Genomic DNA, 115343 nt, shown 5'->3' with positions numbered 1-115343 from the left:
GTGAGCAGATGAGCCTACTAAAACACACCATCGGTTTGATCCTGCTCCTCATCGGGGCAGGCCATGCCCAGGCGGCGCCGGTCGGTACCTGCACTGGCGCCTTTCCGAACCCGATTAAGGATATCTGCTGGTCATGCATCCTGCCGATCTCCCTGGGCAGCGTCACCCTAGGCAACCTGGGCGGCCAGGAAGACACCGCCAATCCGTCCAGTCCGATTTGTTCGTGCAAAGTCAATCCGGTGATCGGCCTGTCCATCGGCTTTTGGGAACCCGTGCGCCACGTGGAAGTGGTACGCAAACCGTTCTGCCTGGTGTCCCTCGGTGGCCTCGATCTCAATCCGGGCATTCCTGCGCCAGAAGCCGCCCGGGCCACGGATGCGGGCGGCGCCCAGGACGCCTTCTACCAGGCGCATTTTTATGTCAATCCGGTCATGTACTGGCTCAAGGCAGTCGCCGATTTCCCCTGCCTGGAGGCCGGCTCCTTCGATATCGCCTACATGACCGAGGTCGATCCGCTCTGGAGCGACGACGAACTCACGCTCATCATCAATCCGGAAACGGTCCTCTTCGCCAACCCGGGCGCCGTCGCCGCCTGCGCTGCCGACTGCGTTGCCGCCACGGCGGGATTTGGCCGCCGCGAATTGTTCTGGTGTGCCGGCTGCCAGGGCGGTCTTTTCCCGCTCGATGGCCACGCGGCCTACCACGTAGGCGGGGTGCGCACCGCCGAATTGATGATGCAGCGCATCACCGCCAAGATGCACCGCGAGCTGCTGACGTGGGGCATGCATGGCCAGAAAGGGTTGTGCGGTCCGTACTTCCTGCCGGAAATGGACAAGACGGCCTACAAATCCCAGCTGACATATCCCATCCCGGCCACCGACAAGGAACTGGGCAAATGCTGCCAGCCTTTTGGACGCACTACCATCGCCTGGGGAGCGGGCAAGGAATACCCGGTCAAGGGCGAAGATTTTGCATTTATGTTATTTCGAAAAAGGAACTGCTGTGTTGGCTACTAATCCGATCCAAGTGCCCCCTGCGGGCGCCAAGCCTGATGCGCTGCGTGCCATGGCAGGGCTGGGTGCATTGTTCTTTGCCCAGGCAGTGGCGGCACAAGCGATGCCGCACATTTCCGACGCAGATATTGAACGCGCCAAGAAGCTGCAGCCTGTCATCACCGAGCAGGATATCGCCCGCGCGGTACGAGCCAATCCCATGCCGCACGACCCGCCGCCAGGGCAAGCACCCACTACGCCACGGATGCGGATCGACGCCTTGCCCCAGCCTCGCCCAACGCCACCCGTCGATCTGGGCGCCATTGCCAAAGGCTACGAAGCGGCATCTAACCCAATCGCGCTTGCCGCGTTGAATGGCGACCGGCTACTGGTCTTTGTGACCTTCGCTATGCCGGAAGCCGCGCTGAATAAGCTGGCGATGCAAGCGGCGCAGCTGCAGGCGACACTGGTGCTACGGGGCCTGGACGACGGATCACTGGTCAAAACCGTGGCGCATGCCCAAAAGATCATGGGCGAGCGCAAGGTGGCATGGCAAATCGATCCGCAGGCATTTGAGCGCTTTGCCGTACGCCAGGCACCGACCTTCGTTTTGCTGCGTGCCGGTGCACCCGCCCAGGCCTGCGGGGCAGGGAGTTGTTTCGCACCGGATGCTTATGTTCGCATCGCCGGCGACGTCTCGCTTGAATACGCGCTCAAAACTATCCAGCAGCGCGCACCGCGCTTCGCCGGCAGCGCCGGCCGCTTTCTGGACAAGATGGGAAAATAGCCATGCGCCGCCTGATCGCCCTGACAACCGCCTGCTGCTTGAGCAGCGTGCAGCCTGCCATTGTCCTGGCGCAAGTCAACGAGGATCTGGCCGGCGCCACGGCTGCCAACCAGGCCGCCCGGGCCAGCGTCACCACCCAGAGCGCCACTGCCCACGTGCCCGGCTATACGCTGACGCCACCCGAAACCGTCTACCACGGCAAGAGTAACCTCAAAAGCGATGCCAGTACCCACCTGGCGGCCTGCGCCCTGACACCCGGCGACCTGGCTTGCGCGGCGCAAGTGGGTGCCCTGAACTCGGCCAACACGCCGCGCCCGCCCGTGCTGGCCACCGATCCGGCTATCGCCGCCGCGCAAGCCATCGCCCGCGATCCATTGAGTGCCGAGACGGCGCTGGTCGCGTATACCACCGGCTGCCCCGCTGGCGCTACTTGTGCGCCAAAAACGTTCTGTCTCGGTACGCAATGCTTCAGTACCAGCTATACCAATGACATCGATTTCGCGCAGGTCATGACATACATGGAGGCCGTGCGCGAGGCCGGCGTCTATCTCGATCCGAAGACCATGACCTTGTTCAACGGCGAGGGTAATACCTGCCGCAACCGCTTGCTGAAGAATTGCTGTTATACGGACGGCGCCGGGGCCCACTTTACTAACCAGTCCCTGTTTGGCATCGGCTCGCGCCTGGTATTCGACATCTTGATGAACAGTGGCAACCGCGAGTTCATCACGCAAGGCGCCAAGGCACTGCTGACCAGTGGCGGTTTCAGCGGCAGTTATACGACGTTTGGTGTGACGGTGGCCGTCAATGGCACAGCGCTGCCGGCGGGATCGGTCACGCTGGCGACTACCGAACACCTGGCGATCGCGTTCAATCCCTGGAGCCTGGCGATGACTGCGGTGATGTACATCGCGGTCTCGATGATGTCCTGCAACGCCGGCGAGGGCAAGCTGGCCATGAAGGAGGGCGCCCAGCTGTGCCACACCATCGGCACCTGGTGCAGCTCCTGCATCCGGGTATTTGGCAAATGCGTGTCGTGCATCGAGCACACGACATCCAAATGCTGTTTTAACTCGCGCCTGGCCAGGATGATCAACGAACAGGGGAGGGCGCAGCTCGGCATAGGCTGGGGAGCACCAAAAAATCCTTCCTGTTCCGGTTTTAGCGTGGCCCAGCTGCAAAGCATCGACTTTGCAAAGCTGGATCTGACCGAGTTCTATGCCTCGATCGTACCGACGCTGCCCAACGCGGCGGCGCTCAAGGACGCTGCCGCCCAGCGCGCGCCGACCTGTTATATGGGGAGAGGGAAATGCTGAATCGAACCACTACGCGCAGGGTATCGCTTGCCCTCTGCGCCGCTATGCTCTGCGCCGCTTCCAGTGTGGCCTCGGAAGCCACACCCCGCGTGGCGGTGAACGATCCGAAAGTACTCATGCTCGCGGCCATCGATGCACCCGACGGCCGCGCAGCCGGCATGCTGACGGGAGAACTGGCGGACGCGATCACTCAGCGCTTCTCTGCCACCTCCGCACTCTTCATGGATGTCACGACACTGGCCCGCTACGCTCAGGACGGCTGCCGCCGTCTCAACGTCCGTTTTTGGCAGGAAGGTATCAGGCTCACCCCGGGGCAGGCACCGAAACAGCAAACGATCGATATCGGCATCAATTACTGCCGCAATGGCCAGCCGCCCGCCAATCTGCGCCTGGAGAAAACGCCATGAGAAGGTACCACTACTGTTTGGCAGTGCTGCTCGCATGTGGAGCAGTACACGCCCAGGTTCCCGCCAGTGTCCCTGCAATTGGCCACGCTTTTGCCGCGCAGGCCGATGTGCGGCGCGGCTGGCATTTCTATGACGACCCGGCAATGCACGAACCGCAGAAGGAAGTGGTACCGCCTGCGCAAGTCGCGCCGCCAAAGCCCAAGCCCGCCGCGCCGCAGCCACCGCCTGAAGTGAAGGCGCTGCGTGAGCTGCAGGTGCAGCTGGAACAGCTCAAGGCCGTCGCCGTCATGAACCCGACTGTCGCCAATGTGCGCCGTTATATGGAGCTCGAATCGAAGGTCGTCAGAAATGCCTCGCTGTTCGCCGACCTGTCGCAGAAAGTGGCATGGGCCAATCCGGACCTGGACCCCACCACGCAGGGCCGGCCCGTAAATGCCCAGGCGCTGGAAGTATTTGAACAGGTGCAGATGCAGGAGCGGTCATCCGCCCTCGCCAACATCGGGACCGACCACATCCTGATGTTCTTCTTCCGTGGCGATTGCCCGTACTGCCATGCCTTCGGGCCGGTATTGCGGGCGTTTTCCACGAAATACCGCATCCAGGTGCTGCCGGTCAGCCTGGACGGCGGCAAGGTTCCAGGCTTCGCTGATGCGCGCACCGACAACGGCTCGGCCGCCACGCTCAACGTCAAGCAAGTGCCGGCGCTGTTCTTGGCTCAGCCCATCAGCGGCAAGATCATGCCGGTCGGCATCGGTGTGCTGTCGGAACGGCAGCTGGTTGAACGGATCGACGCCCTGCGGCCGCGCGCCGTTGAGACCGTCGAAACACCTTTCGGAAAAACACTTTCATCTCGTTAAGGAGGATTTATCATGCCAATACGCAAACTGATCATCGCGCTGTCCCTATCCACCAGCGCGCTATACGCTCATCCGATCTTCGCTGGCGATCTGAATAGCGAGGTCAACAAAATGTTCAACGACCTCGGCGCCATAGGCAACTACACGGCGCCGGGCGCCTTCCGCGGGCAGGTCTATAACACCTTCAGCGGCGGCGGCCTGATGCTGCGTGCGCCAAACAAGACCTACCAACTCATGGCCATCGATTATCCGACAGCCAAAGCCGGCTGTGGAGGCATCGATCTTTTCGGCGGCTCGTTCTCCTTCATTTCGGCGGCCGAATTCAAGAACATGCTGAAAAACATCACGGCCGCGCTGCCTGGCGTGGCGTTTCAGCTCGCGCTCGAAACGGTGTCCCCGCTGCTCGGCGGTATCACCAAGTGGACCAAAAACCTCGAATCGATGATGACAAATGCGCAAATGAATTCCTGCAACACCGCCAAATCCCTCGTGTCGACTGCCGCCGAAGCCACCGGATTTAGCTCCAGCAAGGCCTGCGAGGACATCGCCGTCTCGCTGGGCCTCGAATCGGACTATGCCGCTGCGGCCGTCCGCTGCAAATCCGACAAGGGTTCCATTCTCGATACGGCGCGTAAATCTTCCGATCCTCTGGTTAAAAACAAGGCGCCGTTCGTCGGCAACCTCACCTGGGAATCGCTCAAGCTCGCCGGTAACTACTTGGACGACAAGGAGCGGGAAATGATCATGAGCATGGTCGGGACCGTCATTTTCTATTCGGAAGGACGAGACCCGAATCCGATCGCACCGACCTTCACATCGATCTCCCAGCTGCTCTATGGCCAGTCGGATGCCGGGGGTGGAAACGTCAACCAAACAGTGTTGCGGTGCAATAACTTTACAACGTGCGACCAGGTCACCATCGACCCAACGTACGTCCATACCCCGTTTACGGTGAAGGTTGAAAAGCTGATGCGTTCGATCGCTGATAAAATCCAAAGTCGCACACCGATTCCAAACATGTCGCCGGAGGTCGGTTTTGTAAACCAGACCAGCGAGCCTGTCTACCGCATGCTGTCGATCGGCGCATCGTTCCCGTCTGCGGCCACCAACGAGCAGCTGATCGGCACCTATCGCGACGTGATTGCAGCCGACTACGCCTACATGTTTCTGGAAAAGAATCTCAGGCTTGGCATGAATGCCTTGGACAAAGATTTTACTTTAGACATGAAACAACAGGCGAGAGCCCAAGAAATCCGCCTGCGCGCCAAAGACATGCTGGCCCAGCTGTCCCGCGAAAAGGCCCTCGTCTACCAGAAAGTAGGCTCCATCTCGGTGGTGTCCAACCACCTGGAACAGCTGGAACGGCAACTGCGCGCCAATATGCCACAGCAGGTACTCGATCTGCTGGGACGCCAGGCCGCCTATCTGCGGTGATAAAAAGGTGGTGGAGGTAAATAGTCATGTGGGAAATTTTTGCCTACCAGAATTCGGACAGTTTGTACGGGCTGATGAATGCCGTGGCCGCCATGGTCGGGGCGAACACCTACCGAAATGCGCTTGGCATCGTCGCCGTGTGCGGCTTCGTGGCCGCCTTGGTGGGTTATGCCTTCGCCCCGGAAAAGATGGTGGGCTGGAAGTGGCTCGCCTCGGTGGTCCTGGTCTTGTCGGTACTCCTGGTGCCGAAGGTCACTGTCGGTATCGTCGACAAGACGGGCGGTTCGGCCGAAGTCTTCGTCGACAACGTTCCGTTCGGCCTGGCGGTGCTCGCCTCGCTGACCAGTACGGTCGGCAACAGCCTGACGGAACTCGAAGAAACGGCCATGCAGGTGATCCCGGGGGCGGCCGGCATGCCCGACAAGCTCACGTACCAGAAAAACGGACTGATGTTTGGGAGCCGCATGGTGCGTGAGGCTTCCAAAGTGGTATTCCAAAGCCCGTATTTCCGAACAGACCTCATCAATTTTATCCATAACTGTACAACGTTTGATCTGGCCTCTGGCTACCTGTCGCCGGACGCATTTGCGACCTCGGGCGACGTGTGGAGTCTCATGGGCGACCCGAATCCGGCCCGGTTTAGCAGCATCACGAATGCGGCCGGCACCGCGGAAGTGCTCACCTGTCCTCAGGCATATACAAAGCTATCGGCGAAAATGCCGGCCGAAGTTCAGCGCATCCAAGGCACACTGGCATTCCGCATGAATCCGACGCTTCCTGGGACGGTAGCCTCGGCCCTGATCGCGGACCAGATTCAGCAAGCCTACCTGAAAGCAAAAATAGCCGACGCCTCGGCCACCGCAGCCAATATTATTCGGCAAAACGCGCTCATCAATGCTGTCAACGATACCAGTCTCATGGCCGGACAGAAGATCAACGATCCGGCTACCATGCTGCTGGCCGTTGGCCGCGCGCAAGCGGTGGCCCAAACGAACGCCGCGTGGATTAACAACGGCAAGGTGGCGGAGCAAGCGCTGCCCGTGATCCGCAACGTGGTCGAAGCGGTGGCGTACGCGATATTCCCGCTGTTAATCCTCATCCTAATGTTGACCAACGGCAAAGATACCGTGGCCGGCTTCAAGAACTATGCGTCTGTGCTCATCTGGATCCAGCTGTGGCCACCGCTCTATGCCATCCTGAACTATATGGCGACCATGTATGCAATGCGTGACTTGGCCGCTGCGGCCAGCGTAGGCAACGGCGTCAACGCCCTGTCGCTGGCCACGTCCTCGACCATTTTTTCCAGCGCCATTTCGGGCGAAGCCGTCGTCGGCTATATGACCATCAGCATTCCTTTCATTGCCTGGGCTGCCCTCAAGCGCATGGAGAACTTTGGCACCGCGCTCGTCGATGGCATGCGCCTGTTGCAAAGTAATGTGACCAGTGCCACCAATTCGGCGGCAACGGGCAACGTATCCATGGGAAATGCCGCCATGGACCAGATGACCTTGGCACCTGTCCGCTCGTCACCGTTCTTCAGTGGTCGGCAAAATGATGTTTCAGGAAATAGCTACACCACCAATGCGTTGTCCGGCCTCACCGCTGCCAAGGCATTGGCCAATGAAGGACCGGTTTCCAGAACAGTGGAGGGCAAGGTGACGGAAAACCATGTTGCTGCTGCCAATCAACAAGTGTCGGCAGCGGAGTCAAATGCTGTCGCAGCAACAAGGGACAAAGCGGCCGCCTTCTCGAATGCCCTTCTCCATGTCGATGGAACTGGCGTGGCAAAGAATCGGTCTAAAGGTGCCACAAGAAACAGTATTGAAGGATTTGGCGCACGTACGCAAGAGCTTAAGCAACTTACCGAAACCATTGCGAAAGCCGTTGGGGCCAGCGAGCAACAGGTCGCAAACGTAGCTTTTGGTGCTGGAGTCGATCTGAGTTTCGGCATACCAGGTTTTGGCGTCGTTCCTGGTACAAAAATTGCGCTATCAGGACATGGCGGCAAACAGTACTCGGCCGCAATAGACAAAAAGGAATCGGAGATCAAAAGCCACTTGAGTAATGAAGATGTATCTAATTTCAAGGAATGGGCAGAGTCGCTTGCCAAGAATACCAGTTTATTGAACTCTGTTACTGCGGATCAAAGGACCGCCACCGAAAATGCAGCCAGAATCACCGAAACGGTAGCGAACTCGGAGCGTGCAGATGCAACGTTGCGCGAACAAGTAGACTACGCTACAAGTATATCGGCAGCGCATTCGCGCGGGGAATATTTTAATCTGGATATTGCAAAGGATCCACAAAATATTCAACTATTTGAATCACTTTTGTCACACAACCAGAACAGTGCAGCTGCCAAAACTATTATCGATTCTCATCTCGGAAGCATTGCAAACACACCCATATTGCCAACCACAAACAGCAATCTTCCAGACTCATTTGAATCAGTAAGAGCGGCATATCGAGACATGAAGGACAATCCCTCACTGTATCCAGACATCGATAAGCAGCATCAGGCTAACAAATCACGAACACATGCGACAACGCCAAATAATTCTGCAAACAGCACTAAAAACAAGGATGGACCGACTCTACCGGTAGAAGGGCAAGATTGGATGACAGCAGAGCAAGCTAGAATTAAAAAAACGCCTACTCAAGTTCAGTCAGACCTAGAAAAAATAAACGGAAAAGCCGACACTGAAAAGAATAAGGCACGACAAAAATTTAGAAAAGACAGTGGAATTGTCGAGACGCCGTCTGGCAACATCACGACGAAAAAATCACTATTCGGCAACGCAAATAGACAAGTAACCGAGGATCCAGATATTGTTGCGGAAGGGATTAAAGAATTAAATAAAAAAGCAGCTGAAAAAATAAAAGACCTCTTTAAAAAATAAATTCACTTTTCATCTCGGAGTAACCACAGAGGATCTAGATTTGGCTCCCCGTTCTCATCTATCCTGTAAGCCTGGTTTTTGAACGGATTCCTCCCATAAAAGAAGTCGTCATACATGACTAAGTACGTCCGAGGCGAAATTAATATGCATCCAGCCGAAATTCTTTTACTTATACAAACAATAATATAAGAAACTGCATATAGAACTAGCATGAATACAATTCCAAAAGCGGCATAAATTGCCGTACCCAATACTGAACCATCGAATCCAAAAGATCCACCAAAAATACCACCGATGAGTACGCACGAAGCAATTTGCATAAATGTTTTCATAACAATTCCAAAAAATATAGGTTCATACCCATATTAGCAAAAAACAAAAAATTATCAAGAAATAATTAATTATGCTGAATCTACACTGTTCAATTTACTATGGGAGCTTTCCATTATGAAATTACTGCATGTAGCATTTACTTTAATTTTGGCATTTACAATTTCATCGGTGCAAGCGGTTGCACTCGCAAAAAAGCCCACCGACGACACAGTCTGCGATTTGTCGACGATGACCACCTATCGATTGTCCCAACGGACCTTCGTCGAGGCGCGCACGCGCGACGAGAACGTCATCTACGCCCGGCTAGCGCTACGTTTTGTGGCGAAGGAATGCAAGAACGGCCAGCTCTTGCTGCTCCATTCCGAGGATGGCATCGCTTTCGATGAACAGTATTTTCGAGTAGTTACTGCTCAGTTATGTAGTGTTTCCAATGTCACACGCGAATCTGCGAGCACGCAAGAATATCCGCATGCCTTTGTAATGCGGTGCCCGATCTCAAAGCTTAAAGAAGCCACCGCGGCATTAGCCGAAATGGAAAAAGCAAAACCGACGGAAGCCATGATCGATGAAGGGGCGCCGATGCGAAGTGCACAGCCAAACCGGAGAGAAGAAGAAAAAAAAACGTGCGGTGACAGGATGACCTGGGAAACTGTCGTACTGGGTTGGGGGGGCAGTTGTCGCTAACTTATCGCGCCTAGCCCCCACAAGGAAACGCCATGGAAAATAATGACGATAAGAGTCAAGCTGAACTGCAGGCCACCAATCTCGCACTACTGATGTTGGCCGAGATACGCGAACAACGCGCGGGATTCAGGGAAGAACGCCTGGCGCTTGAACGGGATCGAAAATTTGCTCGCCGCCTCACGTTGACGCTGAAGTCGTTGCTCGTTCTCATGCCACTCTTGTTCGGTCTGTACTTTTTCATGCAAACGTTGCAGTTTAAAATAGGTCCCTTCGGCCCGGTCATAGGCATTGTGCACATCGAGGGCGAGATCGCTGCAACCTCACTCGCGTCCGCAGACAAGATCGTGCCGGCACTGAAGCGGGCGTTTGAGTCCAGCAACGTTACGCAGATAGTTCTCGCGATAGACAGTCCCGGTGGCGCGCCGGTCGAGGCCGAGCGTATCGGAAACGCGATTCACTCTTTCAGGAAAAAGCACCCGAAACCGGTAGTGGCGGCGATCAGCAACGTCGGCGCATCGGCTGCCTACATGATTGCGTTGCACGCCGACAAGATCATCGCAGGGAAATACAGTCTGGTGGGATCGATCGGCGCCATCATCGCGCCATGGCAACTGTCGCGTGCGCTGGATCGGATGGAAATCTCGCAGCAGGTATATGCATCCGGTCACCTGAAGGCATTCTTGAATCCGTTCACACCGCCTAGCCAGGACGCGCAAGCCAAGGCGCAGGATTTGGTGGACAGGGTAGGGCGAACCTTTTTGCGCGAACTAGAGGAACGGCGCGGCCGCGTCCTGCGGCACGACGTCAATTACGCCAGCGGGGAAATCTGGAGTGGGTTAGAAGCAAAGGAAATCGGCCTGATCGATGCCATCGGCACGATGGATGACTTCGTGGATGCTCAAAAGGATGTGACTGCATTCAACTTTGGACCACACCCTGGCGGATTTGGCCAAATGGGTACCCTGATCTCAACCTCGATCACTTCTGCGTTCGACGACATCATCGCGAGGCAGGAGTTTAAGCTTAGATAGGGGAGGGAGAGCGGAGCTGCAATTTCGTACGGTATGCGACCCATGTCAAGCCAAAATACGGCGCAAATTGGCTAGCTTTCTTGTGGCCGATACTGCCTTCACACGAGTAAGCTTGAAGAATCATGGAAAGAATTCAAGCCTACAGGTTCGAGCTGAGACCAACCGGCGACCAGGAGCGCGCCATGCGCCGCTTCGCCGGTTCTTGCCGGTTCATCTACAACAAAGCCTTGGCTCTGCAAAAAGAAAATCACGCAGCCGGCAACAAATTCATCAGCTATGTGGCCATGGCGAAATATCTAACAGCCTGGCGCAACAGTTCCGAAACCCCTTGGCTGTCGGACACGCCGTGCAGCAGCTCGCAGCAAGCTTTAATAGACCTCGATACGGCATTTAAAAACTTCTTTGAGAAGCGTGCTGGCTTTCCCAAGTTCAAACGCAAGGGTACGGGTGATGCTTTCCGCTACGCGAGCTCGAAGGAGTTCAAACTCGATGAAGGTAACGACCGTATCTTTTTACCCAAGCTGGGCTGGATGCGCTACCGGAATAGCCGCGAGGTCATCGGCGAGTTGCGCAACGTCACCATTAGCAAGTCATGCGGCAAGTGGTTCGCGTCGATTCTGACCCGTCGCGAGGTCGAATCCCCCGTACCTAAAGCAGCGACGGCGATCGGGATTGACGTTGGGATCGCCCGCTTTGCCACCCTGAGCGACGGCGGCTTCATCGCGCCGCTCAACAGCTTCAAGAAACACCAGCAGCGTCTGGCGCGCTACCAGCGGCGCATGGGCCGTAAGATCAAATTCAGCAGTAATTGGAAGAAGGCGAACGCGCGCGTCCAGAAAATTCACCGCGACATCGCCAATGCTCGGAAAGATTTCCTGCACAAAAATACAACGACGATCAGCCGAGTTCACGCGCTCGTCTGCATTGAGGATTTGCAGGTACGGAATATGTCCAGGTCCTCTAAAGGCACCATCGAACAGCCGGGCAAGAAAGTCAGCCAGAAGTCGGGGCTGAACCGCGCCATTCTCGATCAAGGATGGGGCGAGTTTAGGCGGCAGCTAGACTACAAGATGGCGTGGAACGGCGGTATGTTCCTGGCAGTGCCGCCGCACCACACTAGCCAGACGTGCCCGACTTGTAGGCACATATCAAAAGACAATCGGCAGACCCAGGCGAAATTCCTGTGCGTCGAGTGCGGCTACAAAAATCACGCAGACGTGGTGGGCGCGATTAACATTGTTGAGCGGGGGCACCGCTTGCTAGCCTGTGGAGAGATGGCGCAGTCAGGCCACTTGAAGAAGCAGGAACCCACCGAAGCGCGTGGCAACTCATCGCGCCGCGCTGTAGAGATCTCTATCCTTTAGGTAGGGAGGATGTCAAGTGCTTGAGCGGGGGCACCGCTTGCTAGCCTGTGGAGAGATGGCGCAGTCAGGCCGCTCGAAGAAGCAGGAACCCACCGAAGCGCATCGCAAGTCATCGCGTTGCGCCGTAGAAACCCCCGTCCGTTAGGCGGGGAGGATGTCAACTGCCAAACCCACGCGCTCGTCTGCATTGAGGATTTGCAGGTACAGAATATGTCCAGGTCCGCCAAAGGCACTGTCGAACAGCCGGGCAAGAGTGTGCGTCAGAAAGCCGCGCTGCACCGTGCCATTCTCGACCAGGGCTGGGACGAGTTCAGGCGGAAACTCGCCCACAAGATGGAATGGAATGGCGGCATGCTGCTTGCCGTGCCGCCGCACCACATCAACCAGACGTGCCCGGATTAGGGATCGCTGGCGATAGCGTATGCCACCGCTCCAACAACAAGCTGCTCCGAGGCTTACGAAAAGCCGCATTTCAAGCGACTTGTGAGTGTCTAGTGAATTCGTGGCAATTCAGTCTTGCTCGTTGTCACCATATGCTTTATTGGTTAGATCTGGGGTTTTGGGAAAACGATGAGCCTGTTGCTTGCGCTTATCGTCAAAGTCTGGGTCGCTCTGGATATGGCCACATAGAACAGCTTTGCATTGGCGCTTCGCTCGCCAAGAAAATGTGCAGCGTTGGGAATCACTACGTGATCAAATTCGAGGCCCTTTAGTAAAAGAGGCGTGGAAACGGTGCGTAGTGGCATCTTACGTCCGGAGTTGGTCACGCGTTGCCGAATACTCGCTGCCGCCTCTGTCATGCTTTTCACCCGCTCCGCCCCTAACTCCGCGATAGCCTTTTCTCCATCGCGCCATATTTCCCTGCGAAACAATCGCCAGTTTGGCCGCATTTTTGCTATCGCGAATAGTCGATGTGCAGCTAAGGCACCAGCTTTGCCTCCGAGATCGGCAGCGACCAATCCCATTTCTTCGGCCATTGCCGCATCGTCCTGATTAGGTGCTTCATTCTCCGCGAGCTGTTTGACGTGGAAACATTCTTGCATAAGGCTGTTGATTGCAGCTAGACGTTGATCTTGATTGGGTGAAGCGTCCCAAGCGGCGGCGAAGTTTTGGAGACGGCCAGCCGCCATCTCTTCGATGGCTTGGAATCCACCACGCGTGGCTTGTGCGAGACGGTAACAGATGGCCTTGTTGCAGTGGATGGCGGCTTGGGTTCCCTCGCGCGCATCGATGCCATCAAAAAATGTCGCCATGTCGAAGGCGTCGTCTGATTGTCGATAGGTGATCGGACCGTCCGCCAAATCGATAGGCTCGCCGGCCATGAGTTTTTGACGTGTCTGGGCGATCCATGCGCCTAGCTCTGGATTTTTGCCAGCCCAGCGATGCGGCGTTTCCAATGTGCCTGCGAACGGGAAGTGGTTGTGAATCTCTCTCTCCCAGCTCAGTGTCGCGCCAGCAAATTCGAAGATGCCCTGCATAGGGTCTCCAAATATGATGGTCGGCACGATCCCGGACAAAGCGATTGCCAATTGATGCTGGCCGTGGTTACAGTCTTGGTATTCGTCAATGAGGACGCGATCGTAGGAGCTGGCGATGACATCCCTTACAGCAGAGACGCTCAATGCGAGGACTGCACCGCGGTAGAGATGCTCCCATTCGGCGCTCGTCCTAGGCATTCCATCACAAGGCCTTGCTATGCCAGGAAAGGCATGTGTATAGCGCATGCACCATCCAGCGATGGTGTCCACGGCGACAGCGTGTTGCGGAATGCCGAGGCGCTTCACGCGAGAGCGGATCGCGTGGACGCCGGCATGCGTGTGAGTGAGCACAAGGGCGCGTCGGCCCAGCGCGGCAACGTTGGCGATCACCTCAGTCTTGCCATGGCCAGCGGGCGCTACCACTGCGGCGTTTCCCAGTGCGAAGATGTCCTGTGGGCTAGGCATAGGCCCACTGTTCTAAACGAAGCAGGATTTGAGTTAGAGGCGCGGGATTATTTTCCCCCATGATGCCCCAGACGATCTGGCCGATTTCTCTGCCGTAGCGAAGCTCTTTGAACCACTTCTTGTTTTTCGCCACATCTGCTATCGCGGCCCTAAGCTGCGCCGCGTTCAAATTGCTGTTGAGTTCCCAAGTTTGAAAGTCCTCCCTCACAGTCGCAAGACTCATCCCCATTCTCGGAAAGATGGCTCCGCTCACCGACTCCTCGCCATGGTTTGTTCGCGCGACCGCGAGGAGATTTTGAACCATTTGGTCGCTGGCCGCCGAGAATATCGCTTGCTCAGTGTTGAGCATGCTGCCGTATTCATAAATGGGCACGTTGGCCGCCGCCAGCGACGCGATGATGGGCGGCGGCAACGGCACATCCGAATCCATGAACAATGCAGTGGGGTAGCCTAGCGCGGCCAGAGCCAACGCCATGGCAGGTGCTTGTGCACCGTTACCGTCGGCCAAGGCCACGCCCATCTGCTCGATGGGTCTCCCTTGATGCCTGCTAGGCCATTGTTCTCGCACTCCAAGCAGCAAGCCGACTTCGGTCATGCCTTCGCAAACTAAGATGCGCTTCGCGAAGAATGCGCGCGGAGTGAAGCGCATCAGTGCGGCAATTGGGACTGGTGCCTCGGTCTTTATCGCGGTTGTCACGCGATCGGGGCGGGATGTCTTGATGACGTGGAGCGATTGAGCGCCGCATTCTGCTAGGGCTATATCGGAGTGGGTAGTCAGCAGCACTTGGCCCACAGGGGCGCGTGCGGCGGCGGCCGAGCTTTGGCCTGCTTTGAGTTGAGATATTGCGCCAATGATGCGGTGCGGTTCCAAGCCATGCTCGATTTCGTCAACCAGAATGATGGCGCCTTCCGAGATTGCTGATTTCTGTATGGCCAGCGTCGCAAGGCGGCGAGTGCCCAATCCGGCAAGCCTTAGCGGCACTCCGTCGTCATGCAGCGCGATCGATCCCGAGGATAGACCAGAGCGCCCAAGTTCTAGCCCCGGCTCATAATGTCCTTCTACATATGCCCCCAGGCCCTTGGCGAAGCCTTCGGCCGCCGTCGCGGTCGTCGCGAGAGATTCGATTTCGTCCAGCTTGGCGCTGTCGCGTGCGGCACGGTATGCCTCCGCTAGTCGCGACGCCGCTTCCTTGTTGTCTCCGGTCAACCGCGACAGGACGGAGCCCTGTCCCCATGCCAAGTGGCGTGCGTCATCGCCTGCAAGTCTAACTAGACCAAACAGCGCTCGATCTCGATTGGATATTGTTCGAGGGGTTTCTACCCGGTCGCATACCAGTTCCCAAACGGGTTCCAATGTGGCATCCACGGTGAGGCGCACAGTTAAAACAGGCTCGTCGTCGGTCTCAGGCTCATCCCGCAATTCTCCGCCGGATGTCCAACCTCGTATGTATAGTCCGAAACGCTCATCTGATTTCAAAGTCCTGGACAACTCTCCCACGGTTACTTCGATCTCGATGGTTTTGCTTGTGTCGCACGCTAAAAAGTCAGATTCAGAAAAAGAAAACCAGCGGGAATTCAGAGCAGCCTCAGCCGCGTCAAGAATAGTGGATTTCCCGGAGTCGCCGGCTCCAATTAAACAGCAGAATGCATCGCGGGGAGCCCAAGTCAAGGAAGCAATACCGCGAAAGTTTTGAATTTTTAACTGTCTGATCTGCATGCAGGCCTCAGGTGGATATCATCTGGTATGTATTTAGAAACAATAGTAGTTTATATTAGTGACGAGGAGCAAGAATTGTTGGCTGTTCTTTCAATATTTTTTAGCAGTGAAAATTTTCAGTTAATGATTCGAACTATAGGGAAAATATGAAGCTGATAGGCGCCAGAGTCCAAAACTATCGTTCTGTCGAAGATAGCGGCGAGTTCGAAATTGGCGACCTCACTTGCCTGGTTGGAAAACATGAGGCAGGAAAAACTGCAGTCATCAGCGCGCTGCTCGGGCTGCGCCTCACCCAGCCATTTGAATTCGACGAGACCATCGATTAGTTTTGAGGCCTCGTGGAAAACTGACTCAGTTATCTAACCTCAAGGAATTTGGCGCACCCAACGGAGCGACTCCGCGAAAATGTGAGGGGTGACCAATTTCTTCTCGCATCCATAGTCCCTGACATTTTCATCCTCACTAACTCGCGGCGTAAGATCTGGTTGTGGAGCAGTAGGGGGCATTATTCCGTAATAGGCCACGTTTACCTTACCACCTTGACCAACCCAACGACGCCAATAGTCTGGCCTCGATACGCTGGCTGGCGTCCAATGATCTACGAATATGGGAGGCCTTCCGAGTTTCTTCACGACATCCTCGCGCCAAAGCTTGCAACAATTTTGGAATGCGCGCTTTGTATTTGAACCGTCCCTAAGCCCTGACTCGAAGAATGTTTTGAGAGAACGGCGGCTAAAGCTCTCAGGCTTCACGTCATTGTTAATGGCTACGCATGCGATCATGAGTAGTCCATCGATCAACCTCACCGCATTTTCCTTCTCCGGCTGAAAACGTTCCAGCAGCAGCTGATAAGTCTTCCAAAACTTAAGGCTGATAGAGCCATCAGCTCCCGACAGGGGGAGCGACATCGCTGTATTCCTGGCCAAGAGAGCCAAGGAGGTTTCTACGTTGGGTGGTGGATTGGAGGCCAACAATGTTTTCTCATGCCAAACGGCGATCAGCGCGGCGATGGATATCGGGCTGTGGCTGGCGTCGAGTAACATTGCCGCCGTTAGACTTGAAGCATGTTGTAACATTTCTCCATACGTCTGGCCAAAACGCTCCCACATACCCTTGAAAATGGAAATGCAAAGCTCTGAGGAGTGAAGGATGTCCTCGCCTTCTTTCACATTTTTTGCAGTGGACAAGCTGGTGGGCAGGCTGGCAAGCTGACATCCTTGCTGGACTGCGATTCCAACGCCCCAGCTGCATAGCTGGCCAATCTTCTCCGCTACCTGTCTCGAAGTTAGCAGTCCGCTGCTTTCCAGCGTAGCCAAAATGTCCAGGACGCAGATGCTTTGAAAATCGCCATCATGCCCTTGGCAATAAATTCTAAAAATGGCATCGTCGGAGTACAAAAGATGCTGAGGTTGCTTTGATAAAGTTTGGATCTCTGCCGCAATTCGGAGGGAGGCGACACCGTCGTCTTCCGCATCTGCCTTGGCGCTTCTAGGTTGTAGCAGTTGTCCGAAGTGCTTCTGAAGACTGGCCTGTATTGATCGGCATTTTTCTCCAGCGAATGAGCCAAAAACAGGGTCGGCCAGCTTGCCGATTTCAAGCATGGTCCGCTGTGCAACGGCCACTTTGGGAAAAAGTTTGAAAATCAGGTCGATGAGGTCGAGGTCGTTAGCAACCAACAACGAGAGATGATCCATCAATGGAATTTGATCCCGCATCTTGTCCCACGGGAATGCGTTCCATTGCCCCGGGATCATTTGCAGCAGTAGGCATTGATCTGTGCCTTTCGCTTTCTTGGATGCTTCCCACAGTGAAGGAAGGTCTCGCCCCAAATTTGCGTCGAGTTGCGGACGCCAGGCGAATGGCGCTCCTTTCGACTTTTCACTTAACGACTCTGCTTGCTGGCGGCGGGCCTCAATGCTATCGGGAGTATCCCCAACCAACCTCATCAATGTCTCCAACATTTCCTCTGGCGACGCGTTTTCAGCAAAAGACGCAGAACGCAATACCTTCGAGTTCGGAAATTTCTCAGAGTAGCGCTTCAGCCTGGCTTGATATTCTATGATTTGCTCTGCGTCGGGCTCTGTGGGATGAGGCGATGTCATGACCATCATTAGGAATGCGCTCTCATCGATTTCGTCGTCGGGGTCGATCAACTCTCCGATGCGCCAAGCGATTGCGTGCGCGCGCGGATCGGACGAATTCTTCGCTCGAACCAAATGATGAAGCAACTTCAGATGTTCTACTTTTCTGTCGCTCCCACTGGACAGAGCCAGCATTTTCTCCGTCATTGCCATTGCCTCATCCATAAAGCCGCATCGAATGGAGATGTCGATGTGAACCGTGAGGACGAATAGTTCCGATACACCTTTCGCAATTATCGGGGACAGCAGCGCACGCGCTTCTGCTGTGCGGCCCAACCGGTCCAGGGCCAAAGCGGCGACTGCGGCCAATGTTGGGTTCTCTGCGAAACGCTCGCGGCCATCCTCCGCGAGCGCCAATAACTCCTCCCATCTCCCCAGCGTTGTGTAAGCCTGTCCTAATTGCAGAAGTGGTTCCACCGGTAATAATCTGTCTCCCATCAACACCTCTGCGACAGCGACGATCTTTTCAGCCTCGGCCAATTGATGAGGATTGAGTGCATGAAACAAATGAATTGCGAGCGTGAATGGCCGATTTTGGCTTTCAAACTCGGCGAAAAGCTCGTCCAGTGCTAGGGTTCGCTTGGCCTTATTTTTGGAGACGGTCGAGGAGTAGTTCCACACCGCGCGTTGATATGAAAGCTCTGGAGTTCCTTCAAAAAGCGGTAACCATGTCTCGACTAAGTCCCCCCTGACCAAGCGGTCAGCCGAGGTGATGGCCGAACTGAGCGCTTCCCCAAACATGGGATCGGTGCGGTTAAGTGTAGGAAGCTGCGTCTCGAAAAACGCGACACATTCGGCATCTCTTTTTGTGGCGTGCAGCATGGCGGTCTTGCGAAGCTTAGTGGTGGAGTTTTGCGGTTGCATCGCGTTCGAACTCAGTGCAAGATCAAAGTCTCCTGTCTGGGCTGCCAAAGACTCTACAGCGGATTGCAGTGTTGGAAGAGTTGGGCGCTTTTCCACCGCTTCCTTCAGGATCGCCAGCGCTTGTTCCTCTTTGCCGATGATTGAGCTGGCGGCGCAAAGAATATCAGCCAAAAATTCGACGTTGACTGGCCAGCCGCTTGCTCGCAGGCCATCCGCAGCCAGTTTCATGCCGCTCCAAGCATCGTGCACCAGATTCAAATTAACTTCGGGCCTGCCTGTCAGCGGGAGGGGGTGACTTCCGCTTTCCGAATCCAGGTTCAACGCAATGTTGAATTGGGCGCGGGCTTTGATGATCAAAAACAGAATGCGCGTCCCATCTTTCAAGTCTGGCAGCAGTAGGGCGGCCTCGCAGGCGGCGAGGGCATCTGTGGAACGTGAGCGCATTGTGCGGATGATGGCCAAGGCTGAGAGCTGCTCAGCACCGGAGAACGCTGACAACGTCTGCTCCGCTTCGTCGAATCTTTTTTCTGCGGCAAGAATGCGGGCCTTGATCGACAGGACTGCCGGTTCGGAGGACGTCAATTTGGCAAGTATGGCGCCCATATCACCAGGACTGTCTTCAGAAAAACCTATGCCAAACTTAGTCTCTGCCCAAGCAGCCAAATACTTTGGATGCCCTGGCGCGGCTTCCATGGCCTTCTCAAAGGAACCACAGGCCTCGTTTTGGCAAAGACGAGATAGGCTCTCGCGTCCGGTGAGATGCCAGTAGTCCGCGACTTCCAATGGAACAGCTTTGTGCATCAATGCGCTTGCCGAAACAAGTCGTCCTGCAGCTCGCTCGAACGCCCCGGTGTTCAAATCTTTTTCGACCTCGAACAAGAGCCAAGCCATTGATCCAGGCGGCCTGTCCGGCCACACAGTTGCCGGCTCCTCGGACAGGGACTCCATAAGGGCGGTGCTCCGCGCCGAGAATCCCCCGGGAAGCTTTCCGAGCAGGGCAGCTCGTTCTCTCTGGTCCATTGACGGGCTTCGCTTCTCAAGTGTCATGTCCAGCGAGGCTCCGATGTTCGCGAGCGCTCTAAATTGCGACAAGTCCTTGGACAGATCTGTGTCACCGTTCAGAGTGTTTTGTTTGGGAACGTGAAGGGTCACATAGAGCTGTTCGTCGGGAAGGTTGCGTGCGTTCAATCTGCGCAACTCGTCATGAATCCAGACGTAATAAAGCGGACATTTTATGGCGACGGCATTAGCGCTCAGATCGCAGAGGACAAGTAGTATGGGCTCTGTAAAGCGCGCATAGTAACGAATGGTCGGTGCTTTGAGTTGAATAGAAAAATGGATTCCCTCACCGTTTAGGTCGGGTATGGTCGTCCCTTTTAGCTGAACCCGGAACATGTCGGTAGCTTGGCCATTCTGCAAAGTTTGAACTTGGTAGTCGATGCCAAAATCGTCCGTGCCGTCTGTGCTCTTGGGAAGCCATGTTTCTGGACAGAGTGCTGTGAAGCATTTTTCGGCTCTGAAACCAATGTTCTGAGCGTTACTAGCAGTGGGGAGGCGGCCTGTATCGGACATTCGAGTGTTTTCCTTATATTGTCTCCATTGTAATCTGAGGCAGGTTGTTGTCGCCGTCATTCTTGTTGGGTAAGGCGCCCAAACGCCCAGTAAGCAGCCGCGTGCACAATGGCGTGGTGGCGGTGGACGAACCCAATCAGCGGTGGTGCTCGGACGGCTTCGAGATCGCCTGCGACAACGGCGAAGTGGTGACCGGTGTGTTCATGAAGGATTGCTGTGACCGCGAAATCATTGCTTGGCGCGCTTGGGCGGAACGTGGCATGCCTGGCGAACCCGTGCACGACATGCTGGTGGAAGCGGTCGAGGCAAGATTCGGCCAGGCCAGCGTCGGCTCGACCAGGCTGGAATTCTTGAGCGACAACGGCGGCGCCTATCGAGCCCATGAAACGCACGCGCTGGCGCGCGAGCTGGGCATCGAGCCGGTGCATACACCGGTATGCAGCCCGCAATCGAACGGCATGGCCGAGAGCTTCGTGAACACGTTCAAACGGGACTACGTCAGCCTGATGGACCGCAGCACGGCAGAAGTCGTGCTCGCCCAGTTGCAAGACGCTTTACGCATTTCAACGAGGTGCATCCTCATTCGTCGTTGAACTTGAAATCACCTCGCATGTACAGGAGGGAGCTGGCGCGCCGGGCTCAGGAAAGCGGCGCTAACTAAACGATTGGCTGTGTCTGGTTATATGGGGGCAAGATCATCGTAGAATTGGAAGGTTTCTAAGTATCTCATTCAGATTTCTGAAGATAACCAGCGTGCTTCACCGCTATTTCAACGAGGTGCTCAAAACGTTCAAATTTACCTTCATCCGCTTCGCGAAGTGCGAGGTAGTACTCTGCTCCATGATCCAGGACAGGGTCTTCAAGCAGGACCAGTAGTTCGCGAGCCTGGAGAGCAAGTATCGCCCTAGCGAGGCGGCCATTCCCGTCAATAAAGGGATGTATCCAAACCAATCGATGGAAGAAACGCGCGATAGAAGGAATCACCATGCCTGGATTTTCGAGCAGTCCTGAGTAATCGCGGTTCCAGTCATCGACGAGTACTTTTACTAGGCCCGCGACCTTATCCCAAGAAGGGCTTTCGATGCCGGGAGTCGGGGTACCGGTTGGGTCGACAAGCCAAACCTGAGTCTCGCGAAACTTGCCAGCTATTGCCGGATCAATCGCTTGGATCAACCGGTGCACATAACGAAGTAATGGAGCACTAAGATGGGTGCTAACAGCATCTTTTGGGTCTTCCAAGGCCCGCTTGAAGCTTGTGGCTGCAGCCGCCTCAAGCATTGCCCCTAGTGCGGTGTGCTCGCCCCGCACAGCACCAGCGACGACAGCGGCTGTGTCCCTTATAAGCGTTAGACCTTCCTGACCAAACCGGTCAATACGCCGAGCGAGAGAATCGATGGCCCGGGTTTGAACATTGAGAGCCTCTGTAAAGCTCTGGCCCGACGTCGCGAAGAAGGCAGCCTGCTCTTCATTGCTCATGGCCGCTCCCAAACGCCGAAGGCGGAGGCCGTATCCGGCCGGAGAGTCTAGCATTACGCGAAGACGCTCGAGGTGGTAAATCAGACAACGTTTGCGCTTGCCTGCTGCGATCTTTTCCAGCGTACTACGCTCGCTGACAGTCAACTGTTGGTTCGTTAAGAAAATAAAACCGTTTCTATGATGCTTGAGTGACTCTTCTAGGGAAGCGCTGATCAATTCGGTTTTCTGGCGAGGCTGGCGCGCCAAATACCCGACCGGCGCGCCGTTCAAGCCCGTTTTTCGTTCAATTTGAGGCGATGTTGCGCGTCTTTCTGCAATCAAGACGGACTACGGGATTCGGTGATCGTAAAGCGCCGTCCAGCCAACACCAGATTAGCAAAGGCGAACAAGGTAAAAAGCTGTGCAGTGTTCTTGGCCAAGCCGCGATAGCGCGTCTTACGATGACGGAATAGGTTCTTGATGACATGAAACGGATGCTCGACTTTTGCCCGCACGCTGGCCTTCAGATGCTCCAACTTTTCCATCAGGCGCCCCAGTTTGTTATTGGGCAGCGCCTTGCGTTTGGAGCGCTTCATGGCCACGTGCCATGTCACCGATTTGCCGATGTTTTCGGGCCGTTTTTCCACGCCCTGATAGCCGGCGTCGCCGAGTGCGGCGGTCTCGTCGCCGTGCAGCAACGCGTGCGCCTGGGTTACATCGGCCACATTGCCGGCCGTGCCAATAACCGTATGCACCAGGCCAGAAGCGGCATCGACGCCGACGTGGGCCTTCATGCCAAAGTGCCAGTCGTTGCCTTTCTTCGACTGGTGCATTTCCGGATCACGCTTGCCATCCTTGTTCTTGGTCGACGGTGGCGCGGCGATCAGCGTGGCGTCGACGATGGTGCCTTCGCGCATCATCAAGCCTTTCTCGGCCAAGTGCCCGTTGATCGTGTCGAAGATCTGGCGCGTCAGCCCGTTGGCCTCAAGCAGGTGGCGGAACTTCAGCAAGGTCGTCGCGTCCGGCGCCGATTCGCGGCCCAGGTCGATGCCGACGAAAGCACGAATGGACTGGCTGTCGGAGATCGCGTCTTCGATACCTTCGTCCGACAAACCAAAGCATTGCTGGGCTACGTACATGCGCAGCATGCGCGCCAGTCCAATCGGTGGCCGGCCGGCACCCTCGACCTTCGGATAGAACGGCTCGACGGCTTTATGCAGCTTGCCCCAGGGCGTTACGCTGTCGATCTCGGCCAGGAACAGGTCGCGCCGCGTCAGCTTCTTCTTGGCAGCATATTCAAGGTCAGAAAAGCTCTTTTGCATGGTCGATGGCGGACGGTGGCGATACCGTTATTGTCTCAGGTCGGACCTCAGCAGGGAACGGTGCCAGATGAATAAATCAGTGCTTCCCTAGGTCGGAAGTGAATTTCTTGGTGGTGGCTGAAAAAGTAATAGAATCGCGCGGGAAATGAACGGCAGCGACAAAGGAATTGCCTTCTTTGCTGCAGAGAATATCTTTCCCACCATCGGGGCCACCAAGTGGATGTTGAGGATCAACATCTTCAAACGCCTCTATCCGTAGTAAATCTGCACAAAGACGTTCAGCGTCTCCTAAGTCTTTTTCCCAATGTGACAACAAAATGGTGGTTGAAATATTCACTAATCCACGGCCCTTTCTGAATGATCGATAAACCTCTGCCGTAGCATACCACGGCCCGCAAACCAGCCAATAGGGCTAGACTGCCCTGTCGGCTTATCTTGTAGCCCATTACTAAGATTCTGTACAAACTCGAAAAGCGACTATTAATGCTTCGAAAATTTGGAACTTTGGAACTTTGGAGCTTAAAGGATTTAATATACATTAAATGTCCAGTCCCGTTTCATCATAAACGCGCTTCACGAATAGCTCCGGCTTCTTTTGCTGCCATTCTTTGAGCGCCTGGATGGGTGTTTTTTGCACCGATGACTCGTTGTGGAATGTGGTGGTTGTAAAGCTTTAAATAGTTGAACAAGGTCGTCTCCAGATCGGCCTGGCTATCGCCACCAGAGTTGATGGCTGCAGCGACTTGATTCTGACAGATGGCTTTCCCCCCAAGCGGACTTTCGCACAAGCATGTGACAATGTGTGAGTTTTTCGATTGGCAACTTGTTATGCTCTTGGGCGGTTAACGGCTGCGGACTCACTCGATCAACGCAACACTTTAACTTAAATGCATCATTGTAGAACGGAAATAATACGAAAGACGATTCGAATCGATTGCGCCGCGCCCCGCGAATCCTAAGATTAACGTCACAAGGCGTTTTGCTATGGGAAGGCACGGAACAGGGCCAGGCTAAGACGAGGAATATGATCGCACGAAACTAAATAACTGCACAACCAGCGGATCATTTAATTTTTTCACTCAGAATAACCCAAAAGAACGATATCAACTATCTGAATTTTTCAATATCGAAAATTAATAAATCTCAAAAAAACATAGTAGAATCGTATTTTTATCTTTGATTGACTTATTTCAATAAAATCTTGAGAGGAAATTTAATTGCTACCAGATACCTACACCATTAATACTGATCAGGTGACAAATCCCGGCGAAAGTCTGCATAATAGATGGTTGGAGCGTGGGATTGCTGTACTTAGTAGGGACGAAGACGACCTTGAAAAACTTGCTCAACCAGCTATTGGCGCAATAGTTTTGATGTGGGAAAACGGAATCGGAGGGGTTGCCGCAGGAAAATTTTCTGATAATGATGTACTGAGAGTCACTCGCACTGAGGACATAGTAAGCAAAAAGGAAGTCCGAGAGTTTCACCGAAAAGTAGATTGGTATGCCGATTTGAGGAAAAATCCGATCACAGCTACGGAATTTAGCAAGCTTCATGGAACAGATCCCAATGGGCGACTTCGGCGCTTCAATAAAGGAAAAGAAGAAATATTGGAATTAATAGAAACGCGTTCTCGTGATATTGAAAAAGAGCAATTAGAAACTAGGGCTGCCAAGTTCGCAGAAGTCCAAGTACGGCCTGATCAACAAGCATTTAGTAAGAGTGTTTTTATTGCGTGTGAAGGCCGTTGCATTGTAAGTGGCTGCAAAATTAGACAAGTTTTGGACGCAGCGCATAAAACTGGAAGAAATTGGCGTTCTGGACAAAATAGTGCAGGCGATGGTTTCATGATTAGGAAAGACTTACATGCGCTGTACGATAATAATTTGCTGTGGTTCGACGAAGACTGCAAGGTAAGACTAGCAACAAACGTTTATCCCGACTATGCACAGTATGAAGGCGTTCAGATATCTCCAGCGCATTGCCAGTAAACAAAGTGCCCGACACCACTTCTGAATGTATCGCTGGTAAATGAGTCTGCAGGTAAGCAAAAAGACAACGTGAAAAAATATCGCCCCTGCGTTCGTCGCGGATCGTTAACGTAAGATCACCCGGACCAGGGATAGGAGGGGCAGTGACGGCGCGTACGCCACCGCTTCAACAACAAGTTGCTCCCGGCCTTACGAAAAGCAGCATTTTGCGAGATTCGTGAGTGTCTAGTGAACTGGTGGCGATTCACCTCCTTACCGGAGGATCCGCGTAACTAAAATGGTGAGAATTTTTCTGTATCCTTCGATTAGGTATGCATGCCTAGGACGTTTACATATGATATTGCCGACACTCTATCAAAATGTTATTATTTCCTTAAAATTTATGACGTATTAACGTCAATGAATTAACGAAATTTGTGAACTTAACGTTTTACCTGCGACATTTCCGAGCGTCCTGGATTTGGTATCAACCAAGGAGTCTGAGTGCAGTTCATTAATCATGGCCCCGACATACCTGATGCGTTGCTGCAAGCCCACGAAGAGGGTCGCGTAGTTTTTTTTTGCGGAGCTGGCATTTCCTATCCCGCTGGCCTGCCGGGCTTCAATGGATTGGTAAAAGAGATATACCGTCTGAATGGCACGGAGTGTTCGGAGATTGAGTGCGCGGCGTTCGAGGCTGGGCATTTCGACGCTACCCTCGAACTACTTGAGCGTCGCTTGCCTGGACAGCGTCTGGCTGTCCGCACCGCATTGGCGCGGGCGCTAAAACCGAAGCTCCGCCGTAAGGGCGCCACTGACACGCATGTAGCACTGTTGCGCCTAGCGCGTGGCCGCAACGATGCGCTGCGGTTGGTTACTACTAATTTCGACCGCGTGTTTCATGTGGCGGCCAGACGCACGGGCCAAGCCTTCGAAGCGTACGCAGCACCAATGCTGCCGGTCCCAAAAAATAGTCGCTGGAATGGGGTGGTCTATTTGCACGGGCTGTTACCCGAAAAGATGAACGAAACGGTCCTGAATCGTCTGGTGGTTACTAGTGGTGATTTCGGCTCTGCTTATCTCACTGAGCGCTGGGCGGCACGCTTTGTGAGCGAATTGTTTCGGAACTACGTGGTTTGCTTTGTGGGCTATAGCATCAATGACCCAATTCTGCGCTACATGATGGACGCATTGGCAGCTGATCGGTTGCTAGGCGAAGTCACACCGCAGGCGTGGGCGTTGGGCGATTGTGAACCAGGACAGGAGCTTCGGACGACACTCGAGTGGGAAGCCAAAGGCGTAACACCTATTCTTTATAACGTCCCAGCAGGTAGTTACAACCACTCAATGCTGCACCAAACCTTGGTCGCTTGGTCAAACACTCACCGCGACGGAGTGCAGGGTAAAGAGGCGATCATCGTCAAACATGCTCAAGCTCGTCCACAAGACAGTACGCTGTCAGATAACTTCGTAGGCCGGATGCTCTGGGCCTTGTCAGATAAGTCAGGGTTGCCAGCTAAGCGATTTGCAGATCTTAACCCCGCCCCGTCACTGGATTGGCTACTAGAGTCCTTCGCGGACGAGCGCTTCGGGTATGCTGATCTGGCGCGATTTGGTGTCCCACCCCGCTTTGAGGCTGATGCGAAACTGCGCTTCAGCCTGGTTCGCCGACCTGCACCTTATGACTGCGCGCAGCCAATGTTGCTGGCTTCTGGAGGCGTCACAGGTAGCCATTGGGATGACGCGATGTTTCACCTAGCCCGCTGGCTAGTGCGGCATCTCAATGACGCGAGACTAATCATATGGATCGCGGAGCGGGGCGGGAAGTTACACGACAGGTGGCTTTTTCTGATCGAGCAGGGTTTAGATCGCATTGCTGCACTGGAGCAAGAAGGGAAAATATCAGAATTGGATGAAATGCGCCTCTATGCGCCTATGTCTGTTCCTGGGGCCTTGATGCGCACGTTATGGCGCCTTATGCTGAGTGGAAGGGTAAAGTCTCAGTGGCGCGATCCAGATCTGTATCGTTGGAAAAATCGACTTAAACGCGAGGGGCTAACCACTACGGTGCGGCTGGAGTTGCGCGAATTACTTGCTCCTAAGGTGACCTTGAAGAAACCATTTCGCTGGGCCGATGTTGACTCGAGTTCTGCCGAACCAACCCAGATTTGGCAGCTAGTGGACTGGGAACTTGTACTTTCTTCTGACAATGTGCATTCCGCTCTAGACGACCTTACCGACGAAACCTGGGTGGCTGCCTTGCCACTGCTGATCGAGGACTTACAGCAATTGCTGCGCGATGCGCTGGACCTTTCGCGGGAGCTAGGCGGGGCCGATGACCGCAGTGATCGTTCAGACTGGGATCTTCCCTCAATCACGCCGCACTGGCAAAACCAAGGGTTTCATGATTGGGTAAGTCTGATTGAAATGCTGAGGGATGCATGGAATGCCGTCCGTGTGAATGACAGTGTGCGCGCGAAGCGAATTGCTCTTGCTTGGTTCGAGTTGCCATACCCTTCCTTTAAACGCTTGGCCTTTTTTGCCGCCAGCCAGGATGAGTGTATCCCGCCCGAGCAGTGGGTGGATTGGCTGCTGGCCGATGGCACGTGGTGGCTATGGTCCTCGAACACCAGACGGGAGGTGTACAGATTGTTTGTTCTGCAGGGGCGAAAGTTGAAGGGCGCTGCTCAAGCGCGTCTTGAGGCTGCGATCCTTGTAGGTCCGCAGCGGGAAGGGGAGGAGGAGGACCATGAGCAGGATCGCTGGATTAGCACAGTGTCTCACTCCGTATGGCTCCATTTGGCCAAACTGAACATGTCCGGTGTCGCGTTGGGGGCGCTTGCAGCAGCTCGCCTGAGGGAACTGTCCGAAGCTTACCCAGAATGGCACCTAGCGGCGAATGAGCGCGACGAGTTCGCGCATTGGATGAGTGGTACCGGCGATCCAGATTATGAAGACAGCCGTGCCGTTGATATCGCGCCTCGGAAGCGGCGCGATATCGTTGAATGGTTGAAAAAGCCAGCTTCGGTACGGCTACCGTTTGACGAGGATAACTGGCATGACGTTTGCCGCACTCGCTTCTTTTCAAGTTTAGCCGCGCTCTGCGATTTGGCACGGGATGACATCTGGCCGAAAGGCAGGTGGCGCGATGCTCTGCAGACTTGGGCAGAGGACGCTACGGTTTCACGTTCCTGGCATTTCGCCGCACACCTAGTACAGACGATGCCAGATTCAGTTCTCCAAGAGATAGCGCATTCAGTTTCTTGGTGGATAAAGTCCGCCTCCAAGTCGAGCAATCTCCGCGAGGATATTATGCTTGAGCTGTGCCATCGTGTGCTGAAGCTACCACTAGAGGTTGGGACGGATTCTTATATCACGAGAAATGGCGTCAAAACTTACGATCCGGTGGGTTCCGCGTTCAACCACCCGATCGGCCATGTTACTCAGACTTTGATTAATCTTTGGTTCAAACGGAACCCCAACGACGACGATCTGCTTCCAGCCGACATTGGCCCCTTGTTCGGTACCTTATGCGACGTTGGTGTAGATCGTTTCCGTCACGGCCGCGTATTGCTGGCATCGCAGCTGATTGCTTTTTTTCGTGTAGATAGGGCTTGGACAGATCAATTTCTGTTGCCGCTGTTTAATTGGAATAATTTAGACGATGCAAGACCTATTTGGGAAGGTTTCCTCTTATCACCACGGTTATATCAACCCTTGATGACCGCTTTTAAAACTCAGTTCTTAGAAGCCGCGAAACACTACGCGGATCTTGGCGAACGTCGTCAGCAATATGCTGTATTCTTGACGTTTGCGGCGTTGGGGCCGACAGATGGATACTCAATCGAGGACTTCCGATCTGCGTTTGGTATTTTGCCACCATCTGGATTGGAGAAATGCGCACAGGCGCTGTACCAAGCACTTGATGGTGCGGCCGAGCAGCGTGAGGCCTATTGGAAGAACCGAGCGCAGCCATTCTGGCTCCAAATATGGCCTAAATCTCGGGACTTGGCTACGCCGCGAATTGCCGAATCGTTGAGCCGGCTAGTCATTGCTGCCAGAGGTGAATTCCCAGCAGCCTTGGCCACAGTTAAGGACTGGCTAATACCAATTGAGTCTCCTAACTTCATGGTATCTCTATTGCAAAGATCTGGACTTTGCAAACGGTTTCCAGAGGAGGCGATGCAGCTACTAAATGCTGTGATTTCGGACCAACAGTGGGTGTCCCAAGAGTTGGACCTATGTTTAACCGAGATAGCACAAGCCGCACCACAATTTGTTCAACGCGCGAACTACCGTCGGCTCAAAGACTATTTACATAGACGAGGGATCTAATTGGCATATTCAAATTCCATGGTGTGAATCGTCAAGAGCTCGCCAGACGCTCAAAATACTGCTTTTCGCAATTGGTCGGGCTCGGAGGCTCATGATGACCAGTCCACCACCGGAGCGTGGCCGAGCGAACGAAACAGATGACGGTCTAGTTTATCGTAACCAACTGTGCCGAAATAGCGCTCTGAAGTATGCGCTCTGCTGCTGCTGCTGCTGCTGCTGCGGTCAGCTATGCCATCCTTCGCCGGCAGTTATGGCTAGGGACGGCCGGCTTTTGCTAGCGCGCGGCGTGGGTGTCTGCAGGGCAGGGGAGATAGACAGGCCAGACCCGATCTCGTCGTTTGATCAGGCAGCTACGAGATCGCACACCAGGTGCCTGGCAGGGCACCTCGGCTCCTGCTGGCAGCAAAGGCTGAATCAGCGCCCACAGGTCGTCAGGAAGAAGTGCTTTGGCCATGGTGGGCTCTCGAAAACGATGTCAGGTGGGTTTGACCAGCATCGCGGCCGTTTGTTTCTCTGGATGTCAGGCGCGCTTACTCGCTGATCGGCACGGCCAAGCTGAACGGTGTCGACCCCGAAGCCTGGTTGCGTCACGTGCTGACGCATATCGCCGATCATCCCGTCAATCGGGTTGATGATTTCTTGCCCTGGAACTGCAACCTGCCAGCAGCCCTTTGAGATCACGCCGCTTCCCAGCGGTGTGACGCCATCATCGATCAAAACGCCCCTGCACTCAATAAGGTGCAGAGTGGACGCTTACGCTGATCTGGACATCAAAAGCATGAATTCTGGTTGAACCGCTTGCCAACCGATCGCACCAAGCCGGTAGAAGGTTCGATATTAAACACCACGTAGCGGCGCTGCGGGCAGACCAGTTCCAGCGACTTCTTGCTGCATTCGAGCATGTCGGTCTTGCGCGTGCCTTGCGGGGTAGATACCGAGACGTCCCGGTTGATGTACGGACTACACTCGAAGCCCTGTTCCGTGGCGACTTTTCTGGCCGCGTCCATGGTCAGGCCGACCGCGTGCAGCTGGCCCACTTCGGCCGCCAGCGTGGCGTCGGAAACGCGGGTGAGGGCGCAGCCGGCCAGTAACGCGCAGGCCAGCAGTGGCAACATCAAACGTAACATCGTCTTTTTTCCTGGCTTTGTAGTCGAGCTACGCAGTGTACTGGAAGAACCCTCGCACTGTACGCCGCCGTACCGTGCGCCATCGTCGCGTATTCGATAGTGATGGGATGGATATCAAGAAAACTCCGCGCACCGATGCCCGCCATGCGTCGATCGTGCGCCAGGGCCTGGAATGGGCCTGAATCGCCACGACTATCGTAGACACTCCTGAGCCATAATATCGGACACAAGGAGAGCGTACCAATATAGAATGGGGCTCTCTCAATAGTGGCGTACATGACTCTCAGCGTAGTCATGAGTTCGACCGCGCTGCGGTAAGGACCGTGGTCGAGGCTGTTGTGGCTCTGGATGCCGCACTTGATGTCATGCAAAACCGGGGCCGCTCGTAAATGTCACTAGATAAGTCCCAAATACCAAATTCCCGGGCATACATGGTCTCTGCCCCGACGCTTGCCCCAGCTCAGGAAATCCGCATCGAAGCGGTTCATCGCGGTTTCCTTTATCAGCATCTCTATGCGGCCGCTTGTCTTCTAAATTCGGAACAGACGGGCGCGATATCAGTTGCGGTTGAGCGTGATGAGGATATCGAGCAAGTCACCTCGGCAGGGCGAACCTACATCCAGGTCAAAACGCGCGGCCAAGCAATCATGCCAGCGGACATCAAATCTGCTTTGGAGCGTTTTGACGCGTTGCGGCAAGAGCACGCTCAGGGCCGTAGACCGGGCCGAGCTACGTTCGTGGTGGTGGTCAACCGTGCCTTGGGGCCGACGCTCGCTGATCAAGTCCGGACAGGGCAACTTGCAGGTGATGTCGAGGTCCTCTACCCAGGCCGCGTCTGTACGGGCCCCCTTGCTCAACTGCCACCTGCTTGGTCGGGCATCGATGAGGCAGTCTCATGGTGCGTCGATCGAGCCACGACGGTCCCCCTCGCCATGCTGGCGCCTGATTCCCTCGTGTGGAAACTGGCTGGACGTGTCCAGGCGGCGGCCGCCGGAGAAGCGCCCCATGCGGATCACACCTTCGAGATCACGGATTTGCCGTCGCTGTTCGACCAGATCATCATCCAACTGCAGGATTTTCCTGCGCCACCGGAGCAGTACCGCCCCCAGGAAAATGAGCCTCAGATCGATTCGAATTCCCGGGTCCGGATCCTTTCCGGCTTTTCTGGTGCCGGGAAGACCGCTTGGGCTTCGCAGGCGGCGACCTTTAGTAGCCACAACTGCGCTTACTTCGACTGCTCGGAGACACCGGGTGAGGCCCTCGCCCTTTCGCTGGTGCGTGAACTGGCCGCCAAGTTGGCCGGCGCCGGGTCAGATGCGGTGCGCAAGATCTTGCTGCCAGGAGCCACTGGCGTCGAGTCGCTCCGCCAATTGGACATCTACCTCAAGAGCTCGGGGCTGTCGCCGATCGTGGTACTGGACAACGTACATCGTATTTCGGCTGAGAGCATCAAGCGCATGGTCGATGTCACGTCGGCCCTGAGGTTCATGCTCTTGGCGCAACCGTTGGGGACGTTACCCGAGATCGAAGCTCTTCTAGGCCTTAGACGAGAACCACTGAACGGGTGGGGTGTTGACACTGTTGCGGCGGCGGCCGTTGAGTGGGAATGTCGAGGTGATGCAGCCACGATGGGGCGTTTGAAGACGCTGACGGGTGGCCTGCCCCTGTTCGTCAGGAGCGCCGCCACGATTGCCCGCGAAGACTATGACGGTCGCATTGACCAGATGTGCAACGCTGTCGATGCGTTGACCAACCTGACGCAGACCGCGCAAGAGGTCATCCTGGCGAAGGTCTTCGACGCGTTTCCCCTCGCTGCGCGACAGATGATCGCCGTGTTGAGCCTATCTGATATTGGCCTGCTTCCCGCCGAGGCCAACAAGCTGCTGGAAGCAGCCCTCGGAATGGATGTGCAAGCAGTTGCTGGTGTGATCCGGACATTGCGAGCTGCAGGAGTGGTGGAGGTCTATGGCAACAAGGAAATCCGGCTGCATGACGCCATTCGCGTTGTCGGAAGCCAGCACCTTTCCGGCATGCCTGCGGGGGTCGCTTCGCTGGCTCGGAATTCCCTCAAGGAACTGATGGTTGAGTCTTTCGAGCGTAGCCGGACCACAGCGCGCTTCTCGCAATACACACGGCTGCTGCTGGCTAGTGGGGACGTCAAGACGCTGGTAGAGCTTATCCGCGAAGAGATGTTTCACGAAATGGGCGTGGCCGCCGAAATCTGGCACGGGCTTGAGGGGCTGGTCGCCAAGGACGCATCGGATCCGGAGCAGCAGTACTGGGCTCTGGATGGGCTCGCCTTCTCTGACATGAAACTCGGGCACATGGATCGTGTGGCACGTAGGTTAGATGCGATGGGGCGATTGATCGACAGTGGAGCGCTCGGTGAGGAAGAAATTCTGTCCTTCCTGATGAAGCGCATGCTCCTTCTCTCGCATCTCGGTGACGAGAATGGTGTTCAGCGCACGATTAGCGATTTAGATAGCCGATTGCCAGACAAGCCTGTGTACCGGCGCGTCTTCCTCTACAACGCGGCTGCAGCGTTCTATGATCTTGGGGACTACAAAAAGGCGATGAGGGTGTTGGAACAGGTGATAGACGATACGTTCGCGGCCCTTGGTATTCGGCGTGATCAAGTCTTTCGCGCGAAGAATGCCGAGCTATGGGCGTTGATTAATAAGCCGGGACTTGATCAGGGGGACATCAAGCGACTCGCGGATGCGCTCGAATTCAAGGCCATTGTGGCCGGCAAATTGCACGTGCTCGCGCCATTTGAACGAATCCATGCGATGAAGTTTTACGCCATCGCCGGCGCCATCGATTCGCTCATACGCGTCGGGCAAGACCTCGCCGACGAGTTCATCGTACGGCAGGACTTCGTAACAGCACGTGAGGTTCTTGAGCAGCACGTCATGCCAGTGGTCGTGGGCAACCAGCTACTGAATAGGCATCTGGATGTCCGCGCACAGTATGCCGTCGTTCTGGCCTACTGTGGCTTGTACTCAGAGGCCGAGCGGGAGATGGAACGGCTTCAGGTTTATGCGGCCGGTCTGGCACCCCAGGCCCGCCTGGTCCTCATGCGCCAACGCGAGCTAGTTGCGGAAATCAAGGCCAACCCGATACCGCAGCGGCGCCAGGGAGGACGTAATCCGGCAATCCAAAAGAGTACGCCAATTTCCTCCGGGGTCAAAATCGGCCGCAATGATCCCTGTTCCTGTGGTTCAGGTAAGAAGTTTAAGAAATGCGGCTGCGGGCTCGTGGGATAGTTTTGGAGTGCGGACGAGTCAGATAATCCGCGCCACCGGACGTCGCATGTAGCTTACAATTACGATCTCATCAGCATCAGTTTATTCGACTAGCTAGATAGTTAGGGTTAAAAGCATGCATCAGTTCTTGCGAAGCTCGAAGACTTTCGGCAGCTTCGAATTTTTTTCCCATATCGTTATGCTATACCAGCAAAAAAGCAGGGATCTGAGCAATATATCTGCGTCCTTGACGGATAGCGACGTTCTGACGATTGATCAGTACGAGCGCCGAGCACGCATACGTTCGTTGATACGGCATGAGCTAACGCATTTCTTGGATATGACGACGACAAGGTGGGGCTTGGAGTACCAGTTTCGAAAACTTCAGTTGGTCGATGGGCTTTTGCACCAAAACGACGTACAGAGGCGGATGGACGTTTTTATGCTTAATACCACGGAGGTTGAGCTTCACCACAAGTTGTTAAAATATGAACCTGCTATTCTTCCATCTGAATGCGATGTACTCCACAATCGGGTCGACTACAGCGCGCGGTACGGTGCCGTCATGACGTTGATATTTAGCCGTGCTAACAGACTCGTTCACACGGTACCAATCAGCGTCTTGTCAGTGTTGGAAGCGCATGCGACGTCTAATGAATATCTGTCTCAGTTGTATGATGTTGCCAAAATTTTGGATGCGGAAGAGCAGTTGGTTGCGAGACGGAGTATTGAACGGGACTTCCGTGAGGCCATTGATGAGTCAAAGCATCTCGAATATTCGGCGCTCATCCATCTGTGCAAGCTGCATTTTGAAGAATTGTCTTTGGAAGAATTGCTTGAATTAGTCGCTGTGCTCGCTAGATTTTCCCTCGATGCTGGCGATATGCTGATGTCGGCTTATGCAAATATTATCGTGCGAAACATCCAGAGTCCGTATGGTGTCGTCATTGCCGCCGATCTGCGGCGCGGGATGTCTCGCCCCGTCCTATTCCTGAAAACCGTTCAACTAATGAAGGGATGGATGGAGTGTTTGGAAGAAAGCGATTGCACGGCATTTGTGATGCGGTTGCGGAACGAGCCGCGCGATGCACTCCGCCATTTCTTCGAAAAGATCCTAGGTATCGACGAATCTTTCTTCGATTTTGAATTTGAAATCCCTGAACGGATCAAATGTTTAGCGCAGTTTAACGCGTTGCCTGACGCGGAAGTCGCTCAGGCTAGCACAGTTCATAATCGCAAGATTCTTCAACGAAAATCCTTGGCATCCTTGAACTTTTCTGAATTGATCCTACCGGACCTCGTTTTAGCCGACGACAGTGTCGTCGAATTCCCCAATCGCATCCCTGTAAACGTCAAGGACAGATACTACGCAGACATGGAAACCTACCTTCAACTTGATGAAGCCTACCGATCGCAAGACGAAGCCAAGTTCCATATGGATCCTGACAATGCACTCGCTATGGAACTTACGCATCGCCGAACTGTATCTGATTGAAGCCGAGATTCGCGGCAAGCCACCGCACGAACGACAGCAGGTTCGCCAATCAAGGGCTCGCCCTTTGCTTGACGACTTCGACCGCTGGCTGCGCACCATGCTCGAAAAACTGTTGCTCAAGTTGGACACGGCGGCGGCAAACCAGTACGCGTGGAATCTGTAGCCTGCACGGCTGCACGGCTGCGCTACTGCGACGACGGCGTCATCGAGATCGACAACTCGGCCGCCGAGCGGGCACTGCGCGGTGTCGCCATCGGTCGGCGCAACTACATGTTCGCTGGTGCCGACAGCGGTGGCGAGCGCGCTGCCGCCGTCTACTCGCTGATCGGCACGGCCAAGCTCAACGGTGTCGACCCCGAGGCCTGGCTACGTCATGTGCTGTCCAATATCGCCGATCATCCGGTCAACCGGGTCGACGACTTCTTGCCCTGGAACTGCGCCGCGCAGCCCCCTTCTGCTTAAACAACACGCCGCTTCCCAGCGGTGTGATGCCATCATCTTCTAATTCATTGACGGGCTCAAGACGGCGCTGGCTTTACGCTTACTTTGCAAGGATGGTGCGGCGTGGCCCCGGGCGGGTTGTGCCCCTCGTCAGTAGTTGTTCGCTTCAGCTGCCGGCCGAAGGGGGCGTCATTCAGCCTGAAGGTATGGGAACGCACTGTCAGTGAGGCGCGCTGTTTCGTAACCATGTCGCTCGATGATGCCGAAGTCCTCGTCGGATATCTGGCTCAACGATGTTGGAAAATTGCTGACGTACTGCGCTTGATCGTCACTGAGCCAGCTGTAGCCAATCGGTTCACGCACGAGCGCTTTCTTCAAGTTCTTTGAACGTGAAATTCCTAAGTATCCGGCACGTTTGCTATTAATAACATAATCCACAAAGCCTCTTACCCGTAGCGCGCGGTTCTGGTCCATCATCACGTCCATCAGACGTTTTACACGTAACGGGTTCAGGGCCCATAAGCCGAAGCCGCGTTCTAAAGGTGCACCAGCGTCCGAAAGAATAATCCGATAGTCGCCCTCAGCCTTGCCTGTGCCAATGTCGTAAAATGACTCGAGTCCGAGATTATCGTATACGCCGCCATCGTATAGATGCAGCGTCTTAAAAAGCGGATGGATATTCTTTTGGCTATGCGCCAGACCTGACGGACGGGCCGTCCAGGAGAACCGCCGAGCATCCAGACTAAAAGGTCCAAAACCAACTGGGAAGGCAGCAGAAATTGCCATCGCAGAAGCGAGGGGGAACTTTGCGGCGTCTGCGTATCCAACGACGCGGTCACCAAGCTCGCGTTCTTTAAAGCGAAATCGCTTGCCAGTCTCTGCTGTAGTGCAGTTGATTGACCAGATTGGGAGATATGGTAGGTCGCCAAGGGTTCCCTTTACCTTCCAGTCCCGAAAGAAGGTTCTCGCCAAAATGTTGGGGCGTGCAAGCCAGAAGCGCCAATTCTTTGGCAAAAGCGCGCGAGCTATAGTGGCCACTTGGGCGTCATTACGCGTTAACGTGGTTTTGATCTTGGGGTGTGTGAGCGAGATATATTCGGCAGAAGTTGGCCAACGCATTCCCGATTTTGAAAAGATGAGGCCGACAAGCAAACTGCCACCAGACACCGTGGAGAGCTCCGCAACACGTTCAAGCATATTGCGCTCAGCGAGAAACCGAAGGACGCCCATGTGAAAGACCATCGCTCGTACCCCACCTCCGGACAATGCCAACGCTATCTTTTCAGCCATATTTTTTCCTGATGCCGCCAATGGTGCGCGTAGTGACGCAACTGCCCTGAATTTGTTCAGCGTTTAGGCCCGCGGTTCGTCGGATGCAGTGTGTTTCGAATCGTATCCGCGTTCATGCTCAAAAGGTGGGCCTTTCGTGCGACGTACTTGTACTTGGATGAGACTTTTGTGGAGTCCGAACATAAGTTCGTGACTTGGTAATCCTTCTCGTGGCCGTTAATGGACTCCACGATAACGTCACCGGTCTTTGTCGTTAAGAGTCGGATGTCGAGTTCATACAGGAGATCACGAATCTCCTGGTTAGGATGGTCGTGCTGGTTCTTGTAGTTACTCGTGCAAATGGCGATTGCAGGGTTGACCTCTTCAAGAAATTTCTTCGTCGTGAATCCGTTGTCGGCGCCATGATGCGCGAGAATGAGCACGTCGGTCTCGCGTTTTACCGTATTGGAACGCCGGATCATTGAAGAGATGTTTGGCGATTCCACGTCGCCCAAGCTAAGTACGCTGAACGAACCAGAACGGAAGAATTTGATTGTGGAGTTATCGTTGGAGCCTGGCTGCAGTTCTTTCGGGTGATAGAAAATATTCGTGTAGCCGGGACCTTCATTCTTATCCAGACTGGCTATAAAGGGTGGGTCAATCGCTTGCGTTTTCACGCGCGTTTGACGGCGACGGGTGCCGTACTCGCGGATGATTTCTCGACACTCTCTTGAACAGGCTGATGGATGTTCGTAGCCAGGATACTCAATTTTGGATGGTTGCAGATTTTCGAGAACCCACCGCAGACCTGATTGGCTGCAGTGATCTTGGTCCCAGCTGGTAATGTGCAGCGTATCAATTCGGGTACGCCCGCAGATACGCAGCTCATCCAGAAGTTGAACTTGGTTGAGCTCAGTGATGACGGCTTCAATCAACGTGAAGTGCCCGTCCGCATAATACGAATAGGATGCGCCAGCGCATCCTAGCTGATAGGCACGAAACCGTGTTCTGACCTTCTTTAACATTGAGTTCCCAGCAAGCAAAAGAACAGGGTTAAGTTCGCGCTAGAGGTCCGCGTTCGCACGCAGGTTCAGCATCTTGAAAAATAGTTTGTGAAGCCTTTGCGTTCACTGGGGACCTCAAAGCCGTTATTGCCCGCATGCCTAAGGAGTTCAGGCTACCCCGAGGCTAACAGTGCTAGCAGGGCGACGAGTATTCGACGCCCCTAGCCAAAAAAACCCATGCGGGTAAATGAATGGCGAAACATCTGAGGCGGTCGACAACGTCATGGGGCCCGCGCGCGTTTTACTTGTTTGCACTTGAGCAATTAAAAGAGAATAGCGGAAGCAGAGTAAGTGCGCAATACAAGAATAGGAGGTATTTAAAAAAGGGCTTGAGACAGGCGCGATGTCACCCGTTGAGCGGGAGTTAGAGAAGAGGTTTTCGTAGGTGACAATGCGACTTGATCGTGATCGCCGGGATACCGCAGACGTGCAGGTTAGACGCAGCAATCGAGTAAAATCATCGCTCGCTAATGTATGCCTGCGCTCAGACGAACAAGCTTCACCCTTTGGTTAAGATTAGCTGGGAAGTATGAGTCCAGCAGGCTGCAAAGGAAACGCAGAAATGTAGCATGCGGATTAGATTCTGCAAAGTCGATGGCTGTCTGATCGAAGTTGGCCGCGAATCTCCGGATTGTGACAATGCGTGATTGTCCAAGCACGCTAGTATGCTAAGTTGGTTGCAGTTTCGGATTCTTAGGTTCAGCGCGTTGTTGGGGCGTTGTAAGCGTAGATTATCCGCCACGCGCTATGCGCAGCAAGCTGACGCGAAAAAGTCAGGGGAGCAATATGCACCAATCGGTGAAAAGCGGCCGTGGTCCGCGAAATCCATTCTTTAAGCCACCGGGTGAAGACGCAGAAGAGAAGGGCGGTCCCGGGAGAGTCTATGGTGCGATTGAAGTAGCCCAGCGGCTCGAATCTAATGCAACAGACGTCCTGGACGAGGCGGAGCCCGTGTTCTTTGAGTGCATTGATACGGCTTGGTTCCACAACAACTATTCGCGCGGAGCTGAATGGGTTGGTGCAGTGCTATACGCGCCCTTGTTGGTATTGGCGCTCGAGGGGTATCCGATGCCGCCGCTGCCTGACAACGCGGCGCCAGGTGATATCGTTTGGTTCGAGTTTGGGTTCGAACCTGCGCGAGGGGTTGAGGCCGATGGTCGCGTTTACCGGAACATTCTTTCGGAAGGCGAGTCGGTGAAAATCACGTTCTACGAGCCGCGGCCATTGGATTTCGCTGCCAATAGCCCCTGGGGCGGCGATATGGCGCTGATTTCGGAAATGCACGCGGAGACAAAAGGCAGCGTCTACGGGCCCGGGCCCAAATTGCGAAAGCTTTTAGCAGAATCCCATTCCACGGCAGGCGTCGCCATTTACGATGTTGGTCAAGGCAGTTGCCAAGCAGTCGTCGATACAGCGCACTATGTTCCGCTTCTTTACGTGGACATCGGAGGTGGCGTGATTGCCAACGAGAAGACGTTCCCCGATCGCCTGCACGGACTTTGCTTCTCTTGCGACCCTCCGATTGTTCTTTCTCACTGGGACTTTGACCATTGGTCCTCGGCTCTTCGTTTTTTAGAGGCTTTGGACGCCGAATGGTTTGCACCGTCAGTTCCAACTAAGCCGATTCAACAAGCGATGGCTGCAGAACTTTTTTCGAGAGGCCTCCTACACATTTGGCCGGTAGGTGGTCCAGCTGAATATGTTGGAAAGAATGTCAGCTTAGAGCGATGCACCGGTAAGACCTACAACGATTCTGGAATTGCGGTCACTTTCCATCGCTCGAAACCAAGTGGAAACAATTGTTTGCTGCCCGGTGACGCGGATTTCCAGTTCATACCCTCAGTCGTCGCCAAAAGAAAATTCAGCGCGATTTGTATGACCCATCATGGTGGCCGGCTTCACTCCGCAACGTACCCTATTGCAAAGCGTGGCGCTGTCGCTGCGAACTCTTCTGGTCCGCGCAATTCGTATAAGCATCCACTGTTCGATACGATCGGCGCTCACTTGGAAGCTGGCTGGCCGTTACCCGTTCAAACGGGCCTCTCTGGGCAGCGCCCGTGCCATGTGTTGCTACCATGGGGGCAAAAGCCGCACTATTTTCAGGGCGGATGCCATGGCCCCGGGAGCTGTAATATCGCGCCCGCCAAGGCCGCTCCAGGTACGCTGAAGTTAGCGAACTGGGCAACTCTAAGCGCCTCAGTGGCGAAATCCAAGGCGAAGGTCAAAAGTTTGGCAAAAGTCTGATAACACACCCAGTTGGGTTTTGCGCTTTGGTTTATTTGCCCCGCTGACTACCAATCAGTCCTAAGTGTGTATATTTGAAGCCTCGACTGTACGTACGGCCATACGCACATGCGCGCGCATCCCGGAAAAACTTCGTCATAACACCCACATATGTCTTCCAATCGATCTCGATCACTCACTCCAAATATGCCGATAATTGAATATTGTGAAATTTGGTAACGGTCTGGAACAAGGTGTGAGCCGCGAGTCGGCGTTTGTGCTCGTAATCCCGGCAAAACATCGTCATAACACCCACAAAATAATTGGCCAAGAGAATGTATGTCAGCCAATCGCCCTCGACCACTCACTCCTAGCTGGGCGCTCCATTGTGCCGCACTTCGTCATAACACCCACAACTTTTCATCCGAAGTTTTGCAGATCATGGATTATGCAACTTTAATAATTTCTAAGAACGCCTAACAAAACCGCTGAATGTATCTCCAGCAGATGAGTATGCAGGCAAGTGACAGGAATGCCTGGTGGATATCGGCACGGCCTTCGTAGCGGATGCGTAATCGGCGGAAGCGGTGCCGCACATCCAGTGTGCGTTCGACCACCGAGCGCCGTTTACCCAGGCGATCGCGCGACTCGAGGTGATTGCACAACAACGCTTTACTCGCACCCCGCCTCACACACAGAAGCGATAGCAAACGATTCGTATGGCTGCAGGTTGAAGTCGTCGGTCCAGCTGTCCCGCTGGACATAGTTGCTGATCAAGCCTTGCCCGGCAATGCCGTGCAACGTTGCCGGCAGTCACCGAAGCAGCCTCAGGGTGATAGTCAACAGCCGGCCACGCTGGCGCCGTGGACCTAATCGACCATCTGCCGCTGCAAGATCGACTAGCAACGCAGCACCTGGTAGCGATGTAGGCGGCACCTGGCGTCACCGATCTGGTTCATCAGTTGGTTGATGCCGGCAGCCGGGTAAGTAGGCCTGGCAGAAGTCGGGACTGCACCGTGCCATTCTAGACCAGGGCTGGGACGAGTTCAGGCAGCAACTCGCCTACAAGATGGAATGGAGCGGCGGCACGTTGCTGGCCACGCCACCGTACCACACCGGCCAGACGTGTCCGGCTTAGGACGCGGGACGGGAACGGAGCGTACGCCACCGCATCAACAGTAAGTTGCTCCGGGTTGAATCGCCACTGAATCGCCACGAGTCTGCCAGACACCCGCGAGCCATTCAAATGGCCACGCAAGCTGACTTGCATGGCCCGTGTCTATAACAATTTTAGCCGTTGTGACCGAGGTGCTTACCCACGGCAGCGGCACCTACACCCACTGCTTTAACTGCTTGGATCAATTTCTCCTTAGTTACGCCGAACTTTTTGCTCCAGTAGGCCAACTCCCATTCTTCATGAATATTAACTTTTGATGCGTCTTGCGGGCCTCGCTTAGTCAGATCATCAGACATATTAGTTCCCTTCTAGGTTGTGGGCGAACGAGTCATCTTAAGCACCTAAGTGCAACAACTACATAGTGGTAATTGCCAGGATTGCAAGGCATGGCTCTTAATTTATTTCTACTTTTTATGGTCAATAGATATTTAGCGAAGCACTATGAGCGATACGTAATAATGGTCATCCCACTATTCGAAGACGCATTGAAAATAGAGGTTTAACAGCCGAGCCAAGCCTTGTGCTTTAGGATGAGGTAGCGAAGGGCACTGTCTCGATGTAGATCAGAGTGCAAAATTTTCCAGGAGTGGCACTATGGCCCTAAAACTGGACGAACGTGTCCCGCCAGCGCATAAAATTGATTGCTAGGCGAACGGCGTCATCACTGCGCGATGCATTTCGAACTGACCCTTGCGGATCATGTGCATGCGTTCGATGCCGGCAATCACGGAGGCGGCGGAGTGATTGGTAATCCCCCCATTTTTAATGCGGGCGATGAGTAGACCCGGCCAAGGGTGGGGGAATTTGAAGTGGCCAACGGGGCTAGTAGCGCAATTCTATCCGGCTTATCAGCAGGGTAGTCCAGACGGTGCTGGGAATACGCTTACGTTGCACCAGCATTTTTCGCGGGATAAATGGTGCCTTAATCTATAATCGAAGGCTCATCGTACACGAGCAAAGATGCAAACGCTAATATCCGTGACAATCTGAGAGTATTCCGAGCGGAAAGTTTGATATCGTTGTCTGATCGTGAAATTTAGCGGCATTTCTTAACATAGATTGCTCACGCATTTTTTCTAAAACCCTAGCCTGTCGGTCAAGCTTTGGAGGACGCAGTGCCAAAGATTCGACACATTGAAATTCGAAATTTTAGGAGTATTAAAGAACTTTCCTGGTTCCCTACCCCTGGAGTCAACTGCCTAATCGGCCCAGGCGACAGCGGGAAGACAACCATTTTAGACGCCATTGATGCCTGCTTATCTGTCAGGAAAAACATGGAATTTTGTGACGCCGACTTTCACGAGTTGGATGTCGAGAATCCCATCGTAGTCCAAGTTACCCTCGGCGCCTTGCCTGAGCACTTAATGGACTTAGATTCCTATGGTGAAGTCCTTAGAGCGTTCAGCGAGGAAAAGCAGGTAATTGAAGATGAGCCGCGAGAGGGGCTTGAAGTTGTTCTCACGCTGGAACTTCGCGTCACGGCGGACCTTGAAACCAAACGTACGCTCTACTCCGAGCGCACATTTTCTGAGACTTATCAAAAGCAGTTGCTATGGAAGGATCGCGCACTGTTTGCGCCTAGTCGCATTGGGAGCCACTCCCACGCAAACCTTTCATGGACGCGTAACTCAGTACTCACAAAGCTGTCAGAAACGAAACTAGCCGTTGGAACGGACTTAGTTACTGCCGCGCGTGATGCGAGAAAAGCTTTCGGCAACCGAGCTGGCAACCAACTAACTGAAGTCCTTGAACTCGTCACAAAGAAGGCTGTGGAACTAGGCGTCGACATTGGTGAAACTGCACAAGCGCTCTTGGACGCTAACGCACTTTCTTTCTCCGACGGCGCCATTTGCCTCCATGCTGAAAACGGCGTTCCGTTGCGAACCCTAGGTACTGGCTCGACACGACTGATTTTGGCGAGCCTCCACAGGGAAGCCTCGACTACGGCAAGCACCCTTCTAGTCGATGAAGTAGAGCATGGGCTGGAACCCCACCGGCTTATTCGTCTGTTGCACTCGCTAGGGTCAAAAGACGAAAAAACGCCGCCACTGCAAGTCTTCATGACAACCCATTCACCCGTTGTAGTCCGGGAGCTGAGCGGCGACCAACTTGTCATCGTTCGCAGGGAGACACGTGGAAAACATACTACCAAGATTGTGGGTACCGACGACGCGATTCAGGGAGTGGCTAGAACATATCCAGAGGCATTCCTCGCACGTACAATAGTGGTGTGCGAAGGAGCGAGCGAAGTGGGTCTCCTTAGGGGTGTCGATCGATACTATGCGTCCCAAGGGAAGCCCTCAGCATACGCGTCAGCAACGGCCTTTGTTGATGCCGGCGGTCGATCGCCAGAACATATTCTGCGGAAAGCCGGTGTCTTCGCTAAATGGGGCTACAGTACTCTTGCATTTCTCGACAGCGATGTAGCAATCGACGACTGGGACGTCGACATCGCCGAAGCCGAAGGGGTTGAAGTTCATACTTGGGAGGGGAAGCTTGCCCTCGAAGAAGCATTATTCACCTTGCTACCGGACTGCGCCATTGACGCGTTGATAACCCTAGCGATAGAACTGAATTCGGAAGATTTGGTTGCAGGAGCTCTTGAAGCGGTATCTTCCGGAACACTTACCCTCGCCTATGTGCTGAGTCTGGTGGGCGGAGATGCAGCCTACTCCGACGATGAACGAGCTATCTTGGGAAAAGCAGCAAAACTCACGACTAAAGATACCAAAACGGCTCCGGGTCGGAAAGGCTGGTTCAAGTCAATAACAAAGATGGAACGGGTCGGCGCCGATGTACTCGGCCCTAATTTGGCTGACTCCGATGTTAAATTGAAGGATGTCATGCAAGCACTTTTTGCCCACGCACATGGCTGAACCTGAAATTGACATCTTTAGCCAGAAAAAAGTGAGCGTAATGGCGCCTGCTGGGTGCGGCAAGACCGAACTTATAACCGCTTCGCTGAAACACGGCGCAGCCTCCAAGCCTGCACTTGTGCTCACACATACAAACGCCGGCCGCGCAGCACTAGAACACCGTTTGAAACGTGCTGGAGTGACCGCGTCAACTGCTCGGGTCGCAACCTTGGATGGCTGGGCCATCCGTGTCGTTCAGAGTTTTCCAAAGTGTTCAGGTCTGGCTGACCGCACGTTACGTGTACAAGGCGCCACAGCAGACTATGTCGGCATCCGCGCGGCAGCACTTGAAATACTCCTAGCGGGGCACGTCTCCTCAATCATCCAAGCTACATATTCCCGCGTAATAGTCGATGAGTACCAAGACTGCGGAATACCGCAGCACGGCATGGTGCTAGCCTTGGCAAACCTGCTACCGACAGCAGTCCTGGGCGATTCGCTTCAGGCAATTTTCAACTTTGCGGGGCCGGTAGTCGACTGGGCCACGCACGTAACTCCGAACTTCCCAGCCTTACCTTCATTACAAATACCATGGCGATGGAAGCGCGCTGGGGCACCCGAACTTGGAGACTGGTTGTTGGAAGTAGTTCGTCCGGCTCTACATACGGGCCAGCCAATCGACCTCACCCACGCTCCGGCGCAAGTCGAATGGGTCCAGCTCAAGGGCTCACCGAACGAGTTCCCAGAACAGCGACTTGCAGCAGCCAAGAAACGATATGCGAATGCATCAGTACTTCTCATTGCAGACAGCGCGAACAAGCAAAGTCAATGGGACGCCGCAGCACGCGGTCGCGCACATATGGTCGAAGCACTCGACATGAAAGATTTCGTCGAGTTTTCCGCACGATTCGATGCGCTCGCGGAGGATGCGCTCGAAAAAACAATTGCCTTCGCCGCAAGCTTAATGAGTGGCCTCTCCCCCCAGGATTTAGTCAAACGGACGCGAAGCTTGGAGAGCGGGCGGGCGAGAACTCAGCCGACTCACCTTGAAGCATTGGCATTACAATTTTGTATAAAACCATCGTTCGGTGCAGCAGCAGAACTTCTTGAGAAGTTTGGCAAGTCGCCAGAAATATACATCTACAGACCTGACGTAGCACGCCTCTGCATTAAGGCTTTGCGGGCTGCAAACACAGGCCTCACGTTCCAAGCCGCAGCGATTCGAGAGCGCGAGCGTTTCCGACACATCGGACGAACGATGCCAAACCGCGCCGTTGGAAGCACTCTCTTACTAAAAGGTCTTGAATCCGACATAGCAGTAATTCTCGAACCAGAACGCATGAATGCTCGCCACCTTTACGTAGCCATGACTCGTGGAAGCAAGAAATTGGTAATCTGCTCAAGGCAACCTGTGCTTATTCCGAGCACGCGATCATAGTTTAAGTATTTTATGCGACGCTGCTAATAAATAAGAATCACGCATATGCGCGAGCACAAAGAAGATCACTGATTAAATCGGTGAAAAAATAAAAGCCGCGAGAAATCGATCTTTTAAGAAAATTTTATGGAAACCACGAAAAATCTAACTGCCCCTATGACCAATGGATTCGACCCTCGCATTGCATTTCCTGAAATATACTTAGAGATCGCCGATTTGATCATTGGCGCAGGCTTTGAAGAGATCATCGGACGAACAGCATCCTTTCTTCTCCTAGCTGCACAGGATGGCGAGGGTAAAAAACTATTCCGAAATGTTACGATCGTGCTTCCGCCCAAACTTGCAACCGATGCAGACGCAGCGAGTATTTTTTTAGCTCTCAACAAAGGAGCTAAATTTATCAGAGGCAACGAATTCGACGATCAAGAAATATTAAATCTCAAGAGCAGAATTCGGATCGAGCATTGCAGGTCACTCGCAACTGAGGATGCAATAGAGCTGATAAAATCTGAAGTGAAAGAACGACATATTGTTGCCATAGTGGATGCGTCAAAATACCGATCTACTCGTGCAAATATTTCTCCAATTTCTGGAATCACCGCAACGCGCGCTGAGGAAGACATGTGGTGTCCGCATGTTGCTGTCCTAGCGGAGGAGGTAATCTCTGTCCTCATCGGCAATGAGTCGTACGCAATCTTACAAGTCAATGAACTACCTCCCACTCGGCCCGTAAACGAGGAATTGCTGAATGCTGTTTCACACTGCTACCCGATATATATACAAAGTGGAATAGTTGAAGAGTGGAAGGTCGTGTCAGAGGCCGAGCGTTGGATCGGATTGGCGCTTACCGGGAAAATAGAAGAAGTGCGCGCTGAAATTGAAAAACTTAAAATTGATCAACATCAACGCATTCATTTGCTCGCACAAGTGTATTCAAGAGCCGGATGCTTTGATCAGTTACTGGAGCAAATAGATGAACTGATCCGCATCGGCTTAAAGGGTATGGAAAGTTCCCAGCGCATTCAATTAGCTTCAATGGTGATGAAGGCGGGAGGAAAATCCCAAGCAACTGATCTAATTAGAGAAGCAATCATTGGAGCCAAAGACGAGCACTGGATTGAACAGGCTTTAGAGGTAGCTCTCGAACTACAAGATGATGTTTTAATTGCTGAGGCCGATCAGCAACTGGCATCAGTCCTCCCCAACTCTGTATTCTTGCGAGAGACCCGGGATCGTCGCTTAATTCTGAATTGTATAAACACGGGCACGGATCAGAAATTATTCCCTAGCATCGGATGGGCTCCGCAACACCAAATAATTTTCGAATGGCTGTCTGTCAATGCCGACAGCTATGACGAGCTATTTCTAAAAATAAAAGGGGAAGATCCCAGCTGGGAAGAATTAGCTCGCGTCTGCAGTGCGCTGCACGCACATAAGCAGGGAAACGATTTTTTAGCTATTGAACTTGCTCAGTCTGTTATCCAGTCGCCACAATATGACCGTCAAGCAGCACAAGTGCTCCTCCAGGCAGTGCAAAAACTTATGCTAAAACAATCGATTGCTCCGTCAGATTCAGACTTTTATCGCGCTCCACTTGCTACAGTCGTCGATTACCTTTCAAAAGCACCTCATGACACGTCAGTTCGTAGTCGCCTAGCCCGCCTATTTTCCATAGAGGCATGTGGTCTGATCGGACTTCCGATAATTTCCGCACTTACTCTAGCAAAGGCGAACTCGGAATTAGGCCGCCTGCAAAATCGCATCTCTGAAGAAAAAAAAGAAACGTCACAACAGCTTATTTTTCAGAAAGAAACCTCATCATCTAATAGTGCAGGTTTGGACAAAGAATTTACAGATTTCTTCAGGAACGCACTTCAATGGATGAGCGAAAAAGGCGCTGCGGAATATGGTGTTACCCGCCTTCCGATTGGGCTGGTTCCAAGCAATGTAGACGCCACAGTTAGACGTTTGATCAACATACTCGGGATTATGGCAGCGAAGCACGGCGCCGAGCTCGACATAGAGACAATGGAAAAAGTCGTCGCAGTAATTTGTTCAATCACGCACTACGCCGACGAGACAAAAAACGAAGACCTGAGCGCGCTAAGAATACTTGCAGATCGGCTGGCTGATTCCTCGCAATATCAAGATGCTCGTAATATTGCTGAGCAACTTCTTAGACTGTGTCGAAATGACACTGTCAGGTGTCGCCTTGTCTGGAACGCGTACGGGGATATCTATCATAGATGCAATAACCATGTGGAAGCTCTACTCGGTATCGCATGCGCGATGGCGAGTAGCGTCGACGTAGACGGTGAAGTACTCTGGCAAGAGGTTTATGCGTTAGTCCGGGTATTGCGCGATTTACACTTTTTTGAGCTAGCCAAGGAATATCTCCCATTGCTAGCACGACTTCTTGAACAGCTTGGGGTCGACCCACATACTGACATTCGCCTATCATCGTTGGACATAAGCATTCGCTTAATGGACACGGACTCTAAAGATTCTGAAGGGATTGCAAGACTAGTAGCTGATGCAAGTAAAAATTGTGCCGCATTGTTAGGTCGCAGGGACAATCTCCTTCCCGCTGCACTACTACTTGCTCAAGCTATTGGTAGATCTCACAGCGCTGCTGTTCCCGTTGATGAAAAACACAATCAGGTATTTAAAGAAACCGTTGCTAAGCTGGATGAAAGTGCAGCAAACTTCGTCTCAACTTTTTCAAGTTTCACACCTGATGTGAAGAGCACGCTTGCTTTATTTAATGACGTACAAAAAGCAATGTATGCCGCTGATACCCCAAGCGACTATGCAAAAGTTACTATTGTTGCGCGTAGACTGCTCGGTCGTCGACGCAACGGACTGAGTACTGACCCGAAAATTGTATTCCTTGCTACCGAACTATTGGCAGAACAAGCGATCGAAATGCCAGCTGGAATTCCACATAAAACGCTGTCAGCGGAGTGGCCAACTCAATTTTGCAGCAGCCTGGCGAAAGAAAATATCAGCATAATCAGTGCCGCTCTCAGTGACGATGGCGAGATTTTACTCGGGGAAGTGGACTCTCATGGCGAAAGACTCATTCCCCAACCAATTCACGCAAATTCCTTTCGACAACGCTTGTCAAATTGGCTCCAGAAGCACCCGCGACGTTACGGAGACGCAAATGTTAATGCTCTCGAGATCGAACGGTCTATCGAACCGCTTGAGTTGAAAATTCCTGCCCCCACCAGATTGCTCATTGTTGCAGAACCTGCCCTGCAACAAATTACGTGGAACTTGGCATTGGTACAGTCAGCAGACGGATTTCCATACTTTTTGGGAACATCCACGGCAATTGGAACTGTGCCGTCATTATCGTGGCTATCTGCCATCAGAAGTGCCCCTCGAACTGCAAGTGAAAAGTATGTTGCCTGGATCTCAGCGGACGATTTGGCGGGAGAGATTTCACCATTGAACATCGCGTTCGACAACCTTCAAGAGACATTCAAGAAATACCAATTCGAAATCGATTCAAGCGGCACTATTCCGGCAGCAGCATCCAACGCCGCAATTGCAGTTGTCGTCGCTCACGGAGGCTTGGCTTATGACCAAAAATTTATTCACTCTATTCGAGACGAAGGAAAACTGATATTGGCTCCTAGTGCGTTTGCTCGTTCTTTTGCCGGTACTGAAGTAGTCATTCTATTCGTCTGCAGCGGTGGCCGTATGGACAAGCACCCCCATGAAAACACGACCGTCGGCATGCCAAAGCTTTTGCTTTCTTCCGGAGTTCGTGCCGTAGTGGCATCCCCATGGCCGCTAGATTCGCTGATGACATTCCGCTGGCTCGACCCATTCATGTCGTCCTGGGAGTCAGGAACAACGATTATCGACGCCGTCAAAACAGCGAATGATTGTGTTGCGTTTAAGATGGACAGGAATCCACAACATTGTCTAGCAATGACTGTGCATGGGGACGCGTTGCTCAGGAAGTCCGCAACGGCCACGACTTTAGAGCAAGGGCTCTGAGCGACAATGGCACCCAACCACTGGCAAATAAACACTCTTTTCTAGGGGGCAGCCTCATCGCGAACCTTTCGGCGCCGGGCCTTGAAGTACCGGACCGGCGTGTCAGTTCACAGCGAACGCTCTTGCTAGCTGATGGTGAAAAAATGATGGTGAAAAAATGTCAGGTTTCCTACGCGGCTAAAAAAAGTGTTCATGAACAGTTGTTTTGCCCATATCGCATTGTCTCGCTCGCAAAATATAGAACGTGAACAAATCAAGTCAACATTTATATTGAATCATCTCCTCGCGCCGCTGGTGTTCGAAGTCGACATCGATGTCGGGCGGCTCATCGCGCTCGCGCGAGATAAAGCGCTCGAAGAGGAGGGTGCCGCGCGAGGGATCGACTTCGGTGATGCCGAGGCAGTAGCACACCGCCGAGTTGGCTGCCGATCCGCGCCCCTGGCAGAGGATTTTTTGCGAGCGGGCGAAGCGCACGATGTCAAATACCGTCAAAAAATACGGTTCATACTGCATGTCGCCGATCAGTTCCAGCTCATATTCGAGCTGCGCCTGCACGTTGTCGGGAATAGCGTGCGGGTAGCGCCAGTGCGCGCCGATATACGCTTGCTCGCGCAGGTAGCTGGCCGGGGTCTGTCCCTCGGGCACAATCTCGCCTGGATATTCATAGCGCAGTTCATCAAGCGAGAAGGTGCAGCGCTGGGCCACGCGCAGGGTTTCATCCAGGGCCTCGCGCGGATACAGGTTGCCCAGCCGTAGGCGCGAGCGCAGATGCGCTTCGGCATTCGAGGCCAACTGATAGCCGCACTGCGCCACCGGCGTATTCAGTCGAATCGCGGTCATGGTGTCCTGGATGATTTTCATCGAGCGCAGGTGCATGACAACGTCGCCCGTGGCCACCACCGGCAGGCTGAATTCGGCGCCGATGGCTTCGACCATGGCACGGTGCCGGTCATCCTGGGCCCGGTGGTGCAACGTCAAGGCGACGCGCGCGCGGCCCGGTGCACTGCGCACCAGCCATTCGGCTTGCCGCTCGATCTCTTCATAGGGGGCGTTATATTTGGGGCACAGGATAAGCTGGCAGCCCGGCAGCCCTTTTAAATGGGCGAGAGGGGCGGTGGGGTTGGCGACGTCGCGTGGCCACACCAGGTAACTTCCCTTGTCGGCGCGCGTGCGCGCAGCAGTAATGAGTTCGCTCAGGTGGGTAATCCCCCCAGTTTTAGAGCGCGCTAAAAGTCGAGGTTAAGCGACCACGGCAAGCTTCTGTTTTGGCGTGATACCGTCAGGTGCCATGTTTGGCCGGTCGTGCCTGGAAGTCCACCGCCAGCGCGCAAAGATCCCCCGATCTGGCCGAGCGCACGAAACTGATGACGGGCTAGTTTATCGTAGCCAACTGTGCCGCTATCGCGCGAAAAAGCAGGCGCTCTGCTGCCCCGATCGGATAAAACATCCTTCGCCGGCGGTTGCGGCTAAGGAAGGTCTGCTTTTGCTAGCGCGCGGTAGAAGTCGCTGCAGGGGAGGGGAGATAGACAGGCCAGACCAGATCTCATCGCTGGATCAGGCAGCTACGAGATCGCACACCAGGCGTCTGCTAGGACGCCCAGGTCCTTAACACGATCCATATGTTTTTCATCTTCAAAGACTATGGATCAGAAAAGTCTAAGCTGCCCGTGGCGTTTTACCTCCAATGGCACCATCCGTTTCCGCAGCACATTCAGTCAATGACTATTGCCATGCAGGTGCAATCGAATGGGATATCTTGATCTTGCCCCCGTATAACCAGACATAGCCAATCGTTTAGTTAGCGCCGCTTTCCTGAGCCCGGCGCGCCAGCTCCCTCCTGAACATGTGAATCGCCACGAGTTCGCTAGACGCTCAAAATACTGCTTTTCGCAATTGAGCGGGCTGGACGGCTCATGATGACCAGTCCACCGCCAGCGCACAAAGTCCCCGATCTGGCCGAGCGCACGAATCAGATGACGGGCTAGTTTATCGTAGCCAACAGTGCCGCTATCGCGCACAAAAGCAGGCGCTTTGCTGCTGCCTCGATCGGATAAACCATCCTTCGCCGGCCTGCTTTTGCTAGCGCTCGGCAAGAGTCTCTGCAGGGCAGGGGAGGTAGACCCGGACCCGATCTTGTCGTTCAATCAGGCAGCTACGCGAACGTGCACCAAGTGCTTGGCAGGACGCCCATGCCCTAACACGATCCATCGGTTTTTCATCTTTCAAGAACCATGGATCGGGAGAGCCTAAGCTACTGATGACGATTCAGTCCAAAAATGCCCGGTTCGCTCAGTAGTGAGGCGCCTCGCGGCCGGAGACGCCATGCGGTGTCTACATCGGCACAGTCTTTCAGAGGCGGTACAGACTGCCGGAGCCAACGCTGTCCACCGGCGTGCCGTCCGTGCAGCCGGCCATCGGCAAACCCTGTGCCCATCCTGCTGCCAAGGCATACACGTCACGCAAGGGATCGGACGCCTTGGCGCGTTCATTGCGAATGCGGCAGGTTTCAGGATCAGTGGCAAACAGGCCGCTCGCGAAAACGCGACCCTGCTCGGCCAGCTTCGCGGTCTTCGGCCCGCGGATCTGCGCGAAGTGCAGCAAGGCTTCATCGAGGCAGCCGTCGGTCCCAACCAGACACCGAGCCAGATGCCAGGCGTCTTCCAGCGCCTGACAAGCGCCCTGGCCAGATGTCGGCAACGGCGCATGCGCCGCATCCCCCACGAGCAGCACATTAGCCCGGCTCCACGTGTGCAGCGGCTCCAGGTCGTGCACGGCAATCAGTCGGATCGCATGCGCCGGTGTCGCCTGGATGATGCGGGTGACAGGCTCGGGCCATCCCGCGAACAGATCCTCAATCTCCTTCCGCATATCCGCTGCGGGCGCGGCCCCCGGCAATGGCCGTGCCTGCGCGGCCGCCCAGTAGACCAAATCCGGCCGGACTGCCACGCAACCGAAACGATCACCCGAACCCCAATAATCCTGAATCGCGATATCGCGCACCAATGCACTCTCCGCCTGCGCCACACCCACCCAGTTCACGAAGCCCTGATAAACTGGGGTGTTGTCCCCCGCGACGAACGCGCGTGCAACCGAGTCCATGCGGCCATCGGCGCCGATCAGCAGATCCGGACGAATGCTTACCCCGTTTTCGAACCGCGCCACGGCTTCGCCGCCAGCATCGAGGTCGATCGCCACTGCCCGATGTCCGAATTCTACCGGGATCCCGGCCTGTGCCGCATGATCCAGCAGTACCGCCTGCAAGTCCCGGCGCAAAATCGTATGGGTCGGATGTCCCATAATCTGGTCTAGCAGCGCAATATCGATGCCCCCCAAAGAATTGCCTGCGGCATCCTGACGGTGCATTGCCACTGGCCGACCTGCCACTGCAGCTATGTCTTGCAGCAGCCCGAGTTCCTCTAGCACAAAGCCAGCGTTGGGCCAGAGCGTAACGCCAGCCCCCATCGTCGCAGGCCCCGTCCGGCGCTCATATACCCGGGGACTGTACCCCCGCTTGCTCAATGCAAGCGCCACGCTCAACCCTGCAATGCCGCCGCCAAGTATTCCGATTTCCATGCTAAAGCTCTCCTATTCAATCCGTCCCGATGCGCCGCCGACGGCGATCCATCGGACGAAACGGCATCTTAAATTCCGCCACTGTCGAGCGCTAGTATGTGAAAATGGGTAGCTTTCATACCTGAATCGGGATAATCATGCGCAATGCCCTCGACTTGAATACCGTCCGCGTCTACGTGGCGGTCGTCGATGAACAAAGCTTTGCCGGCGCGGCACGCCTGCTGACCCTGCCATCTTCTAACGTCAGCCGCCACGTCGCCTCGCTGGAACGCACGCTGGGCGTCCGCTTGCTGGAACGCAGCACCCGCCACCTGCGCATGACGGAAGCTGGCAGGCTACTCTACGAACGCGCCAAGCCCTTGCTCGACGCCTTACTCTCCACAGAGGAAGAGCTTGGCGCAGTGCAGGGTGAACTGCGCGGCACCCTAAGGATGTGCATGCCAGGCGAAGCGCCAAGGCTGCTTGCTCCTATCCTGGCCGAATTCTGCAGCCTCCATCCCGGCGTCGAGCTGGAATGCGATACGCGCCTGACCGGTCTCGAAGCTCTCCGAGAAGACATGGACCTGTCCATCGTCTTCCATCGTGGGCGCCAGGATGACAGTACCTTCATCACCCGCGAACTCGCTACGCTGCCCAGCATCGTGGTCGCGGCGCCCGCCCTGCTAGCCAAAACTGGAATACCGCGCCACGTGCACGAACTTAGGTCATTGCCTTGCATTACCACCTTGAGCGCGTTAAAGGGCCAGCCCTGGCAGTTTCTCGACGCCACAGGCGAAATCGTGAAGGTATCCGTGCGTAGCCGCTATCGTGTTAACAGCGGAGAACTGGCATTGGCGGGCGCGCGGCAAGGCATCGGCTTCGCGATAGTGGCGGCCTATCCATGCCAGGAAGATCTTGCCGCAGGCCGATTGCAGGAGGTGCCGCTGGACTTGATCCCTGCGCCGCTGCAATTGCTTGGCGTGTACAGCCATCGGCATTCCGTGACTGCGCGGGTTCGGGCTTTGCTGGAATTCATGCAGGTGCGGTTGGAAGGAGTCGGGAGCGGCTCAAGATGAAAATTGAATCGAGGAACGCGCCCGAATAGCGGAATGCCTGCTCCGGCGCTGCGAATTCAATCGAATAATGCAACACTTGAACTTAAAAGCATCGTTGCAGAGCGGAAATGATGCGGAAGAGAACTCGAATCGATTGCGCCGTGACAAGCGAAACCCGAGATTGACGTCGCAAGGCGTTCTGCCATCGGAACGTTAATGCAGTAACCCGCCGAAGCCCAAGCAACTGCTGCTGGAGCGCGGCAGTAGTCTCTGCATGGCAGGGGATGGACGTTTCAGACGCGATCTCGTCGTTGGATCAGGCAGCTACGAGATCGCACGCCAGGTGCCTGGCAGGACACCCAGGCCCAACACGATCCATCGGATTTTCATCTTTTAGAATGACGGATCAGGAGAGTCTAAGTTACTCGTGGCGATTCAACCAGGGTCCGAACACGATCAATTATGCAATGCTTCGTCGGCTCTTACGTTGTCTATCTTTTGCCACACTGCTGTCCAATTGCGGTGCTCAAGTCGCTGTGCAGGCTTGCACGGCGGTGGCGCGCGATCTGGCCGGGTTCATCTGGGCAATCGGCCAGCCCATGCCCCAGCAACGGCCAAGACATAAAACGGAGCCAGTCATGAACATACAGCGTCTCGGTAGAGGAAGGGGCAACGGTGGAAGAACCCTCGTCCGGGTTATGAGGCATCCAGTGATGGAATGAGCCTCGACACTAGAGTGAGGCATCCCCTTACTTATCATGTCCAGGAAGAGGTAGAAAAAACGCTCCAGAGCGTTGATCCGTTAGTGTGTTGGTGCCGGTACTGCTGTTAACCCGTCGGGCCATGTTCCAATCGGGCGGATCTACCGATTCTTATCCTGCGCTGGCCCGTGCTTTGATCAGACGTTCCAGTGCAGGTAACGCCGGACTGGCTAGCGTACGACTGACGTTGAAGCGCATCTTCGACGCTGCATGTCTTTCAGGCGAAAACAGGACGCCAGGCGCCAGCAGGTGACCCTGTTTCAACAGCTCGTCGGCCACCGGCATGGCGTCGAGATCGTGCGGCAGCGTCGCCCACACGTACATGCCCACGCTGGTATCGAGGTCCACGGTGCAGCCGAGCGCGCCCAGCGACTCGATGACCGGCTGCCGGCACTCGTCGAGCCGGCTGCGCAGCTGCGCGCAATGATGGCGGTAGGAGCCCTGTGACAGCAATTGGTAGATCACGCGCTCGCCGACCGACTGCGCCGCGATCTCGCTGACGGTCCGGTACACCTGCAGCCAATCCAGGATCTTCGCGTTTGCGCACATGTAACCGACTCGCAGACCAGGCGCGATCGTTTTCGAAAAACTGCCGATGTAGATGACGCGCTGCAGCTGATCCAGGCTCGCGAGCCGGGTCGCGGGGGTCGTGGCGCCGGGCGGCATTAGGTCGCTGTACGTGTCGTCCTCGACAATGATCAGGTCGAATTCTTCCGCCAGGCGCAGTATCTGGAAGGCCTTGTGCGGCGAGATGTGGCCGGACGTCGGGTTGTGCAGCACCGAATTGCAGAAGAAGAACCTCGGGCGATACTGCATGCAGTAGTCACGCAGGACATCGAGGTTCGGACCGTCGGCCTCGCGCGGTACCTTTAACATTTCCAGGCCGGAGGCCAACAGGCGGTCGCGCAGCAGGAAGGAACAAGGGTCTTCGACCAGCACATGCTCACCGGGTGTCCGCAGCCAGGCCAGGACGATCAGGTGCAGCGCATGCGTGGCCCCGGCCGTGACCATGATGCGTGCCACTGGCGCATCGATGTGCAGGTCGCGCAGCTTGGCCTGCAACTGTTGGCGCAACGGCAGATAGCCCAACGGGTCGCCGTAGCCCGTGAGGCTGCGCATGCTGCCCCGCGCCACGGAGCGCATGGCCTTGGCAAGGCCGGTCTCGTCCAGCCAGTCGGAGGGCAACAAGCCGAGGCCCGGCATGCTGGAGAGATTTCCGGCAGGCTGCACGAGCTGGAAACGCCACCAGGCAGGCAGCGTCGGCAGCGCGCCGATCTCGATGGGCACCTGCACCGGCCTGCGCTGCGCCCGAACGAAGAATCCCGACCCGGCGCGCGACTCTAGGTATCCGTGCGCGACCAGCTTGTCGTACGCGCGCGCGACTGTGTCCCTGCTCACTTCGCACTCGTCGGCCAGTTGGCGTACCGAGTGTATGCGTTTGGCCGGCGCGAGCCGGCCCAACTGGATCTCGGCAACGATGCGGTCAAAGATGCGGTCCACCAGCGACGTACGTTTGCCGCCTCCGGCCGCCGAGGTGAGCGCTTCCTTGTTGAACGTGATTGCAGGGCGATGAACGGGACGTCCGCGGGACATGAGGTCTCCTGGCAAGCGGCGCGAATTCCTACATGATGAATTCGTCAGTACGAAAAGGAGGATATGCGCCAATACTGTACTGTTGTTACAGGAGTATGACAGAATATATTGATGACACTAACTATCATTATAAAGGGTGTCCATCATGCATCGCAAGAATTCACGTTTAGCCTTACGCAAGCTGATTCTTCCCGGCGCGCTCGCCGGCATCTTCGCCTTGAGCGCGCCTTCCGGCGTCCATGCCCAGCAGGCTCCGGCCGCTGACAAAGGGGCTTCGTTGCATGACTACGACCTGAAAGCGGGTCTGCTAGTGCAGACGCTCGAAGCGATCGAAAACATCAGTGGCCGTCGCATCGATTTTGATCGCGCTGACCTGGCCAAGGGGCACGCCAAAGCGGTGAATGGCAACTTGAGCGCTGGTGCGGCCATCAGCCAGGCACTGGCGGGCACGCGCTACGTCCTGCAAGACGACGGCGTCGGTACCCTCTCCGTCACCTCGGGTGCGACGGTCGAAGTGGTGGCGCGGCGCGACCAGGCAGAGACGGAGTTCAAGGCTGACCGCTCGGATACCGCCACACGCGGCGGCACGAGCCTGCACATGGTGCCAGCCTCGGTCACCCTCATCACCAGCAAGGTGCTGGAATCGCAGCAGGCGACGGACCTGACCGAGGCGCTGCGCAACGTCAGCGGCATGAGCTTGGCCAAGACGCCGCAGAACAACACGACGTTCGGCGTGCGCGGCTTCGACGCGGGCTCGAACTCGAACGGCCTTACCGATAACAGCGCCGTTTACCGCAATGTGCTCGCCGTGGAGCGCGTCGAGGTGCTGAAGGGCCCGCAGGCGATCTTGTCCGGCGGCAATTCGCTGGGCGGCGCGGTGAACATCGTTGTCAAGAAGCCACAGACGAACGCGATCCGCGACCTGACCGTGCAATACGGGTCGTTCGGTGACAAGACGATCGGGGCTGACCTGTCGGGCAAAATCGGCGACGACGAACGACTATCGTACCGGACGGTCGGCAGCGTGCAGGACATGAGCCACAACCAGGCTGGCATGGATGGCAAGAAGAGCCGGTCGATCTTGCAGGCGCTGCGCTGGAAGGACGCGAAGACCGACTTCATCGCCAGTGCCGAATACTCGAACGACAAGAACCCGCTGGAGCGCTACACGTTCTCGCGCCGTGACGGCGTGATCCTGCCCGTGCCGACCCGGCTGCTGGGCAATCGCGCCGACGGCGTCGACGTCAAGGTGCGGCGTTTCGGTTACCAGTTGGAACACAAGTTCAGCGACGACTTCGTGCTGGTCAGCCGCCTGCAGGACACTCACCAGGATTTCGACCTGCACATCTCCTCGCCGAATGGTCTGACGTACGCGAGTGGTGCCGCGTCGGATTCGCCGAAACCCGAGATGCTGTTCTTCGCGTCGCGCGTTCTTCGGCCAGAGGACACACTCAGTGGCGACCACTACATGCGGCTCAACTTTGCGACGGGCGAGGTGCGCCACAAGCTCTCGGTCGGATTCAACCATACGAACGACGACCAGCGCCAGACGCAGTATTCCGGCGATTTCGTGCGCGTCCCGGTGTATTCGTCGACGCCGTACAACTTCCAGGATCTGCGCGAGCGCGCTACCACGCTGTCCTTGACCAGCGCATTGGGCCAGCGTCAGCGCGGCATCTACGCGCAGGACATGATGACTTACGAAAAGTGGAACCTGCTGCTCAACTGGCGGCGTACTAGCTACAGCACACCTGCGATCACGAGCACCTACTACGGCACGCCGGAAAATTTCGTGTTCCAGGATGCTGCCATGAAGATATATCACACGTCCCCAGGCGCCGGCCTGGTGTACCAGCTCAACGACGAGACGTCGCTGTACGCCAGTTACTCAGAGGGCTTCCAGCCGAATACGTCCTTGGCGTGCGGCGGCGGCTTTGTGCAGCCCATGCAGACTCACAACCGCGAAATCGGCGCCAAGTTTGACCTGTTCGACAGCAAATTCACCCTCACGACGAGCGCATTCTCGATGCAGCAATCGAACTCGCTGGTCTACGACCGCGTCAATGATTGTTACAACTCGCGACAGGCGCAGCGCACCCAAGGCGCCGAAATCGATGCGCAAGGCCGCCTGCTGCCGGGACTGGAAGCGATTTTCAACTACACCTACACGCAGGTCAAGAACGTGAGCGACGCCACGGTGCAGTTCGCCGGGCAGCCGAAGCACAGGGCAAACCTGTGGGCCGTGTACAAATTCCAGCGGGCCGAACTGAAGGGCCTCGGCGTCGGCGTGGGGATCTCGGGGAAGAGCAGCAGCCTCGGATCGCTGTTCGAGCCGTTCACCCTGCCAGGAGGGGCCCAGGTAGATGCCAGCGTTTACTATACGACTGGGCCCTGGAGCGCGACGGTGGGTGTGAAGAACGTGTTCAACCGCCTGCTGTACGACACCACGACCACCGGCTCATACATCCCGGTCGTCACCAGCCGTGTGTACGCACTGACGGTCAAGCGCAGCTTCAAGTAACAACAGGGCACGAACGATGCATAAAACGCTGCAAGCACCACTCCGGCCCAGTCTTACCACCCTGGCGTTCAGCTACTGGCGACAGACGGGAAGCTGGAAAGTCTACACCATGCTCGCTGTCATGCTGGCCAGCATCTTCGGTAGCGCGTCGTTGTACATCTGGGCCAACCAGTTGACGGGCGAGGTGACGGACGCCCTGCTGACCATGAAATGGAACAATATCTGGCCGGTGCTGGCGGCGGCCGTCGTCGCCGGACTCTGCATCGCTGCGGTGGCGGTCGTCAGCTTGGCGGTACAGAATTTCCTTGAGCTCCGCTGGCGCACGTGGATGACCGAGAAATTCCAGCGAGAATGGCTGGCGGCGCATGCCTTCTACGACATCGAACAGGAAGGCATGCTGTCCAACGCCGACCAGCGAATCGCGGAAGATGTGCGCTTGTTTACGACGCTATCCCTCACCCTGTTCTTCAATTTCCTGAACATGGTCGTCAGCATGGTCAGCTATACCGCGCTGCTGTGGGGCATGTCGCGCGTGGTGCGGTTCGATATCTCTGGCACGACGTTCGCCATTCCCGGCACGCTGGTCTTCATCGCCTATGCCTACAACATCGGCAGCCTGACTCTGACGCACTGGGTCGGCAAGCGCCTCGTCGGCTTGAACATGGAAAAGCAGACCGTGGAAGCGGACTTCCGATTCGGCGCCATGCAGATCCGGGAAAACGCGGAGCAGATCGCCTTCTACGGCGGCGCCGAAACGGAGCGGCGCCGCCTGACCGGGCTTTTCGCCCGGGTTCGGCACAATACGACCGCGCTGATCGTCCGGCGTACCAAGGTCATGCTGACCTCGTCCGCGTACATGAGCCTGTTTACCGGCCTGCCGACCATCGCCGCGCTGCCGCTGTACCTGACCGGCCAGATCACGCTGGGCGGCGTGGTCAGCGTCGCCGGCGCGTTCGGCATGCTCAGCAATACGCTGAGCTTTTTCAGCCAGTCGTACCAGCCGGCCACCGAATGGATCGCCCTCGCTAACCGCCTGCGCGACCTGGAGTGGGCCATCCACAAGGCGCGCCTGCGCATGAGCGGCTTCACGTTGACGCACCAGCCGGTGCCAGTTTTGGCTACCGGCCCGCTGACGCTGCTCGATCCGATGCGGCGCACGCTGACGCGCCTTGGCCCGCTGCACATCGCGCCGGGCGAGCGCTGGATTGTGCGCGGCCCGTCCGGCGTCGGCAAGAGTACCTTGTTGCGCGTGCTCGCGGGCCTGTGGCCGTACGGTGACGGCGACGTGAAGTTCCCCGAAGGTGCGGCGGTGATGTTCGTTCCGCAGCGCAGCTACCTGCCAACGGGGCCGTTCAAGCAGGCGCTGTGCTATCCGCGTGTGGCCGAGGATTTCGACGACGATAGCTGCCACCGGGTACTTGCGCAATGCGGGCTCGACCAGCGGATCAAGGACCTGGCCGCCTACGACAACTGGCAGCATCAGCTGTCGGGCGGCGAGCAGCAACGGGTTGCGTTTGCGCGTGTCCTGCTGCATGTGCCGGATTTCGTCTTCCTCGACGAGGCGACCAGCGCGCTCGATCCCGAGTTGGAAACCCGTCTCTACACGGCCCTCGTCGAGTCGCTGCCGCATGCGGCGATCGTCAGCGTCGCGCACCGGCAGGATCTGGCCCGTTTCCACGACCATGTACTCGACATTGGCCCTGTAAGCGACGCCTCACCTAACCCCGACGGAACCCATAACTGTACTGAAACTACCTGCGGTACCGTCTGACAAAAATTGCCTATTGCTCCTGGATACATTCCGTGGCGTGACTGTTAATCTGGGCGTGCTGGCTTCTCGCAATCTGAATAGGAAACAAATATGACTTCGACCATCCTGAATACAACCGACGCGTCCTTCGAGACCGACGTCCTGAAGGTCCCTGGCCTCGTCCTGGTCGACTTCTGGGCCGATTGGTGCGGCCCATGCAAGGCGCTCGCCCCCATCCTTGCCGACCTCGCCGACGAATATCCTGAAGTGCGCGTCGTCAAGGTCAATGCGGACGAGAACCGGCAAGTCGGCGAACAGCTGGCCATTCGCGGCCTGCCGTCGCTGCTGCTGTTCTCGAACGGCGTGGAATGCGCCCGCCTGCTCGGCACCCAATCCAAAACACGGCTCGCGGCCCTGCTCGACGAGAAACTGGAGGCCTGAATGAGTCTGAACGCCTATCAATCCAATCCGGCGCTGCGCGACGCTGCCATCGAACGTCTGCGCCGGAATGCCGCATCCCAGGGCCTGGCCCCGGGACCGCTCAAGTGGGACGGCACCAAGGGCAGCTTGGTCGGCTGCATCCTTGAAAGCGACGATCTGACTCAATGGGAGCACACGCTCGGCCTGCCGCAATGGCTGGCAACGACCGCCGACGGCGTCGCCGCCGCCCAGGAATCTGTCGACGCTGCACTGGCGTTCGGTATCGACCTGCTGAGCGCCGTCCGTCCCGGGGTGGACGTGTCGCGAGTGGGCAGCGCCGTGGTCATGAGTGTCCTGGCCGATGCCGATGAATTCATCGGCAAGATGACGGACATTCCGGCCGAACTGAAACACCTTTCCGAACAGGTGCAGGATCTGCAACGCAGGGTGCTGGAAGGCGAACGCCCGGCACCGGCCGAATGGCGTCTCGTGCGCTGCGCCGCAACGGCGTTGACCGATACGGTTGAGCCGGAATTGCTGAAAAGCCTAGCGACATGCGTCGAGACTGCTGCTTGGGATCCGACGACGTCGAAGGCGGTCGTGTTCGACACCCTGCGCGTCTACAGCAAGGCCGCCGGTCACAAGGCTGATATGGAATCCGGCTTCACGGTCGAGCACGACAACGATATCCGCGCCCATCTCAAACTGATGTGGGACACGCACCTGGCTGCCAAGCCCGAGTTGCAGGAACAGGGTATCACCGTGTTCTCGCTACTCGAAGAGCACCATCCGGACGTCGCGGCCAAGGTCAAATGGAAAACGCAACTTGACCGTGACGCTTACGCCTACGCAAATCGCCGTGCCGCCGATGTCCTGATCGCACAACTGAAACGCACCTGAGCACCTACTTCACCATCCCATGACGACATTCGAAAAAATCCGAACCCACGAGATTCCGGACCTGCGCGCGACGGTTGAGGAATACGTCGAGCCTTCATCCGGTGCGCGCCACATCCACCTGGTCACGGAGCGCGGGGACCTGACGTTCCTCGTCGGCTTCCCGACTGTCCCGCAGACGAACGACGGCCGCGCGCACATCCTGGAACATCTCGCGTTGTGTGGCTCGCGTCGCTATCCGGTGCGCGATCCGTTCTTCTCGATGATGCGCCGTTCGACGGCCAGCTTCATGAACGCGATGACGTACGCAGACCGCACCGCGTATCCGTTCGCGAGCACGGACCGCAACGACTTTTTCAACCTGCTCGATGTGTACCTGGACGCCACGTTCTTCCCCCAGCTCGACTACCTGAACTTCTTGCAGGAAGGCTGGCGCTACACACTGGAGGACGGCAAGCTGGCTTACCAGGGCGTGGTCTTCAACGAAATGAAGGGTGCGTTCGCCGACCCGATGCGCGCACTGTATCGTGGCCTGACCGGGCATTTGCTCGCGGGCACGACGTACGAAGTCGAGTACGGTGGCGATCCGCTCGCCATCCCGGCGCTTACGCATGACATGCTGAAGGACTTCCATGCGACGCACTACCACCCGTCGCAGGCCGTCTTCATGTCGTCCGGACCGATCGCGGCGGCCGATGTGCAGCGCCGCATCGCCGAGCGAGTGCTGGTGGAACGCACCGGCAGCGCACCGCGCCGGCTGCCGCAGCTGGCCACGGTCGACGCACCACGCAAGGCCACCATCGCAATTCCGTCGCAGGCCGGAGAGAATGACAACGGGGTACAGATTGCGTGGATCCTCGGCGAGTCTGCCGATCCGACGGTGTACTACCACGCGGACCTGCTCCAGGCCGGGCTGATGGGCGACGCCTCGGCGCCGCTGCGCAAGGCCATGGAATCGGCCGGCTATGGCCGACCGGCCCGCATCAACGGCATGAGCCCGGACGCGCGCCAGATGCTGTTCCACGTCGGCATGGAAGGGCTCAAGAAGTCGCAATTAGCTCAGGCCCGTACCTTGCTCTGGGCCACGCTGGAACGTGTCGCCGACACCGGCGTGCCGGAGGAAACGCTACGGGCTGCCCTACGCGACATCACGTACGGTCAGCGCGATACATCGGGCGGCCAGATGCCCAATATCCTGTCGCGGATGCTCGCAGTCCTACCCGTCGCAATGCGTGGCGGCGACGTCGTCACTGCATTTGATAGCACGGCGATACTGGAACAGTTGCGCCGCGACGTCGCCGACCCTGACTTCTTCCGGGGCCTCGTGCGGAACCTGCTGGACAACCCGGCGCGGCTGGACGCAGACGTTCTGCCGGACTCTGACTATTTCAAGCAACGCGCCGCAACTGAGCGCGCCAAACTCGATTCCGCCCAGGCCACGCTGGCGTCCGCCGACCTGGAACGGATCGCCACCGATAACGCCGCGCTCGATGCTCTTCAGCGTCAATCGAGCGATTCATCCGTGTTACCACGCATCCGCCCGGGTGACGTCAGTGTCGAGCCGCTCGCACTACCGGATACCGGTGCCGCAGCAGATGGCAAGTATGTATTTTCGGTTCCCTCAAACGGCATTTCTTATGCCAGAGTCCAGGTCGACGTAAGCGCGTTGCCAGAGGCCGATTGGGCTTGGCTGCAGCTGTATGCGAGCCTGCGCGAAGACCTCGGTGTTGCGGACATGGGCTTCGAAGAGGCTGCCGCGTGGCGCCGCTCCCGCGTCGCCCGCCACGCCATCGGGGTCAACGCGGTGCAGAATACTCGAGCCGGGCTGCGCGTCTCCATGAACTTCTTCGCCAGCGCGCTGCGCGAGGAGCACGCGCAGATCGCGGAGATGCTCGACGCCTACGTCAACCGGCCTCGCTTCGATGAAGACGAGCGCATCCGCTTCCTCGTTGACCAGATGGCGCGTCAGCATCTCGACGGTCTTACCCAAGACGGTGACCGTTACGCACGCCTGGCTGCGACCGCCCCCGTATCGCCACTGCGTGCGTTCGAATACGCGACGGAAGGCGCACCCTTCGTCCCGTTCCTCACCGGCCTTCAGGCGCTGGTCGCTACGCCGGATGGCCTGCGCCAGGTCAGGGACCGCCTGGCCACCCTGCATGCGCGCATGGTGGAGTGCCCGCAAACGCTGCTGTGCACCGGTTCCGGCGACGATGCGCGGGCGCTCTCCAGCCTGTTTGAGGGGTTCGCAGCGCATGGCGCAGCCACGCGAGCGCTCCCGGCACCCGTGACTGCGCCGGCCGGCCTGGCGCTGTACGCCCCGAACCAGGTCAACCATTGCCATATCGCATGGGCGGCACCCGGCCAGTGCCACCGCGACGCGCCGGCGCTGGCAGTGGCGGCGCAGCTGCTGACGGCGCAACTGCTGCACCCGGCCGTGCGCGAACGCGGCGGCGCCTACGGCGGCTTTGCCGCTTACATGGAAGGTGCCGGTACGTTCACGATGAGCTCCTTCCGCGATCCGCGCCTGGCAGGTACCTATGCCGACTTTGCGACGGCGCTCGAGCGGGTGACGGATACAGCTTTCACGGAAGATCAACTGGAAGAGGCGATCATTTCGGTGCTCAAGAAGCTCGACCATCCGGCGTCGCCGTTCGACGCGGTGCTCACGGCCTGGGCGTTGCACCTGCGCGACATCGACCTGACGGTACGCCGGCAATTCCGTTTAGGCGTACTCGGATGCACGATCGGAGACGTCAAGGCTGCGGTGAAGCGTTGGCTCAAGGACGAGACACCGAGCCGCGCGGCGTCGGTCGGGAACGTCGAGCAGGACCTGGCCGGGCTGCGGGTGCTTGATCTGCTCGCGTACGGCAAGGGCAAGCCCGCGTCCATGCCGCCAAACTGACGGGCCGCAGCCCGTTTTGCACGACGACCTCTCCTGAGGTCGTTCTTTTCATCTGATTGCCTCGATGCTGACCTCATTGATCGCACCCCCGATGACATCCTACTGCGCAATTCACATTTCCGGCGGTTCAGGATTAAAATCGGTAAGCTGGGTAAATCGTTGTCAGCGGCAGAACCGTATTTCCAGCTATGGCAGTAATTAAGATTGATCCCGTATAAGATATATGCGGCTGAATTTTTCTTCGCCGGTTGGGGGACTCGCACAGTGTGGTTGTAGCGCTCAATGTAGGCGTTCTGCCGCGGCTGTCCAGGCTGTAGCGGCTGTCCAGGCTGTAAAAGTCAATTCGTATGGCGCGCCTGGCGGCCCAGGCCAGAGCCACAGCGCGGATGTACTAGCAACCAATGATCAGCAGCTTGACTCGCTATTCAATGATCCTATCGAGCAATCAAATCAAGCATTACGAGGGAAGTGAGAAGTCGACCTTGATACCGAGTCCTTCGCGGACGCTGCGTGCGCAGACCCATTTATCCACCGGTGGCTGCGTATATGCCCACGGCCGGGAGTGCGATCTGCGCCCATGTTTAGTCTCGAAGCCGATACTGACCATGGGGGCAGATATCAGCAGGATGGTGCCGCTGGCGCCGGTCAGCCCCTGAGAACGATGTCGGTCATGGCGGTGCCGCACACCAGGAGTTAAGTGCAATCTTCAGGTAGGCAATGCCGTTTGGTTCAGTCTCTGGCAGTCGACCCACGCGGATGTTTTTCTGAACGGAAGGCAGCATCAGTGCCGGCAGTGCAAGCCCGGCGTCGCGCGCGGTGCGTATCGCAACGAAGTTATCCTCGGTTGCTTCGCCTCCCACGTGAAGGTTGAGCGCACGTTGGGCAGCGACTGTCGTGGCAAACTACGTTGGACATCCGCCGGGATGATAGTCGTGTCCGGTGTGCAAGATTGTGTCGCAGGGCAGGTACAATACCTTGCGAATCGACTAGTGCAGCTGACGCGCATCCCCGTCTGGAAAATCGCAGTGGGTCGTACCGAATCGGGCATAAAAAGGTGTCGCCAACGAAAGCCGCACGCGGAGTATCAGGGCTTTCGGCATGCGCAACCAGGTAGCTCAGGCAGGCCGGCGTGCTGCCTGCCGTGTGTATGGCGGCCAAGGTGAGGGCGCCAAGGCGAATCGTTTCGCCGTCTGCAAAGAGCCGATCGAATTATGAGCCATCGGTCGGAAAGTCCGGTGGAAGATTGAACAGCCTGGCGAACGTCGACTGTACTTCGGTGATTCGTGCGCCGGTGCCGGTGCGGCCACGGAACCTGTCCTTGATGAAAGCGGCGCCGTCAGCTGATTGACATGTACATACGTCTCCAAGATCCACATCAGCTTGCCGTCGAGGGCGCGAATGTGCGCAATCAATGCGTCGGCGACGGTGTGACTGATCGTACCCGAACCAGTGGTGTAGCCTCCCACCGTGTCAACCAGCGTACACTCGCGGCTCTTCGGGGCCATCACCAGATAGCTGGCGGTGCCCGTCGCCTCGTCGAAACGGGGTTCGACGAGTAGCGTCTCCGGCGAACGGTGACTGGGATATATGGTTGCTGTCATATGAGCCGCGTGATCTCGGGAAAGCCTCGAGCATAGCGCATGCAGGCTGCACAAATCGGTACGGTTATGACGGAAATGCGCAGTGCCGTACTGTGTGCAGCGCACGGGAAAAACCCAATTCCGTCTGGATTACACGGTAATGACAGTATGGCCGAAATCGTCAATTTCGTCACGATCGAACCTCTCCGGCCCGTCTTAAGATGGGTGCTTCCACAAGAGGGAGTCACACTTGAAGATCACTATGAAATGCAACGATGGCGCAGCAGGCTCGCTGGCCACAACCCGTACCGCTTGCATCGCGGTCGGGGTATTCGAAGACGGCGTCCTGACCCGCGAGGCCGAGCTGCTCGACGCCAGTGGCGCGATCACTGCTGCCGTGGCGGCAAAGGACGTCAGCGGCAAGCCTGGCTCAAGCCTCCTGCTGCGCCAAGTGGAGGGGATTGAGGCCCAACGCTTGCTGCTGGTGGGCCTCGGCCACCACCACACCCTGAGCGACGCAGTCTTCGCCAAGGCTATTCGGACCGCGCTGCGCTGCTTTCAGCAACTGAGCGCGGACGAAGCCATCCTGGCGCTGCCTCTGGCGAGCGTCGAGGGCCGTGACGCAGCTTGGGCGATCCGACACACAGCCCAGACCGCGCACGAGCTGGCATATCGGCGAGATCGCCTGAAAAGCGAACCTGCGACGCTGCCTGCCGGTGTCGCCAGCCTGGTGCTGTGGCATCCGCCGACCGATGCCGCCCAGGCGGCTCTTGCCGAAGGCCTTGCCACTGGAGAAGGCACGGCACTGGCGCGCGAATTGGGCGACCTGCCGCCGAACATCTGCTCGCCGACCTACTTGGCCGAGCGCGCCGGCAAGCTGGCGGCGGATTACCACTTTGAACTGGAGGTGCTGGACCGCGCCGCGCTCGCCGAGCTGAAGATGAACGCCTATCTGGCGGTTGCGGACGGCAGCGAAGCGTCGCCGGCCTTCTTCGTGCTACGCCACCGGGGCGGGACGCCGGGTGAGGCGCCCGTAGTGCTGGTTGGTAAAGGCCTGACGTTCGACAGCGGCGGCATTTCCATCAAACCTAGCGCTGCGATGGACGAGATGAAGTACGACATGGCGGGCGCGGCTTGCGTGCTGGGCGTGTTCCGTGCCATCGGCGAAATGAAGCTGGCGCTGAACGTCGTCGGCATCGTCGCAGCCTGCGAAAACATGCCGTCGGGACGTGCCACGCGGCCTGGCGATATCGTCACCTCGATGAATGGCCTGACCATTGAAGTGCTCAACACCGATGCGGAGGGACGACTCGTTCTGTGCGATGCGCTGACCTATGCGGAACGTTTTGAGCCCGCTGCCGTCATCGACATCGCCACGCTGACAGGCGCTTGCGTGGTAGCGCTGGGTCACCACAACAGCGGCCTGTTCACGCGCACCAGTCCCGCACACGAGCACTTGGCCGCGGCGCTGCTGGCGGCCAGTAAACAGTCCGGCGATCCGATCTGGCGCATGCCCGTCGAGGAACCGTACTTCGAACAGCTCAAAAGCGAATTCGCCGATCTCGCCAACATCGGCAGCCCCGGCGGCGGTGCCATCGTCGCTGCGGCTTTCCTAGAGCGGTTCACCCGGAAGTACATCTGGGCCCACCTCGACGTCGCAGGTACGGCATGGAAGTCCGGCGCCGACAAGGGCGCGACGGGGCGTCCGGTGCCCCTACTAGCCCGCTGGCTGTGCAATCTCGCGCAAGAGCGCAGGCAGGAGAAAAGCGCATGAAGCCGACCATCCACGCCCGTGTCATGATCCTCGGTTCTGGACCCGCCGGCTACAGCGCCGCCGTCTACGCCGCGCGCGCCAACCTGGAACCGATGCTGTTGACCGGCCTGCAGCAGGGTGGCCAATTGATGACCACCACCGACGTCGAAAACTGGCCCGGTGATCCGCTTGGCGTGCAAGGGCCCGCACTCATGGAACGCCTGGGCCAGCACGCCGCGCGATTCAAGACGGCGCTGGCGTCCGATCACATCCACACTGCGCACCTGGGCGAAAAACCGTTCCGGCTGGAGGGCGACAGCGGTACCTATACGTGCGACGCTCTGATCATCGCCACCGGCGCCTCGGCCCGCTACCTCGGTCTCGCCTCCGAGCAGGCCTATATGGGACGCGGCGTGTCCGCCTGTGCCACCTGCGACGGTTTTTTTTTCCGCAGCCTGGATGTACTGGTCGTCGGTGGCGGAAACACGGCCGTGGAGGAAGCCTTGTACCTGGCGAACATCGCGCGCAAGGTCACACTGGTGCACCGGCGCGACCTCCTGCGTGCCGAGCCGATTCTCGTCGATCGGCTGATGGCGCGGGTGGAGGAAGGCAGAATAGACCTGAAGTTCAATCAGACCTTGCACGAGGTAGTCGGTGACGGCAGTAAAGTTACCGGCGTCGTGCTGGCATCGACTGCGGATGGGCAAATCAGCCGAATCGACGTCGCTGGCGTGTTCGTGGCGATTGGGCACCAGCCCAATACGGATCTGTTTGCCGGACAGCTGGAGATGTGCGACGGTTACATTGTCACGCTCGGAGGACGCGACGGCATGGTCACCGCGACCAGTGTGCCGGGCGTGTTCGCGGCCGGGGACGTGCAGGACCACGTGTATCGCCAGGCCATTACCAGCGCCGCCACCGGCTGCATGGCAGCGCTCGATGCACAGCGCTATTTCGAAACGCTGCCGGATTGAGCATGGACCATCGGGTCAGGCGGACGGTGTATGCCGGATGCCTCCGAACTGAACTAATTTCTGGCAGCAGCCTGCGCGGACGACACGCAATTGCAATGTTTGAGCAGTTTTTCGGCGAACGGCAACGCGGAGACGTCGTCGGGCTAGGTTGAGGGTGGATGTTGCACTCCTGATTTTGGCCGTTGCTCGATGACCGGCTGGCGACACTCGAAGAGTTGCTGCACGGAATGAAGACGGTAGCCGGCCGCCATGGTGCCTGCTTGAATCGCTGAGACCACATTATTAAAAATTTTGGCGGCCCATGAGAGCCGACCTCGTGGCATACGGTGCTCCTGTGGTTCGACATCTGATTTTGTACCGGACAGGCCATCCTCCAGCGCGATACATGGAACGCATTTTTAATGCAAGGTTGATGCCTCAGCAGGCCGTATGGTTGACGGTAATGACATGCACCGCCAGGCCGCCGAGAGACGTTTCCTTGTACTTTGCTTGCATGTCTGCGCCGGTCTGACGCATTGTTTCGATGACCTGGTCAAGGCTGACAAAGTGATTACCGTCGCCCCGCAATGCCAGGGAGGCGGCAGTAATGGCCTTGATTGCTCCCATGCCGTTTCGCTCTATACAGGGTATCTGCACGAGACCGCCGATCGGATCGCAAGTCATGCCAAGGTGGTGTTCCATACCGATTTCAGCAGCGTTTTCGACCTGCTCATTGGTGCCGCCAAGCGCAGCCACCAGGCCGGCGGCCGCCATGGCGCAGGCAACCCCGACCTCACCTTGACAGCCCACTTCGGCACCTGAAATTGAGGCATTTCTCTTACAGAGCATGCCGACTGCCGAAGCAGCCAGCAGGAAAACGCGGATGCCGGTGTCCGCATCGCAAGGACGGCAGTCTTCGGCGTAATAGCGTAACACTGCCGGAATAATGCCGGCAGCCCCGTTTGTTGGCGCCGTCACCACCCTGCCACCCGCGGCATTTTCTTCGTTGACTGCCATAGCGTAAAGCGTCACGTGATAAGTGGCGTCGTGGGGCAACTCGTTGCGGCGCACGCTAGCGCCGATGTGCGCGTCCTTGAACAAGCGCGCGGCGCGGCGTTTGACTCGTAACCCGCCTGGTAATTCTCCTTCGTTCTCCAGGCCGCGTGCGATGCAATCACGCATCGTGTGCCAGATTCGGTCAAGGCCAGCATCGAGTTCAGCATGGCCGAAGCGCACCAGTTCGTTGGCGCGCAGCATGGAGGCGATCGACATGCCATGCGTTTTGCCGAGCTTAAGCAGGTCGGACATCGTAGCAAATGGGAAAGGTAACATACCGTCTTGTTTCGTCGCGCTCTGCTGTTCGCCTGCCATCGTGACGAACCCGCCACCCACTGAGTAATAAGTGCGCGCGGTCACCTTGCCATCGGCCAAGTGAAGAACGAAACGCATGCCGTTGGGGTGTTCGGGCAAAGAGGTCGTCTTGTGCCAAAGCAATCCGCTTTCGGCAGTAAATGGCACACGTCTGAGGCCCAATAGGGTGATGCGGCCCGACGCTGCGACTTGCGACAGCTTTGTGCTGACTGTCGCAGGATCGAGCGTTTCGGGCGCTTCGCCCATCAGCCCGAGAATGACCGCGTGATCGGTCCCGTGACCAACACCTGTCAAGGCAAGCGAACCATACAAATGAACCTCAACGGCCACCGCTTGATCGAGCACATCGCATTCGAGCAGAAAGCGTCGTGCCGCAATCATTGGACCCACCGTGTGCGAACTTGATGGCCCCACGCCAATCTTGAACAAGTCGAATATGCTCATGTTCATGCCGGGTCCCCATCTGTTTTATTGGTGGCGTCGAGTAAGTGGGCCGCCAGTGCCAGGCCGCCATCGAGCGAGAACGCGGAGGCGTAACTGAGTTGGCGCAGCAAGACTCCAGCGGCTGTACTGCGGTTTCCGCTACGGCAAAAGAACAAGATCGGAGGCCTTTCTGGTAGCGCCAGCCAGCTTGGCACCGCCTCGGCCAGGCGTGACAGTGGAATATTCAAGGCACTCGACAGGCTCGTCGGCAATCTGCTTACTGCGTGCTCGACCGGGTCGCGCACGTCGACGATGACGGTGCCTACGTGCAGCTTTAGGAAATCTGGCAAAGCAGCGGCACCGATCTGCAAGGACGGGTCCACCTTTGCATGCGGGGCCTGCTCCTGCGCCTTCGTTGTATAGCCCGCCGGCTCGACTTTATTGGCGACACCGCCCGGTGCTGTAACGGCGTCTGCATGCGGCAGGTGATCATCGAGGCAGGTGGCCCCGTTTCGAACGATGCCGTCTGCGTGGGCACCGTCGTCGAATGCTATGCGCAGTGCAGCGGCACATTGCTCGATACGCGAGCAGGCGGCGTCGATGGTGACGTCGTCGGTCGCCGCGCCGATCGAGATGCGTACTGCATTGCTGCTGCGCCAATCGGGCAATCCCATCGCCTTCAGTACATAGGAGGGCAGCGCTTTTGCAGCAGAGCAGGCGCTGCCCGCTGAAATACGTATGCCGGCAGCGTCGAAGACATCAAGCAGGGTGCCGCTGTCAATACTTGGCACCGTGACATTCAAGGTCGTCGGTAGAGATTGATCGAGCGGCGTGTTGATCATTAGGTCTGGAAATGCGCGCGACAGGCTGGCGATCAATTTCTCTCGGGCCTGTTCTAACTGGGCGCAACTGCGAAATGAACCGCCTTCTTCCAGCTCTGCAAGCACTGCTCCAAGTGCCGCGATACCTGGCATATTTTCAGTTCCGGAGCGCATGCCGTTTTCCTGGCCGCCTCCAATGATCAAGGGTGTGAACGGTGCGTCTGCGCGCACGTATAACATTCCCACGCCTTTTGGTGCATACAGCTTGTGTCCTGAAAACGGTGCGTAATCGATACGCGTCGATGATAGATGCAGTGATATCTTGCCCAGTGCCTGGACGCAGTCCACCAGCCAAAGGGCATTGCCGCCAGATAGCGCAGCGGCGATGCCTTCAAGGTCGGACACGGCGCCTGTCTCGTTATTGGCGGCCATCGTGCACACGAGCGCCGCATCAGCCGCAAGCGCTCGGAGTTCAGCGAGATTGTGCATGCCGCAGCCATTGACGGGCAGGGCATGTATTTCCAGATGTAATCCAAGCACGCGATTCCAATGCTTCAGACTCTCGGGAACGGCCTTGTGTTCAGTCGCGCCATACACAAGAATCGAGCCGGTGCGCTCGCCGCGAGCTCGCTGCTCGCGCAGCGAGCACAGTGCGGACAAAACGGCCGTTTGAATGCCTTCGGTGGCGCCACTGTTGAACATCAGTGCGCCGCTGCCGACACCGAGCAGGCGACAAGCGCGCGCTCGCGTGTCATTCAAAATTGCTCGCGCCCGCAACCCGGCTGAGTGAGTACTGCTGGGATTGCCATACGTGTCCCCCATCGCGCGATTCGCCGCTTCGCGGGCGGCGGGGAGGGTGTCGGTGGTGGCGTTACTGTCGAGGTAGATATCGGTTTTCATGCTGGTTATGGTACGCCAGACATTTGGAATTTATGTTCTAAACTATCTATGAAAATTGAATAATAAGGAATGTATATGCTTTAAAGTGCGCCAAAGTAGTATAGAAATATTTTTTCCGACGCGGCATTTTTGACCTGAATCCTTCACCAGTACAGCGGCGTGATTAACTGTTTTCCGTACTGCCGACTTGCACCAAAAATGCATTACGATTCCGCTTTTATCGGCACTAGGCGCATCGATGACCAGCAAACCAATGTCGTTCGACGCTCCGAAAGGTTTCGGCGCGATCAATCCTCCCTTCGTCGCTACCACTGTCGATCTTTTGAACGGCAGTGCATTATCGGCGTCGCGCCGTAAGTTGATCGCCATCGCCGTGACTGCCTGCGCGAAATCTGGTTTGCCTCATGCATTCTGACCACGCGCCTGGACGTAAACGCCTCACCTTGCTGCTGCGTGGTGCGTTTTCGACATCACAGAAGGAGTGGCTCGAATTCCAGCCCTTGCCGCAAGCCACATGCAGCCGACTATCGCTGCAACATCATGCGCAGCTAGCGTCCTTGTATGTCGGCGCCGGGTCATTGTTTTCCCTGCAATTGATAATGCGAGTCGCGCTAGCCAGCGCGATCCTGCAGGAACTTGGCTACGGTCATACCATGCCGCGTGCAATCGAAGAGTATGAGGCATTGGCGACGCAGGCTTTGCATAATGGCAGCGAAGGCTGCTACCGGTTATCTGGCGAAGCGTACGTTGCCTTTGCTGGCCTGTTGATCTACCACGACCGGCAATTGTGCACGGCTCCGTTGAAGGCATTTTCCTACGCGGCGGATAAGCTTGACAGGTAGGGTCTGCGTTAAAGACGCGCTGGCGTCGATAGCTGACCGGTGTAGCACTATGATTTTTTATCAGAATTGAAAAGAATAGTATTGAATACCTATTGAGTTCGCCGCCGCCACGGGACGCAGGCGGCGCTTGCCGCGTTAGCGCCTGAATGGCACGGTAAACAGCCGGTGCACCGTGCCGGTGGCACCGATTGCATGCGCCGCGCACAGGCAACCACGCTGACGGTCTCACTGCATCGGCGTGTTGCAAGGAGCGCCCATCGGCGTCGGCGCCTGGCGCTAGATTGACACTGGTTCAGTGGGGCGTAAAAGGAAATTCGGTCGGAAGAAAGCCCAGGCCGCAGCTACCGATGGCCGGTTGCTGCCCTTGATACTCCACGGCACGGTTTTAGTAGTAGCATTTATCATGATGGATCCTCCGGTAAACCTGTAGAGTTTCTACACTTCCACTTTAGGCGCTTTTACGCCGTAGGCCCGCAGGGATCCTTCCTTTTTCTAATTTCGACCTGCTTGCCTTATCAGCATTGCCTGCGTCAGGAGGGGGGCGTCCATTTTATTCCCTAGGTGAATCAACAAGTGGAACGGGTCTTTGGACAACCAAGATCACAATCACATACAATCCATGCGTCGCCATGTACACCATCACCGAGCATACGAACCTGCGCGGCCTCAATACGACCCGCTCCATTCAAAAGTTGATTGGCCTTCCTGCTTTGTGCCGATCGATTGTTCTGATTGCCATAGCCTCGATGCCGGACTGCAGCCTGGCCAGCCTCAGGCCCTTTTTTAGCAAGCCGGGGGAGTGTTGGAGCAGGGCTAACGTAGCGTCGCCACACAAAATGCGCGATGCATGAAGTTTCATTGTTGAACCTCGATTTTCTTAAGCCAGTGACGGATGGGCAGCGGGTTTTCGGCATCTATCGGCGCAGAGTCATGCTTGCCAGTGGGCGCTATGCGAAGCTAAGTCGGCTGGAATCGCTCTAACAACCACCTGCCAGCGGGACCGGGCAGTCGATCACTTAGATAGGTAGCTTGGAAAGGCAATAAGCCTGCCGACGGGCCTTCCAACTCAATGCGTACAAGACTGCCTTCCTTTAAATCTTCACTGATGAGCCAGCGCGGCATGTGACCCCATCCGAGGCCAGCCCGCAAGAAAGCATGCTTCGCACCAAGATCAGCAAGCCGCCAGATGTTCTTGCCTTGCACGCCGTAGTCCACCCCGCTGGTCAGAGAGGAGCGATCGGTCAGCACGAGCTGTGTTTCGTCCGACAGTTCCCTAAATGCAATGGGGCCTTGTCTGCCAGCCAAGGGCGATCCCGGCGCCACCACCGTCACCATCTCCTCGCTGAATAGTCGTTCAGCTGCAAGCCCTGGTGGTAGAAACGGCAGCGTCCCGGTGATGCCGAGGCTGCACTGACCATTGAGTACAAGCTCCGCAACGCGGCCCAGAGCTTCGACATGGAGCCTGAGCGGCGTGGATGGGAAGTGCTGTTTGAAGCTGCCGAGTGCATCGGTAAGGCACCGCTGCGGAAACATGACATCGACGACGATGGACAGTTCGGGCTCTAGACCGGCGGAGAAGCTACGTGCCTTGGCTGTCAGCGCATCGGCACCCGTTACAACGCGGCGCGCATCGGACAACAGGTTCGTTCCCTGAGGCGTCAATTTAGGGTAGCGGCCGACTCTCTCAAACAACGCTACTCCGAGCTGTCCCTCCAAACTGGCGATGGTTTGACTTACCACTGACTGCGCACGCCCGATTACGCGACCAGCAGCCGAAAAGCTGCCGTGGTCTGCGGCAGCGACGAAGGTTCGCAGGTAGTCCAGGGAAATGCCATTCAGCAAAGTATCTATTCCTTGTATGGTTGGTATCTAATAATATAGGCTTTTCAGAGATATCGATAGGCCCTACGCTACAAACAAAGGAGCCATTCATGTCACAAAATATCTTCATCATTGGTGCTTCGGGATTTGTTGGAAGCACGCTAGCAAGGCACTTCTTGGCGGATGGGCAACGAGTCTTAGGGCTCGCGCGAACTGATAGCGCCGAAGCTGCCCTAAGAACTATTGGTATTTCTGTAATTCGCGGCGATCTTGACGCCAACGTCGCACCCGTGCTTGCTGCGGCACGTTCAGCAGAGGTGACAATCTACGCCGCCCAGGTCGCCTTCGAACACGAGCCGGTCATCCTCCGGACGCTCTGCGAAGCGCTCGCAGGAAGCGGCAAGACGTTCATCTTCTTGTCGGGCAGCGGCGTTTTCATGCAACGCACGGGCGGCGCGTGGAGTCCGGACAGCTTTGCCGAAGACGACCCCTTTGTGCCGGAGCCACTGGCACTTCCTCGGGTGGAGGCAGAGGCCATTGTCCGCGCAGCAGCCGAGCATGGCCTGCGAAGCATGGTGATACGGCCCCCTGTGATTTGGGGACCGGGCGACAATGGCCCTGTCGCGAGCGTGTACCGCTCGGTTGCGATCACCGGCGCCGCCTGCTACATCGGTGCCGGACTCGCCGCCTATTCCAACGTGCACAGCGCCGATCTGGCGCAGCTGTTTGCGCTTGGGATTGAACGCGGGCAGTCTGGCGCGCTGTACCACGCCGCTGCCGGGGAAATCCCATACCGCTGGATTGCCGAGGCCGTGGCGCGTGACCTAGGTGTCAAAACGCGCAGCCTGACGATGGAGGAGGCGACCGAGGTATTCGGCCCATTCGGGGCGCTACTGCTATCAGCATGCAGCCGCTCGCGCGATCCACGGACACGATCCGATCTAGGCTGGCAGCCCACCCAATTCGATTTTCTGTCGCAGGTAGGCGAGCCACGGCTGCGTGCGCTCGCAAACCCTTAATTTAACCAAGGAGCAAATCTATGAAGACACATGAAAACAAGGTCGCCATCATCACTGGCGGCAAGCAGGGTATCAGGTACGGCATCGCCAAACTTTTGGCCCAGCGCGGGGCGAAAGTCATCCTCGTCAATCGCCAAGATGCTGCGGAGGAAGCTGCTCAGATCGGCAATGGCGCGATAGCCATCGCGGCCGACGTGACGAGTGAGGCCGACTGGGCGCGGGTTGCTGCCAAGGTAGAGCAAGAATTCGGCCGTGCCGACGTCCTCGTGCATGCGGCCGGCATTTACCCGATCACAGGGCTTGACCAGATGACGCAGGACGAATGGCGCCGCGTGATGGCTGTGAACCTCGACGCCCATGTGATCGGCGCCCGAGCGATCGTGCCGCTGATGCGCAAGGCTGGGGGCGGGGCAATCGTCGCCGTGGGTTCCGACGCGGTTGGTATGGTGACCCCGCCCGGAATGGGATTTTCTCACTACATCACCTCGAAGATGGGTGTGGTAGGTCTCGTCCGCGCGCTCGCCAATGAGCTCGCGGCTGACAACATCATCGTTAACGCCGTTCATCCTGGCATCACCGACACGGAAGGTGCGAGCGGCATGCCGAACGAGCAGAAAGCGCAGGTTTACATGATGCAGGCGATCAAGCGGCTCGGTACGCCCGCTGACATCGCCGGCCCCGTGGCCTTCCTCACCGGCGAAGATGCGCGCTTCGTTACAGGGCAGACATTGGTGGTCGACGGTGGCCTGATGCGGCTGTGAAGAGGAGGGGGGCTATACAAACGCTGCAGCTCGTGGCTTAGGACGGGGACGCGATGACGCATGGAATTGCACCACTTACGATGCTTCATCGCGGTCGCCGATGAGCTGCATTTCGCTCGCGCAGCGGAGCGACTGCATATTGAACAGTCTCCACTGCCGGCCAGCCCCAAGACCGATCTCGACCGCTATGCCGCGCTGCACGCGTAGACCTACGGCGAGGTGGTCGATGCGATCACGCTGATCCTTTACATGCTTGAGGCGTTCATGGCGGGAGATCGGAGATTCAGGAAAAGCGGCGGGGCCAAGGCCCCGCTCCCGAAACCTGGCTGACGACGCTTCGGCCATCGGCCGCATGACCAACGCGCAGCCCAAGGATGCGCGTTCGCTTTCAGCGCTAAAGAGAGGCGGTGAGATAATGCCTCGACGATTGCTTTACTGCCGCCATGACGCGATGAGGCTGTGTACCGCGATGCTCCTCGCAAAGCCGGAAGCCCCTGAAAGCCACCTCAATTCGGTCTAACTGTTGTCTTGTATAGCCTGCTGTCCTTTGTTCAAGTCGCGCTCCAGCGTTGATATACCTTCGTATAGCTCCGCCGGCGGGAATATGAATGAGGCGCAGCCTTGGAAGGCCTCCGACCTTATCCTTCGCCCACGACGTGGGCTGCGCGGCGAGATGAACCTCACCTTGCGGATGGGCGATTCGGGCTTAATGAATCGCTACGATTGCTGTAGGCACTTTGTTGCCATAATTAATTGCGAAAGGAAACTCGTTAGTGAAAGTTCCTGCTCTTCGTATCAAGCTGGCCGAGCAAATGCGAGCAATCCACCAGTCGCTTGGCAATCAGGTTGCGCACGCCACTCTTCGATTGCCAGATACCGTACACCCCCAAGAGTGAGGCATTCATCAGTTCGGCGCGCTGCTTTTCCACCAACGTGGGCCAGACAATAATGTTGATGGTGCCAAATTCATCTTCCAGGGTGAGGAAGATCACCCCCTTGGCCGTCTCCGGCCGCTGTCTTACCGTGACTATCCCGCAGCCCCTGGCCAGCTGGCCATCGCTGAAGGTGTTCAGGATATCCGACGGCACAAAGCGCATTTTATTGAGGCGCTCACGTAAGAGAGCAAGTGGATGACGGCCCAGTGTCAGGCCGACATGCCGGTAGTCCGCCACGATGTCATCGGCTTCCGTGGGCGGCGCCAGCTCCAGCAAGGGTTCGGCAATGGTCGTCGCGCGCATCAAATCCCGCTCCGGCACGCTCGCCGCAGCATCCCACATGGCCATGCGGCGATTGCCCGTCAACGTTACCAGGGCATTGGCCGACGCCAGCGCCTTCATATCCCCCGCATCGAGTTGCGCGCGCATGGCGACATCGCGTGTGTTTTTGAAGGGGGCTGCAGCGCGGGCTTCCTCAATGCGCCACGCCGCCTCCCGTTCCATTCCGTTGATATTATTGAGACCAAGGCGTACCGCCAGTCTGCCGTCCGCCATCGGCTCCAGGGATGCTTCCCATCCGCTCGTACAGACATCGACGGGTCTTACCTCGACGTCATGCCGGCGCGCGTCCTGCACCAGAGAGGAGCGGCTATAAAAACCCATGGGCTGGCTGTTGAGCAGGGCGGCCAGAAACTCGGCGGGATGATGGCACTTGAGCCAGCTGCTGGCATAGGCCAGCAGGGCAAAGCTGTGCGCATGGGATTCCGGAAAACCGTATTCGGCAAAGCCGCGTATCTGGCCAACAATGGAGGTGGCAAACTCGAGGCTGTAGCCACGCTCGGCCATGCCGCTCATGAGCTGGTCTTCGAACTGTTCCAGGCCACCTTTTCTTTTCCATGCAGCCATGGCGCGGCGCAGGCGGTCGGCTTCACCGGCCGTAAATCCCGCCGCCGTCATGGCGATCGACATGACCTGCTCCTGAAAGATCGGTACCCCGAGCGTGCGCCGCAGCACCGCCTCGATCTCGGGACTCGGATAGGTGACTGCTTCCAGTCCCTGGCGCCGGCGCAAATACGGATTGATCATGCCGCCCTGGATCGGGCCTGGCCGGATGATGGCCACCTCGATGACCAGATCATAGAATTCGCGTGGCTGCATGCGCGGCAGCATCGACATCTGCGCCCGCGATTCGATCTGAAACACGCCGACGGTGTCCGCTTTGGAAATCATCTGGTAAGTGGCGGCATCCTCATGGGGAATATCGCCCAGTTCAAAACGCTCGCCACGCTGCTCCGAGATCAAGGCGAGGGTGCGGGCGATACACGACAGCATGCCGAGCGCCAGGATGTCGATTTTCAGGAGACCCAGCTCATCGATGTCATCCTTGTCCCATTGAATCACGGTGCGCTCGGGCATGGCGGCGTTTTCGATCGGCACCAGGCGGGAGAGGGGGCCGCGTGAAATGACGAAGCCGCCCGGATGCTGGGACAGATGACGCGGGAAACGCATCAGGCGCTCGGCAATTGCCGCCCATTTCTCGGCGATGGGGGAGTTTGGATCGAGTCCGCAGGTAATGAGCCGCTGCTGCAGGTCGGCCCGTCCACCCCAGCTATGTGAGGCCTTGGCCACCTTGTCGACCACCGATAGATCCACGCCCAGCGCGCGCCCCACATCGCGCAGGACACTGCGCGGGCGATAGGAAATGACGACGGCAGTCAGGGCGGCCCGCATGCGCCCATACTTGCGGTAGATGTACTGGATCACCTCCTCGCGGCGCTGGTGCTCGAAGTCGACATCGATGTCGGGCGGTTCATCGCGCTCGCGCGAGATAAAGCGCTCGAAGAGGAGGGTGCCGCGCGAGGGATCGACTTCGGTGATGCCGAGGCAGTAGCACACCGCCGAATTGGCCGCCGATCCGCGCCCCTGGCAGAGGATTTTTTGCGAGCGGGCGAAGCGCACGATGTCAAATACCGTCAAAAAATACGGTTCATACTGCATGTCGCCGATCAGTTCCAGCTCATATTCGAGCTGCGCCTGCACGTTGTCGGGTATAGCGTGCGGGTAGCGCCAGTGCGCGCCGATATACGCCTGTTCGCGCAAGTAGCTGGTCGGGGTCTGTCCCTCAGGCACAATCTCGCCTGGATATTCATAGCGCAGTTCATCAAGCGAGAAGGTGCAGCGCTGGGCCACGCGCAGGGTTTCATCCAGGGCCTCTCGCGGATACAGGTTGCCCAGCCGTAGGCGCGAGCGCAGATGCGCTTCGGCATTCGAGGCCAGTTGATAGCCGCACTGCGCCACCGGCGTATTCAGACGAATCGCGGTCATGGTGTCCTGGATGATTTTCATCGAGCGCAGGTGCATGACGACGTCGCCCGTGGCCACCACCGGCAGGCTGAATTCGGCGCCGATGGCTTCGACCATGGCGCGGTGGTGCAACGTCAAAGCGACGCGCGCGCGGCCCGGTGCGCTGCGCACCAGCCATTCGGCTTGCCGCTCGATCTCTTCATAGGGGGCGTTATATTTGGGGCACAGGATGAGTTGGCAGCCCGGCAGCCCTTTTATATGGGCGAGAGGGGCGGTGGGGTTGGCGATGTCGCGTGGCCAGACTAGGTAACTTCCCTTGTCGGCGCGCGTGCGCGCAGCGGTAATGAGTTCGCTCAGGTTGCCGTAGCCGTCGCGATCCATGGCCAGGACCAGCACAGTGAAGGGCGGGGTGCCGTCCTCCGGTGTCACCCTCATCTGGCTGCCAATGATGAGATGAATGTTCCACTCCCGCGCGGCCACATGCGCCTTGACCACGCCGGCCAGGGAACATTCGTCGGCCATGGCGACGGCCTGGTAGCCCAGCTGCGCCGCGCGCGCCACCAATTGATCGGGCGGAGAGGCGCCGTGCAAAAAAGAGTAATGGCTCATGCACTGCAGCTCGGCATAGTCGGGCAGCGTGGAAATTGGCGGCTGGTCCATGATCAGCCGAACATCCCGTGCAGATACCAGCGGCCGTCAACGACGCGCTCCAGGTAGATCCAGTAGCAAGTCGCATCGCTTCCTTGCGCGATGTAATAGTCGCGGGCCGCGATTTGATCGTTCCACCAGCCAGCCTCAATGCGTTCCGGCCCCTTGAGCATTTTTAGGGGGGAACCATAGAAGGGACGTTCGCCGCGCAGCAGCAGCGGGATAGGTTTAGGTAGCAGCCAGAACGGGCGCTCAAAAGCCTCATCTTCGGCGTTGACCGCCTTGCGCTTCTCGGTGGCGGCAGCCCAGGCATTGCTTTCCTCCGGCCGATGGTCGTGATGCTCGACAGGCGAGAGGACGTTGTCGCTGCCAAGTCGGGCACTGAGTAATTCCAGCAGACGTTTATAATCGGCGGGGCTGCCGCCCGGCTCGGGAAACAGATCTTGTGTCGGTGGCGCCATCGCGGTGAGCAGGCGCGCTTCCAGGCGCAGGGCGATGACCGGGGCAACCAGTTCCGTGCGCGCCAGGCGCTCTTTCAGCAGCCGTATCAGGTGCGCGTCGCGCCAGGTCGGCTCTGCCAATCCGATCTCGATCGGCGTAGGTGGGATCGCAGTTTTCCCGCGTTCGTGCTCCAGCAGCAGAACAAAAACGCTCACAGCCTGCTGGCGCGCGACTAGCCATCCAACGAATTGCTGCAGCAGGCCAGTGGCGCCGTCCAGCAGGGCATCGGCGTGTTCGATCCGGTCAAAAGTCTCGATGCGCGCTGAAAAAGTTTCGGGAATGGCGATCCATTCAAACAATTCAGGAGCGAGCCCATAGGCACGGTCGAGCTCATCGAGCACGTGCTTGTTCATCCTGCGCTGGATGCCCGGGCGGGGCAGGCGCCGGAGTGCCGCCAGATGATCCGCGCCAATATCCGTTAGCCATTCGAGGTGATTCGCCGTGCTGGGCAGATAGGCGCAGGGCATGCGGTCGAGCTGGCGCTCCAGTGAGCGCATGTGCACCGTGCGCCGCAGAATGATCTGGCGTTTGACCGGCTGCCAGCGCGACAGCAGCCAGGCCCCCATGGCCGTCGGGGCCGTGCCGAGCTGCGCGGTCATCCCAATCGCTTGCAGGGCAGTGCGAATGCGCCGGCTGATCGCGGCTCGCCCGTTAAATAGGCGCAAGCTGGCGGTCACGTCCAGCAGCAGGCTGAAGTCGCCGGCATGCGCCACTTCCGGGGTGAACTGGAGGAGGGCGAGCGCGATGGCATTGCAGGCAATCTGTTCGCGCTCAAGGCTGCGCTCCAGGATGACGGTATCCGGCGAGACGGCCGCTACACCGCCGGGGCGCATGCCGACGCGCACGCCTTCGGCAAAGGCTTGCTGCGAGACTGTGATGATGCGGCCTTTCTCGACCACCGCATACGGCCCCGGCTCACACCAGCGCGGCCTGAGGCATTCGAGTGGCAACAGTGGGAGGTGTACGCTGAACCAGAACCGCATTTTGATCGTCCAAAAAACGTTGACGTGCCGGCATGTCAGCCAGCGGGATAAAGAGTGGCGCCTCATGATGTGGGCCACGCCGTTTAATGATGTGAGTGGAAATGCCACCGGCGGCGGGGCGCAATGCCAGGCGTAATGGCGCTGGTGACGCATCGGCCGCTGCGCTCATCGGCCGGACCAGCCAGAAGAACGTCTCGGTCGTCTGCGCCGCCAGATTGAGGCGCCGCAGTGCTTCGTCGCGGATATTGGTTTGCCACAGCAATACCGCACCGCAACTGCCATTGCGCAGGATCTGCTCGGTGGACCAAAGAGCATCGGCGGTGCTGGGCGCACGTATCCAGAGCAGGTTCGGGCAACTCAGGTCCATGAATTTGCAGGCGGCGGAGTTGGGCAAGTACGGCGGCTGCACCAGGGCGATCCGACGACGTTGCGATAGTTGCGCCAGCACTGGCCGCAACAAGTGCATTTCCCCGATACCCGCTTGCTGAACTAGCAACTCCGTGAAGGTCGATTGCGGCCAACCGTTGCCAGGAAGCTCACGATCCAAGATGCTATGACCGGTAGTGACGGTGCTGGTTGTTCCTCGGCTCAGTTCACTTGCTCGCCAGACGTCGCGCAACAGGGCGCTATTGGCCAGTGCGGTAGGGCTGCTACGTTGAAGGGAAGGTGAAAGCATGGTGTCTGGCGAGAGGATGTTGATCATTCTCAAAAATACTGTATATAAATACAGTATATGCTGAGGACGTCAAAAACTGCAAGGTCCATGAATTTCTTGAATTGTCAAAATTGACAGATGCGATGGCGCGAAAGGGTCAAGGTGACCCGTCGAAGCTCAAGCATGGTTTGCTTGTGCGCGGCAGGAGTCGCTACAGGGCAGAGGAGATAGACAGGTCAGACCCGATCTCGCCGTTGGATCAGGCAGCGACGAGATCGCAGGCCAGGCGCCTGGCAAGACACTCAGGGCCCTAATACGATCCATCGGTTGTTCATCGTCCGAAAACCATGGATGAGGAGAGTCTAAGTTACTGGTGGCGATTCATACATCGCGAGCACGAAACCCGGTGCAACCACGCCAGCGGGCTTTTGGCACACTAAAGTCCGAACGATGCAAGTGCACATGCATCGTGTCGTGATGCCAGAATGGATGTGCGCCGGCGAAACGGCGCAAGCGGAGGATATTAAAAATATGGCAGCGAAAAAAACTGGAACGCCAGGGACGAAGTGACCTATCTGGCTGGTATACAGAAGTACTGGATCGGCTATATGTTGAGCTTGTTCGGGAAGACGATACTCCTCCTCCTAGGAGGAGTTGTCTGCGCGGCAGCGAGCGTCGCTATTTGGCTTCCTTGGATCCTTGGCCGCCTTGGAGTATGGCGGTTGTGCGCTGCCGGAGGAGTTTCGCGCGCGAAAAATAAGCGGCCACTGGCCGCTTCCTTATGCTGACTTGGGCTTCCGGACGCTGGAAAATTCCGGAATGTCGATCGAAGACGGTCCGAACAAGCCCGAACGGGCATCCCGGCTGATGGCTTTGCCACCCAGCGTGACCCGGATCCGGCCCTGGGATGGCTTGACTTCACCAATGATCGGCGCACTCATGGAAGCAACCTTGGCGCGGCGAGCGGCCGCTGCCAATTTGTAGGCACTGTTCTGGGGCGGAGGCGTTTTCTTCAAGGCGGTCATGATTCAATCTCCGGTAGAGGGAGTGATTGATACAGGTAGTTTAGCAGAATCGCCCAACTTCGACTGTCGGCGCTCAAGTCGAAGCGCATATCCCGGCCCCGGCCGTGTACATTCCACCAGTTTTGGTCCACAGCAATAACCTCCTGGATAGTCCGGCAAGCACGCAGGGGCTCGGATGGTGCCATGTTTAGTTCGGCAGGTTCGAGTGGCGCGTCAAACCCGAATTTCGGCCATACAGCGAATCCAACGAAACCGTCCGGGTCGTCTGGGTCGATCGGTCCGTTTCCAGCTGCGAAAAGCGAAATGTGGCCAAAGCCTAGCCGGTAAGCCGAAATAGCCATCAGGCCGAATGCAACCGTGGCCATGCGTTCAGGCGCGTCGACGGCGAGTATCAGTCGGCGGATATAGAGCGCGTCGACGCGCAGGGATGCACCCTCGTCATCCCTGTAGGCGATGACACTGGTTTTCTCGTCTTCGGCCATGAAGAGGTTGTTCGACACGACCTCCAAGCCGGCAGGCGCCTCGCCGTGCTCCCTTGCTTCGAGCGCCCACACAATGGAGCCATCCGGGATCATGAACAGCCTGCCGGTCTCAGATTCGTCGAGGTCCAACCTGGGGCCGTCGAGTTGATCGATCGTGATCCCCTCGAGGCGGGAAACGCCATCGCGTTGATACAGCTCGCCCTGAAAATAGTCGCGGGCAATCTTCTGCCCGGCAAGAAGGGTTTCTGCAGGGGTCAAGTTGTCGCGGTCGAAGGGATCGTTCGGATTCATCGAGGCATTGTACTGAGATCGGCACGCGTCCAGTCAATATTTGGGAAGCACAATTACAGCCGGGAGGAGTGGGGGGCCTCTGGGCTACACAGAACTTGGCCGGGCGATCATGTCAGGGATGTAATGATTGCTGGCTACCGTGGCCTGCCGCACGCGCCGAAAGGGTACGATGAAGACGGGGAATATCCAGAACCCTTCCATATCGTGGTTTTTACCTATGGGCGGTCCGCAAAGTGTGCACCGGAAACACCGCCCGTGGAGAAACCATGGATACTCAACAACTCAAGCAGTTGGCCGGTTGTCTGCGCGCCCTTTTAGAAGACTCCGCTATCGAAATAGGGCACGGCCAGGCGCTGGACCTCAGCGCTTCGCTTGTAGGACTGCGAAATTGGCCAGAAGTTCAGGCCTTCCCCCGGCGCGTTGGCGCGCAGGAACTTGATTTGTTAGCTACAGCTCGCCTGGCATATCGGCTCGCCCACAAATACAAGCATGAAGTGAGTTCCGCAGACCTGCTGTTGTAAACCATTAGGTAACACAACTGGATTGAGATCCTCCAGCAATAGCGGCCATGAAGCAGGATAAATCAAGGTATAGTCGGCTTGTAAGATAGCTGCGCGCACCTTGCGCCAGTGCTGGCACAGCCCACGACCCTCTGCGCTTGGTCCACCAACATCATGATCCGGCAGCCAGCCGCCTCGCTCCCATAGTTGAGCTGCAAAAGATCATCTTCATGTCGATAGCTGCCGGGCGTGCCGTAGCGGGCAGCGACGGCGAAGGTGTTCTGGCCAATCAAATCATCCGGCGCACGATCCCCGCTGGCCGTGCATCCTGATGCAATGATGACGAACGCCTGCAAGCACAGCCTTCTCATTTTCCACTTTCAGGAGACGATTGGCCTCATCCTAACTCCCGACAGGACAAGTAGCTTTGCGGGAGAACAAGAGTACTGGCTGTATAAGAGTGGCGGATGATGCAATGATAATGCTTCTATTTACTTCTGGCCGCTAACAAAACTCAAATAGCAAATGCGGATTCACGTGTCCACTACCATCACCGAGTGATATACATAGGCCTGGAACGGGCGTGTGTGCGAGGCCCGCGCTGCTGCCACCTTGTCATGTGCCGAAGATCTCTTGGATTCGAGCGCTTATTTGTTGGCGGATATTGTTGCTGGACATGACTGGATCACCTGCATCAATGCAAAATTCGGCAGTAACGTCACTGCCAGAACCATTTTTAGAAAATGTCAGCTCGAGCCACATTGCCCCTGATTTTCCAGATATACCCGACGAGACAGTTTGAGCTAAATGGTAAAAAGCGCCGCTTTGCTTTTCATGCTTGTATCCCTGATCAACCAGGTAAGTTCGATCAACCATTTTGCGGTAAAACGTGATCTGTTCAAGTGACTTAAAGCCGAAACGGGCCATTGCGCGTCCATAAAGTGTATCAACGTCGACGCTACTTTTATGAATCGGCAGTACCGTGCATCCCGATTCTTTGGAGTAGGTGGTGGCTGAAATTTTATCGGGATATAAATTACCTGGGCGCACTTGGGAAGGCATAGCTATATTGGTATCGATATTTAATAAACCATTGAGTGATGGATCAAAGCCGGTGCAAGCAGAGATATTCATTGCGATGAATCCAATCGCTGCAATATTCATGAATTTCACAGTATCTCCCTATTCTGGGCAGTAATATTTCTCACTTCCAAGGTGAGCGATACTCTTGGCTCGATGGTCTGAATATTTATCAATCCGAAAAATTGGATTTTCCTCGCATACATTTTCTGCGCCCCCATTCTTAATTTCAGGAAATTGCGCTAGATCGCCACTTCTGTAAAATCTTCCCTTGACTTGCTATTATCTAACAGCGGTGACGCCAAGATTTATCCTTAGCATGGGCTTCAATCGTCCGGCAACGTTTGTTAAATATCAATGGAGAGGAGCATGCAACGGCACATTTTGCAGAAACTTTTTGAGCGAGTAGCAGTCAAAAACTTGCTGTACCGCTGCCGTGCCAGGTTGCCAAACGATTCGCCAACGATGAAGAGGAGGCAAAATCATGCAAAGCGATTCTACTCGGCCCTTGAACAGACTAGTCAAGGAAAGATTAGGCCTTCTACGCGAATGGTACCGGTTGAAACTCAAAAACGTCGCTCGTAATATTGGTTTTCCTCTTTTTCTTTTTGGGCTTTTGGGTTCTGCGTGGTATTGGTCACACTCATCATCGTCGGATAGAGAATATGAGCAGAAGATACTGCACGCTGAAAAAGTGGCTGATCCTTGGCAACGATTCACTCAACTTTCCGACGGCGTCGATCCCAATGCTTGGGCGCGCGTGTGGAAGTATGAATCCGAAGCCAACCAAAAATGGGCATTAGCGACATACCTTGCCATTCAAGAAGCCGTGCGCGCTGGGGACCCTCGTGCCAGAGACTACCTTACGAAGGGCCGGTACTGCCAGTATGCTTCGTTACAGGAACTAAGAGACGAGTTAGGGCAGCGCTGATCTTGTCGGATTCCGCGGAGGTTTGGCCTGAAATTTTCTGTGCGGTCTTGCGGCCTTGGAGCTGATCTGGCGGAAGTTCATCGATCATGGCTACATCCCAGATCGCGCCGATTTGTTATTTCAAAAACTTCTCGTTGAACGCCTTTTGTCTTTTTTTGTCCACATGCTTGTCGTAGCGGTCCATCGCCAACAATCCCGCGATACTCGCGAGTAGGATGACGACGACGATCATGAGAATTTTACGCATTGAGCACCTCGACACAATCCACCATGTTTGCTAGCTGGCCAGCCCGGCATCCCGAAGTTTTTGCAAAAAAATGTGCCCATCCTCTTCTTCGGTAAAGATTTCCTCACCGTCGAGCATGTACGCCTTGAGCAACTCTGAAATGCCTGCCTCTTCGTTTTTCAAGGCCAGTTCCGTCTGTCCAAGGCGATAATGCACAAACGGGTTCTCCTGGCCGTCAGGGCCATTGAGCGCATCGAACAATGCCTCGCGCGCCGCAGAAAAGTCCGCAAGTTGATAGAGCGCATCGCCAATCGAGGCCTTCAGCCAGGTATACGTTTCCCAGTCAGCCTGCGGCGGAGGGAGCAGATCAAGGGCCTGCGTCCATCTCTCCGCTGCTTGGGAGAATTCTCCCTGATCGGCCAGGTCATTGCCCATTTCTGATAGCAAATTGATCTGCTTGCTTACATTGGAAGGTAAGTCCATTCATTTTCCTTTTGCCGCGTGTTCTCTATAAAATGCCAAATATTTGGGATCTTCATCTACAAAACATCTACCTTTTGACATCGTAAACGAGCGCTGGAAGTGTTCATACGCCCGACGCAGGTCACAGAGTTCATAATACGTGACCCCTTGGAGAAAGTCAGGCCCTGGATCAAGGTCAGATACGGGTAAATTTTCGAGTTCACTGATCCATCGCAGTGCGAGTGAAGGCTTGCCAGAAAATGCCATTAATCGTAGTGCACCGCGCGCAAGCGATACACTGTCATGACATTGCGCACGTGGAAGAGGGATCAATTGCCATGCTTTTTCAAGCAGCGCTTGTGCGGCATCGGGATTGCCGGCAGCGATTTCAGCTCGTGCTTGCCGGCCAATTTCTTGCATCTTAGACATTTTTTCAGTAGCAAGAGGAATCATGTATTTTCCCTGCCTTTCTATTTCAGTGGTGGTAGATAACCTACTTTTAACTTGGCGCCTGCTGATCGGTTGAGTGAATTTAGGTCGAGTACATAATTTTTTGAGTCTAGCATCCAGGTCCTGACCTCAGGCGCCTTAGCGCCGTATTGTCGCCCTAAGCGATTCCACCACGACACGGCATCTTCTTTATGCGCCATATCAGCAAATCGTAGTTCATACCATTTATTATCGCTTGCAAGAAACTCTGGCTGCCCAGTAAAAGCATCATCACGTAGGGTACCATCCGCACGCATTCGTTCTTGTACTTCGCGCCCGGTGCGAGACCCTTTACCAGGAGTCTTACCGAGATATTTTTCACGCAATGATTTGATCTTGCGCAGAATTTTCACCCCATTGCCAGCGGGTGTGGCGATAGGAACCGCCACAAGATCATCCGCGACAACACCGCTTTTTGCGAGTACTTGTTCCGTTTGAGCTGCTTTGGCACCCGTTGCCATAATTTTGGCCGCTTCCGCATCGGCGACGCCAGCGCTCTTACTTAGCCCGGCTAAACCTTTTACCCCACTCTTGGCGATGCCGACGCCACCAGCGACCAACGTCGCCGCCGTCAGGATCTTGTCACCGCCCGCTTGCGCGGCGTTACTCATCTCAAACATCGGAAGATGAATAGCGTCGACACCCTGGCGTACCTGCTCGGCACCTGCGCTCATCCGCTCCGCTGCCTCTGTCTGGCCAAACATGCTATGCATGGCGGCGGCCTGCTCCATTTCGCCGGCACTCTGCAAAGTGGCACCCTTCATCACCATCTCGCCGATGGAGGAGGGAATGTTGGCTATGCCTTTGGCCGCTCCCTTCAACGCCTCCCAAGGGTGCTCAACAGCTTCATTGAGTTCGTGTTTGGTGTTCTTCCACCAGCTAGAGAACCAGCTTTCCTCCGCTGGCGTCTCTGCATGCACCGGCGGGTTGCTCTCGCCGATGAATTTGCCATTACTGATGCGGCAGACAGGTGCTGGTGAGGTGACGTAAATACCAGGATTGTTTCCACCGTTCATGGTGCAGGCGTCGCCGTCGCGCACGATGTACTTCCCCTCGGCACGCACCGTGCTACTACCCACCACGGGTTTGACCTCGCCGTTAACCGTGCCCGAGCGCACCCCTTTCCCGGTACCAGGCTCATCCCCAGTGCCTTTGGGCTGGGTACTTCTGTGCAGCACATACGCAGGCTCGCCGTTGAAGCGTACGGATCGCGCAACACCCACGCTATTGGACAGATCCTGAACCGTTGGATACGGCAGCGGCACCATGGATGGACCAATCGGCGTTTTATTGATCGAGGGTGCCGTACTGATTGCTTTAAATCCGGCATCGCGGCGCGCGCCGATGCGGTTGGTGCCGCCGGGTATGGCGGGGCGCGCCACGCTCGCCCGCTGTGCCGCAGATGATTCTTCGACGTCGATCGCTTGGAACGCTTGCGCTAGCATGCTCTCATGCTCACCCGAGCTCCAGATGCCAGGCGGCAGTGATGGCGCAGAATCCATCGCCCCGGGTTCCTGCGCGCTCATGCGACAGCCCGCTTCTCGGGTCTCGATCGTTGCGTAGCACGCTGACCGGACGTTGCAGCGCCGGAATCACCAGGCCAGGCACCTGGATGCGCACGAAATTCGCAAGTGCGAATAGCAACTGCCGACATCCTTGGCCAGCGCGCGCGCCAGACCAGTGTGATCACGCCACTGTCTGGCTCAATAATTACTGTATCGACTTGCAGCGGCAGGGTGGCGAGCGAACCGTCAAGTTGGCGCAACAAGAGGAATATCGATTGCTGAGGCAGCATCAAATGCAGAACCGTGTTCCCACGCTTATCTTTGAATGCGCCAGCTGTATTGGCAGGACAGAGGTTGGTCAGCTCAAATCGCTCGTCACCACGCAGATACGGTATTTGTTGCTCCTGCGGTGCGCAGTTCCAGTACGCTTCATCAAAATCAGCCGGCAGCGCAGCAGTGCCAGCGATAAACGCCTCGTCGATCGTGCCAGCGAAGATGCGCCTGGCAGGATGGGTGTTGCTCCGTACGCCCAGGCCGATCGGATCGGTTACCCCTCCCTGTCCCTCCTGACTGAAATTTCCGCTTCGATGGCTTCGCCAAAACTGTGCGGCTGTCATCTGCCGGCCAGCGGCCTCGATTTGCGGCGCTGGCACCTGTTCGAGGCCCATGGCACGCAGATACCATTTTTCAGCGTAGCCAACACCGAACGGATTACGCTCGTAAATCGAATGCGCAACTGGCACTCGGCCCGTCATATTGGCGGGGTGGGATGCCATCTGCTCCGCAGAAAGGCAGTAGCGCGAAGGGACCTGCCGCACCAATGGCCTATCCGCCTCAACCCGACATTCGCCGCCAAAGGCATATTCATAGCGCAGGGGAAGAACGCGAAACGGCGCCGCACATGTCAACCGCCAGGGATTGAGACGAATCAGGCTTAGTGTGGCGACGAAGATAATCGCTTGCAGAACGCGCACCAGCAGCGACTTTTTGACGAAATACCGCCGGCCAGTGATGCTCAGCACTTTGTTCACCAGTATTTCACGTGACGTGGCCAGTGTACTGAGCCGAGCCAACTCGTTTTTCCAGGCAGTCAGCTCTGCCGGCTGTGGTGACATGTGTGGACTGAGTCCACGTGGACGTTCAGGCAAAGGCAAAGGGATGCCAGGTCTTGTGACGCGCAGTCTCACTTGGAAACTGGGTAGTTCCGCAGTACCTGGCGCATGCGCTGTGGCATTGACCAGAACGTCACAACGCGGTTTGACAGGGCAGTAGTCAGACTCTTGACGCACGCTGCCAGGCGCAATGTCCGAAAAGGGGGAGTTCCGTTCGCATAGTGGTACTTGCAGATCAGAAAATACTGGCTGACCCGAAGCGAAGCTAAGTGTCTGGCGCAATGTCGCCACCCAAAACATCTGACCATGGTGGTCAATGGACTCAAACACCTGGGCCGGGAAGGGCGTGTGATTGAGGATGTTCATGGCTAATCAGTTGACATCCACGTCGTTGCCATTGATCTGCACCGGCCCGGTGGCGCCAATCTTGATATCGGCACCGGTCAGGGTGATCTTTCCATCGCTGCTCATGTAAAAGTGAGATTGACCGACAGTGACTTCAAATTCGGTGCCGGCGGTGATTTCCATTTTTTCGGCGATGGTCAGGATGTTGCGCAATGCGCGCAAATACTTGGCGCCCACCACGACGGTATGCATGACAGCACCCACGGTGATCGCGTAGGCGCCGCCAATACTCAGGGCCTTGGCCAAGGTGACAGTCTCGGTTTTAGCGCGGTCCACTTTCTCAGCCCGAAAGCCGATGATGCGGACCGACTCATTTTTTCTGACGACCTCAGTGCGGTTGTGACCGATGTCGATGTGCTCGTCGTTATCCACGCTTTCCGTGCGGTTGTGATGCACGGTGATCGTTTCGTCGTGGCCCACCGTTTCCGTGCGGTCGCGCTTGACGAGCACTGTTTCATCGCGGTCGACAGTTTTTTTCCGGTCATTGCCCACCCAGTGCGACTCGTCGTGCTCGACTTCGATGCGCTGGTCTTTTTCCGCATGCAGCCACAGTTCTTCCGCATCCTTGCGGTCTTCGAAACGCAAGGCGTTGGCGTGAGCCGATGAGCCTTTGTTGGATGAGCGGCTCAACATGCCGCTCTGGGTCTTGTTGGCAGGTAAGTCCCACGGTGGCATGTTGCGCGCGTTGTAGACGCAGCCGATGATGATGGGCATGGCGACATTTCCGTCGAGAAATTGCACTGCCACTTCCATGCCCACCCTGGGCAGGCTGATGTGGCCGAAATTCGGGCCGGCCCAGGTCGATATCACTCTTATCCAAGGCGAACTTTTTTCGTCGAAGGTCCCCAGGCGGTCCCAGTGGAACTGCACTTTTACCCGTCCGTAACCATCCGTGTGGATTTCCTCGCCGGGCGGCCCGACGACGGTGGCCGTCTGTACGCCGTAGATCTTCGGCTCCCGGCTATGGAAATTGCGTCCCGGGCGCCAGGGGACGGCGCGTTCGATGCACGTAAACGTATTGCTGTAGTGGGAAGTGGCGTGGTTGCCTTGTTGGTAGTTATTGCTGGCTTGGTGGCGCACTGAGAGGATCAGGTACTCGGTAACAGGCTTGCGTGGGATGGTCAAAGCTGTGTCGAAATGACCGCTCAGGGTGAACCAGCGTCCTGGTTGCGCCGTACGGTCGTTGCCCTGCGCCTCGAACAGCTGGCCCTGCGCGTCTCGCTCTTCCATGCGGCGCTGCGCCAACGCCTCGCCGTCGTCGAGGTTTTTGAAACCGTAGCTGCCCGTGTTTTCATATACCTCCAACCGGGGCACGGCGCCTTGCTTGTTCAAAGAATCGCGGCCGGCGCGGGCGCTGCGGGGATTCTTGAAATTGAAGCTGGCCACCGTCATCTGGGCAGGGGCCATCCGCCGCACCGTGCTCCATTGATGCACGCCATCGTCTTCCTGCGAGCCGGCCTGGTGCTGGAACGGCATTTCGCTCAGTTCCCCGTCGATGGCCTTGCCGGTCGTGCTGTCGTCGGACAGCCACAGCGTATGGCCATCGAAGCGATGTTCGTAGCGATAGTGCCAGCCCAGCTGCTCCCAGTGGCGATGCAGCAGGTTATGGTCGCTTTCGTTATGTTGGCAGGTATAGGTGATGGCGGGGTCCGGGCCGCCGGCGGCCAGCTTGTAATCGCGCATCAGATAGTCATCGAAGACCTTATCCGTCAGCGCCGCCACCGTCAAGCCGTGGAAGGCGACATTATTTTGCCGCAAGTGCAGGTGCGCCAGCCATGGTTCGAGCACCATCTCATAGTAGGCGAAGCCACCGTCCGTGCGGACGAAACGGAACTCGAACACGTAACCATTGAAGTAACGCAAGGTGCCATCTTCGCGCACCAATTCGATGGTCACCATCTTGCCCATTACTTTGTCGAGGGCGATGGCGGCATCGTCGGACAGCACCTCCACCACATAGGAAAAGTCGCGCGACAGGCTTTCGTTGGCGTCCAGGCTGTTGGCCAGCAACAAGGTGTCGGCGGGCGCGTCGCCATACGGAAAGTGCAGGCGAAGCAGACGATCACCTTGCATGCCGTTGCAAAGGGCCGCCAGTGTGATGGTGTCGCCGTCAAAGAAGTTCATGGATCTTCCGTTGCCTTTGCATTGCAGTAGCAATGACTTTAGCGGGCACAACAAGAATGGTATTGCGATGTCGCAAAACTGATGAGTTAGGAGCTAAGTAGTTCGTCAATTTTTGCTGTCAAAGCATGATAGGCAACGACGCAGGAGTTGATGTGATGAAACTACTGATATTTCAGCAGCAGGTTGAACAGCAGACAGGCGAATTCAACTGGTCCTCGCAACACCCTAAATCAAGGAGGTGTTTATGGGACGACCCGCGAGGTGGATGGAAAAATTGACGGGGCGTGGAGCGATGCGCTCACCAGGTGCGCCGTCGCTTCGCCGCGAAACAATGCGGCTATTCTGGGAGCAAATAGCAACAGGCATTACGAGTGAGAAGGCTGCTGAGGCGGTGGGCGTTTCTCAAGCGGTTGGGACGCGATGGTTCCGCCATAATGGCGGCATGCCACTTTCTATTTTGAGCCCGGTTTCCGGGAGGTACTTGTCGTTCGCGGAACGAGAGGAAATCGGACTTCTTTCGTGCCGAGGTGCTGGAGTACGCGAGATTGCTCGTCTTATCGGGCGCAGTGCATCAACGGTTTCCCGCGAACTGACGCGTAACGCTGCAACTCGCGGCGGCCGACTTGAGTATCGAGCTTCGGTTGCGCAGTGGAAGGCGGAGCTGGTTGCCAAGAGACCTAAACCTTCGAAACTGGCGATCAATGAGCGCTTGCACGACTACGTTCAAGACCGTCTTGAAGGTAGGATTCGAGATGCCAATGGCCGTCCAGTTTCTGGGCCGCAGCAAGCGCCGTTCATTGGGAGAAACAAGCCGCATCGCGGTGACCGTAAATGGGTCAGTGGTTGGTCGCCCGAACAAATTTCTAACCGGCTGAAGACCGATTTCCCTGACGACGAATCGATGCGCATTTCTCACGAAGCCATTTATCAAGCACTTTATATCCAAGGGCGAGGAGCCCTCAAGCGCGAGTTGGTTAGTTGTCTGCGCACTGGGCGGGCTTTGCGCGTGCCGAGGACAAGGGCCCAAGCTAAGGCTTGGGCACACGTCAGGGAGGATGTGATGATCTCCAAGCGGCCCGCTGAGGCCGAAGATCGTGCTGTGCCAGGACATTGGGAAGGTGACCTGATCATTGGCCTAAACCGATCCGCGATCGGCACCTTGGTCGAGCGATCAAGCCGATTTACGATGCTTGTCCACCTGCCTCGTGAGGACGGCTATGGGTTGATGCCGAGGATGAAGAATGGCCCCGCCCTATCTGGCTACGGAGCTGTGACGATGGCTAATGCGCTCAAGAATACCGTGACCGACATGCCTGCCCTTTTGTGGCAAACGTTGACTTGGGACCGCGGTAAAGAACTGTCTGATCACGCCCGCTTCACAATCGAATCAGGGGTAAAGGTATTTTTCGCCGATCCGCATAGTCCATGGCAGCGAGGTACAAACGAAAACACGAATGGCCTCCTGCGACAATACTTCCCAAAGGGCACAGACCTGTCTCGGTGGAGCGCTCAAGAAATCCGAGCCGTTGCTAATGCATTGAATTCCAGACCACGAAAAACACTGGGTTGGAAAACTCCGGCCGAAGCGCTGGACGAGTATCTAAAATCTGCTCAATAATCTGGTGTTGCGAGGACCAGTTGAATCCGCCCAGTACTGCGCCCATGACTATCAAAAACTGGTGAAGCAGTTCGGCATGCAGCCGTCCATGTCGCGCCGGGGGAACTGCTATGACAACGCGCCCATGGAGAGCTTCTGGGGCAGCCTGAAAAACGAACTGGTGCACCATCAACGTTACGCCACCCGGGCCGATGCAAAAGCTGCAATACAGGAATACATTGAAAGTGAAAGCTTCTACAACCGCCAGCGGCGCCACTCGCGCCTCGGCAATGTTCCGCCCGCGTTGTTCGCTGAAAAATTCAGCAAACAGCCACGGGCGGCTTGAAACAAGAGTGTCCGCTATTGACAGTGCACCTCACCGTGCCGCGCATTGTCGTACTGGACAATGCGTCATTTCACAAGGGGCCGCAGATTGAGAAATGCCGACGGAAATGGATGGCACAGGGGCTGTTTCTGTATTACTTGCCCCCTTACAGCCCGGAACTGAATCGCATCGAGATTCTGTGGAAACAGGCCAAGTACTTCTGGCGCCGTTTCGCCGGACTGAAAGGAAGCGAGTTGCTGAGCGAGGTGGAATCCTTGATGAAAGGTTTCGGAACTGCATTCACAATAAATTTCGTCTGACTACTTAGTGGTGCTTGCAGCCGAGCTTGCCGCAGTCGGTGGGATCGGGGCAAGTATGCTGTCCGTCGAGGCGGGGTACGGCCAGAAAGGCCGTACCGTATCGTACGGTGCTATCCCCAAACGATGCTACAGGTTAACGTCGACCAGCTCAAGGTCGTTTAGCTCGCGCATTCATTAGCGCAGCCGCTCCTTTTGCAAATTTTAGCCCTAATGCTAGTAGAAGCACAAAAGGCCAAATATTCAATTGAGTCCAAAGAATAGTCTTGTGCTGTGTTGTTGAATGTTTAAGGCGCTCACGCTGCTCCTCCAACTCAGTAACTTCTTTCACCTTCGAAGTTGTCAAGGTTTCCCATTTTTCCAGTGATGCAAGGTCTTTCCTAGGAGCGGAGATGCACGCTGATAACGCACGAAAAATAATCTCACCATAGCCAATTTCAGCGATGCGAATCTTCTTGAGTATCGTCGATATAGCGTCTGTTTTTTGCAATACAGCTTCATCAACTACATCACCATTCTTTGTAGCACCAACATTAAATTCTCTTATCTGTGCCGTTATTGAATCACTATCATAAATAGAGATATTCAGTGAAACAGCATGAGCATACTGGGACAACAACTTATCAGATACGATACTAGAGATAGCATTAGATTCACGAATTTCTGCTAGCATTGCATCACCGGCTTTGCAGGTGGCTAATAATTTGGCAGGAAAACTATCATAGCGTGCGCGCGCTATGTTTAAAAATTTTCGCGTAGGCTTGTCGAGATGTTGCACCGCTATGCATTGGGGATCAACAACAATAGAATTTCCGCGACACATATCTACCCACCTTGTAACTAGAGCAAGATGTTCGACGTACGTTGACATTAAATCTTCTGTATTCATAACTTGAATATTTGGACGCTTTGCTTTAAGTTCCAACAGTAATGAATTCTGGGCTTCTGCACGCTGCGTAACTTGGAACATCTCGCGTTGAAGGTCGTTTGAAATGAAAAGTAATAAAATCCCCACGGCAGCAAGGGGGTAGTAGATAAGATCCACCCAATTCCAGAAGAAAGACTTCCTGCATAGCCACCCAATGAAAAATGCCACAGAAAAAACTACTATCAAGAAAAAAATTATATAAATCATGCAGTTTTATTTTAAAATACCATCAAAATTATTTTACACTGAGAAATACCGTTACCCCTAAGGAAACAGTGAAAAATTTAAATACACTTGACGACTATCACATCGTCTATTTTTTTCGAGAAAAATTAAATCGATTAGTTTTATATATAAACAATAGGCCAAATAAGAAATGTAAAGTTAATGGGAAACTATTTATTATTTTTTCGAACGATTGGTCATCCGTTATTCGCTGTGACTTCAATCGATTGTCATAATATACCGGCCAAAATCTTCGACTGTAAATAGAAAAATTATTTAATACATCGTAGTAATTATACCGCGTCCAGCATGCTGTAATTCCATAATTTCAATAAAATAGCAATATCATTCAGCCAATAAGTTTCTTATTTATCGACATGGTTCTGCCTCCTTGCTGAGGTTCTGTCACATTGCCAATACGGCCTCCGCTTCGGTAGCTGTATTGATAGAGAAGGTTGATGGGTCGCGGATCGACTACAGTGCTCGGCAATCCCCCCCCCCACCACCAAATGATCGCGTTTAAAAGTAGAATTTTCCAAATTCGGATTTTTGAAAGTTCTGCATGAAGACCTCCCGTTTTACCGATAGCCAGATCATCGCCATCCTCAAGCAAGCCGAGGGCGTCTCGCCAGTCCCTGAGCTGTGCCGCGAGCACGGCATCAGCAATGCCACGTTCTACAAATGGTGTTCCAAGCATGGACGCCTCGCTGATGGCCCGCATGAAGGAACTGGAGGACGAAAACCGGCGCCTGAAGAAAATATATGCCGAGGAGCGCTTGAAGCGCCGAGATCGTCGCGGAGGCCCTGACAAAAAAATGGTAGCGCCATCTCAGCGGCGGGAGATGACGCAATGGGCCGTGGCCCAGCGTTCAGCCACCATAGGACTGGCTTGCCAGGCGTTCGGCATCAGCCAGACCTGCTATCGCTATCGCGCCAAGCTCGATGCCGAGAACGCCCTGGTGGCCGACTGGCTGGTGCGCCTGACCAACAACCAGCGCAACTGGGGCTTCGGCCTGTGCTTCCTGTATTTGCGCAACGTGAAGGGTTTTAAATGGAATCACAAGCGCGTCTACCGAATCTATCGCGAGCTGGAACTGAACCTGCGGATCAAGCCGCGAAATCGCCTAGTGCGAGAAAAACCGCTGCCGCTGGCCGTGCCTGCACAGATCAATGACACCTGGTCGATGGACTTCATGCACGACCAACTGGCCGATGGCCGTAGCATCCGCTTGTTCAACGTGATCGACGACTACAACCGTGAGGGACTCGGCATCGAGGTTGATTTCTCATTGCCGTCCGAACGCGTCATCCGCTCCCTCGACAGGATCATCGAATGGCGTGGCAAACCCCAGGTCATTCGCTGCGATAACGGCCCCGAGTACATCAGCGCCGTGACGCTGGCCTGGGCCGCCAAACGCGGCATTCGCATCGACTTCATCCAGCCTGGCCAGCCACAGCAGAATGCTTATATCGAACGCTATAACCGCACGGTGCGCTACGATTGGTTGGCCCATCACCTGTTTGAAACACTCGATGAGATCCAGGATTTTGCAACCCGCTGGCTGTGGACTTACAATCACGACCGGCCCAACATGGCACTTGGCGGCATCACACCAAACAGAAGCTTGCCTTGGCCGCTTAACCTCTACTTTTAGCGCGCCCTAAAAATGGGGGGATTACCCTAGGTGGCTACATAATGCGTAGTTGAAACTACGCGATTTTTTTGCAATGGACCGACAACCACTATGAACGAATTTTCCGAAAATTGGCGACACTTGAAAGCAATATTGGAGGGATATGCGACGAGGGATCGCAACGTCGAGGTCTATTCGTACGAGGATCAACGTCAGGCCAAGGCATTCTCTATTTTCCTGGCAAATGCCAGGCTGGCGACACCGATGCTGGACAGGGAAACGGTGAAAGCCGTCCTCACCGGCGCTCTCAAATGGCCGCAGTCATCCGGCGTGCCATTCGCTGGTACTGACATTCCGCTCTCGCAGTTCGAAAAGTGGGGGCTAGTCTCTTTCTACGCAGGATGGTGCACCACTCACTGTGACTTGGTGAGAGATCTGGACGCAATAGATCCGAGGCTGATCCCGCTGGTTGAGGCAATCAATCACCTTGAAAATATCCGCTACGGTCAAAATGGCTTCATCCAAGCTCATTACGCCTGTCCAGAGACAGAGCTAAGGCAGTTGTTGCATGTCGAGTTTGGTGATCACCTGACGGTGGAGCAGCTCCTTGTGGAACTCGAGCTCAAAGACGGCGTTTATAGCCTATCGCCCGGCAATCAGAATTTCAGCTCACTGATCAGCACTCATTTATGGCTGACCCTGCGTAGCACGCAGCCCCCTGAGGAGGCCTTTTCTCGCTGGATGATGTGTTTCCGTGTCAATTGCGAATGGGCCATGCCGGTCATCTTTGACCAACACCAGTATGACGAGCGCGAGGAATTTAATGGGCAGCTTTTGATGTTTTTAGCTGATGACGCCGAGCTTGCTCAGGATGTCAATTTTTACATCAGACAATCGATTAACGAGGAGCACTTTTCAGGCATTATCCGTCCGATAGAAATCCACCAGGAGTTAATCGTCAGCGACCAAGGCGGCAGGTTAGGCTCCACCCGAACGACGGAGTCTTCTATGCCGACGCTGAGTTTGCTCGAAGATGTTTACCCTCCGACGGTAAGTGATGCATCAAACAATCTCGAATTCGTTATTAATCTTCATCGTTCAAGACCGCGTGGGTGCCGTGAACTCTTTTACAGTTGGCTGTTGTCCAGCGTGGTCGATGCCAGTATTCGAATCCAGGGGCAGCAAGTTATTTCCTCAGGTTTCACTGAGGACTTGGTGAAGCTTGCTGACAGTCGGCCAATCCTCAAATACATACTGTTTATCGTCCTGCCCAACTACGAGTACTCGAACTACATAGTGTTGCTGCTCGCTCGCTCGGAGACCTGCGACGTGGCGTTCTACTATCTCGCCAAAAAGACCTTTGAATATTCGCAGAGTCGCGATACGTCATATGTTCAAAATCTGGAAGACGGGTATCAACAGCTGGTGTGCCGAGAGTACATTCGTTCTGTTGAAAAAGAGCCCGATTTTATTTCTCGCCTCCTATCCATTTTGGGAATGCTGGGCGCCCAATGCGCGTTCAGGTCTCCCGATTTCTCTAGAGGGTTCGAATACCGGTTCTTGTTGAACCTCGTAGACGCCCTTGGGCATCAGCAGGTTGTCCAGTTGGCTCAGGCGTTTATGGAGCTCCCCAAACGGATGGAAAATTCGCGGTACGAACAGTCACATCAGCACTACAAATATCCATTGGGATTCTGGCTTATCGATCGTCTGGAGAGTTCAGGCATCGATCCAACCGGAGCAACATGCCGAGCATTGCGTGGATCAATTCTGGCTCATTACGGGGCAGAGTTCGCGGCAAACTTGGAAGGATTGGGTAGCCTGGAGCCCAGTCCATTCTTTGCCACCTTGCCGTGGGGAAAACTCATTGTTGACGCGGGGCCGAGTTCACTTCTAACTTTGTCCAACAGATGTGATGAATGGAAGCAGAATCTTGCTTATGACAGGCCGCATCCATTTGAGGTGGCTTCAGCGGTACGCCAATATCTTCAGGTCCTGATGTGTCTTGGCAGACTGCCATCGTTTATCGAACCGTTGCATGTTGTGGCGACGAGGGTGCAAGAGATTGTACGCTCCTGTGGGTTTGGCCCTCGAAAGCAATTTGTCCATCTCTTTGGGGAAATGCCAGGGTCGGACAAATACGACCTTTGGGAGCAGTTCTGCTCTTACACCAATGCATTTCGCGATGAGCTGTATGAAGAGTTCGTTGTTCGGTGTGTACCATCTATTCCGCTGGATCATCTGTTCGTTTTATTGGAGAGGTGTACCGTCATCGCCCGCGCACGACATCTGCATGAAGCGATCGACGTTCGCCAATCATACGCAAGTGATGACCTGGGTCTGACGAGATTAGAGCAAGCGTTCACATCCGCATGTGATGCGGGGAGAACTGCAACTGCTGCTCGATTATTGGCGTCAGCGAAAGAGATCCTCGCTGAGGAGCGATTTGCTAACTCAAGCAATCAGAAAGTCGTTCACATTCGCAAAGTCTGGCAAAGCTACGAGTACAAATGGCAGCTTTTGGAGTTTTATGAAGCGCATAAATCAGATCCAGCCAACTTTCAGCAAGTGGCTGATGACTTGCCTATTCCGCACGAGCGGACAGGATCGTTTGGACAGTCCCCTGATCGCAGGCACTACGAGGAGTGTGAGCATTTCAGACGACAAATAATCGCTATGGCCTTCAGTGATGCTGATCCCGCAAAGAGCATCCGGTTCATGGATGCCCTCTACCGGCAAACCAAGCGCGATCACCATGGTTTCGTATTATTTTACGGACACCTAAAATTGTACGCGTTGGACAAAGACAAAACCCGTCTTCAGCACGCTTTAGCCTACTTCCTTGATCGTGCAGGAAGCATAGAGCCTGAGCAGATGAGCGAAATCTGGGTGGCCACTATTCTGGACGCATACCGGCTGATCGGTGCTCCAGATATCGAAAGTTTTTGGATGAGGCTTTCTGTTGAACAGCATACGCGGCTTCAGATTCTTAAACCCTATTGCAGCGCGCTTATAGCCCGTCGTGATTCCTTCACTGTGCGAAAGGTACTGGCACGTTATCAGCAGCTAAATCAGTTGACACCTGATGACTTGGGCATTGATGACTTGATCTCTGAACTCGTCAAAATGGAGGCGGATCAGCCTTCCATGAAAGACCTGATTCAGCTGTTAAATGAGGGATCTCAGCGCTCAACTCTGCAGCTCCAGAAACACTACGGGCAGGTTATTTCCAAAAATTTTGAAACCTACGTCGAAATTGTCAGCAAAGGCCAGCCACCACACGAATACCTAAAGGACGCGGTACTGGCGGTAGCTCGCGAACTTGTGCTGCGTAAACGTAATTTACAAGTCGAAGACAATGCAAAAGGAAAAACGACGTACCGGATAATATTGGAAGATTGGATCAATGATTGGTTTACCTCATTGTTTGATCTTAGGATGTCGCAAGCGCGGGTAGGCTTTAGAGATCAAAAACGAGGAGGTCAATCAGCGAGCGGTAAAAACCCAGGTGAGATCGACGGCTTTATCACCTCAAGCGACAATACGCGGCTCGCGATACTCGAAGCGTTCCGCCTATTCTCACTCGACACGACGGTTATTTCTCAGCATCTAAACAAGATTGCGGGTTATGACGCCGAGTCCCTGAGTCCAGTATTCATGGTTGGATACTGTGATGTTGAAAATTTCTCCGAGCTCGTTACCGGATATGGTCCTTACGTTTCGAAACATCAATACGCTGGCTATACAGTCGCCGGGGATTCGTTCGGTGGCGTGAAAGCTTTATGCGACACCGACCACATTTGGTTGGGAACGGAAACCCGTCGGCGGGACCGCAAAGACATTGTTTTCTATCACCTTCTAATCAATTTGCATTTTTTGCCCCCATCGGCGGCGACGCCGGATGAGGGCCATCCGGACCAGGGAAAAGCCTGATATGTTGTAGTCCGGCAAACGAACACACTAGTTTAGATGCCTACGAGCGAGACTTCCCTCGTTCCTTTTTTTCACCACATTTGTAAGCAATTCAACGATGAGTGCCGGGACGCTGAGCAGGCGAAGTCTATCAACTGTTAGCTCAGCTGAAAAATTATCAAGTTATCATGTAATTCCTATGGGATTTGCATCAGCATGGGCTTTTTCAAGTTATAACTTAGAGCGCGTAGACAAAATCAACAACGAAGTTGTGGCATGTTATCTCGATGTGGAGGGAGCATGCCATAGCAACGACACATCCACTCGACGGCACTGAGCCGTCAAGCTGTGCCGGCGGCAGACCACCAGCGTTGAAGCCTGAGCAAATCGCAGTTTTGCACGAAATTGTGCAGGAGCGCGCCCAGGCCAGCTTGCAGGAAATTGCCGACGAGCTGCATCACCGCTGCGGTCTGCGCGTGTGCGCAGCAACGATTCGTCGCGCCCTACGCGCGTTGGGCGTCGTGCGGCTCAAGGTAATCCCCCCATTTTTAGAGGGCTCTAAAAGTAGAGCTTAAGCGGCCATGGCAAACTTCTGTTTTTGCGTGACACCGTCAGGTGCCATGTCGCGTCAGCCGTGATCGCAACTCCACCGCCAGCATGCAAAGTCCCCGATCTGGCCGAGCGCACGAAGCAGAAGACGGCCTAGTCTATCGTAGCCAACTGTGCCGCTATCGCGCGCAAAAGCAGGAGTTCCGCTGTTGCCTCGGTTGGATATGCAATCCATGGCTGGCAGTTTTAGGTAGGGGAGGTCAGCTTTTGCTAGAGCGCGGGAGGAGTCTGTGCAGGGTAGGGGCGATAGACAGGTCAAACCCAATTTCGTCGTCCAATCAGGCCGCTACGAGATTGGAAGGACACACTGGCCCCTAACACGATCGATCGGTTTTTCATCGCTTTAAAACCATGACTCAAGAGGGCCTAAGCTAAAGATGGCGATTCAAGTCATAGAAAACTCTGTTGCAGAGAACATCGACGGTGTACGATTGCGCGGTCAAATAAGTGGCTGACGCATCGAGGTGGATTCAGAGTTCTCAACGCGCGTTAATCAATTAATATCGAAGGCGCTACGCGCCATAAGAGAAGAGAGAGCGGCATGCAATGGATCGACACAATCGCCCTAGATAATTGGGCAAGCCTCCTGAACGCTCGCGAGAAGTTGCCGGCCATGGTGTCAGACCTGATCCGCGCTACGATCGTCGATGCGTCGCGATTTCGCTTCCCAAATGGCGAGGCCAGTCAGGTTCGCGGGTGGGATGGCGACCTGGAAACGGAAATGGCGAAGGGCCTCGTTCCAGAGGGTAAGTCCAAATGGGAATTTGGTACCGGTCCTGGTGCTAAGAAGGCCGACAATGACTATAACAAGCGGACCGGCCAAACCTCGGATGCCGAGATGGCCGAGAATACGCTCGTCCTAGTCAATCTGGAATGTTGGGACACGCCCGCTAAAAAGATCCCCGAATGGGAGGATGAGCGCCGTAACGAAGGGAAGTGGAAGGATGTCCGATACCTTGACGGTTCGTCGTTGGTCCACTGGCTCGACGATCATCCGGCCATTGCTGCTCGTTACGCTCGTGATGTCCTTAAGTTAGCTCCGAAACATGATGCCTTGAGCACCGACGAGTATTGGGAGGAATTCAGTACACAGTATAAGCCGCAGCTCAGTGAGAAACTTGTCATCGCTGATAGACAGCAGGAGGCCGACGCGCTGATTGCCAAACTTCTCGGGCAACCCGAATCCTTCATGCTTGGCGCCGAGACGTCCGAGGAAGTTATAGCTTTTGCGGTTGCGGCGATCCGCCGTGCGGAGCCTAGCGTGCGTGAATCGCTGGAGTCCAGGACGTTGATCGTTCGCACCGATGCCGCCGCCCGCTTCTTAGCGATGAAATCCAATATGGCCTTCATCGCTACGGGCACTGCCGAATCACTAGCAGGAATGCTCTCCAAGAATTGCCCCACGTTGTCCGCTGCAACGGGCGCACAGGCCAGGCGCGGCCCCGTGCTAAAACGGCCGACGGCTTCAGGCATGGTGCCCGGCTTCATCGATATGGGTCTTGATCATGGGCAGGGATACGAGCTGGCACATCGCTGTGGACGCAGCCTGACTATCCTGAAACGCCTGATCAAAAATGCGCCCGTTGCCGATCCCGTATGGGTGGGGCATGCGACTGCACTTAAACCAGCGCTTCTCGCCGGTGGTTGGTCTAGCGACGTCCCCGCCGACTGCGATGTGCTCAAAGAACTTGGCGGCTATGCCACCTATGGCATGCTTGAGGGGATCCTAATGCCCACGCTCGGCATGCCAGATCGCCCTGTCGACAGAGAGGCTGAGGTGTGGCAGGTCCGCGCACCGGTGGACGCCTTCTATTTCTACGGCCGGCAGCTTACCGATGACGACCTGACGCGGCTACGCGATGCCATCGTCAAGGTCTTCGGCACACAGCCCGAACAGCCGTCTCGAGAGCAAAAATTCAATCAGGCTAGACTTGCGTCGTCAGACTACAGTCAATGGTTACGCGATGGTCTTGCGTTAACACTGCTGATCATCGCGTCAATGCATGAGGTGGCAGACCTGCACGTCAAGGGTAAGTCGCCGCAGAGGTACGTCGACGATGTGATTAATGCGTTGCCCGAATGGGGGAGACTGCACCATTCGATAGTACGCCTTGGCGACCAGACCGCGTTGATCGCGGAGGCCGCCCCAAACCCTTTTTTGCAGGCCCTCGAGTCTATGCTCGCGGGCGCCCCGGAGCAGTTGGCACAGATCTTTGAGTCAGAGGAAAAGCACTTTTTCGGCCCGTCTAGTCCACATGTACGTTTTCTTTGGGCGTTGGAGACTATAGCCTGGGACCCCCGATATCTAAACCGTGCCGCAGTGGTCTTGGCCAAGCTTGGACAACTGGATCCGGAACCGGAATCGAATCACGTCAACCGACCCATCAACAGCCTGCGCGACATTTTATTGGGGTGGGCGCCCAACACATATGCATTGCAGCCTCAGCGCATCGCATGCCTTGATGCAGTCTTGGCGGAATGTCCCGAGGTCGGGTGGCAACTGCTAAAAAAGCTTCTACCCTCAAGTATGGACTCGACCACTCCTACCCAGCATCCAAAGCTACGCGACCTGGCGCCGGAAAAGCTCGAAGAGATTACTTACGGATTGGTGTGGGACTTTGAAACCGCGGTCGTCGAGCGAGCGCTTGCCGCAGCTGGCGACGACGAGGACCGTCTAGGAACCTTTGTCAACAAGATCGGCAAATTACAGCCGTTAAATCGGGCGAAGGTGCTCGCCCACATCGACAGCTATCTCGTTGCACACAGTGTTGCTGAAGGCAATGCGATTTGGCATGCCCTCAAAGATGAGGCGACGCGCAATGAATACTTCGGTGGTTCTGACTGGGCGTTGAGAGGCGAGGAGCTTGCCGCTATGAAAGATCTGGTCGAACGTCATCGTCCTACCGATCCTCTTGTGTCTGACCGCCATGCTTTTGATGACTGGACGCCGCATGTTGGCAAATACATCCCGGGTGCAGAAGTGCTCGACGACTCACAAAACTTGCGCAAGGACGTCCTCCAGCGCGTGCTTGGGCGAGACGGCGTGCCTGGCATTCTGAAGCTCGCGAAGATGGTTAAATTGCCGGAACTTCTCGGCCAAACCTTGGGTCAGATTCCGTGTTCACTCGAGCAAATGTTCGAGTTGATGGAGGGTGCTCTGGACCCTAACGCACCACCGAGCCTTGCATATTACGTCTCGACACATGGTTTCAACAGATTCGGCGACCAATGGATGAACCGCTTCCAGGATCGTGTTCTGTCGCAAGTCCCGGATAACACGGCAAAGGCCAAACTCCTACTAGGTTGGCCAAGCACTCGGGAGACTTGGGCCTATGTCGAAGTCCTCGGCGGCGAGGTGCGGGAACAATATTGGCATCACCTGAGCATGTTGCCCATCGAAGGATCCGTGGACGATCTTCTGTTTGCGATCGACCAATACCGAAGCGTTGGTCGGGACATTGAAGTACTGGGCTGGATGCAGAGGAGAAGTAAAGACGTACCGTCGGGCCTGCTGATGGACATGCTTGCCTCGGGTGTTGGCCAGGCGGCCGAGGGATTCGAGCGCATGGGGAACATGCTTCCCTATTACATCGGGCTGGCATTGAAGGAACTGCGAACGCGCAGTGATGTCGAAAAGAGGCAGATCGCCAATGCGGAATACGCCTACTTGCCACTGTTGCGTCAAGAGCGAGAACCATTGGTCATCTACGATTTGTTGGCATCAGACCCTGAGATGTTCGTCGATGTGCTGTCCCATGTTTTCAGGGGCAAAAGCGCGCCCGCCGATCAAATTCTCACTGAGGAGGCGAAGGCGCGGGCAAATACATCGTACGACTTGCTTTCGGAATTCAAGATTGTGCCTGGTTTGCTTGACGGGAAGATCGACGCGAATATGCTATCCGATTGGGTGAAGACTGTAAGAGTTCTGGCTGCAGCCAAGGATCTCGTTGATATTGGGGATAACCGGATTGGTTTCGTTCTGGCTTATGCTCCTCAAGACGTCGACGAACACTTCTGGCCTCCTTCAGCAGTATGCAAAGTGATCGAAGCGGAGGCGTCTGTGCAGATCGAAAGTGGACTTATGATCGAGTGCTTCAATAAGCGTGGCGCATATAGTAAGGGCATCAACGAGGGCGGAGAGCAGGAGTACCAGCTTGCGACGCGTTACAAAGCATGGGCAGACGCGACGCTGAAGTACCGCCGAACATCAGCGATGCTGACAGCAATCTCCGAGGATTGGACTCGAAGTGCGGAGCGGGCGGACGTCGAGGCGGAAAAGAGCAAGTTGAAGAGGTAAAGCCGATACAGGCAGCCGCTTGCGATGACGCTTTGCGGCCGCTGGCCGCGTCAACTTTCAACTGAAACTGAATCTCACGGCTGCGTGGATCGATTTTTAGCGGTCGGGCGTTGATGGAAACAACTTTTTTGGAATAACCTTGATCACTTCATCATTCCGGCCCCAGGGCCATGGACAAACTCGCAGGAAGCCTGATGTCCGCGTGCTTGAGATCAAGCGCGTCGCTGACTCCACAGATGCTGGGCGCGTCGACTGGATACTTGTCGAAAGGAAGGAGGAGCTGGAGCGGGATCCACGCACCAATGAAGTCCATCGCGGCAAGATCAGCGTTTTCTATTGGGATCTAAGCGCCGGAACTGCTTCCGATATCCCGGATGGCGAATTCCTGGGCTTTTACGACAAGGTTTTCGACGGTATTTCGATCACCTCCTCTAGCCTGAGCACAGGCGGATATGTCAGAGTAGACCCGCCACGGTTGAGGGGAGGGTGGCTGGGGACCTATTTGATGAATGAAATTGTAGCATGGGCGAAACAATGGCCTGATACCCCCGTGCGGGAAGTGACTCTATTGGCCGGTGATGCTGACGATCCGCAAAACAGGATCCGACGAAATCGATTCTATGAAAGGTTTGGATTGGAATTTGACTTTACGGACAAGGACAAGTCCGCTGGCGTATCGCGTTCCATCCTTGCAGGCAACCTCAAGGAAGTGACGACTTGGGCTCAAACAATCACCGAGCATGATCTACCTCGCTATCTGCGCGCGGCGCTCTCGGACGCAGAGGAAATGGCAGTCACAGCGCATATGCAAGTTCGGGATTTCAAGGAGCTTTACGACGAACTGCGTTTTGCCGAGCGCCATCCCGTCAGGTGGATTGCCAGTGCGTGGCTAAGGAATCGCCCTGCTGGGGTCGCTATCGCGGTTGTCGGCATCGTGGCAGCGGCTTGGAGTGGTTTCAAGTTGGTCTGATGTCCTAAATCTGGTCCGAAATGTGTGCTGCCCAATGGCTCTGCGGCTACCCACGCCGACAGACGAGGTGCCATCGAGCCCTTAGGTAAGTCTTGATTCCGAAAATGGATCTTTTTTTGATGCATGGCAGATCCGGTCTGGTGCATAGTCGGACTGGGCCAAGGTCGCGCAGTCCTTAGGACCGTGTTGCCGAACCAGCATTATATTTATGCGGGGCAGTCGGGTATCATGTCCTCAAGAAACATGATGGAGATACCGTGCCAAGAAAATACGCGCTTCCCACCTTCCTTGTCGGCGTCGTCGAACCAACGGCCTACCAGCGCTGGCTGGTACACAAGGCGCAGGCCCATGTAAAGCGCGACCGCAAGCGTGGCAATGCCACCGCGATCGGCGAAGCTTACCGGATCGCTATTCACGCGGCAGTGGGGGCAAGCATTGGGTGTGACGCCTATAGCGGCGAGCCGCTCGACTGGACGTTATTAAGCACCTACGATAACGCCGACTCTGCAGAGGGCGGCCGGACCTACAAACACGACTTCGCCCTGCTGCCAACGGTCGACCACGTCGGCGACGGCCTCGGCCCGGCTGACTTCAAAATCTGTGGCTGGCGCGTCAACGATGCCAAACACGACTTGGATGTACCAGCCTTCCTCGCCGTGTGCCGGGCTGTTCTCGAACATCACGGCTTCACAGTCGTCGCTCCAACAGTCAATCCGCTTGGAAGCGAAGCGTAATGACCGGTCAGTTTGTCATGACGGCGCACTCAAACTGCGCATTATCTCCTTAGAGGAAGAATTGGTAGAAGCAGCAAATCAGCTACGCGTTTCCATACCAGACCCGGATGCACTCTTGCTTCTCTGAATGGATGGGAGCTGTCCGCCAAATAGTCGGGTCAAACTGAGCTTTTTTACAACAGTGATAATGGGTGAGTATCTAAGGAATTTCAAGCGATAGACTGTCAAGTTGGCAACTTGGTAAACCAACCTATTTGACGGAGCTCCCATGCGCGCGCTGCTTGTCCTGCTTGCCTTTCCTCTCGCCTCCTGCACCACTACCATCCAGTCCAGCAAGGTCGATAGTGGCGATGACAAGATTGCGAGCGGAGTGCTCTATTCTTTGCCGGCCACCGCGGTAGAGGCCTCACTCTCGTTTGTGCCCTCCTCCTGCAAGCTGATAAAAAAGAAAATCGTGTTCGCGTACGACATCGCCGAAGCTGCGGTCAAGTACAAGTTCGTGCCGGACGGGGAACAGCAGCATGTCTTCGACTACACCAAGCTCAATTCAAAGCTGAAAATCACGTCGGCCAATATCGAGATGCACCCATCGGGCATGTTTAAGTCAATCAATACGACGGCGGACGACCGCAGCGCCGAAGTCATGGGCGCGATTGGCGGTATCGCGCTGAACCTGGCGAAGGCGTCGATCGGCGTGCCGGGCGTAGGTGTGTCCTCGGAAAGCAAGGACAAGGACGAGGACTGTCCTGCGGTCATTATTCGCACCTTCACCAGCCTCGCTGAGGCGCGCGCAGGCCTGCCGGCAGCCAAGCGCAACGACAAGGAATTGCAGGCCTTGTTCCAAAGCCTCGACGAGGCCAAGACAGACCTGGAAGCGGCCAAGGCCAAGCTAGCGGCAGCGCCGGCCACCGCCGTATTGAAGACCGACTTCGACACCAAGACGGCAGCGCTGGCCAAACTGACCGAGGCGGCGAAAGACAAGGAACTAGCCACGCCAGCGCTACAGGAAAAAATCGCCAAGACGCTCAAGATTCTGACGGCGCAGGTACAGGTGAACTTTGTTCCCACGTTCGAGGCCAGGTGCGCCAGCCCGAGGCTAGGTTATGCGAGCTATTTCAACCAGTTTGCCGACAGTGCCGCCGTTCAGGCCGAGCGCGACGAAATGGCCAATCTGCAAAAGCTGATGGGCGAGAACGACCAGCCCTTCACGGCCGAGGTCTGCATCAATCCGGCGGCAGGCAGCATGCGCACCAAGACGCAGGACAAGGTGCCGCCGGCAGGCGGCATCCTATACCGCTTGCCCGTGCTGGCACAGCTAGGCATATCCAAGGGCGATGGCATGCCCAATGACTTCACGGGCGAGCGCTGGATCTCCGTTCCCCAGTTTGGCACTATAGCCGCCCTGTCGCTGACGAACGGCCCGTTTGACAAGAACAGCCTAAAAGTGACCTTCGCCGACGACGGTGCGCTGGCCACGCTGGAGTTAGCCGCCCAGGCCGCGGCGGCCGAGCGGGGCATGAACGCGACCCAGAATCTGTCAAAAACCTACCTGGACATTGTCGGCCTGCGCGAGAAGGCAAGGCTGGACAAGGAAAAGGCGGCCGACGACAAGGTCAAGAAGGACCGGACAGAGGAAATCGCCATGTACGATGCCCAGATTCAAGTTCTCGACAAGAAGCGCGCGCTCGACCTGGCCAAGGCCGGCGGCAAAGACCCGCTGCAGCAGCAAATCGATACAGCCGAGCTGGAAACCACTTTGATCAAGAAGAAGATCGAACTCGAGAAGCGGCGTCGCGAGCTGGAAAAGCTCAAGGCTGACGCGCCATGAGGAGGTTCGCCTTTCTCGCAGCGTGCGTGTTGTCGGCCGGTGCCGGCGCACAAACACCGCAGCTAGAATCCATGCCCGCCGACGCCCAGAAGGCCGTCAAGGCCAGCCTGGCAAAGCGGTTGGAGGTGCGCTTGGCCGCGGACAACGTAAATGAGCAGTTGAGCAGGGCCATTGGGCAAGTTGGGAACAAGCGCGTGCTCGACAAATTCAATGTCGATGCCGACACCCTGCTCGGTACGCAGCGTCCAGCGGCCGGCGCCCGGTTGCTACTAGAACGCAAGGTGTTGCTCGAACAGCGCTTGCGCGCCCGCCTGGAACTGCATGCCCTTGCCAGCAGCAGCATTCCTGACGATATCCTCCAGGACATTGCTGGTGTCGATAAATCGCAGTTGCGGATGAAAGCCGTACAGGACACGCTCGACATGAAGGCGATCGAGCTGCTTTTATCACTGCTCGACAAGGCCAATATCCGCAACAATGAAATCTACCAGATCATGAATCCCAAGACTTCCGACGATGGCCCGGGCCTGGCTCCCATCGCGACAGGCCTCGTCAAGTTCTATCCGGATACTGGCCGCAGTACGGAGACGGTGGCGCGTAGGGCGTTCGCCGGCGTGGGCGTGCTGGCCAATATTTCAAGCAAGCCTTACAAGATCATCTGTTCCGGCACCTTGATCGCGAAAGACTGGTTCCTCACGGCAACCCACTGCTTTCTCGGCGCGGACAAGAAGGCGCGTATCCCATTCGCCGATTTGGGCGTGTTCTTTCCCTTCCAGGGCGGTACGGAGACGCTTGTTCGCGATGACGGCAGGGAGAGTCGGAATATGCTGCATCGTCCCGTGGCGCCAGCAATGGCCTGGTTCGGTGAAACGCAGGGCATCGCCTTTCCCAAGTCGGAACTGGCAATGTGGCACCAGATCGCCATCGGCAACGACGTCGCGCTGCTTGCCCTTGGCACAGGCGAGGTGCCGGCGCAGCATGCGCTGACGATCCCGGCAAGCGCGCCCATCTCGCCACCTCTCACGCTGGCTGGATATGGCCGGTCGAATGCCAAGGCAGCCATCGGCGAATTGCTGCTCGAGATAGGCGTGCGCAAGGACCTTGTGCAAACTGATGGCAGCGGTATCATGCTGACTGCCCATTCGGAAGCCGCGCCCAAGCCGGAGGGACGGATCTGCTTTGGCGACTCGGGCGGGCCTGTCTTTGTCGGTAATCTCGACGGACGCAATGCCTCGCCCTTTGAACTTGTCGCCATCGCCAGCGCAGTGTTCGAACGCGATGGCGGCTCTGGCGATGCCTGCGTGGACGGCATACAAAACTTTACCCGCCTCGACCGCAAGCCCGTCCGGCAGTGGCTGTGCGCTAAATCCCGGGCAGGCTGTTAAACCCAGTCAGGGCGCGACGTTCGCGCGCAGCACCGGGTACTTGGTGTCGCTTGGCAGGGTAGTCGTCAGTGCGGTACGCACGCAGCTAGTCGCATGAAACGCTCCAAGAGGGGCGTTAGGCGATGATTGACGGGGGGGGGCGTTCTGTAGCGGTGCAAGCGTCCTGGCGAGACTAAGAACGCCTAACAAAACCGCTGAATGTATCTCCAGCAGATGAGTAGGCAGGCAAGTGAGAGAGACGCCTGGTGGATATCGGCACGGCGCTCGTAGCGGATACGCAGCCAGCGGAAACGATGGAGCCAACCTAAAGTGCGTTCGACGACGCCATTTACCAAGGCGTTCGCGCGACTCGATGCCGTAGCGGGCTATGCGTGGAGCGATGCCACGGCTGCGTGGCAGCATGCGGGGCATAGACCTTGTCTGCATCCTTGGCGGTCTAGCGGTCGGACAGACCGGAGTTCTTGATTTCCTGGCGGATTTTCGGGTTGGTTCGGGCTTTGGGGGGAATGCGCGAGCTCATGGACTGAAGTTTATGCGGTGTGCTGCAACCGATGGGACGATCGCGGTGGCAAACCGCCGATCAACTCGTCAAGCACGGCTCTGGCACGGAATAGGGCCATGCTGCGACGAGCAATATGATCGCACGAAACTAAACTGCTAAGATCAGGCAGTTCATTGAGTTTGTGAAATGAACGTCCGATACCTACCGGCAAACGTTCCTTCAGATAGCCCCTACCATGGAGAAAGATGATGGCAGCAGATTCGTCTAAATTTCGCCGACGCCGGCGAAGAGAAGAGAAGGCATTCTTCTGTCAGGTGGAGACGTATTTCGGTACAAAAGAATATGCTAGACACGGTCGCTGCGTTCGCCTCATTGGGATCGACGAGAGTGATTTCCACAGCTTGATAAACGACGGGAAAGACGGTGTTACCACATATGTGATCGACCTGGACTTTTGGCGCTATTTCCGGCAACAGCTAGGCCTTACTCGTTGGTGGGAGGTTATGGGACAACTTGCGAAGATCAAAGATCTCGAAACGCAGTATCTTCGAAGCCGACAGTGGTTTCGTGTCGATATCGAGGTTAGAAAGTCGTCTGCAGATTACTACTATCCAACCTTCTCCATGGATGGGCCCACTTATATAGATATCATCAGAGTCGAACCGGTAAGCGCGGACGACGCACGGCTTCCAAGCGGTGGCATTCAGTTACAAGCGCGCCCGTGTACCTCGAAGATGGGAGCGTTCGTTTCGCAGCCGTTGACTTCCGTCAAGGCTTTCACCGGCACGCGATATCAGCATGGTTCCGCAGGTACGGTGAACCGCTCCGCTCCCTACACGTTTCACGCGTTTCATGTTGGGCAAGGTATGTGCTCGTTGATCGACAACGGACGGAAAGGGTGGTTGCTCGACGCTGGTGCCGGCAAGCCAGTCACGCGCAAACGCTACCTTGATAAGTCCAACATAATGAGCAACGACCTCACCGCTAAAGTCCAACCGCTGACAGATCTCGTGATGGTGGCATCCCACACGGACTACGACCATTGGAAGCTGCTTGCCTGGGACGCTGGCCTTCGCAAAAAAGTAAGCGCAATTTTGGTACCCGCCGGTGTGAGCCACCTCCTGTTCAAAGACAAGGAAGTCATCAGCAAGTGCGTCGACACTTCGTCAACGACAGTAACATTGGCCGCCAACACATCCCTAGAGCTCATCAGGGCAAATCCGAGCACCCTTGATTCTAACGGCAATTGCATCGTTGCGGTGTTCGTGCGCGACGGGCAACGTGTGCTCGCACCAGGTGACTACGTTTACAGCCGTTTCGCGTCCGATTCGTCCCCGCGCATCAAAGACCTGCACAAGCAACGATACAAGGCCGTGATAGTCCCTCATCACGGCGACAAGGAAAGTGCGAATAACGTGGTAACTGCGCACTCTCCTAATGCGCATGCTTTCTTCTCGGCCGGGACACACGGGCATTACAAGCATCCGACCGAAGAGTCCCGTGACGAACACAAAGCTGCGAAATTTGTCGAGCTGTGCGACGAAACCATGGACGAGATCAAAGCAGTTCTCTTACTTTAAACAACTGCGTCGGTGATGGCTCCGGTCAGCGGCTGTTCGTGAACTGCCACGCGGCTAGCCCAACACAATATCGAGCAAATCGCGCTCACATAGTCACTTGATTCTACCGCTCCTCGTTGATAAGCGGCCAGCCGTCCGACCTGTGTACTGTGTACTGTGTACAGCGTTGAGTAAAGTCAGGGAATGGCAACGGCTCTAATGGAATGGATGCCCTCTTTCAAACGGCATCGAGGTGCCCAAATAGGGGTGATATCCCCTTAACCGAAAGGAGCGTCCACCATGAAGATGATTGCCGCAGGCATTGATCTTGCAAAGAACGTTTTTCTGGTTCATGGCGTAGATGCTCAGAGTAAAGCCGTGCTGCGCAATAATCTG

72 protein-coding genes and 15 pseudogenes (2 of these 87 cut by a window edge) are annotated in these 115343 nt (G+C 56.0%); 54 read left to right on the top strand and 33 right to left on the bottom strand.

Annotated features, from left to right (window positions below; translation table 11 throughout):
• From traW to CLU91_RS27095, 12 genes and pseudogenes are all read left to right on the top strand, one after another.
• Nucleotides 1-12 carry the 3' end of a type-F conjugative transfer system protein TraW gene (gene traW, locus CLU91_RS27155; RefSeq protein ID WP_100877030.1) on the top strand. 615 nt of this gene lie to the left of the window's left edge, so 12 of the gene's 627 nt are visible here — the last part of the coding sequence; its start codon lies off the left edge, out of view; it ends in the stop codon at nucleotides 10-12.
• Nucleotides 9-1016: a TraU family protein gene (locus CLU91_RS27150; RefSeq protein WP_100877029.1), complete on the top strand. Its 1008-nt coding sequence runs from the start codon at nucleotides 9-11 to the stop codon at nucleotides 1014-1016. The genes traW and CLU91_RS27150 overlap by 4 nt, the downstream gene beginning before the upstream one ends.
• Nucleotides 1006-1779 (top strand): type-F conjugative transfer system pilin assembly protein TrbC, encoded by a 774-nt coding sequence (trbC, locus tag CLU91_RS27145; RefSeq protein ID WP_157814851.1) that lies wholly within the window; start codon nucleotides 1006-1008, stop codon nucleotides 1777-1779. Before CLU91_RS27150 ends, trbC begins: the two co-directional genes overlap by 11 nt.
• Nucleotides 1780-1781: 2 nt before the next feature.
• Entirely contained in the window at nucleotides 1782-3095 is a 1314-nt protein-coding gene (gene traN / locus CLU91_RS27140) for a conjugal transfer protein TraN (protein WP_100877027.1), read from the top strand.
• Nucleotides 3089-3502, top strand: coding sequence for a hypothetical protein (locus tag CLU91_RS27135; protein WP_100877026.1), 414 nt, complete (start codon nucleotides 3089-3091; stop codon nucleotides 3500-3502). Before traN ends, CLU91_RS27135 begins: the two co-directional genes overlap by 7 nt.
• Nucleotides 3499-4359: a conjugal transfer protein TraF gene (traF, locus tag CLU91_RS27130; RefSeq protein WP_100877025.1), complete on the top strand. Its 861-nt coding sequence runs from the start codon at nucleotides 3499-3501 to the stop codon at nucleotides 4357-4359. The genes CLU91_RS27135 and traF overlap by 4 nt, the downstream gene beginning before the upstream one ends.
• 12 nt (nucleotides 4360-4371) lie before the next feature.
• Nucleotides 4372-5793: a conjugal transfer protein TraH gene (locus CLU91_RS27125; RefSeq protein WP_100877024.1), complete on the top strand. Its 1422-nt coding sequence runs from the start codon at nucleotides 4372-4374 to the stop codon at nucleotides 5791-5793.
• 26 nt (nucleotides 5794-5819) lie between these two features.
• Complete coding sequence (locus CLU91_RS27120) at nucleotides 5820-8693, top strand: conjugal transfer protein TraG N-terminal domain-containing protein (protein ID WP_100877023.1); 2874 nt, start codon at nucleotides 5820-5822, stop codon at nucleotides 8691-8693.
• A 447-nt stretch (nucleotides 8694-9140) separates the two neighbouring features.
• A complete protein-coding gene (locus CLU91_RS27115) occupies nucleotides 9141-9710 on the top strand; it encodes a hypothetical protein (protein WP_157814850.1) in 570 nt (189 codons plus the stop codon).
• A gap of 32 nt (nucleotides 9711-9742) precedes the next feature.
• The gene (locus CLU91_RS27110; RefSeq protein ID WP_100877021.1) at nucleotides 9743-10741 is read left to right on the top strand and encodes a S49 family peptidase; all 999 of its coding nucleotides are present in this window, start codon (nucleotides 9743-9745) and stop codon (nucleotides 10739-10741) included.
• A 122-nt stretch (nucleotides 10742-10863) separates the two neighbouring features.
• A complete protein-coding gene (locus tag CLU91_RS27105; RefSeq protein ID WP_100877020.1) occupies nucleotides 10864-12105 on the top strand; it encodes an RNA-guided endonuclease InsQ/TnpB family protein in 1242 nt (413 codons plus the stop codon).
• Between the two features lie 165 nt (nucleotides 12106-12270).
• Nucleotides 12271-12501 (top strand): annotated as a pseudogene (locus tag CLU91_RS27095) (RNA-guided endonuclease InsQ/TnpB family protein); the annotation flags it as partial.
• Between the two features lie 149 nt (nucleotides 12502-12650).
• Here CLU91_RS27095 and CLU91_RS27090 read toward each other — a convergent pair.
• Together CLU91_RS27090 and CLU91_RS27085 are read right to left on the bottom strand one after the other, a co-directional pair.
• Complete coding sequence (locus CLU91_RS27090) at nucleotides 12651-14048, bottom strand: UvrD-helicase domain-containing protein (RefSeq protein WP_100877019.1); 1398 nt, start codon at nucleotides 14046-14048, stop codon at nucleotides 12651-12653.
• Nucleotides 14041-15765 (bottom strand): ATP-dependent nuclease, encoded by a 1725-nt coding sequence (locus CLU91_RS27085; RefSeq protein ID WP_100877018.1) that lies wholly within the window; start codon nucleotides 15763-15765, stop codon nucleotides 14041-14043. Before CLU91_RS27085 ends, CLU91_RS27090 begins: the two co-directional genes overlap by 8 nt.
• A gap of 146 nt (nucleotides 15766-15911) precedes the next feature.
• On the opposite strand from CLU91_RS27085, the gene CLU91_RS27080 reads away from it, so the two are divergent.
• Complete coding sequence (locus tag CLU91_RS27080; RefSeq protein WP_100877017.1) at nucleotides 15912-16091, top strand: hypothetical protein; 180 nt, start codon at nucleotides 15912-15914, stop codon at nucleotides 16089-16091.
• A gap of 39 nt (nucleotides 16092-16130) precedes the next feature.
• Here CLU91_RS27080 and CLU91_RS27075 read toward each other — a convergent pair whose 3' ends face one another.
• A complete protein-coding gene (locus CLU91_RS27075; RefSeq protein WP_157814849.1) occupies nucleotides 16131-20342 on the bottom strand; it encodes a DUF4365 domain-containing protein in 4212 nt (1403 codons plus the stop codon).
• A 56-nt stretch (nucleotides 20343-20398) separates the two neighbouring features.
• On the opposite strand from CLU91_RS27075, the pseudogene CLU91_RS27070 reads away from it, so the two are divergent.
• Nucleotides 20399-21003, top strand: a pseudogene (locus tag CLU91_RS27070) (DDE-type integrase/transposase/recombinase); the annotation flags it as partial.
• 65 nt (nucleotides 21004-21068) lie between these two features.
• Here CLU91_RS27070 and CLU91_RS27065 read toward each other — a convergent pair.
• The 4 genes and pseudogenes from CLU91_RS27065 to CLU91_RS27055 all read right to left on the bottom strand — a co-directional run.
• Complete coding sequence (locus CLU91_RS27065) at nucleotides 21069-22088, bottom strand: Fic family protein (protein ID WP_100877015.1); 1020 nt, start codon at nucleotides 22086-22088, stop codon at nucleotides 21069-21071.
• Between the two features lie 47 nt (nucleotides 22089-22135).
• Nucleotides 22136-23119, bottom strand: a complete 984-nt coding sequence (locus tag CLU91_RS27060) for an IS5 family transposase (protein WP_100877014.1) — start codon at nucleotides 23117-23119, stop codon at nucleotides 22136-22138.
• 76 nt (nucleotides 23120-23195) lie between these two features.
• On the bottom strand, nucleotides 23196-23456 hold the full coding sequence (locus tag CLU91_RS28095) for a hypothetical protein (RefSeq protein WP_157814847.1): 261 nt from the start codon (nucleotides 23454-23456) through the stop codon (nucleotides 23196-23198).
• A 201-nt stretch (nucleotides 23457-23657) separates the two neighbouring features.
• Nucleotides 23658-23832 (bottom strand): annotated as a pseudogene (locus tag CLU91_RS27055) (IS481 family transposase); the annotation flags it as partial.
• 504 nt (nucleotides 23833-24336) lie between these two features.
• Between CLU91_RS27055 and CLU91_RS28090 the strand changes: the two are divergent.
• The 3 genes and pseudogenes from CLU91_RS28090 to CLU91_RS27040 all read left to right on the top strand — a co-directional run.
• The gene (locus tag CLU91_RS28090; protein ID WP_157814846.1) at nucleotides 24337-25110 is read left to right on the top strand and encodes an HNH endonuclease; all 774 of its coding nucleotides are present in this window, start codon (nucleotides 24337-24339) and stop codon (nucleotides 25108-25110) included.
• Between the two features lie 483 nt (nucleotides 25111-25593).
• Nucleotides 25594-29424: an anti-phage defense-associated sirtuin Dsr1 gene (gene dsr1 / locus CLU91_RS27045; RefSeq protein WP_100877012.1), complete on the top strand. Its 3831-nt coding sequence runs from the start codon at nucleotides 25594-25596 to the stop codon at nucleotides 29422-29424.
• A gap of 531 nt (nucleotides 29425-29955) precedes the next feature.
• A pseudogene (locus CLU91_RS27040) lies at nucleotides 29956-30099 on the top strand (transposase domain-containing protein); the annotation flags it as partial.
• 95 nt (nucleotides 30100-30194) lie between these two features.
• Here CLU91_RS27040 and CLU91_RS27035 read toward each other — a convergent pair.
• A complete protein-coding gene (locus CLU91_RS27035; RefSeq protein ID WP_232730968.1) occupies nucleotides 30195-30551 on the bottom strand; it encodes a hypothetical protein in 357 nt (118 codons plus the stop codon).
• Nucleotides 30552-30982: 431 nt separating this feature from the next.
• Between CLU91_RS27035 and CLU91_RS28745 the strand changes: the two genes are divergently transcribed.
• From CLU91_RS28745 to CLU91_RS27020, 3 genes and pseudogenes are all read left to right on the top strand, one after another.
• Nucleotides 30983-33817 (top strand): SEC-C metal-binding domain-containing protein, encoded by a 2835-nt coding sequence (locus tag CLU91_RS28745; protein WP_269800659.1) that lies wholly within the window; start codon nucleotides 30983-30985, stop codon nucleotides 33815-33817.
• A gap of 115 nt (nucleotides 33818-33932) precedes the next feature.
• Nucleotides 33933-35291 carry a hypothetical protein gene (locus CLU91_RS27025; protein WP_100877011.1) on the top strand — a complete coding sequence of 453 codons (1359 nt, stop codon included), beginning with the start codon at nucleotides 33933-33935 and terminating at the stop codon, nucleotides 35289-35291.
• Nucleotides 35266-35753: pseudogene (locus CLU91_RS27020) on the top strand (IS66 family transposase); the annotation flags it as partial. The gene CLU91_RS27025 and the pseudogene CLU91_RS27020, both read left to right, overlap by 26 nt.
• Nucleotides 35754-35921: 168 nt before the next feature.
• Here the strand turns inward: CLU91_RS27020 and CLU91_RS27015 are convergent.
• Both CLU91_RS27015 and CLU91_RS27010 read right to left on the bottom strand, forming a co-directional pair.
• Nucleotides 35922-37022: a patatin-like phospholipase family protein gene (locus CLU91_RS27015; RefSeq protein WP_100877010.1), complete on the bottom strand. Its 1101-nt coding sequence runs from the start codon at nucleotides 37020-37022 to the stop codon at nucleotides 35922-35924.
• 56 nt (nucleotides 37023-37078) lie between these two features.
• Nucleotides 37079-38026, bottom strand: a complete 948-nt coding sequence (locus CLU91_RS27010) for a ComEC/Rec2 family competence protein (protein WP_100877009.1) — start codon at nucleotides 38024-38026, stop codon at nucleotides 37079-37081.
• 825 nt (nucleotides 38027-38851) lie between these two features.
• Here CLU91_RS27010 and CLU91_RS27005 point away from each other — a divergent pair.
• On the top strand, nucleotides 38852-40309 hold the full coding sequence (locus CLU91_RS27005; protein WP_100877008.1) for a hypothetical protein: 1458 nt from the start codon (nucleotides 38852-38854) through the stop codon (nucleotides 40307-40309).
• Nucleotides 40310-40764: 455 nt separating this feature from the next.
• Here the strand turns inward: CLU91_RS27005 and CLU91_RS28620 are convergent.
• Nucleotides 40765-40929: pseudogene (locus tag CLU91_RS28620) on the bottom strand (transposase); the annotation flags it as partial.
• Nucleotides 40930-41297: 368 nt separating this feature from the next.
• Here CLU91_RS28620 and CLU91_RS28770 point away from each other — a divergent pair.
• Nucleotides 41298-41426, top strand: coding sequence for a zinc ribbon domain-containing protein (locus CLU91_RS28770; RefSeq protein ID WP_332870910.1), 129 nt, complete (start codon nucleotides 41298-41300; stop codon nucleotides 41424-41426).
• 152 nt (nucleotides 41427-41578) lie between these two features.
• On the opposite strand, the gene CLU91_RS26995 is transcribed toward CLU91_RS28770, so the two are convergent.
• Nucleotides 41579-41761 carry a DUF3606 domain-containing protein gene (locus tag CLU91_RS26995; RefSeq protein ID WP_100877007.1) on the bottom strand — a complete coding sequence of 61 codons (183 nt, stop codon included), beginning with the start codon at nucleotides 41759-41761 and terminating at the stop codon, nucleotides 41579-41581.
• 819 nt (nucleotides 41762-42580) lie between these two features.
• Here CLU91_RS26995 and CLU91_RS26990 point away from each other — a divergent pair.
• From CLU91_RS26990 to CLU91_RS26980, 3 genes are all read left to right on the top strand, one after another.
• Nucleotides 42581-44341 (top strand): ATP-dependent nuclease, encoded by a 1761-nt coding sequence (locus tag CLU91_RS26990; protein ID WP_100877006.1) that lies wholly within the window; start codon nucleotides 42581-42583, stop codon nucleotides 44339-44341.
• A complete protein-coding gene (locus tag CLU91_RS26985) occupies nucleotides 44334-45758 on the top strand; it encodes an AAA family ATPase (protein WP_157814845.1) in 1425 nt (474 codons plus the stop codon). The genes CLU91_RS26990 and CLU91_RS26985 overlap by 8 nt, the downstream gene beginning before the upstream one ends.
• 126 nt (nucleotides 45759-45884) lie before the next feature.
• Nucleotides 45885-49769, top strand: a complete 3885-nt coding sequence (locus CLU91_RS26980; protein ID WP_100877004.1) for a CHAT domain-containing protein — start codon at nucleotides 45885-45887, stop codon at nucleotides 49767-49769.
• Between the two features lie 267 nt (nucleotides 49770-50036).
• Here CLU91_RS26980 and CLU91_RS26975 read toward each other — a convergent pair.
• Nucleotides 50037-51002: pseudogene (locus CLU91_RS26975) on the bottom strand (error-prone DNA polymerase); the annotation flags it as partial.
• A gap of 1116 nt (nucleotides 51003-52118) precedes the next feature.
• A complete protein-coding gene (locus CLU91_RS26970) occupies nucleotides 52119-53342 on the bottom strand; it encodes an FAD-dependent monooxygenase (protein WP_100877002.1) in 1224 nt (407 codons plus the stop codon).
• Nucleotides 53343-53479: 137 nt separating this feature from the next.
• Between CLU91_RS26970 and CLU91_RS26965 the strand changes: the two genes are divergently transcribed.
• The gene (locus tag CLU91_RS26965) at nucleotides 53480-54397 is read left to right on the top strand and encodes a LysR family transcriptional regulator (protein WP_100877001.1); all 918 of its coding nucleotides are present in this window, start codon (nucleotides 53480-53482) and stop codon (nucleotides 54395-54397) included.
• A gap of 851 nt (nucleotides 54398-55248) precedes the next feature.
• Here CLU91_RS26965 and CLU91_RS26960 read toward each other — a convergent pair.
• Nucleotides 55249-56730, bottom strand: coding sequence for an aminotransferase-like domain-containing protein (locus CLU91_RS26960; protein ID WP_092715393.1), 1482 nt, complete (start codon nucleotides 56728-56730; stop codon nucleotides 55249-55251).
• A gap of 145 nt (nucleotides 56731-56875) precedes the next feature.
• Between CLU91_RS26960 and CLU91_RS26955 the strand changes: the two genes are divergently transcribed.
• The 5 genes from CLU91_RS26955 (at nucleotide 56876) to CLU91_RS26935 (ending at nucleotide 65223) form a co-directional block, all read left to right on the top strand.
• The gene (locus CLU91_RS26955; protein ID WP_100877000.1) at nucleotides 56876-59251 is read left to right on the top strand and encodes a TonB-dependent siderophore receptor; all 2376 of its coding nucleotides are present in this window, start codon (nucleotides 56876-56878) and stop codon (nucleotides 59249-59251) included.
• 16 nt (nucleotides 59252-59267) lie between these two features.
• The gene (locus tag CLU91_RS26950) at nucleotides 59268-61022 is read left to right on the top strand and encodes an ABC transporter ATP-binding protein/permease (protein WP_092715389.1); all 1755 of its coding nucleotides are present in this window, start codon (nucleotides 59268-59270) and stop codon (nucleotides 61020-61022) included.
• A 90-nt stretch (nucleotides 61023-61112) separates the two neighbouring features.
• The gene (gene trxA / locus CLU91_RS26945; protein WP_092715386.1) at nucleotides 61113-61442 is read left to right on the top strand and encodes a thioredoxin; all 330 of its coding nucleotides are present in this window, start codon (nucleotides 61113-61115) and stop codon (nucleotides 61440-61442) included.
• A complete protein-coding gene (locus tag CLU91_RS26940) occupies nucleotides 61443-62321 on the top strand; it encodes a hypothetical protein (protein ID WP_092715384.1) in 879 nt (292 codons plus the stop codon).
• A 19-nt stretch (nucleotides 62322-62340) separates the two neighbouring features.
• Entirely contained in the window at nucleotides 62341-65223 is a 2883-nt protein-coding gene (locus tag CLU91_RS26935) for an insulinase family protein (protein WP_092715382.1), read from the top strand.
• 257 nt (nucleotides 65224-65480) lie between these two features.
• Here CLU91_RS26935 and CLU91_RS28615 read toward each other — a convergent pair.
• Nucleotides 65481-65725: pseudogene (locus tag CLU91_RS28615) on the bottom strand (IS3 family transposase); the annotation flags it as partial.
• A gap of 166 nt (nucleotides 65726-65891) precedes the next feature.
• Nucleotides 65892-66824 (bottom strand): annotated as a pseudogene (locus CLU91_RS28610) (MBL fold metallo-hydrolase).
• Nucleotides 66825-67065: 241 nt separating this feature from the next.
• Here CLU91_RS28610 and CLU91_RS26925 point away from each other — a divergent pair.
• Both CLU91_RS26925 and trxB read left to right on the top strand, forming a co-directional pair.
• On the top strand, nucleotides 67066-68577 hold the full coding sequence (locus CLU91_RS26925; RefSeq protein ID WP_092715380.1) for a leucyl aminopeptidase: 1512 nt from the start codon (nucleotides 67066-67068) through the stop codon (nucleotides 68575-68577).
• Nucleotides 68574-69530, top strand: a complete 957-nt coding sequence (trxB, locus tag CLU91_RS26920) for a thioredoxin-disulfide reductase (protein WP_092715378.1) — start codon at nucleotides 68574-68576, stop codon at nucleotides 69528-69530. The genes CLU91_RS26925 and trxB overlap by 4 nt, the downstream gene beginning before the upstream one ends.
• A gap of 417 nt (nucleotides 69531-69947) precedes the next feature.
• On the opposite strand, the gene CLU91_RS26915 is transcribed toward trxB, so the two are convergent.
• Nucleotides 69948-71330 (bottom strand): L-serine ammonia-lyase, encoded by a 1383-nt coding sequence (locus CLU91_RS26915; protein ID WP_092715376.1) that lies wholly within the window; start codon nucleotides 71328-71330, stop codon nucleotides 69948-69950.
• Complete coding sequence (locus CLU91_RS26910) at nucleotides 71327-73024, bottom strand: aminotransferase class V-fold PLP-dependent enzyme (protein ID WP_092715373.1); 1698 nt, start codon at nucleotides 73022-73024, stop codon at nucleotides 71327-71329. Before CLU91_RS26910 ends, CLU91_RS26915 begins: the two co-directional genes overlap by 4 nt.
• A 238-nt stretch (nucleotides 73025-73262) precedes the next feature.
• On the opposite strand from CLU91_RS26910, the gene CLU91_RS28085 reads away from it, so the two are divergent.
• Both CLU91_RS28085 and CLU91_RS26905 read left to right on the top strand, forming a co-directional pair.
• Nucleotides 73263-73439, top strand: coding sequence for a hypothetical protein (locus tag CLU91_RS28085; RefSeq protein WP_157814844.1), 177 nt, complete (start codon nucleotides 73263-73265; stop codon nucleotides 73437-73439).
• Nucleotides 73429-73866, top strand: a complete 438-nt coding sequence (locus tag CLU91_RS26905) for a Fis family transcriptional regulator (RefSeq protein WP_139178342.1) — start codon at nucleotides 73429-73431, stop codon at nucleotides 73864-73866. Before CLU91_RS28085 ends, CLU91_RS26905 begins: the two co-directional genes overlap by 11 nt.
• A gap of 957 nt (nucleotides 73867-74823) precedes the next feature.
• Here CLU91_RS26905 and CLU91_RS26895 read toward each other — a convergent pair.
• Nucleotides 74824-75708: a LysR family transcriptional regulator gene (locus tag CLU91_RS26895; RefSeq protein WP_100876998.1), complete on the bottom strand. Its 885-nt coding sequence runs from the start codon at nucleotides 75706-75708 to the stop codon at nucleotides 74824-74826.
• 89 nt (nucleotides 75709-75797) lie between these two features.
• On the opposite strand from CLU91_RS26895, the gene CLU91_RS26890 reads away from it, so the two are divergent.
• From CLU91_RS26890 to CLU91_RS28605, 4 genes and pseudogenes are all read left to right on the top strand, one after another.
• Nucleotides 75798-76706, top strand: a complete 909-nt coding sequence (locus CLU91_RS26890; protein ID WP_092715367.1) for an NAD-dependent epimerase/dehydratase family protein — start codon at nucleotides 75798-75800, stop codon at nucleotides 76704-76706.
• Nucleotides 76707-76726: 20 nt separating this feature from the next.
• The gene (locus CLU91_RS26885) at nucleotides 76727-77467 is read left to right on the top strand and encodes an SDR family NAD(P)-dependent oxidoreductase (RefSeq protein ID WP_092715365.1); all 741 of its coding nucleotides are present in this window, start codon (nucleotides 76727-76729) and stop codon (nucleotides 77465-77467) included.
• A gap of 60 nt (nucleotides 77468-77527) precedes the next feature.
• A pseudogene (locus CLU91_RS28330) lies at nucleotides 77528-77638 on the top strand (LysR family transcriptional regulator); the annotation flags it as partial.
• A pseudogene (locus tag CLU91_RS28605) lies at nucleotides 77624-77797 on the top strand (DUF2274 domain-containing protein); the annotation flags it as partial. The pseudogenes CLU91_RS28330 and CLU91_RS28605, both read left to right, overlap by 15 nt.
• 440 nt (nucleotides 77798-78237) lie before the next feature.
• On the opposite strand, the gene CLU91_RS26875 reads toward CLU91_RS28605, so the two are convergent.
• The 5 genes from CLU91_RS26875 to CLU91_RS26855 form a co-directional block, all read right to left on the bottom strand.
• Complete coding sequence (locus CLU91_RS26875) at nucleotides 78238-81366, bottom strand: error-prone DNA polymerase (RefSeq protein WP_100876997.1); 3129 nt, start codon at nucleotides 81364-81366, stop codon at nucleotides 78238-78240.
• 2 nt (nucleotides 81367-81368) lie between these two features.
• Nucleotides 81369-82754: a Y-family DNA polymerase gene (locus tag CLU91_RS26870; RefSeq protein WP_332870907.1), complete on the bottom strand. Its 1386-nt coding sequence runs from the start codon at nucleotides 82752-82754 to the stop codon at nucleotides 81369-81371.
• A gap of 16 nt (nucleotides 82755-82770) precedes the next feature.
• Entirely contained in the window at nucleotides 82771-83541 is a 771-nt protein-coding gene (imuA, locus tag CLU91_RS26865; protein ID WP_232730967.1) for a translesion DNA synthesis-associated protein ImuA, read from the bottom strand.
• A 731-nt stretch (nucleotides 83542-84272) separates the two neighbouring features.
• Entirely contained in the window at nucleotides 84273-84518 is a 246-nt protein-coding gene (locus CLU91_RS26860; RefSeq protein WP_100876995.1) for a hypothetical protein, read from the bottom strand.
• On the bottom strand, nucleotides 84515-85291 hold the full coding sequence (locus CLU91_RS26855) for a hypothetical protein (protein ID WP_100876994.1): 777 nt from the start codon (nucleotides 85289-85291) through the stop codon (nucleotides 84515-84517). Before CLU91_RS26855 ends, CLU91_RS26860 begins: the two co-directional genes overlap by 4 nt.
• Before the next feature lie 266 nt (nucleotides 85292-85557).
• Between CLU91_RS26855 and CLU91_RS26850 the strand changes: the two genes are divergently transcribed.
• A complete protein-coding gene (locus tag CLU91_RS26850; protein ID WP_100876993.1) occupies nucleotides 85558-85812 on the top strand; it encodes a glyoxalase superfamily protein in 255 nt (84 codons plus the stop codon).
• Nucleotides 85813-86406: 594 nt separating this feature from the next.
• On the opposite strand, the gene CLU91_RS28080 is transcribed toward CLU91_RS26850, so the two are convergent.
• A complete protein-coding gene (locus CLU91_RS28080; protein WP_157814843.1) occupies nucleotides 86407-86964 on the bottom strand; it encodes a hypothetical protein in 558 nt (185 codons plus the stop codon).
• Between the two features lie 391 nt (nucleotides 86965-87355).
• Between CLU91_RS28080 and CLU91_RS28075 the strand changes: the two genes are divergently transcribed.
• A complete protein-coding gene (locus CLU91_RS28075) occupies nucleotides 87356-87802 on the top strand; it encodes a hypothetical protein (protein WP_157814842.1) in 447 nt (148 codons plus the stop codon).
• A 277-nt stretch (nucleotides 87803-88079) separates the two neighbouring features.
• Here CLU91_RS28075 and CLU91_RS26840 read toward each other — a convergent pair whose 3' ends face one another.
• From CLU91_RS26840 to CLU91_RS26825, 5 genes are read right to left on the bottom strand one after another with little or no spacing between them, the layout of a single operon-like run.
• The gene (locus tag CLU91_RS26840) at nucleotides 88080-88511 is read right to left on the bottom strand and encodes a tetratricopeptide repeat protein (RefSeq protein ID WP_100876991.1); all 432 of its coding nucleotides are present in this window, start codon (nucleotides 88509-88511) and stop codon (nucleotides 88080-88082) included.
• A complete protein-coding gene (locus CLU91_RS28070) occupies nucleotides 88512-88943 on the bottom strand; it encodes a hypothetical protein (protein ID WP_157814841.1) in 432 nt (143 codons plus the stop codon).
• 17 nt (nucleotides 88944-88960) lie between these two features.
• Nucleotides 88961-90505 carry a PAAR-like domain-containing protein gene (locus CLU91_RS26835; protein WP_232730966.1) on the bottom strand — a complete coding sequence of 515 codons (1545 nt, stop codon included), beginning with the start codon at nucleotides 90503-90505 and terminating at the stop codon, nucleotides 88961-88963.
• Nucleotides 90502-91962, bottom strand: coding sequence for a DUF2169 family type VI secretion system accessory protein (locus tag CLU91_RS26830; protein WP_100876990.1), 1461 nt, complete (start codon nucleotides 91960-91962; stop codon nucleotides 90502-90504). The genes CLU91_RS26835 and CLU91_RS26830 overlap by 4 nt, the downstream gene beginning before the upstream one ends.
• A 6-nt stretch (nucleotides 91963-91968) precedes the next feature.
• The gene (locus tag CLU91_RS26825; protein ID WP_100876989.1) at nucleotides 91969-94125 is read right to left on the bottom strand and encodes a type VI secretion system Vgr family protein; all 2157 of its coding nucleotides are present in this window, start codon (nucleotides 94123-94125) and stop codon (nucleotides 91969-91971) included.
• 265 nt (nucleotides 94126-94390) lie between these two features.
• Between CLU91_RS26825 and CLU91_RS26820 the strand changes: the two genes are divergently transcribed.
• From CLU91_RS26820 to CLU91_RS26810, 3 genes and pseudogenes are all read left to right on the top strand, one after another.
• Entirely contained in the window at nucleotides 94391-95743 is a 1353-nt protein-coding gene (locus CLU91_RS26820; RefSeq protein ID WP_100877123.1) for an IS30 family transposase, read from the top strand.
• Nucleotides 95744-95771: 28 nt separating this feature from the next.
• Nucleotides 95772-96068: pseudogene (locus CLU91_RS26815) on the top strand (integrase core domain-containing protein); the annotation flags it as partial.
• Between the two features lie 23 nt (nucleotides 96069-96091).
• Nucleotides 96092-96367 (top strand): transposase, encoded by a 276-nt coding sequence (locus CLU91_RS26810; protein WP_232730976.1) that lies wholly within the window; start codon nucleotides 96092-96094, stop codon nucleotides 96365-96367.
• Nucleotides 96368-96515: 148 nt separating this feature from the next.
• Here CLU91_RS26810 and CLU91_RS28065 read toward each other — a convergent pair whose 3' ends face one another.
• Nucleotides 96516-97499, bottom strand: a complete 984-nt coding sequence (locus tag CLU91_RS28065; protein ID WP_157814839.1) for a hypothetical protein — start codon at nucleotides 97497-97499, stop codon at nucleotides 96516-96518.
• Between the two features lie 580 nt (nucleotides 97500-98079).
• Here CLU91_RS28065 and CLU91_RS26805 point away from each other — a divergent pair.
• From CLU91_RS26805 to CLU91_RS26775, 8 genes and pseudogenes are all read left to right on the top strand, one after another.
• Nucleotides 98080-99172: pseudogene (locus CLU91_RS26805) on the top strand (IS3 family transposase).
• A 90-nt stretch (nucleotides 99173-99262) separates the two neighbouring features.
• Nucleotides 99263-103084 carry a hypothetical protein gene (locus CLU91_RS26800; RefSeq protein ID WP_157814838.1) on the top strand — a complete coding sequence of 1274 codons (3822 nt, stop codon included), beginning with the start codon at nucleotides 99263-99265 and terminating at the stop codon, nucleotides 103082-103084.
• Between the two features lie 266 nt (nucleotides 103085-103350).
• Entirely contained in the window at nucleotides 103351-103638 is a 288-nt protein-coding gene (locus tag CLU91_RS28765) for a helix-turn-helix domain-containing protein (RefSeq protein ID WP_332870909.1), read from the top strand.
• 575 nt (nucleotides 103639-104213) lie between these two features.
• The gene (locus CLU91_RS26795; RefSeq protein WP_100876986.1) at nucleotides 104214-107969 is read left to right on the top strand and encodes a hypothetical protein; all 3756 of its coding nucleotides are present in this window, start codon (nucleotides 104214-104216) and stop codon (nucleotides 107967-107969) included.
• Nucleotides 107970-108108: 139 nt separating this feature from the next.
• The gene (locus CLU91_RS26790) at nucleotides 108109-108939 is read left to right on the top strand and encodes a GNAT family N-acetyltransferase (RefSeq protein ID WP_100876985.1); all 831 of its coding nucleotides are present in this window, start codon (nucleotides 108109-108111) and stop codon (nucleotides 108937-108939) included.
• A 257-nt stretch (nucleotides 108940-109196) separates the two neighbouring features.
• Nucleotides 109197-109673 (top strand): hypothetical protein, encoded by a 477-nt coding sequence (locus tag CLU91_RS26785; protein WP_232730965.1) that lies wholly within the window; start codon nucleotides 109197-109199, stop codon nucleotides 109671-109673.
• A gap of 268 nt (nucleotides 109674-109941) precedes the next feature.
• Entirely contained in the window at nucleotides 109942-111501 is a 1560-nt protein-coding gene (locus CLU91_RS26780) for a hypothetical protein (RefSeq protein WP_100876984.1), read from the top strand.
• Nucleotides 111502-111572: 71 nt separating this feature from the next.
• On the top strand, nucleotides 111573-112886 hold the full coding sequence (locus CLU91_RS26775; protein ID WP_157814836.1) for a trypsin-like serine protease: 1314 nt from the start codon (nucleotides 111573-111575) through the stop codon (nucleotides 112884-112886).
• Nucleotides 112887-113068: 182 nt separating this feature from the next.
• On the opposite strand, the pseudogene CLU91_RS26770 reads toward CLU91_RS26775, so the two are convergent.
• Nucleotides 113069-113279 (bottom strand): annotated as a pseudogene (locus CLU91_RS26770) (transposase); the annotation flags it as partial.
• Between the two features lie 354 nt (nucleotides 113280-113633).
• Between CLU91_RS26770 and CLU91_RS26765 the strand changes: the two are divergent.
• The gene (locus CLU91_RS26765; RefSeq protein ID WP_100876982.1) at nucleotides 113634-114968 is read left to right on the top strand and encodes a hypothetical protein; all 1335 of its coding nucleotides are present in this window, start codon (nucleotides 113634-113636) and stop codon (nucleotides 114966-114968) included.
• 279 nt (nucleotides 114969-115247) lie between these two features.
• Nucleotides 115248-115343 (top strand): annotated as a pseudogene (locus CLU91_RS28600) (IS110 family transposase); its annotated part runs 74 nt beyond the window's last position; the annotation flags it as partial.

Source organism: Janthinobacterium sp. 64, from assembly GCF_002813325.1.
Taxonomy (GTDB): Bacteria; Pseudomonadota; Gammaproteobacteria; order Burkholderiales; family Burkholderiaceae_D; genus Janthinobacterium.
The sequence above is the reverse complement of the archived record's forward strand: the minus strand, read 5'-3'. Positions and strand labels throughout refer to the sequence as shown.

What these genes read in the sequence shown, in the direction of transcription:
- CLU91_RS26915 (WP_092715376.1), bottom strand. Translation starts at nt 71,330, where the DNA reads ATGAACATGAGCATATTCGACTTGTTCAAGATTGGCGTGGGGCCATCA.
- CLU91_RS26840 (WP_100876991.1), bottom strand. Translation starts at nt 88,511, where the DNA reads ATGGACTTACCTTCCAATGTAAGCAAGCAGATCAATTTGCTATCAGAA.
- CLU91_RS26980 (WP_100877004.1), top strand. Translation starts at nt 45,885, where the DNA reads ATGGAAACCACGAAAAATCTAACTGCCCCTATGACCAATGGATTCGAC.
- CLU91_RS27010 (WP_100877009.1), bottom strand. Translation starts at nt 38,026, where the DNA reads ATGTTAAAGAAGGTCAGAACACGGTTTCGTGCCTATCAGCTAGGATGC.
- CLU91_RS27085 (WP_100877018.1), bottom strand. Translation starts at nt 15,765, where the DNA reads ATGCAGATCAGACAGTTAAAAATTCAAAACTTTCGCGGTATTGCTTCC.
- CLU91_RS26950 (WP_092715389.1), top strand. Translation starts at nt 59,268, where the DNA reads ATGCATAAAACGCTGCAAGCACCACTCCGGCCCAGTCTTACCACCCTG.
- CLU91_RS28085 (WP_157814844.1), top strand. Translation starts at nt 73,263, where the DNA reads ATGACCAGCAAACCAATGTCGTTCGACGCTCCGAAAGGTTTCGGCGCG.
- CLU91_RS26800 (WP_157814838.1), top strand. Translation starts at nt 99,263, where the DNA reads ATGAACGAATTTTCCGAAAATTGGCGACACTTGAAAGCAATATTGGAG.
- CLU91_RS26795 (WP_100876986.1), top strand. Translation starts at nt 104,214, where the DNA reads ATGCAATGGATCGACACAATCGCCCTAGATAATTGGGCAAGCCTCCTG.
- CLU91_RS28065 (WP_157814839.1), bottom strand. Translation starts at nt 97,499, where the DNA reads ATGATTTATATAATTTTTTTCTTGATAGTAGTTTTTTCTGTGGCATTT.
- CLU91_RS27035 (WP_232730968.1), bottom strand. Translation starts at nt 30,551, where the DNA reads ATGTTACGTTTGATGTTGCCACTGCTGGCCTGCGCGTTACTGGCCGGC.
- CLU91_RS27105 (WP_100877020.1), top strand. Translation starts at nt 10,864, where the DNA reads ATGGAAAGAATTCAAGCCTACAGGTTCGAGCTGAGACCAACCGGCGAC.
- CLU91_RS26830 (WP_100876990.1), bottom strand. Translation starts at nt 91,962, where the DNA reads ATGAACATCCTCAATCACACGCCCTTCCCGGCCCAGGTGTTTGAGTCC.
- CLU91_RS27090 (WP_100877019.1), bottom strand. Translation starts at nt 14,048, where the DNA reads ATGCCTAGCCCACAGGACATCTTCGCACTGGGAAACGCCGCAGTGGTA.
- CLU91_RS26960 (WP_092715393.1), bottom strand. Translation starts at nt 56,730, where the DNA reads ATGTCCCGCGGACGTCCCGTTCATCGCCCTGCAATCACGTTCAACAAG.
- CLU91_RS26850 (WP_100876993.1), top strand. Translation starts at nt 85,558, where the DNA reads ATGGATACTCAACAACTCAAGCAGTTGGCCGGTTGTCTGCGCGCCCTT.
- CLU91_RS26890 (WP_092715367.1), top strand. Translation starts at nt 75,798, where the DNA reads ATGTCACAAAATATCTTCATCATTGGTGCTTCGGGATTTGTTGGAAGC.
- CLU91_RS27135 (WP_100877026.1), top strand. Translation starts at nt 3,089, where the DNA reads ATGCTGAATCGAACCACTACGCGCAGGGTATCGCTTGCCCTCTGCGCC.
- CLU91_RS27015 (WP_100877010.1), bottom strand. Translation starts at nt 37,022, where the DNA reads ATGGCTGAAAAGATAGCGTTGGCATTGTCCGGAGGTGGGGTACGAGCG.
- CLU91_RS26910 (WP_092715373.1), bottom strand. Translation starts at nt 73,024, where the DNA reads ATGAAAACCGATATCTACCTCGACAGTAACGCCACCACCGACACCCTC.
- CLU91_RS27025 (WP_100877011.1), top strand. Translation starts at nt 33,933, where the DNA reads ATGCATCAGTTCTTGCGAAGCTCGAAGACTTTCGGCAGCTTCGAATTT.
- CLU91_RS27125 (WP_100877024.1), top strand. Translation starts at nt 4,372, where the DNA reads ATGCCAATACGCAAACTGATCATCGCGCTGTCCCTATCCACCAGCGCG.
- CLU91_RS27120 (WP_100877023.1), top strand. Translation starts at nt 5,820, where the DNA reads ATGTGGGAAATTTTTGCCTACCAGAATTCGGACAGTTTGTACGGGCTG.
- CLU91_RS26970 (WP_100877002.1), bottom strand. Translation starts at nt 53,342, where the DNA reads ATGGAAATCGGAATACTTGGCGGCGGCATTGCAGGGTTGAGCGTGGCG.
- CLU91_RS26765 (WP_100876982.1), top strand. Translation starts at nt 113,634, where the DNA reads ATGATGGCAGCAGATTCGTCTAAATTTCGCCGACGCCGGCGAAGAGAA.
- CLU91_RS26885 (WP_092715365.1), top strand. Translation starts at nt 76,727, where the DNA reads ATGAAGACACATGAAAACAAGGTCGCCATCATCACTGGCGGCAAGCAG.
- CLU91_RS26775 (WP_157814836.1), top strand. Translation starts at nt 111,573, where the DNA reads ATGCCCGCCGACGCCCAGAAGGCCGTCAAGGCCAGCCTGGCAAAGCGG.
- CLU91_RS26825 (WP_100876989.1), bottom strand. Translation starts at nt 94,125, where the DNA reads ATGAACTTCTTTGACGGCGACACCATCACACTGGCGGCCCTTTGCAAC.
- CLU91_RS27115 (WP_157814850.1), top strand. Translation starts at nt 9,141, where the DNA reads ATGAAATTACTGCATGTAGCATTTACTTTAATTTTGGCATTTACAATT.
- CLU91_RS26860 (WP_100876995.1), bottom strand. Translation starts at nt 84,518, where the DNA reads ATGACCGCCTTGAAGAAAACGCCTCCGCCCCAGAACAGTGCCTACAAA.
- CLU91_RS28765 (WP_332870909.1), top strand. Translation starts at nt 103,351, where the DNA reads ATGTGGAGGGAGCATGCCATAGCAACGACACATCCACTCGACGGCACT.
- CLU91_RS26965 (WP_100877001.1), top strand. Translation starts at nt 53,480, where the DNA reads ATGCGCAATGCCCTCGACTTGAATACCGTCCGCGTCTACGTGGCGGTC.
- CLU91_RS28745 (WP_269800659.1), top strand. Translation starts at nt 30,983, where the DNA reads ATGGTCTCTGCCCCGACGCTTGCCCCAGCTCAGGAAATCCGCATCGAA.
- CLU91_RS27110 (WP_100877021.1), top strand. Translation starts at nt 9,743, where the DNA reads ATGGAAAATAATGACGATAAGAGTCAAGCTGAACTGCAGGCCACCAAT.
- CLU91_RS26855 (WP_100876994.1), bottom strand. Translation starts at nt 85,291, where the DNA reads ATGAATCCGAACGATCCCTTCGACCGCGACAACTTGACCCCTGCAGAA.
- CLU91_RS26985 (WP_157814845.1), top strand. Translation starts at nt 44,334, where the DNA reads ATGGCTGAACCTGAAATTGACATCTTTAGCCAGAAAAAAGTGAGCGTA.
- CLU91_RS28070 (WP_157814841.1), bottom strand. Translation starts at nt 88,943, where the DNA reads ATGATTCCTCTTGCTACTGAAAAAATGTCTAAGATGCAAGAAATTGGC.
- traN (WP_100877027.1), top strand. Translation starts at nt 1,782, where the DNA reads ATGCGCCGCCTGATCGCCCTGACAACCGCCTGCTGCTTGAGCAGCGTG.
- trxB (WP_092715378.1), top strand. Translation starts at nt 68,574, where the DNA reads ATGAAGCCGACCATCCACGCCCGTGTCATGATCCTCGGTTCTGGACCC.
- CLU91_RS26820 (WP_100877123.1), top strand. Translation starts at nt 94,391, where the DNA reads ATGGAAAAATTGACGGGGCGTGGAGCGATGCGCTCACCAGGTGCGCCG.
- CLU91_RS27075 (WP_157814849.1), bottom strand. Translation starts at nt 20,342, where the DNA reads ATGTCCGATACAGGCCGCCTCCCCACTGCTAGTAACGCTCAGAACATT.
- CLU91_RS26935 (WP_092715382.1), top strand. Translation starts at nt 62,341, where the DNA reads ATGACGACATTCGAAAAAATCCGAACCCACGAGATTCCGGACCTGCGC.
- CLU91_RS26995 (WP_100877007.1), bottom strand. Translation starts at nt 41,761, where the DNA reads ATGTCTGATGATCTGACTAAGCGAGGCCCGCAAGACGCATCAAAAGTT.
- imuA (WP_232730967.1), bottom strand. Translation starts at nt 83,541, where the DNA reads ATGATCAACATCCTCTCGCCAGACACCATGCTTTCACCTTCCCTTCAA.
- CLU91_RS26780 (WP_100876984.1), top strand. Translation starts at nt 109,942, where the DNA reads ATGCGCGCGCTGCTTGTCCTGCTTGCCTTTCCTCTCGCCTCCTGCACC.
- trxA (WP_092715386.1), top strand. Translation starts at nt 61,113, where the DNA reads ATGACTTCGACCATCCTGAATACAACCGACGCGTCCTTCGAGACCGAC.
- CLU91_RS27005 (WP_100877008.1), top strand. Translation starts at nt 38,852, where the DNA reads ATGCACCAATCGGTGAAAAGCGGCCGTGGTCCGCGAAATCCATTCTTT.
- CLU91_RS26940 (WP_092715384.1), top strand. Translation starts at nt 61,443, where the DNA reads ATGAGTCTGAACGCCTATCAATCCAATCCGGCGCTGCGCGACGCTGCC.
- CLU91_RS26905 (WP_139178342.1), top strand. Translation starts at nt 73,429, where the DNA reads ATGCATTCTGACCACGCGCCTGGACGTAAACGCCTCACCTTGCTGCTG.
- CLU91_RS26835 (WP_232730966.1), bottom strand. Translation starts at nt 90,505, where the DNA reads ATGAGCGCGCAGGAACCCGGGGCGATGGATTCTGCGCCATCACTGCCG.
- CLU91_RS27080 (WP_100877017.1), top strand. Translation starts at nt 15,912, where the DNA reads ATGAAGCTGATAGGCGCCAGAGTCCAAAACTATCGTTCTGTCGAAGAT.
- CLU91_RS27150 (WP_100877029.1), top strand. Translation starts at nt 9, where the DNA reads ATGAGCCTACTAAAACACACCATCGGTTTGATCCTGCTCCTCATCGGG.
- CLU91_RS27060 (WP_100877014.1), bottom strand. Translation starts at nt 23,119, where the DNA reads ATGCAAAAGAGCTTTTCTGACCTTGAATATGCTGCCAAGAAGAAGCTG.
- CLU91_RS28075 (WP_157814842.1), top strand. Translation starts at nt 87,356, where the DNA reads ATGCAAAGCGATTCTACTCGGCCCTTGAACAGACTAGTCAAGGAAAGA.
- CLU91_RS26875 (WP_100876997.1), bottom strand. Translation starts at nt 81,366, where the DNA reads ATGGACCAGCCGCCAATTTCCACGCTGCCCGACTATGCCGAGCTGCAG.
- CLU91_RS26925 (WP_092715380.1), top strand. Translation starts at nt 67,066, where the DNA reads ATGAAATGCAACGATGGCGCAGCAGGCTCGCTGGCCACAACCCGTACC.
- CLU91_RS26955 (WP_100877000.1), top strand. Translation starts at nt 56,876, where the DNA reads ATGCATCGCAAGAATTCACGTTTAGCCTTACGCAAGCTGATTCTTCCC.
- traF (WP_100877025.1), top strand. Translation starts at nt 3,499, where the DNA reads ATGAGAAGGTACCACTACTGTTTGGCAGTGCTGCTCGCATGTGGAGCA.